Raw genomic sequence first — 115,343 nt, 5'->3', positions numbered from 1 at the left:
GCTACACCAGTGTCAAATATAAGAGCGGTAGCTAGTTCCGTTTTACCTAAAATCGGAAAATCTACATAACCATACGTTTGGGAAAGAAAGGGAACACCGAACAGAAATGAACCGACACCCGTAAGAATTGCAATCAGTACACCGATCGCTGCCACTGTTTTAAAATCCACAGGAATAATCTTATTGACCGCTTCCGTCCCAAGCGTCAAATACATGAGTACAAGTGCACTGGCAATTCCCAACCCTCCGATAAATCCTCCTCCAGGGTTGTGATGCCCCGAGAAGAACAAATCAATGGAAAAGGTGAGGATAATCAATACTGCAACTTTTGTTACGGCCGTCAATAAAATATCATTAGGCTTCATTTTTTATCCCTCCCTGTAACATTGACCTTGATTAATGTAAAGACAGCCAATCCCGCAATACACAGGACCGCCACTTCGACCATCGTATCAAGTCCCCTGAAGTCAACCAAGGTCGCGTTCACTATATTTTTAGCTCCGGCAAGCGTATAGGAATCTTCGAAATACCCAGAAATCGTTTCAAACAAACGGGTTCCATTGGCGGAAAGGGCCAATAGTGTTACCGTCAACCCCACTCCAACTGAAATCAACATATTGGTGAATTTGAAACGAACTTTACTTACTTCTTTTCGAAACTCTGGCAAATGATAGAAGCACAGCAGGAATAAAGCGACTGTCACTGTTTCCACAACCAATTGCGTCAGCGCCAGATCCGGTGCCTGAAAAATAACGAAAAGAATAGACACTAGATATCCAAGGGCACCAACAGCAATAATCGATGTCAGTCGATACTGGGAAAACAGTGCGATTAAAGCGGTCACCACCATACCAATGACCATCACAGCTTCATAAATGCTCACCGGTGAATCCTTAGACATATCGAAAGCAAAACCGTTGAACAGCCACAGAGAACCACCAACAATGAAAATAAAAAACGCAAAAATATAAACTAGATAATCACGTGTATATCCAGTCATGTACTTCTTCGTTGCATAAGCAGATATCGATTCCATAAGCAGCAAAGACTCATTGTATATATTGTTAAACGTCAGGCTTTGCGGATACCAGCTGAATACCCTGATCCACTTAGGCAGCAGCTTGTATAGCAATAGGCCAACTAATACGACACCGATTGTCATCAATAATTCTGTATTAAAACCATGCCAAGCACTAATCTCCTTACCCAACCCTCCTGCTGCCTCATAATCCGGCAAGATTGATATAAGGGCAGGATCTAAAATGTATTTTGCCAAAATGTTGGGGAAGAAGAATATCAGGACTACAAACATCGCCAATATAGCAGGCGGAATCAGCATACCGACGGGCGGTTCATGAGCAGCCTTTGACAGCATCTCAGGTTTATGTTCTCCAGTGAACGTCTTAAAGACCATAATCATACAGTAGACGAACGTTAGGATACTTGCTATCCAAGCAACAACAGGGAATATCATGCCGAACTTTTCCATCCCGAAAATATCCATCCCTGAAGCATTCACCACGCCGGTAAAAAACATTTCTTTACTCAAAAAGCCATTGAATGGCGGTAATCCTGCCATAGAGAAACTTCCAATCATAGTGATCGTGAAAGAAATCGGCATGAGGCTCATTAACCCACCCAGCCTTTGCAGATTCCGGGTTCCTGTCTCATGGTCAATGATTCCGACAACCATGAACAGACTTCCCTTAAAGGTTGAATGGTTAACCAAATGGAATACAGCCGCCATAATAGCGATTGCATATACTTTCGATTCATCGCCATAGCCAAAATAAATGGCAGCAGACCCCAATCCTAGTAGACTCATGATCAAACCGAGCTGACTAATTGTCGAATAAGCGAGCAAGGCCTTTAGATCTTTCTGACGAACTGCATTCCAGGATCCGTATAATAAAGTTACAATTCCGACCAAGGATACCGTCCAGAACCAAACTGCATCACCGCCAAACAAAGGGGTTAACCTAGCCACCAAATAGATGCCGGCTTTGACCATTGTAGCCGAATGGAGGTAAGCACTGATTGGTGTCGGTGCCTCCATCGCATCAGGTAGCCAAAGACTAAACGGAAACTGAGCTGATTTAGTGAAAGCTCCCAGTAAAATTAAAATCATCGCAGGTAAAAAGAGGACATTCTCCGGCAATGATTTAGCTTGGGAGATCATTTCACGGATGCTATATGTATCGGTAATGATGGAAAGGAGCAACAACCCGGCCAACATAGATAATCCACCGAAAATGGTGATTAGCATCGACTTCCGTGCTCCTTCTCTCGATTTTTTCCGTTGGTACCAATAAGCAATCAACAAGAAAGATGAAATACTGGTCAGTTCCCAGAACACGTAAAGGACGACAACATTATCCGAGAAAACGACTCCAAGCATGGCCCCCATAAACAACATCAGATATACATAAAAGTTATGCAGCTCCTCCCGAGCCCTGGACATATAGAAAATCGAGTACAAAATGACAAGCGATCCGACACCTGTGATTAACAAACCGAATAAGAGGGACAATCCGTCGACATAAGCTGTGAAATTAATCCCGAATGATGGCAGCCATTTAAATTCACTGGTCAATGTATTCCCAGTCGTTGTAATTGGGATATACTGTAATAAGGAGATAAAGATGATGACCGGCAAAAAAAGAACAAACCAGCCTATATGTAATTTTTTATTGAACATACTATAGAGGAAAGGTATCAGAACCGCAAAGAAAAACGGTAATAAAATCATTAAATTAATCATGTCCTCGCGCTCCCTTCATCATAGAATACTGTACGCACACACAAAAGTGACGATATATCCAACGGACCCTTTTTATATTAGAAATATTTACTCTATTTTGTGTAATAATAATTGACTGAAAATCTGGCATGGGCTATATTCGTAATAGTCCAATGAACTACCATCTATTTAGAGGTGAACTTTTAATGAAAAAATGCAAAAGCCGAATGGACGAAAGCATCCTTGTGTGTGTCTATTACGGCCCCAATGGTGATCGCTTGATCCAGCGTGGCAGTAAAATCGCCAACATGTTGGATTGTCCCCTATATATCTTGACAGTGGACCCAAGTCCTTTTGATGAACTAGACGCTGAGAAATCCGAAAGTATTGAGAGATGGCGTCAGCTCGCCGAGGAATTGGAAGCAGAGGAATTCATTTTGAAAGATAATGAGAAACGACCGTTTGCAAAAGTAATAGCGGATGTCGCACGTGAAAAACAAATTTCACAGATCATCCTTGGTCAAACAGCACAAAGCCGTTGGGAACAGATTGCTAAAGGTTCGATTATAAATACTTTGTTGCGAGATATTCCATTTGTTGACATTCATATAATATCCGTCGCCCGGGCATTGAGAGATGATCCAGACGGCCTTTACGAAAAAGGCGTACGTGCCTATCTCGAAAAAGAAGACAATCATTATCGGCTGAGCTTTGAACATACAAAGAAAAGTGAATTTGAGGGTATCTTCTTTAAAGAAATCGGTACTGATTTCAATACTGGTATCTTTAAATTTATGAAAAACCAAAAAACACTGCAAGTAACCGTGACTGATAACTATGTCAAAGAAACTTTATGATGTGACACCTCCACAAAAAAATGTGGGGGTTTTTTCTTTTCTAAGGAAACTGGAGTCTGTTATACCTATAGATTCACATCAACTTTGACAGGAAGTTTTTCATTTTTGTCGATTCCCAAATACCGTAATGTTTCACCAGGACTATGATGATGATAAATGTTCATCAGGATTGAAATAGCAATCCCTTTTCGATAGGCATGATAACCGAATGTCTTCCGTAACGTATGGGTTCCGATTTTTCCCGGTATCCCCACTTCCTTAGCCGCACAATTAATAATCCTGTATGCCTGTTGCCTTGAGATAGGCTGCTGATTTTTTTTGGATTTGAATAAATAATCATCCGTAGAGAAATCAAAGGTTTCTAAATAATGTTTCGCAGCTTCTCTCACATTTTGATTGAGGTAAAAAGCCCTCTCTTCCGAAGTCTTTGCATCTTTTATATAAAGGAACTCCTTGAACTTCCCGCCTTCCCAGATATCACCCACCCGTAAAGAGAGCAGTTCACTGACACGGAGACCAGTATTAATTCCAAAAACAAATAATAGTAGATCACGCAAGGATTGCTTTTTAAGAATCCTTTTTATTGCGGTAATCTTGCGGATATCCTTTATGGGATCAACGTATTCCAAGGAAATACCCCCTAACTATAATGTTACTTAATTATGATATTATCAAAAATTAAGTAACATTACAAATATAGTGACTTGTTTGATTTTTTAATCTAAAACGCTTTATAAAGAGGCTTTATTAAAGTAAGGCAGCTCCATTTACTCCCTTTTCGCGGTTCTGGCAGTGGCCTGCAGGAGCACTCCCTGGATTTCATTAGCAATGTTATGTAGTAATATCCATCTTTTAGAATACAGGCTAACGAGGAAGTATTTAATTGCTACTTAGGAATAAAAAGAGTAAAAAAAGCGCCCCAAAATTGGGACGCACTTAAATTGCTTAGTTTTGATATTCCTTTATTAATTCATCCAGCGATAGGTAAGATGTATTGCTGTATAGGAGATCCGCTTTAGCCAGTTGTTCTTTAGAGCCTATTCCGACCGCAAACATGCCAGCACTCTTAATGGCTTCAACTCCTGCTTCTGCGTCCTCAATCCCAATGCATTCATCAGCAGGGACACCAAGCTTTTCAGCGGCTTTTAAGAAAATTTCCGGATCCGGTTTACCCCTCTTAATTGTACGCGCATCAACCATATAATCAAACTGGTCACTGAGCTGTAAGGAGTTCATCACAGCCGGCGCGTTTTTGCTAACAGAAGCAAGACCCAGCTTATAGCCGGCAGCTTTTATATCAAGCAATAGCTGTTTAATGCCAGGTAAACTATCATTTGGTGTAATTTGCTTGATTAGCTCCATATAATGCTCATTTTTCTGCGCAGCCAGTTTTTCTTTTTCTTCAACCGTATAGGAAGATTGCTTATTCCCAATTTCCAGAATGATTTCAAGGGATTCCATTCGAGAAATTCCCTTTAATCTTTCATTATCCGCTCTGGTAAACTCAATTCCCAATTCACTGGCAAGCTGTTTCCAGGCAAGATAATGATATTCTGCTGTATCCGTAATAACACCATCCAAATCAAAGATAAACGCTTTTAATTCCTTACTCACGCGACCGTGTCCTCCTTCATTAGCGGTATTTTTACAACACCATCAGCAGGCAACTCAAATTCACTGTCGTAAACCTTGAGTTTCATTACCGGGCCAGTTTGTGAAATACTCACTTCGTTTTTATTCACTTCAATAGTTAAATGATGATCTCTATAATTGATATTAAAGCTATAACGGTCCCATGCTGCCGGAATAAATGGTGCAAACGACAGCTCCTCATTAAATGTTTTCATGCCAGCAAAACCTTGTACAATCCCTAACCAGGAGCCTGTCATACTTGTAATATGAAGGCCATCCTCCGTGTCATTGTTATAGTTATCCAGATCCAGCCTTGCTGTTCTGGTATACATCTCATATGCTTTATCTTCCAGTCCAAGTTCAGCAGCAAGTATCGCATGAATGCATGGAGACAGAGAGGATTCATGTACGGTCATTGGCTCATAGAATTCAAAGTTTCGGCGTTTTTCCTCACGTGTATATTCATTATTCAGGAAATAAATCCCTTGCAAGACATCCGCCTGCTTGATAAAGCAGCTGCGCAGAATTTTATCCCAGGACCATTTTTGATTTAGCGGGCGGTCTTCTGGCTTTAATTGCGAAGCAGGCATTAAATCCTTATCCATAAATGTATCATGCTGAATAAACACTTGATTCTCCTCATCAAATGGATAGTACATTTTATCAATGATATCCTGCCATTTATTTAATTCATCGTCTGTCATATATAAATCTGAAAATCTCGCTTCATGCCCGTTCTCTTTTAAATATCCAATAACTTCAAGGGTGTAACGTAAAGTCCAGGCTGCCATTGTATTCGTATACCAGTTATTATTGACGTTATTTTCGTATTCATTTGGACCGGTTACTCCATGAATCATATATTGATCTTTCATTTTATTATAATGGACGCGGTCTGCCCAAAAGCGCGAAATCCCGACCAGCACATCTATGCCATATTCGTTAAGGTAACTCTTATCTCCTGTATAATTCACATAATTATAAATAGCATAGGCAATAGCTGCATTACGGTGGATTTCTTCAAAGGTAATTTCCCACTCATTATGGCACTCCACTCCTGTGAAAGTGACCATTGGATATAATGCTCCTTTTAATCCTTGTCTCTCAGCATTGAGATAGGCCCCTTCGAGCTGGTTATGACGATAGATTAAGAGATTGCGAGCCACTTCAGGCTGAGCTGCTGCCAAATATAATGGAATCGCATATGCTTCAGTATCCCAATACGTTGCACCACCATATTTCTCGCCTGTGAATCCCTTAGGTCCGATGTTTAATCGGGCATCTTCTCCATAATAGGTTGAAAACAGCTGAAATAAATTAAAACGGATTCCCTGTTGTGCTTCAATATCTCCATCAATTTGGACGTCTGCTAACTCCCAGCGCTCTGCCCATCGATCGCAATGTGCCTTTAAGCAAGCTTCATAGCCTTGTTGCATAGCTGTATTAACAATTTCCAGACCCTTTTCACTTAAAAATTCTGAAGCATGATCACGGTCTGTTGTAATGCCCACATATTTAGTTAACGTAACAGTCTTACCTTCTTCAGTTGGAATTTCAATTTTATTATCTACATATTCTTCGTGTTGGAACGGTTTGATATCGGCCGTGTTGCCATTGATTTCAAGACCCATCGTCGCAGAGACTGTAAATCTGTCTGTTCCGAAAGGGTTTTCATTTGTTTGCATAACCAAATTACCCATGAGCTCAGATGAGCTGGAGGAAATATAATTCCAGAAGTCTTCTTCATAGTTGGAATCTTCATTGCGAACTTCACCATCTAAATAAGGAATAAAGGTAATCACACTATCATGGTTAATTGGTGTAACCGCATACTTGATCACCGCTAGTTGCTTCTCTGCAATTGATAAATAGCGTACTACCTCAACAGCTGTTTCTTTACCAGCTTGTGAGACCGTAAAGCTTCTCGTAAGAACACCATTTTTCATATCGAGTTCACGGCGGTAATTACTCATTTCCACTTTATTAAGGTCAATTTCCTCCTCACCAATAAAAACACGAATTCCGATAAAATTAATGGTATTGATCACTTTACCAAAGTAATCGGGATAACCGTTTTTCCACCATCCAACCCTGGTTTTATCCGGAAACCAAACGCCTGCCACATATGTCCCTCTATGACTATCACCTGTATAGGTTTCTTCAAAATTACCTCTTAACCCCATATGCCCGTTTCCAAGACTTGTCATACTTTCAGCAAGTCTAAAATCCTCTTTATGTAACTCTTCTTCAATAATTTTCCACGGATCTATTGAGAACAGTCTTTTCATATAATACCCCTTTCCATCTTCCCTCAATTATTTATTTAATAGAATATATATAGGCTTCTACTGTTTGTGCAATCGGTTGCATAAAAGTACATTCTCATTATAACCGATTCATTAACTTATGAAAGCATAAAATTAAAAATTCTAAAATTTATCTAAAATTTATTACATCTACGTGAATTTGAATAGTAGGATAAAAAGCCTTTTTTAATGCCCTACTATCCTTTCTTCTATAATTACTCAAAAATAAAAATACCTCTAAAGAATTCTATTCCTTAGAGGTTATTCATGCTTTATTATTCGTTAGATTCAGTCCCAGGACTGTTTTCATGCGGCGGCTTACCAGGGTGGGTACCTCCAAAAGGATGTGGAGGAATATATCCGTTTGCCTGTATTCTTTCAAATCTTTTATCCATATGATTCTTTAACATATCAGCATTCTGCTTAGACATCACACCGAATTCAACATACTTTTCAACAATAGCCTTTTCCTTTTCCATCACTTCTTTATGCATCGCAGCAAGCTCTGCTTTCTGTTGTTCCGTTAAAGTTGGCCTTGTTTGCTTTGTTTGATTATCGCCATTTTCTGCCGCATGTACGACGGTATTGGATATACCAATTGAGGTAAAGCTCAAAACACATGCCATTATCAACAAGAGAGACATTTTTTTCATTAGTATTTTCACTCCTTCTTTATTTTCTGCCCCTAGTTTTTACCAACTTTAATTATTTATGCATGCTGTTTTCCTAAAATAAAAAAGGCTGAACTCTAATTAGAGCCAGCCCATTTCATTCTTTATTTTTTATACCTTTTAGGATTCGGTTTCTTCTTTATAGACTTTGAATTTTGATTATATACAGGTCTCTGATCTACAATACTACCTTTAAACAGTTCCTTTTTCTGAACTTCAATATGCAGTTCCCGAGCGTATTTCTTTAATTCACGTTCTTCACGAGCCGTTACAATTGAAATAACCGTTCCACTTTCTCCCTGGCGTCCAGTCCTACCTGAACGATGCACATATTGAGCAATCGTTTCAGGGAAATCCACATGGATTACAAATGGCAGCCCTTTAATGTCCAAGCCCCTTGCTGCCACATCTGTAGCAAGTAATATAGTTGACTCCTGCCTACGAAACTCACGTATAGCCGCTTCTCTTTCTATTTTCTTGGAATCGCCATGAATAACTCCTAAATCTACTCCCTTGAAACGAAGCTTTGAAGCCATCACATCCAAATTTCCGATGTCCTTTCCAAAAACCAATGCACGCATTTCAGGCATTTTAACTAATTTTTCAAGAATATTTATTTTATCACGCGCCTCAGTGACAAAATAAATATGATCCACCTTTGATTGAACGGTATCTTCCTTTTTAACCCGTACTTTAACAGGGTCATTCATCCATTGCTCGGCTTCTTCCTCTAACCCAGCCGGCAAAGTAGCTGAAAACAAAACTATCTGACGGTCTCTCATAGTACTTTTAATAATTGTCCCAATAGTTGGCAAATGCTCAGGGATCATTAGTTGGTCCCCTTCATCCAGCACAATTGTTTTCACTTCATGCATCTTTAGCTTTTTCTGCTTAATCAGTTCTTCTAGTCTGCCTGGTGTTCCGATGACAACATGCGGATGCTTTTTCAGCTTTTCCAATTGACGCTTCGGATTAGCACCGCCGATAAACGAAGCAGCCGTAATACCTGTTTCTTTTGACCATGCTTGTACAACTTCAAAAATTTGCATAACAAGCTCTCTTGAAGGAGCAAGAATAACAGCCTGTACTTTTTGTTCGTCTGCTTTTATTTTATTTAAGATTGGCAGGACATAAGCAAGTGTCTTTCCTGTTCCTGTCGGCGATTCTGCCAAAACATCTTTTCCTTCATATATAGGACCAAAGGTCTCCTTCTGAACTGTAGTTGCTTCTTTGAATCCGGATAATTCCCATTGTTTTTTTAATCCATTTATTAACTCATTGACTATTGAATCATTTGTATTCATTAATTTCTCCTAACTAAACACATACTTGTATGATTCTTATTATACATATGCCAAACGATGATTATCAATAAAGGAGAGGTTCCTCCCATAATAAAGAGGTCTCTCCGTGTAAAGCCATTTTTTTATTTAGTTTTTAAACCTTAACCATTTGAAAAATTAAAATGGTTTTTTCCGGGCGATAAATCAACTGTTTTAAGTATTAATTTATCTTTTACCACTTTATAATTTTTAGCCGGCTGCAGAACTCCATTAATAAATAGATTCGTATATGATACATCTTCTGGTGAAGGTATTTTGCTATCTCGATACTCGTTCACCTGATCACAGTAAGAGAAAACACGCTGATTTTCTTTAGCATACATATAAAATTCATATAACTCGACCTTTTTAGGGATTTTATACCTATATGTCTCTGTCTCCACCATTGGATGCATAAGTAATGGTTTTGGTAAGGATGCGGTATAACTATAACAATCGATATCCGTTTTTCTCATTAGCTTCACTTCCCTCGTTACCTCCTCACCTCAAAATGGTTGCTCACTTATCCCATGAGGATAATTTCATTAAACCTTTTTATTCCTTTTTCATATATATATACACAAGGGTTAAAAGTTTAGTGAATAAAGATATTTTGCATGACCTGTTACAAAGGAGTGTTTATTTTGCCCTTAGTAATTATGAAATTGGCTATTGAGGCTACAACTACCACTACGGTATCTCCTATATCTACAAGGTATTTTACAGTCGTAACAGGCGATGTTGCCGGGGGTGCTACACTTACGCTTGATACTGCTGAATTTTTTGATGATGCCGGAAATACGCCAGCAGGCTTACCAGCATTAAATCCAGAAACACTACCACTCAATTATTTATAAATGGCGTACTCCAAATGGATGGGATTTATGTCTATACACTGGGTGCTACAGGTGCAGGAAGTGTAGTGATTACCGTTCCTGAAGCGGGGTCTATTCTGGCTGGAAGTCCAATTGTGCTCGAAATTGTCAACTATACACCTACTGCCATTACGGATGTCACCACATAAACAAAAATGGGGTTAATTCCTTATTAGCCTGGGATACCTGCTCCTGGCTATCTTTTTTAAGCAATATGATGTATTGGCAAAGGTAAATACAGTTATACTAAATACAAACAATAAAATTACTATATTAGAAGAACGCACAAATAGTGAAAATGTAATTATTTTTAGGCTTCTTGCGACATGGGATTATTTCCATTAGAATGAAACTACTAGTTTATGCGAAAGAGGTTGAAGATGGTGGAGCACAATACGTCAAATTTTATTCGTAACATCGTTATTGATGATATAAAATCAGGTAAAACAGATCAAATTATTACTCGTTTCCCTCCTGAACCAAATGGTTATTTGCATATTGGACATGCAAAATCTATCGTTTTAAATTTTGAACTTGCTGATGAATTTAAAGGAAAAACAAATCTACGTTTTGATGATACAAATCCGTTAAAAGAAGATACGGAGTATGTTGAATCTATTAAAGAAGATGTCAAATGGCTTGGATTTGATTGGGACAACCTCTTCTTTGCCTCTGATTACTTTGAAGAAATGTATAATCGCGCCATCTTGTTAATTGAAAAAGGATTGGCTTATGTTGACGATTTAAGCGCAGACGAAATCCGTGAATATCGCGGTTCATTAACTGAACCAGGTAAAGAGAGTCCCTACCGTAACCGCTCTGTAGAAGAGAATTTAGAGCTATTTAAACGTATGCGTAATGGTGAATTCGGCAATGGCGAAAAGGTACTTCGTGCCAAAATTGATATGAGTTCACCAAACATCAATTTGCGCGACCCGGTTATTTACCGAATCGCTCATGCAACTCACCATAACACTGGTGATAAATGGTGTATCTATCCTATGTATGCTTTCGCCCATCCAATTGAGGATGCAATTGAGGGTGTTACTCACTCCATTTGTACGTTGGAGTTTGAAGACCAGCGTCCGCTTTACGACTGGGTTATTAAAGAATGTGAGATGGAAAGCACACCAAGACAGTATGAGTTTGGCCGTTTAAATTTAACAAATACAGTTATGAGTAAACGTAAGCTAAAACAATTGGTTGAGGAAGGCTATGTAGATGGCTGGGACGATCCAAGAATGCCTACCATTTCCGGTCTGCGAAGAAGAGGCTATACTCCAGAAGCAATTCGTAATTTCTGCCGAGAAATTGGTGTCGCTAAAACAAGCGGAATTGTGGATGAGAAAATGCTCGAGCACTTCGTAAGAGAAGATTTGAAATTAAAAGCACCAAGAACAATGGGAATCTTAAAACCATTAAAGGTGGTTATCACCAACTATCCGGAAGGACAAGTTGAAATGCTTGATGCAGAAATCAATCCAGAAAATCCTGAGATGGGAACTCGTCAAATTCCATTCTCAAGAGAAATCTATATTGAGCAAGAGGACTTTATGGAGAATCCTCCAAAAAAATATTTCCGACTATTCCCTGGAAATGAAGTGCGTCTGAAGCATGCTTACTTCATCAAATGTGAAGAAGTTATTAAAGATGAGGAAGGCAATGTGATAGAGCTTCGTTGTACCTATGACCCTGAAACAAAGAGTGGAACTGGTTTCACTGGACGTAAAGTAAAGGGAACTATTCACTGGGTTGAAGCTACACAAGCTATTCCAGCTGAATTCCGCTTATATGAACCGCTTATTCTTGATGAAGAAGCAGAGGAAGACGGAAGCTTCCTTGATCATGTAAACCCTAACTCATTAATTATTGAAAACGGCTTTGTTGAGCCAAATATGAAAGATGTTCAACCTAATGAGAAATTCCAATTCTTCCGTCATGGGTACTTTAATGTTGACCCTAAGGATACAACAGCTGAACATTTAATCTTCAACTTAATTGTATCTCTGAAGAGTTCCTTTAAAATCTAAGGCTATAAACACTGAAGGACCGTGGTCATACACGGTCCTTTGTCATGTTGATTTGAAATGGAATCGGTTTTTATTCATAATTACTTGCTTTTAAATACTCCCTCGGTGACAGCCCAAACTCCTTTTTAAAGGCCCTTACAAAGGTTGAATAATCATTAAAACCTGCACTTTGGGAAATATGTGTCATGGATTCCCCCTTCGAGAGCATCGATTTTGCTAGATATAATCTCTTCTGCAGGATATACTGATGCAGCGTGTACCCTGTATAGGATTTAAACTTTCTCATTAAATGATACTTACTCAAAAAACATTTTGATGCTAATACCTGTATAGAAAGATCCTCATTTAAATGTTGATTAATATACGTTAAGACTTCTGTTATATTTTTATCAAAAAGGATATCCTGTGAATGCGCTGCTGCTTCATCATGAATAAAAATACGATTAATAATAATCAGCAATTGCATTAACAGAGCCGATTTTAAAATATCATCTCCAAAAGCAGCCTCCCGTTCAGTCTCTATTAATTCCTGAACAATGCTTTTGATTTTTTCAAGTGGCTTATCTGTAATCCGTATTAGATTAATTTCACGACGGGCAGCCAAATCAAAACACATCAATAAATTGCTATTTTCTCTGCTATGTTTGGAAACCATAGCTGGGTCGAACCAAATGATAAAACGCTCATATTCTTCCGTTGGATCAATAATAGGCTTATGGATTTGTCCATGCCCTATGATGAGCAAATCCCACGGCTTCAGTTTATAAGCCTTTCCTTCTATCATATAAGTGACGTTTCCTTTAATAAAGATGATGATTTTATTAAAATCATGATAATGATATTCGAATTCATTCACTATTTGGTCTTTAATGTGAAAGACTTTTATTTCCTGATTTAGGATTCCCCTTCTCTCTGATTGCCATCTATTGAATTCATGCATGATATTCCTCCTGTTTAAGAGCACTTTTTACCATGTTTTAAGCAATATTTTCATAGAATGTGGTAAAATAGTCAAGTATGCTTATAGTACTAATTATTGAGAGGCAGTGAAAATAGTGAAACAAATCTTTTTAAATTATAAAGGTTCCATCATCTTACTGCTGGCAATCGCGATTGGTGGGGTAGCCGGTTATCTGATCGGTCCCGATATAGCAGTTATTAAGCCATTCGGGGATTTATTTCTGAACTTATTATTCATGATTATCGTTCCGCTTGTATTTTTCAGTATCACTTCCGCTATTGCAAATATGAGTGAAATGAAGCGTCTCGGAAAAATCATGGGCAGTATTGTCATCGTGTTCTTCACAACCGCTCTTATTGCGGCGGTACTCGGCTTTATCGGTACAACTTTTATGAATCCAATTGGGGATTCCGATGTATCATCCATTAAAGAATTAATGTCAAACACTGAAGTGGTTGAAACAGAAGAAATTTCTTTCCTGGGCCAGTTAGTTAACACTTTTACAGTAAGTGATTTCTCAGAGCTCTTATCCAAAAATCATATATTACAATTAATCGTATTTTCCGTATTAGTTGGATTGGCTACAGCTATGGCTGGGGAAAAAGGTCGGCCTGTTGCACAATTGATGAGCTCAGCAACTGAAGTATTAATGAAGGTTGTCAAAATTATCATGTACTATGCCCCTATCGGATTAGGCTGTTATTTTGCCACAATTATTGGAGAGCTTGGGCCGCAAATTCTTGAAGGATATGCCCGTTCATTTGCTCTGTATATGATTTTAAGTATCATCTACTTCTTTGGTTTCTTTACTTTATATGCTTATATAGCAGCAGGCAAAAATGGTATCAATGTATTTTGGAAGAATGCCCTTCCTCCATCCGTAACTGCTATAGCAACATGCTCAAGTGCTGCTTGTATACCTATCAACCTGGAAGCTACTAAAAGAATCGGAGTTCCAGACGATATTGCTGAGACTGTCATCCCTCTTGGTGCCAATACACATAAAGATGGATCTGTCTTTGGAGGAGTTTTGAAGATTGTCTTTCTATTCAGCCTCTTCGGCAAAGACATGACAAGTGTATCAAGCATTTTAAGTATTCTTGCTGTTTCCTTCCTTGTCGGAGCTGTCATGGGAGCTATACCTGGCGGCGGTATGATAGGAGAAATGCTCATTCTTTCTGTATTTGGTTTCTCACCAGAGGTGCTGCCAATTATCGCTGTAATCAGCACAATTATTGATATTCCTGCAACCTTATTGAACTCAACTGGAAACACAGTATGTGCAATGCTCGTAGCTCGTCTGGTTGAGGGTAAAAACTGGCTGCAAAACTCACTTAGTAAAACAGCTAAAGCATAACTTCAATGAATTAAAAAAACAGCAGACAAACTTCCTATGTGAAAGAAGTTTATCTGCTGTTTTTTCTATCATCAAAAATCCCACTCTTTAAAATAGTGCACAAGATGCTGGGCGTGCAAATTCTCCGAGTCACGTTTCCACGGTCAACAAAATCCGGTAATCTTTAATGCTCCAATTATTTATCATTCATAAATTAATAGTTTTTCAAAGATATCCAGTGTTGTTCCAGGGTAAATACCTCTTCCTGGAATTTCGAGCTTACTATCACTTCGAGAAGCCATACCATCTTTTAATCGTGAAAGCTATGTCCGTATCTAGTTCTTTAAGGATCAGAATTAAACAGGAAAAGTTTAGCACTTCCATGTTCATAATTCCTTAACGTAATCTAACCTAATCCAGAGTACTTCTTGCTTTGAAGATCATATGACATAGAAGAAACCTGCTTATAAAATCAGGTGCTTCTATAACATTATTTTTGCGCACGAATTATCCGATAGCCCATTGCTTCACGATATTGAAGCACAAACGTTTCATGCTGTTCCATTAAATCAAATATTGCTTCAGGAACCTCCTCTGATGGATGAAACTCTGTCAAAGGCTCATGATCATCATAAAAGGATGGCAACGTTCTAAATTGCACGTCCGCAAACCCGGCCTTTTTCATAGCGTCTCTCCATCTATCTTCGTTCCACATCTGTTGAAATCCATAAAACTGTCCAATCTGTTTTTGTTCTATTTCAGAAAGCGGTCCTTGCATGGTCAGTTCAATGGCATACAAAACACCACCAGGCTTTAATACTCTTAGCATTTCTCTAAGAACAGGCTCTATTTCAACAAAGGATAGAACGGATTCAGCCAGAACATAATGAGTGGATTGATTCTTCATTGGAATAGCTTCCAACGAGGCTTCTACTGTCTGTATAGGTAATTGCAATTGCAAAAACCTGTTCTTTGCTTTCTGAATCATGAGTGGGTGGGCATCGAGCGCTATAATGTTTGCATGATAGGTATTATATAAATAAGCACTGGTTTGTCCCGTACCACAGCCCACATCAAGAATGACGGTGTCTTGATTAATAGGCTCATCCTTCAGCATAATTTCTGTTGCCCTTAGCCCTCCCGGATGAGCTCCTCCAATTCCAAGCTTAGATAATAAATCCATATACGTAAATGTGGTCATCATCCACCTCTGTCAGTGTTTTACACATTGTATGCCTCTTCTTTTTTTTGGTTCTTGGCTTAGCATTGGATTTTTTATTGGAATTTTAGGTAAACAAACAGTCAAGTTGTCCATCTATCAATACAATACAAAGAAGACATTATTTGAAAGGGGCATCAGGTAAATGAACTATTACAACCTATGCAATAAACATATTGGTCGAAATGTGCGCATAACTGACCGTCATAATCGTGTTCATGCCGGGACAATCACAAGAGTCACTAGAAGCCATGTATGGATTAAGCCACATGGCGGACAGAATGGCTATGGCTATTGGGGCTGGGGCGGAGGAGGCTGGGGCTATCCGGTTGGACTTGGCCTTATTACCGGCTTTGCTCTAGGAGCTTTATTTTTCTAAAAAAGAAGGCCTCGTATATTCATTACGAGGCCATTTTTATTATCTTGCTAATTGGATAAACACTACTTTTAAGTAATTACCTTCTGGGTATTCATTGATCGTTCTAAAATCATCCGGTAATGAAAATTCTTCAACAATTTTATATTTCTGATGCATTTCCTTACATGCACTGTCGATAAAAGATTTGAATTTATCCATTCCAAACAGGCTGCAATTTGTTGAAGCAACAATCAGACCACCTTTTTCAGTGATTGCGATTGATTCCTTCAGCAGATTTGTATAATCCTTTGCTGCACTGAAGGTGAATTTCTTGGACTTTGCAAAGCTTGGCGGGTCGAGAATAACCATATCAAACTTTAGCTCTTTTCTGCGTGCATATTTAAAATACTTAAATACATCCTCTACGATGATATCCTGTGCTTCATAATCAATTCCATTTACACTGAACTGTTCAATCGTTTTCGCCCGGCTTCTATTGGCAAGATCCACACTGGTCGTCTTTTTCGCTCCACCTAATGACGCAAACACAGAAAATGCTCCCGTATAAGAAAACATATTTACAACTGTCTTTCCTTTAGCATAGTGGTCCCGGATTGTTTTGCGTACATCACGCTGATCTAAGAAAACACCTACCATAGCACCATCATTCAGATTGACTGCAAAATGCACGCCATTTTCCTTTACGATGATTGGAAACTCACCTTCTTGCCCTTCAACAAAATCATCATCTTCAATGTATTTTCCTTTTGTATCGAAACGTTTTTTTTTCATAGATTCCTTTAAAATCTGTTAATCTGCGTAAAGACTCTAAAACATATCTTTTAAATGAGTAGATCCCTTGGCTATACCATTGAATGACAAAATATCCATCATAAAAATCAATAATGAGACCGCCAATTCCGTCACCCTCACTATTGAACACACGGAAAGCTGTTGTATCTTCTTGTTGGAAATAGTGCGCTCGCTTATCCAGAGCCTTTCGAATTTTTTCATCAAAGAACGCTTGGTTAATAGATTCATTTTCCTGTCTTGTTAATACCCAGCCATATCCTTTATTCTGCTTTCCAAAATATCCTTTGGCAATAAAGCGACCTGAATCATCAACAAGCTTAAGAATTTGACCTTCCTCCTGCAGTTTTTGAGGAGACACAATAGCCTCCTTTAAAATAAGCGGAAATCCATTTCTTAATTTTTTGCTATCTCTTGGTTTTACTTCACAAATTATTTCCTTATTACTTGAACTCATCTATATTTCACATACTCTCTTTTAATCTTTTCTACTTACAGTATATCGAAAACTGCCTTCCTCTCAAAACTAATACTAAGTAAAATGAAGGATTTTCCGCTATCTCCATCAAATACTTTATGTTACATTCACAGGAAGGAGGGAATTACATGAAGGTTAAATTACTTACTCTTCTCATTTTAGTAATGAGTATTATCTATATTTTTTTCATTCCAGCTGAGCCGTTTGGAATCAAATTGCTATTCAAGCTCATTCCAATGTGGTTAATTATCTACTTTGCCTATCTTCAAAAACCTGCTGAAGGACACAAAAATAAAGGACTCATCCTTACCGGACTGTTTTTTTGTATGCTCGGTGATGGGCTGCTTCACTGGTTTATAATTGGGCTAAGCTTCTTTCTGATCGGACATATCATTTATATCGCAGGCTTTCTAAGGAGATGGAATTTCTCTAAAATTCGCCTTTTATCCATTTTTCCGCTCCTTGCATTTGACCTGATCATAGGCAATAAACTTATAAATGCCCTTCAAGAGACGGGAAATGATGGATTAATTATTCCTGTTGTTATCTATATTGGCGCTATTTCTTTTATGGCATGGGCAGCCTTCATGACGGGGAATTTATATGCGATAATCGGCAGCTTGCTCTTCGTCATTTCTGACACTATATTATCATGGAATATGTTTATATCTGATGTTCCATACTCGCATTTTTTAATCATGTCAACTTATTATGCTGCTCAATACACAATAGCCTCCAGTATTAGCAAGACATCTGGTCTGACCACTCCTTTACGTATAAAGCCGTTAAGGGGATAATTTCTGCGCAATACTGTAACTTTCAAACCTATTAAAAAAAGCAGATTCGCACGAATCTGCTTTTTTCTAATTTATATTTATATAACTAGAGAACCAAGCCTACAATAATACCGGATAATACACTTACAAGCGTAGCTCCAAAGAGTAATTTTAAGCCAAAACGCGCTACCACATTTCCTTGCTTTTCATGTAGACCTTTCACTGCACCGGATATAATTCCGATTGAGGAGAAGTTTGCAAAGGAAACAAGGAATACAGAGATAATTCCCAGTGTACGTTCACTAAATGTATCTGCTATTTCTGTCAGGCTAATCATCGCAACAAACTCATTAGTTACTAGTTTAGTAGCCATAATTCCACCTGCGGATACTGCTTCCGACCATGGTACACCCATTATGAAGGCAAATGGTGCAAAGATATATCCAAGTATTTGTTGGAAGGATACACCAATAGTCATATCAAACAAGGCATCTATACACGCCATTAACGCCACGAAACCAATTAGCATGGCTCCTACGGTAACTGCGACTTTAAAGCCATCCATGATATATTCACCAATCATCTCGAAAAAGGTTTGTTTTTCTTCCTCTTCTGCTACAACGAGAATATCTTCTTTATCATCAACTTCATAAGGATTGATCAGTGAAGCAATAATAAATCCACCAAATAGATTGACCACTAAAGCGGTTACGACATATTTAGGATCGATCATTGTCATATATGCGCCGACAATCGACATTGAAACTGTAGACATAGCCGATGCACATAAAGTATATAAACGGTGAGGCGGTAATTGCCCCAATTGTTTTTTCACCGTTATGAATACCTCTGATTGTCCGACCATAGCTGAGGCAACTGCATTGTATGATTCAAGTTTACCCATTCCGTTCACTTTACTTAACAGAAGGCCAATTCCCTTCATAATAAAAGGAAGTATTTTAAAGTGCTGTAATATTCCGATTAATACCGATATAAAAACAATTGGCAATAGTACTGTAAGGAAAAATGGTGCTTCTCCTTCATTTGCCATTCCGCCAAACACAAATGATACCCCTGCTTCTGCAAATTTCAGTAAATATCCAAATACGGTGGCAATCCCTTGGATTAAAACAAAGCCGAATTTAGTATTTAATAATAAAGCTGCTAACGCAATTTGAATAACAACCATTATCCCAATATATTTATACTTGATTTGTTTCCTGTTTGAACTCACTAACAAAGCCAACCCTACCACTGCAAGTAACCCGATGATTGAAATTAAATATTTCATAATTCCTCCACTAAGATGTTTAGATTATTTTACGTGTACACCTTAACTAAAAAACCCATTCTACTTTACAGAATCCGGCTCCAATACTACTTGTTTAGAGATTGGAGCCGGAAACGCTCTTGGTTAATGATTTAAATTATCCCGTTCAACTATTGGCCGGCGGTACCCCACCGAAGCATTAGTTTCACTTTATTTCCCCATGTCCGTCGATTTAAAAAATCCTGGCAGTAATTCTGCAATTGAAGTCTCCAACAGATCACCCTTCAAGTTGGATAGATAGACTTTTGTATTGTTATCACTAAACTCAGCTATTACTTGTCGGCAAGCTCCACATGGTGAAACCGGACCTTCCGTATCGGCAACAATAGCAATTGCCTCTACTTTTGGTTCACCTTCTGAAACAGCTTTAAATATGGCTGTGCGTTCAGCGCAATTTGTCAGGCCGTATGATGCATTTTCGATATTACATCCACGGAAAACATGTCCACTTGTAGTTAAGACAGCTGCTCCCACCTTAAATTTAGAATAAGGTGTATATGCCTGTTTACGTGCTTCGATTGCTTCTTGAATTAAACTGTTTTTATCCATTAGGGGGCCTCCCACAAACTTCTTCAATTAATTAATAGTCTGAATTTGCTGTTTCGCCTTTTGCAATAGAGACTCCAGAGCTTGCACCAATACGTGTAGCACCAGCTTCTGTCATCGCTTTTGCATCCTCAAGACTTCTAACACCGCCGGAAGCTTTAACGCCGATTTCTGCTCCAACTGTTTTTCTCATTAGAGCGATGTCTTCCACTGTTGCTCCGCCTGTAGAGAATCCAGTTGATGTTTTAACAAAGTCTGTACCAGCAGAAACAGCCAGCTGACATGCTTTCTCAATTTCTTCTTTTGTTAATAGGCATGTTTCGATGATCACTTTTACTAATGCTTTACCTTTTGCTGCATCAACTACTGCTTTAATATCAGCTTCAACCTCATCATAACGGCCATCCTTCATAGCACCGATATTGATTACCATATCGACTTCGTCTGCACCATTTTCGATTGCATTAGTAGTTTCAAATGCTTTTACTTCAGGAGTATTCGCTCCAAGAGGGAAACCAATGACTGTACATACTTTTACTTCGGGTGTATCTTTTAGCATTTCTGCACATTTTTTTACCCATGTTGGATTCACACATACAGATGCAAATTTATATTCCTTTGCCTCTTCAACAATTGTCTTTACTTGTTCTTCTCTAGCATCCGCTTTTAATAACGTATGGTCGATTAAAGATGTTAATTTTGTAGTCATGTCTTAATTCCTGCCTTCCAAAAGCTTATATTAATGAATTTCTGTGTAAATTAATGTTGGAGCCTGTACTTTTTCAGTACTGATGTTGTATGCTCCGTAAATTTTTTCCAATACATTGGCAATTTCTTCTGAGTTGGAATGTACAGTTACAAGTGATTCGCCTTCCGCAACTTCATCGCCAACTTTTTTATTCAAAACAATTCCAACAGCCAAGTCAATTACAGATTCTTTCGTAGCACGGCCTGCTCCAAGCATCATGGCAGCAACACCAATTTCCTCCGCCTGAATACCAGCAACATATCCAGAAGACTTTGCAGGGACTTCAATAAGGTATTTAGCCGTTGGAAGTTTGGATGGATCATCTATCACAGATGCATCCCCGCCCTGTGAAGCAAGGAATGTTTTGAATACTTCAAGCGCTTTTCCATTATGCATAACTTCCTCAAGCATGCCACGTGCCTCTTCAGTTGTTTCAGCTTTACCAGCTAGTATGACCATATGGCTTCCCAAAGTTAAGCATAGTTCATGTAAATCAGCCGGACCTTTACCTACTAATGTGTCGATAGCTTCTTTAATTTCCAATGCATTACCAACTGCAAATCCAAGTGGCTGACTCATATCTGAAATGATAGCTTTTGTATTTCTGCCAACTCCATTCCCGATATCAACCATTGCTCTTGCTAATTCTTTTGCATCATCAAGGTTTTTCATGAATGCCCCATCGCCTGTTTTAACATCCAGGACAATAGCATCTGCTCCAGCTGCAATTTTCTTGCTCATGATGGAGCTTGCAATTAGAGGAATAGAATCAACTGTTGCTGTTACATCACGTAATGCGTATAGTTTTTTATCAGCTGGTGTTAAGTCACCGCTTTGTCCAATAACAGCAATTTTATTTTTATTTACAAGATTAATAAAATCCTCATTTGAAATTTCTACATGAAATCCTGGAACAGCTTCCAGCTTATCAATGGTTCCGCCTGTATGACCTAGACCACGTCCGGACATTTTTGCAACCGGTACTCCAAGTGCTGCTACTAAAGGTGCCAACACAAGTGTTGTTGTGTCACCAACACCACCAGTACTATGCTTGTCTACTTTTACGCCCTTTATTTGTGAAAGATCAATTTGATCTCCTGATTCAACCATTAGCTCAGTTAGGTTAACTCTTTCTTCCTGAGTCATACCTTGAAAATAAATCGCCATAGCAAATGCTGACATTTGATAATCGGGTATACTTCCATTCGTAAATCCTTCAATAACAAACTGGATTTCACTTTTATTCAACTCATGACCGTTACGTTTCTTTTCAATAACGTCAACCATTCTCATGATTTTACACCTCATTTTTGAATTATCGTAAAATAGCCACCATTACTTGGAATAACCATGTAAGTGAAAATATTGGTAGCACTTACAAAACTAACTATACCATATTAATTGAACAAAAGTAACATTAAAGTGTGAACAAATGTAAAACATTTTGTAGGTGTATCCTTATTGACCCCTTTATCCATTTTTTAACACTAAAAACCTCCTATTAGGATAAACAGGAGGTTAGAACCATATTCATATATAGGTGATATATTTATTTATCCAAAATAAACCTTGCCGTATATTGATCGGTGATTAATACATTGGCGAATTGTCCCTTTAGAGCCGCGTGAATGGAATCTACCTTTTGAGTACCGCCGGCAACCAATATCGAATATTCTTTTTCCTTCAGCTCTTCAAGGTCAATTCCCAAAGTACGTTCGTTCAATGAGTTGTTACATATATTTCCCTTTGAATCGAAAAAGCGTGAACAAATATCACCCACAGCCTTAGAATAAAGCATCTCCAAGTCTTCTTCCGTAAAATAACCAAGCTTAAAGAGCAGAGATTCTGGTTTAACCGGCCCACATGTGAATAATGCAATATTAGCTTCTTTTCCAGTTTCAATAATTCCTTTAATATGTCTGTCTGCCATCATTGCTTGTTTAACAACTACCTGGTCGACAATCGCCGGTAAAGGTAAATGCAATGGAGTAGTACGGAAAGCCTTCCCGAATAAATATAGAATTTCTGATACATAGGTATGCGTCTCGGAATGGCTGATTCCACCTTTAAGCTGCACAATCTTCACATTATTTACTGCCTTTTTCTTCAACTCCACTGCCACATGATAGAGAGTCGTTCCCCATGTCACTCCTATAATGTCATCATCCTTAACAATTGTATCAAGATATTCTGCAGCCTTTAATCCAATAGAAGTTTTGATAGTGTGATCCTCATATTGTGGTACAGGTGTTACTACTGCCTTTTTTAACTTATATTTTTCTTCAAGTTTAACCTCAAGATTCTCCAAATTTTCTTCCATATCATCTATTTTAATTTGGACAATCCCTTCTCTTTTAGCCTTTTGCAGCATACGTGACACCGTAGGCCTTGAAACACCGAGTTTTTTTGCAATTTCATTCTGTGTATAATCCAGTAAATAATAAAGTTTAGCAGCTTCTATCACTTTACTTTTTTTATCCGCTTCCATTTTGGTCCCCTAGTTTTCCACTAATTTTCACTCTTTTATTTTATTGACCTAAAAAACAATTGTCTTATTCCCCTGAACAATAATCCTGTCCTGTAAGTGCCATTTCACAGCTTTGCTCAGCACATTTCTTTCAATGGATTGTCCTATTTTCTTCAATTGCTGAATATTATCCTGATGATTAACCCGCATAATATCCTGTTCAATGATGGGCCCTTCATCTAAATCATCTGTTACATAATGACTGGTTGCTCCAATTAATTTAACCCCACGTGCAAACGCTCTTTCATACGGTCGTGCTCCCATAAACGCCGGCAAAAAGGAGTGATGAATATTAATGATTTTATTCTCATACATTTCAACAAAGCTTGGCGAAAGAATTTGCATGTAGCGCGCTAACACGATTAGATCGATTTGATGTTTATCGAGCAGCTCCTTCTGCCTTAACTCCGCATCTTCCTTTGTTTCCTTCGACACAGGTATATAGTAAAAAGGGATGTGCAGCGATTCTACCAGCTCTTTAGCAGCCAGATGATTACTGATTACGATCGGAATCTCTGTCATTAAATCTCCTGATTGCCACTCCCATAGCAGCTCTCTTAAACAATGGAGCTCCTTTGAAACAAATATAGCCGTTTTCTTTATGTGATAGTTAAAAATTATATCCCACTTCATCTTAAACTTATTCGCTATTGAAAGGAATTCTTCTTTTAGTTTCTTCTCGTTTTTAGCCAAATCAGGGCATTCGAATTCGATCCTCATAAAAAACGTACCGCCATTACTGTCTGTTGAATATTGATTTGATTCCAGGATGTTAGCGCCTTGTTTAAACAAGACATCAGATACTGCTGCCACAATTCCTTTTTTGTCCGGACAGCTAATTAGCAGGCGCCCTTTATCTCGCTGACTCTCTTTATACAGATTTACATGCTTTTCAGCGATCGTTTCCATTCCCTCACCATCCTGATCTGCACAGATATGTATTTATCCGCTTACATTCCTTACATTTTATCACAAATATTCCATCCTACCTGCTGAAATATTTTTATACTAATAATTTAATTGTTTCGGTAAAAGAGCAAAATGTAGCACTTCCTCATCAAGCCTTTATAATCGTTGATTTGCCAGCATTATAATTTTATTCACCAACGTTCTTATTCACCGTGTGAATGTTGATTCTTATTCATTTTGACTATTTGTTTTCCCATCTTAAGAGACGTACTTCTCGCAACAAATACGATTTATTAATTATATTTTCATTTCATGTTTCTAAAGGTATGCTTAGCGGGTAAATAGGTAAATATTGTTTTATAGTTGAAGCTGCTAATAGAGAGATGCGAGGTGGTACAAATGGGGCATAACCATACAATGATGCAATTTTTTGAGTGGCATATTTTACCTGATGGTACTCATTGGAAACGGTTGAAGGAATTAGCACCAGTATTAAAAAACTGCGGAATAGATTCTGTTTGGATCCCACCCCCAACGAAAGGACAAACACCTGAAGATACAGGTTATGGTATATATGATTTATATGATTTAGGGGAATTTGATCAAAATGGTTCTGTACGCACGAAATATGGTACGAAGGATGAGTTGATAGAAGCAGTTGAAGCATGCAAAGAAAATGATATTTGTGTGTATGCAGACATCGTTATGAACCATAAAGCAGGTGCGGATGAAACAGAGAGATTTAAGGTTGTAGAAGTTGATCAGAATGACCGTACACAAGAGATATCGGAACCATTTGATATCGATGGCTGGACGAAGTTCACGTTTCCCGGGCGCGGTAATACGTATTCTGATTTCAAATGGAATATGGAGCATTTCAATGGAACTGATTATGATGAAGGAACCATTCGAACAGGTGTATTTAAAATTCTCGGTGAAAATAAAGGCTGGAATGAACATGTTGATAAAGAGTTTGGAAACTATGACTATTTAATGTTTGCCAATATTGATTATCGCCTTCCAGATGTACGAAATGAAATGAAAAATTGGGGAAGATGGCTCGCTGAAACAATTAAATGTGAGGGATATCGCTTAGATGCCATTAAGCATATTGATTATACCTTTATTAAAGAATTTGCCATTGAAATGAGAGAAGCTCATGGTGATGACTTTTATATGGTGGGAGAATACTGGAATCCCGATTTACGGGCATGCCAGGAGTATTTAGAAAAAGTTGATCATACACTTGATTTATTTGATGTGCCTCTCCACTATAAATTACATCAAGCTTCTCAAATGGGACGAGATTTTGACCTTACAACCATTTTTCATAATACTCTAGTAGAATCTAATCCTTTAAATGCGGTAACCTTCGTAGACAACCATGACTCACAGCCGGAAGAATCTCTGGAATCATGGATCGAAGATTGGTTTAAACCATCTGCTTATGCACTCATCTTACTTCGCCATGACGGTTACCCGTGTGTTTTTTACGGGGATTATTATGGAGTTGGCGGCGAAAACCCAGTTGGGAGAAAAAACAAACTGATTGATCCGCTTCTTTATGCAAGGGTCCATAAAGCCTATGGAGGACAGGTCGATTACTTTGACCATCCAAATACCATTGGGTGGGTAAGATTAGGAACCGAAGAAAAGGAGAACTCTGGCTGCGCTGTTGTTATTTCAAACGGTGACGAGGGCGAAAAAAGAATGTGTGTAGGAGCTGAACGTGCCGGAGAAATATGGACTGATTGTACAAGCAACCGACCAGATAAGATTGAGATTGACGAGGAAGGCTGGGCAACATTCCCTGTAAATGGTGGCAGTGTTTCTGTGTGGACCAAGCCTGACCCAGAAGATTAAAAAGCTTAAGCTAGAGTAGCATCCAGAATTTATATAAACAGGGGGCTTTTGAGTGATGAAACACTGTTTACTGCAGTGTTTCATCACTCATAGCCCCCTCATATTTTTCATCATTTCACTAAATCATACGAAATGATTGCCGGTTTACCGGTTCTGGGATCCTCTACAATAGAAGCATCAATCTGGAATACTTCTTTTAATACTTCCGAACTCATAACTTCATTAGAACTCCCCTGTAAAATTAACTGACCCATTTTAATCGCAACCAATTCATCTGCAAACCGGCTAGCATGATTCAAATCATGGATCACCATCACAATGGTTCGGCCATCCTCGTGATTCAGTTTTTTTAAAAGCTCAAGAACCTCCAGCTGGTGAGCCATATCCAAATACGTGGTTGGTTCATCCAGTAACAATAACCCCGTCTCCTGGGCAATTGCCATTGCAATCCATGCACGCTGACGTTGCCCGCCGGATAAGGAGTCCACTGCATGATTTTTAAAATCACTTAATCCAGTAACACGAATCGACCAATCGACCATTTCTCTGTCATGTTCATTTAAGCGTGAGAAACCGCCCTGATATGGAGTTCTTCCATAAGAGACCAAGTCGGTTACAGAAAGACCGGCAGGAGCTTCCGGTGACTGGGGCAGGATAGCCATTTTTCTGGCAATCTCCTTTGTAGGTGTATTCTTAATATCTTTTCCATCTAAAATAACTGATCCATACATAGCTGGATGTAATCTTGCCATTGTCTTCAAAATAGTCGATTTTCCACAGCCATTTGGACCAATAATGGCTGTAATCGCTCCTTTTTTTATATCTAAATTCAGTGAAGGAACAATTACATTTCCGTCGTAGCCTATTTTTAAATTCCGAGCTGACAATTCCAAAAGGTTTACCCCTCCTCTACTTTGATTTCATTAAGAGATAAATAAAATATGGAGCACTGATAATAGAGACGATTACCCCTGAAGGAATATCGACACGGAACATATTTTTACCCAGCATATCTGCCAACAGCAAAATAAGGGCTCCAATCATAGCTGAAGCTGGTAAAAATGCCCCATGTTTAGGACCAACAAGCTTCCTTGCAATATGGGGTGCTATTAGTCCAAGAAAAGCAATCCCCCCGCCAACTGTCACACCTAACCCAGCCAATGCAACTGCGGCACCAATTAAAACTAAGCGCTCTTTTTCTGTACGAATTCCCAGTCCTGACGATACAAGACTCCCAAGATTTAATACATTTAGTGTGTGTGATTTATATAAAATAAATGGAATTAAGATTAAAAACCACGGCAGCAAGGCCCACACATATTTCCACTGTGTAGCCCAAAGATCTCCGGATAACCAAACTATCGCTTTCATGAAATCATGCGGATTCAATCTGAGCTGCATGGCAGTTAAGACAGCTGAAAATCCAGCATTAATACCGATTCCAACTAAAAGAAGGCGAATCGTGTGCAGCCCTTTCTTCCATGATAATGCCAATATCAATACGGCTGTAAGCATGGCTCCGGCAAATGCAAAGAAAGGCATAATAAATGTACCTATCTGGCTCTGACTGCCAAGCGTAGATTGAAATACAGTAATATAAATTAATACAGCAAGACCAGCACCTGCATTAATCCCTAATATCCCAGGCTCCGCTAATTCATTCTGAGCAACTGTTTGCAATACTGCTCCCGATATAGCCATTCCTGCTCCTACCAAAATAGCCAGTAAGATAGCCGGCAACCGGATCTCAAATAAAACAAGCTCCTGCTTAGCTGTTCCATTTCCCACAATCGTCTGCCACACCTCTGCTGGTGAAATACTGACCTTTCCTATATTCAGACTGATTAAACTGACCGTAATAATTAGTATGAACAAAGCAATCCATACTCTTGGCAAATTAGCAATCTTCTTCAAAACAATTGCCTCCCTTCACTGCGAACAAGGTACAGGAAGAAAGGAACTCCAATAAGTGCTGTCATAACACCAACCGGAGTTTCATATGGGGGATTAATCACTCTTGAGGCAACATCGGCCAACAATAACAAGGCACTTCCGAGAACAGCTGCGAGAGGCAGTAACTTTCTATAGTCCGTTCCAATCAACATCCTGGTTATATGAGGAATGACAAGACCGATAAAACCAATCGTCCCAGAGACCGCAACCGAGCTGCCAGTCAGTAATAAAATAATGATAATTCCTAAAGCTCGGACTAGCTTGATGTTAACCCCAAGCCCCTTCGTTACATCCGTACCAAGCGATAATAACGTAAGCGAATGTGCAATACTAAGTAAAATAGGCAATCCTATTAAGCCAACCGCTGTAATTATTTTTACCTCAACCCAATGACTATTCGCCAATTCACCTGCATACCAGAAGCTAATATTTTTCGTGACATCAAAATATAAAGCCATGCTGGTTGTCAAAGAACTTAAAAACATCCCAGTTGCCATACCCGCCAAAGCCAATTTAACTGGTGTTACCCCTCCTCTGGATAAGGCAGATAAAGAAAATACCAATAGGACAGCCAATCCTGCTCCAATCATGGATGCACTAATAGAACCCATTATGGATAATCCAGAGAAAACCGTTAATGATAAAACTAAAGCAAATGCAGCCCCATTGGATACTCCCAAAAGAGATGGTTCAGCAAGTGGATTTCTAGTCAATGCCTGCATAACAGCACCAGAAATGGCTAAGTATGCCCCAACAAGGCCTGCCATCAGTGCCCGCGGCAATCTGATTTCCCAAATAATCTGATGTGTCACATTATCAGGATTTCTATGGAGCAAAGCCTCCCATACTGTTGAAAGGTCTATCATTTTTGTTCCAATTATTAATGAAGTAATAAAAATAACTAGTAGTAGTAAAAAAGACAGCGGGAGAACAATGCCAATCCGTTCCCTGCGAGATGGAATATTTCTATCCTCGTTCTTCTGCACGTACGTTCAGTCCTTCAAAATTATAATATGTAGTCCAAAGGAATCCACCTTTCTAGTGTTACCTTAAAATGAATAGGTATGAATTTCCTTTGACCCTTCAAATGAGAATGATTATCATTAATAGTAACGAATTTATTTTACATACTAAAGGAGGATATAGCAATGGTAATAAATAATAAATACACACGTCTTCTGGTATTCATGCTGTGTGCAGTATTATTGCTTGCAGCCTGTGGCTCAAATGATGACAATGATACTTCTAACAAGGAGCAGTCTGACAAGAAGGTTACAGATGCAATCGGTGAAATGAGCTTCCCTAAAGACCCTAAAAGAATACTGGCACCAAATTTAGAGGATTATTTAGTCACTTTAGGCATTAAACCTGCTGCTCAATGGTCAATCGGTACAACTGTTCATAATTATTTACAGGATGAACTTAAGGATGTTCCTTTGATTTCATGGGATATGCCGATAGAAGATGTGATCGAAGCGGAACCAGACTTAATTATGTTCGAATCTGAAGCTGCTATTCAGGAAGGCCAGTATGAGGAATACAAAAAAGTAGCTCCAACCTATGTATTTAAGGAAGAAGATGCTGCTGACTGGAGAACTTTACTGACAAAAATGGGCGAGTTGTTCGGTAAAGAAGATCAGGCAAAAAAAGCAATTCAAGACTATGAGGATAAAGCTGCGGAAGCTAAAACAGCAGTTAAAGAGAAAATCGGAGATGAGTCTGCCGCTCTGATTTGGGTAACAGGCGGTCAGTACTTTGTTTTCGAGGGTGATCGTTACGCTTCAAATGTACTCTATAATGATTTAGGAATTAAGATGCCAACTTATATTAGTAAACTTGGTGAAGCACAGGCAACATGGCAGGGCACTTCACTTGAGGCATTAGCGGATTTGGATGCAGACCACCTCTTTATTGCTGCAGCGAGCGGCGAACCAGGAATGGAAACATTGGAAAACAGCTCTATTTATAGATCCATTCCGGCTGTCCAAAAAGGAAATGTTTATACATTTGAAGATTCCAGCAACTGGACAACCAATGCTAAAACGGCCAATGCTAAAACAATCGATTTGGTACTAGATTCCTTAACTAAATAATAAACAAAGGAGGCTCTTTTTTAAGAGTCTCCTTTTTATTGTATGTCTGAAGCTTACTTTTTTCTATTATATAAATCCTCTCTTCGGTCCTCAAAAACGGAGATGCGAGTTCGTACCTGATCGACTTCCTGTATGTTTAAGTCAGCATAAAGGATAGATTCTGCTGTAGAACCAATTGCAATTGTATCGCCCCATGGATTGATAACCATGGAAAACCCGCCGAATGTGTTATTAGGATCTTTTCCGACTCGGTTGACAGCTATAATAAATAGCTGGTTTTCTATGGCTCGTGCCTTCAAGAGCGTTACCCAATGATCCACTCTTGCTTCCGGCCATTCTGCCACTACGAATATAAGCTTTGCTCCCGCCAAAGCATGTTTTCTTACCCATTCGGGAAAGCGGATATCATAGCAAATCAGGCCTCCGCTCATGTTCCCATCTATCTTAAATAAATTCTCTTTTTGTCCCGCTATAAGATATTGATGTTCATCCATTACGTTAAAAAGATGAGCTTTATCATACTCAGATATGACCTCTCCAAAGCGATTGAATACATACATTCTATTAAAATACCCTTTTGAGGTTTTCACAGAAACAGAGCCGCCAACAATATTGACATTGTACTTTAAGGCCAGTGAGGAAAGTAGCTTAATCGTTTCCTTTCCTTCAAGATCAGCAAGATCCCCCAGCTGTTGCAGTGCATAGCCTGTATTCCACATTTCAGGTAGCACAATACAATCCGCACCATTCTGGGCCGCCTCAGATATAGACTCTGTTACATGCTTAAAATTTTCATTTGGCTTTCCATACTCGATATCCATTTGTACACAGGCGATTTTCAGGTGGCTTCCCCCTCTCTCTTCTATTAAATAGGTTATTTCAATACATGGCTGATAGCAACTTTGATGCTATCTGTTTACCCAATATGTAAATGAAAATGGAATCGGGCTTAATCATCAACTCCATCATCCAATTCTCCACTAAGAATTTATAATTGTCTGATCATAACCATTCGGATTTTGCCTTTGCCATTTCCATGAATCTGCGCACATATCCTTCAGACTCTTTTCTGCTTTCCAGACCAGTACCTTTGCGGCCTTTACGGAATCAGCGTAACTAACAGCCACATCACCGGGCCTCCGTTCCACTAATTCGTAAGGGATTTTCCTTCCGCTAACACTTGCGAAAGCATACACCAGGTCCAGGACACTATATCCGTTTCCTGTTCCAAGATTAAATGCTTCTACTCCAGATCTACCCTGCAGATATTCCAATGCCTTCAAATGGCCCTTCACTAAATCGACTACATGGATATAGTCGCGAACACCGGTACCATCATGAGTTTCATAATCGCTGCCAAAAACGGATAATTTATCTCTTTTTCCAATGGCAACCTGTGTGATATATGGCATTAAATTATTGGGAATACCACTTGGATTCTCACCGATTCTTCCTGATTCATGAGCTCCTATAGGATTGAAGTACCTCAGCAAGGCGATACTCCATTCTGGATCGGAAACATGCAAGTCACACAGGATTTCCTCTATCATTAATTTTGAACGGCCATATGGATTGGTTGCTGATAATGGAAAGGACTCATCAATCGGTACCCGATCCGGCATACCATATACAGTGGCAGAAGAGCTGAATACCAGCTTCTTCACCTGATGCTTCGCCATAACTTCACATAGTCTGATGGTACCCGTCACATTATTTTCATAATATTTCAGAGGCATCGAAATGGACTCACCAACTGCTTTTAAACCGGCAAAATGGACAACTGAATCAAAATCATATTTTGCAAACAATTGGTCAACAGCTTCCTTATCTACTAAATCTATATTATAGAAAGGAAAGTTCCTACCAGCTAACTCTTTCACTCTTTCAATTGCTTCCACATGACTGTTAGAGAAATTATCCAGCACCACAATATCATAATTCGCTTTTAAGAATTCAACTGCCGCATGGCTGCCTATATAACCAGCACCACCTGTAATGAGTATCGCCATCCATGATCCACTCCCCTGTTTCTCACGATTGGTAATTAGAAATACACATACACTAATTTCACCTTATTTAGAATTATGTGGTACTTAATTTCTTTATGAGTTAAAAATACTAAAAGAAGAACAGGGCAGTGGATACTCAATTTATATTGTCGCAAGTCGATATTTAGGCTTGTTTAAATATCACTTGTTTTAGCTTTAAGGAATTCATCCTTAATCCTCTGCAGTAACGACTGATTTGTCAGAAGGCGATAACCTGTATTGGCCAAGGCTTTTGCACCAGTAATGACGGCTTGGTCTCCAAGTTCTGATATAGCACACTCTCTAAATTCTTTTGTGTGGGCAATTAGATCATTCGGACCAATTTTGATATAAGGATGCGCTGTCGGAACAACATGGCTTACATTTCCTGCATCTGTTGAACCGGATGCATTCCGCGTACCCTGTACAACCTCCTCACCTAGAGCTGCCAGTTCTTCTCGAAGTACCTCATCAAGAGCCGTGTTCAGAACGAAATCATGAACTTCATTTTGAAATCTTTCTATTTTTACATCGGCTCCGGTTGCCAACGCCGCACCTTTGGCAATCTGAATAATCCTTTCCGATATTTCCTCACAACTTTTCCAAGTTGAAGCTCTAATATAGAATCTTGCAGAGGCATAATCAGGAATGATATTAGGTGCATCTCCTCCATTTGGAATAATGCCATGAACCCTTATATCTGTCGGCAGCTGCTGTCTCAATGCGCCAATCCCATTAAATAACTGGATGACCGCATCAAGTGCATTAATCCCTTCCTCTGGTGCTGCCGCAGCATGCGCCGGTTTCCCATAAAAATGAAAGTCAAGGGGATTAACAGCCAAGAAAGGCTGAGTTGTTCTCGTTTGACCAGAAGGATGAATGATAATAGCTGCATCCACACCGTCAAACAATTGATGCTTTACATAACTGCCCTTCGCACTTCCATTTTGACCCCCTTCTTCTGCCGGGGTACCGTAAACAAGTACCGTTCCCCCTATTTCCTCGAGTACTAAACCAAGCGAAATTCCAGCCGCTACGCTGGTGATGCCAATGATATTATGGCCGCATGCATGGCCAAGGCCAGGAAGCGCATCATACTCGGCAAGAAAAGCTATCGTAGGCCCCGGCTTTGAGGATGATTTCCTCGCTAAAAATCCAGTTTTATGGCCAGCAATATCATTTGTTACCTCAAAGCCAGCATCGATTAATACCTTGGTCAGTGTTTCAGATGCAAAGAATTCTTCATTCCCTATTTCTGGATTTTCATGAATTTGGTGGCTTATATTTATATATTTGTTTTTCTGCTGATCTATATATTCATTGATAATATCTTTATGAAAAATGCGACCTTCGTTTTTAATCATTGCTCTGCCTCCAATCTCTCTAATAATCTTATACCTATGTTAGTATCCGAAGTAATTCATTGATCGACTGCCGGGCTGGTCCAGGCATCCTGATAATTAACCAATTCTTCTATTGAAACAAAAGCCGGAATGGTATTTCCTTTAAATGTTTTAAGGATAAAATCCTCCACTTCCTCGGAATGATAGATGTCTGCCAGTTTTTTTAGCTCAGCGCGGTCTTTATCCCCTTTTTTTATAGCGATAATATTAATGTATGGTTTGGCCGTTGCACTTTCATGGAACAAGGCATCCTTTAATGTCAATCCTGCCTCAACCGCAAAGTTATTGTTTATAATAGATGCATCTACATCTTCAAGAAAACGCGGTGTATTCCCGGCAGCTACCAGTTCGAGTTTAATATTTTTTTGATTTGATTTAATTTTTTCCAAAGAGCCTATTCCATCAAAATTATCTGTTAGTGTAATGAAGCCAGCCTCCTGCAAAAGAAGTAGCGCCCGGCCAAGATTTGTACCTTCATTAGGGACAGCAATTTTAGCCCCATCAGGCAATTCCTTTAAATCCTTATGCTTATTTGAGTAGATTCCCATTGGTGCAATAACAGTAGAGCTTAGTGGCTCAAGATCTAATTTTCTTTCCGCCACTTGTTCTTCAAAATAAGAGATTGTTTGGAATGCATTAGCGTCCACTTCACCATCATTTAGAGCTGTATTCGGCAAAATATAATCACTGAACTTTACAAGCTCTATATTGAGCCCCTTCTCCTTAGCGAGTTCAGCAATATAATCCCATATTCTTGTGTCTCCGCTGCTTACTCCAACCTTAATGGTAGAGCTGCCCTCTTTTGCACTGCCTTTCGAATCGCTTCCACATGCTGCTGTTACGACAGTACATGCAATTATTAAAATAGTAAGAAAAAGTTTTTTCATTTTTTCCATCTCCTTCTTTATCGTCTTCTTATTTTTCTAGCCAGCGTATTACCTATGGATTGTAAAAGCTGTACAATGATTACCAGTGCCGCAACGGTTACAATCATGGTGTTAGTGTCAAACCTCTGATAACCATAGGTGAGGGCAAGATCTCCAACTCCTCCAGCTCCTACTGCCCCTGCCATTGCTGAGGCTCCAACCAGCCCAATAGTTGCTGTTGTAAAGGTTAAAACAAGAGAGCTAAGTCCCTCTGGTATTAAAAACCGAAAAATGATCTGCCATTCAGTAGCGCCCATTGACTGAGCTGCTTCAATAATTCCCTTATCAACTTCCAATAATGAATTTTCAACCAATCTGGCAATATAAGGACCTGCATAAAATACAAGCGGTACAATGGCGGCATTCGTTCCAATCGCCGATCCAACAACCAATCGTGTAAATGGAATCAAAGCCACCAATAAAATAATGAAGGGAACCGAGCGTAAAATATTAATGATTGGGTTCAATATATTAAACACCCACTTATTCTCCAGAATGTGACCCTTTCTCGTTATGACGAGTAAAATCCCTAAAGGCAATCCAATCACGGCCGCGAATAGTAAGGAGAAGAAAACCATATAGAGTGTGTCACTGAATCCAATCAGTAACTGTTCAAGTGTAATTTCCATTCCTAAAAACTGTTCATTCATGATAGCTTAACCTCCTGCAAGAGCACATCCTCACTCTCTATGTATTGGATCGCCTTCTTTATTTCTTCTGTTTCACCGATGACCTCAACGATTAAATTTCCAAAAGGGGTTTCCTGTATTTCAGAAATATTGGCAGAAAGAACACTTAAATGGACATCAAAACTTTTCGCCACTGTTGAAAGTAGATGCTTGCCAGACGAAGATCCCAAAAAATTAAGTTTCCAAACTGCTGGTTTATTCTCCTTTAAGGATTTCAAAAAGCTCTGCGGAATCTCGTCGTGAATGACTGTTCTAACAAACCGCTTGGCAACCTCAGTGGTTGGCTTGGAAAAAATATCAAGAACAGGACCCTGCTCAACAACCCTCCCATTTTCCATGACAGCGACCTTATTGCATATCTCTTTAATCACCGACATTTCATGTGTAATAAGCAAAATTGTTATATTGTATTCTCGGTTTATTTTTTTCAATAGCTCTAAAACATCCCTGGTCGTCTGCGGATCCAATGCCGATGTAGCTTCGTCACATAGCAGGATAGATGGATTCGTGGCCAGAGCTCTCGCAATTCCAACCCTCTGCTTCTGTCCCCCTGACAATTCATCCGGGTAACTTCGACCCTTAGCTGATAACCCCACGAACTCCAGTAATTCTCGAACTCTATTTTGAATCGTTAATTTACGAACGCCGGATAGTATCAATGGAATCGCTACATTATCAAATACCGTCTTAGATTGAAGTAAATTGAAATGTTGAAAGATCATCCCGATTTTCTTTTTCTCTGCCCTTAATTCCTTTGCTTTGAGACTGGCAAACGATTTACCATTCACAAGGACCTCCCCCTCAGTAGGCCGTTCAAGCATATTAACTAAACGCAAAAGTGTACTTTTCCCGGCCCCGCTGTATCCTACCACTCCAAAAATATCCCCTTTTTCAACCGTTAAATGAACGCCTCTCAGAGCATCTACGCTTTGACCATTTGCTTGATATGACTTTTTTATGTTTCGAAACTCAATCATGTTCTCTCCTCCAGGCCTAAAAAATTCGAAATGCAAAAAGCCCCTTCTGTCATTAGACAGAAGAGGCTTTGTATGAACATATACATAAAAAGACAAGTAGAAATATGTTCGCTTAAAGCTTCCTCTTATCTCTCAAACAGATGTTTGTTGGAATTAGCACAGTATTTTTACCATAGTAAAAATCCGCTGCCGAAGTATCATAGGGCCAAATCCCTCCACTTCTCTCGATAAGAATCGCTTGCTATTCAATTAAATTTGATGTTTCCAACTATATCCTATCTTGTTTAGCAATGTCAATAATAATTTATAATATTTAAAATATTTTTGATTTATAATAAAGAATATCCTAAATCAAGTTACAGCAACTAAAATTCATGAATATTTCCAATTCATGAATCATTTTGGTCAGTTATTCGTATAGGATATTAAGGTAAATTATAGAAAAAATAAGGAGGGGTACTTTGTGGGAAATATCTTCATCTATTCCATTATCATTGGGATTATATCGGCACTTATTCTTGTGCCATTCAAAAATAATGAAAAATTACGTATCCATATGAAGGGGAAAACAAAACTGCTTGTTTTTGTCAGCTTAGCTGCATTAATCACGATTGGAGCATTTTTATTTTATTACTTCACCCTATTGGATCAAACTATCTCTTCTCTTTGGATTTTTGTCATCATACTAACCTTGCTGGGTTCAATGCTTGCTACGGGTATGGAGAGAACCATTAAGGGTATTTTATTTGCAGGTAGTTTGCTTGTCGGTCTCTATTTTTTAACGGCATTTCTGTTCAATGCCGATGAAAAGTATACTATAGCTAAAATGGACATCAAAGAAGAAATTCAAACATTTGATGAAAATAAAAAGCCGGCCAGCGTGCCTCCTCAATACGCGCGCAATAAAATGAAAAAAGCATTTGGCCAGGTACCAAATACGAGCTACTACGAATTAGGGAATTTACAAATCCAAAAAGTAGATGGTGAGTATGTTTATATTGCTCCAGTCGAATTTTCAGGATTCTTCAAATGGCTGAAAGGGAAAGAAACTCCTGGTTACTTTATATTGAGTGCTACAGATTCATCAGCCAACCCAAAATTTGTTGATGCAGAAATGATCTACACTCCTTCTGCATTCTTCAATAAAGAAACAGAGCGCCGTATTCGTCTACAGTATCCATCCTACATATTCTATGGGGATTCACAGCTTGAAGTAGATGATAATGGCACGCCATTTTATATTCGCTCTTATGGTGATTTTGTCTCTGCCAGAAATGGCTTTAAGGTAAAAGGTGTTGTGGTGATGGATGCCAAAACTGGGAAGTCCAACTCTTATTCCCTTTCTGAAGCGCCCGAATTTATTGATGGTGCCGTTGCACCAGAAGTTGTCAGTACACAAAACAGCTACTTCGGAAATTATATTCATGGCTATTGGAACAGCCTATTTGGAAAATCAGATGTTAAACTGCCTTCTGATGAGGGTACCGAAGCGAATGTAAGTCCGATCTTTGATGAAAATGGAGATATGTATTATTTCACTGATTTCACGAGTCCTAAAGAAGGCGTCGATTCTATGCTCGGCTATGCGCTCACAAATTCCAGGACAGGTAAAGCTGTCTATTATACAGGTAATATGGAGGAATCCTACATGGATTCACAGGGTGCCCTGCAAATTATCGAGAAGAAGTTTATAGAAAAGAAATGGGAAGGAGAAATGCCCATCATCTATAATTTTTACGGTGAAGCCAGTTGGTTAACAGGAGTCCTGGATTCAAATGGATTCCTACAAAATTATTTCATTGTATCTGCTGCCAATCCTGAAATAACAGCATATGGGTCAACGCCAAATGAAGCCTTAAAGCTATACAAAACAGCACTTCAAAAAGGCGGCGGAACGGTTAACGGCACCTCCACAAGTGTTGAGAAGAAAATCGATGGGAAAGTTATCAGAGTCTATAAAGAAAAATCAGGTGAATATACCGTCGTTTCGTTCCTTCTGGATAATGGACAAAGCTACAATATGTCCTCTGAAAAGGATCCTTTGATCATATATCTGCAGGAAAACGATGAGGTATCTGTAACGTACCTGGATACCGGGGAAAACTTTTTACCTGTTAACGGTATTACAATTAAGAATTTACAATAATATATACTGAAGAAAATAGATCATCCTCACTCGAGGATTGATCTATTTTTTAACAACTGGACTAATTTTATTACCCATATTTAAATTATTGTTAAATATATAGTTAGAATCGTGTTGAATAGGGTAAATAAAATTAGTCATAAATACTCATAATAGGTAGTGTTTACATTATTAAGAGGAGGGCTTTGGAGTTAAATTCTATAGATCAATACCCATACTGGATGTAGTTCCAAAAGAATTAGAGCACAAATGGAAATATACTTTAGAATTCATTCTTCAGAACTAAAATTTGCTTAAGATACACTTACATGGTTAAAGCATTCTCAGCTGTTTTCCATACATAATCAGTATTAATATGTGAGTTAGATTATTTTCACATAACATTTAGGAAGTACTTTCCATTTACAAATCTCTATATATTTTATTAGATTAAATACGTATAATACTGCTCTTTTTTTATTTCTCCACCCTTTATTACATCTTTTTCTTCACAACAAATAAATGGAAATCTTATAGTAATCTAATATTATTTGGTAAGTATTGATTGCCAAAAAACCGTATCTTTATATATACTCATAGAGATACATACATTCTGTTATAAGATTAAAACATCCCTTTTAACCCGCCCCAATTGGATATAGAGGGTTTTTAAACGTTACTTATATGAAGGAGGTTCACAATGAAGAAATTTTCAAAATTCACATTCCTAATAGCAATGGCTATTGTCATGATTGCTTCATTTATATTCCCGGCTTTAAACACGAAAGCAGAAGGAAAAAAATATGAGATTGCAACAGATATTACATTTGCCCCATTTGAATTCCAGGAAACGAATGGCGAATTTGTAGGTATAGATATCGATTTACTCAATGCTATAGCTGAAAATCAAGGGTTTGAAGTAGAAATTAAGCCGCTTGGATTTAATGCAGCCGTACAAGCACTAGAGTCCAATCAAGTAGACGGCGTTATTGCCGGAATGAGTATAACAGATGAAAGACAACTGAAATTTGATTTCTCCGATCCCTATTTTGAATCTGGTGTCGTAATGGCGGTTGCCGAGGGAAATGAAGAGATTAAATCCTATGAAGATTTAAAAGGAAAAAAGGTAGCCATTAAAACAGGTACAGAAGGTGCCAGCTTTGCAGAAAGCATAAAAGATAAATATGGCTTTAAAACGGTAACCTTTGATGATTCCGCCAATATGTATGACGATGTTAAAACAGGTAACTCTGCAGCTGTTTTTGATGATTACCCAGTTCTGGCATATGGGATTACGCAAGGCAACGGATTAGAAATCGTTACTGAAAAAGAAAAAGGCGGCTCCTATGGATTTGCTGTCGCTAAAGGGCAAAATGCGGAATTGATTGAGCAGTTCAATACAGGTCTAGCCAATCTAAAAGAATCCGGTGAATATCAGGATATTATGGATAAGTACTTGAAGGCAGAAAAAAGCACCGATACTAATAACGGTTTCTTCGGCTTATTAGAATCAAGTATGCCAAGTCTGTTAAAAGGTCTTCAAATGACCCTGATATTGACTGTCGTATCTCTCGTTATAGCATGTATCCTAGGTATTATATTTGGTCTGATGCGTGTGTCCCATCTCAAAATCTTAAGGGCAATCGGCGTCATTTACGTAGATATCTTTAGAGGAACTCCACTGATTGTTCAAGCTTTCTTTATCTATTTCGGTATTCCAGCAGCACTTGACTTCCGTATATCTGCAGTTGCTGCCGGTATCATAACATTAAGCTTAAATGCTGGTGCATATATGGCTGAAATTGTACGCGGTGGTATCGAATCCGTTGATAAGGGACAAATGGAAGCTGCCCGAAGCCTTGGTCTTCCATATAAAAAGGCAATGGCAAAGGTTATCCTTCCACAGGCAATCCGTCTGATGATTCCATCTATCATTAACCAATTTATCATTACATTAAAAGATACCTCTATCCTATCCATCATTGGTATTAATGAATTGACTCAAAGCGGAAAAATCATTATTGCCAGAAACCTTGAGTCCTTCCAAATGTGGCTGATTGTAGGGTTTATATACTTTATCATTATTATGATTTTAACTAAGGTATCAAACCGTATGGAAAGGAAGATCCAAAATGGGAAAGCTTAAAGTAAAAGGATTAAAAAAATCATACGGGAAGCTGGAAGTACTAAAGGATATCAGTCTTGAGGTTAAAGAAGGCGAAGTTGTCTGCTTAATCGGCCCTTCTGGATCCGGTAAAAGTACACTTCTGCGCTGCCTCAATTTACTTGAAGAAGTAAATGAAGGTGACGTAACAGTTGATGATAAACATTTAACTGATAAAAACACAGACATTAATAAAGTTAGGGAAAATATCGGAATGGTATTCCAGCATTTCAATCTCTTCCCGCATATGACAGTACTAGATAATATTACTTTGGCTCCTGTTGAGCTGAATAAAGCTACAAAAGAAGAAGCAAAAAAAATCGGCTTAAAGCTATTGGCTCGTGTGGGTCTTGAAGATAAGGCCAATGCCATGCCAGCTCAACTGTCCGGCGGACAAAAACAACGTGTGGCGATTGCACGAGCTCTTGCCATGAACCCTGACATTATGTTGTTTGATGAGCCTACGAGTGCACTTGATCCCGAAATGGTCGGTGAGGTTCTGAATGTTATTAAACAGCTTGCACAAGAGGGTATGACCATGGTAATTGTGACTCATGAAATGGGCTTTGCCCGTGAAGTAGCTGATCAGGTCATCTTTATGGATGGCGGTTATGTTGTGGAAAGAGGAACACCTGAAGAAATCTTCTCCAATCCGCAAAATGAACGAACTAAGGATTTTCTTGATAAAGTTTTATAAGGATAAGTTAGGGCACAGTGCTTAAGCACTGTGCCCTTTAGTATTTCTATTTTGATAACCTCCTTCTTGCTGATGTAATGACTATCCATATATGCAGTTACTAAAAGGCCTGATATATATGAATCCTGCCTTTACTCTGATATAAACTTCTATTTCCTGGTTACATGCAACCCTTCATGCAAACACTCCAATATTTTCATAAAAACCTTTATTACGCGCAAAATAAGCTTTAGTATTAATCCAGTTCCCTTACTTTCTGAATTTTCCAGTTTCGAACCGTTCTCTCCAAATGATATTATTATTTTAGTATAATAAATAAAAGTAAAAGCTATAAAATAGGAGTGTTAAAATGGATTCAATTAGCTTTATTGAAATAATACAATTTGTTTTTTTAGGATTACTGCAAGGTCTTACTGAACCTATCCCTGTATCTTCAAGTGGCCACTTGGTCATCTTTCAGCATTTTTTCGGACTTAACATTCCGGGATTAAGCTTTGAGTTGTTTGTAAACTTTGCGTCCCTACTGGCCGTTATCTTTATTTATCGAGCAGATTTAATGAAGTTGATTAAAAATGGATTTTCCTATTTAACAGGTTCTGATAAATCTACCGCCACGAAAAAGGATTTTTATTTTATTCTTTACTTAATTGTTGCTACAATTCCAGCTGCATTTATCGGTCTTTTCTTTGAGGATCAAATCGCATCTATTTTTAAGGGTGTACGTGTCATTGGCTTTGCGCTGATTATCACAGGTATTGCTTTATGGCTTATCCGTAATTTAGAGGGCAGGAAAGCTGAGGGAGAACTAACATTTAAGGATGCCATTATTGTGGGATTATCACAGGCTGTTGCTTTAATACCTGGAATCAGCCGTTCCGGTGCAACGATCGTATCCTCTATGGCTATGGGAATGAACCGTGAAACTGCGTTGAAATTCTCGTTTTTTCTATATATCCCAATCAGTCTTGGCGGCATGGTATTTTCAGTATCCGATATGGTGAACGATCCTGATTTAGGAAGACTGCTGATTCCGTATGCATTGGCATTTATAGCTTCCCTCATCGCCTCCTATTTTTCACTGCGTTGGTTTATGGATATTATGAAAAAAGGGAAATTAGGTTATTTTTCTATTTACTGTTTTATCGTAGGAATCCTCGTTATTATCTTCGGTTAACTTATAAAAAGGAGAACAAGCATTGGTGCTTGTTCTCCTTTTTATATTTGCGAGTCGTTTTTATAGTACACTATATTTATATATACTATACATTTTGAGCTTTACATGACAAAACAACTAATACCCTAAAATAGTTCGAGCTACTTTACCACTATTCGTAATCCTAATAAATAAAGAACGGGTGATGGTTATGTTTAAAATTTTATTAATTGAAGATGACACCAGCCTTTTTAAAGAAATTAAAGAGAGGTTAACCCAATGGTCTTATGAAGTATATGGCGTTCAAGATTTCGGAGAGGTACTTAATGAATTTACGGATATTCAGCCTGACTTAGTCCTTATTGATATTCAGTTGCCTAAATTTGACGGTTTCCATTGGTGCCGGCTGATACGGACGCACTCCAATGTACCCATTTTATTTTTATCATCGAGAGACCACCCTACTGACATGGTGATGTCTATGCAACTTGGTGCTGATGATTTTATACAGAAGCCCTTTAACTTTGATGTTTTAGTTGCAAAGATTCAAGCCATTTTACGAAGAGTTTATAATTATAATGCTGATCAAACACAGCTGAAAATCTGGTGCGGAGCGACCATTAATTACGAAAAAAATACGGTTGAAAATGAACTTGGATCAATAGAGCTTTCAAGGAATGAAATTTACATTTTAAAGCAGTTAATCGATCATAAGAATAAGATTATCAGCAGAGATACTTTAATTCGCAGTTTATGGGATGATGAGCGGTTTGTCAGCGATAATACATTAACGGTCAATGTGAATCGGTTGCGAAAAAGGCTGGATGAACTTGGACTCGGACATTTTATAGAAACAAAAGTAGGTCAAGGTTACATGGCAAAAGAGACGGCTGATTCTTTATGATAAAGAGCTATTTAATTGAAAGACGAAGCTGGATTATCTTATTCCTATCAATTCATCTATTTATACTCTTTGTGGCTTATATTGACCAGTCTATCCCTTTTCAATCAATTGCTTATATCGTCTTTTTATCTGTAATTTTATTTACCATCTTCATTATCATACGCTATAAAACTGAAACGCAATTTTATAGAAGTTTAGATAAGCGGGAAACTGATTTAGACATCTCCACTTTGCCGGATGCAAGGAGCCCTATTGAACGAATTGTTCTAAATAGTATCCTGAATCAAACAGAGCAGCTGAAACATGCAACTGCACATAGCCAAACCTTAATTGAACAAGAAAAAGATGACTTACTCTCCTGGATTCACGAGGTTAAAACTCCGCTAACAGCCATGAATTTAATCATTGATCGCCTTGAGGATGAACGAACAAAATCTGAGCTAACCTATGAATGGATGAGAATTCAACATCTTCTTGATTCTCAACTTTTCCAAAAGCGACTTCAATTTATTGAAAACGACCTTTTAATAGAGAATTTAGATTTACGTAAAATTGTCTATAAAGAAATAAGAGAATTGCAGAGTTGGTGTATCCAGAAAAGAATCGGCTTTGACCTCCAGCTGGATATTACCGAGGTTGTAAGTGATGCCAAGTGGTTGAGCTTTATTATTAGACAGTTATTAACGAATGCAGTCAAATATAGTCATGACTCAGATATTATTATTTCAAGCCGCCCCCTGCCAAATGAACATATCATTTTAACCATACAGGATTTTGGCCGCGGCATTGATCAGAGGGATTTGCCGCGTATCTTTGATAAAGGCTACACTTCTGCTGTGGAACATACCGATAATGCTGCGACAGGTATGGGCTTATATCTAGCTAAAAAAGCAGCAAATCCTCTTATGATTGATATTGGAGTAGATTCAAAACTAGACGAAGGCACCCGATTTACGCTTACCTTTCCAAAGAAGAATGATTTTGTTGAGGTCATTAGCATGTGACAGGAATGTCACATGCTTTTCTATTTTGTTCGGAGAATAGAAGGATTTGAATAGAACGTCCTCTATATAATGAAGGTATCAATTAAAGGGAGACGATTCCATATGAATATATTAGAGGCACATAAAATCCATAAATCATTTGGTAGCAAATTTAATCAGCAAGAGGTTCTAAAAGGCATTGATATTACTATTAAAACAGGAGAATTTGTTGGAATAATGGGCGCCTCCGGTTCAGGAAAAACGACTTTACTTAATGTATTATCTTCGATTGATAAAGTCAGCACAGGGACCATCATGATTAATAATACAGAGATGACAGCAATGAAGGAAAAGAAATTAGCTGAATTCCGCAAGCATCATCTTGGCTTCATCTTTCAGGAGTACAATCTATTAGATACCTTAACCGTTAAGGAAAATATTCTTTTACCATTATCTATTAGCGGCTTATCCAAAAAAGAAGCTATAAAGAAGTTTGATGAGGTAGCTAAGGATCTTAGCATCCTGGACCTGAAGGATAAATACCCAAATGAACTCTCAGGCGGTCAAAAGCAGCGAACATCTGCAGCAAGAGCGTTTATCCATGAACCAAGTATTATTTTTGCCGATGAACCTACAGGTGCCCTTGATTCTAAATCAGCATCCGATCTGTTAAATAAACTAAGTGAATTAAACCAAAAGAGGAATGCAACGATTGTATTGGTTACACATGACCCTATAGCAGCCAGTTATTGCAATCGCGTTATTTTTATTAAGGATGGACAAATCTATACACAGCTAACTAAGGGCCAAGAAGATCGTGAATCCTTTTTCAGAGGAATTATTAAAACACAAGGAATCTTGGGTGGTGTTATGGATGAGCGTTAAAACACTCATATGGAGAAACCTCAAAAAAAATATAAACAACTATTATCTCTATGTATTTGCTTTAGTTTTCAGCGTTGCCCTTTACTTTTCATTTGTTACTCTGCAGTATGACCCCGCAATGGATGCTGCTAAAGGTTCGATAAAAGGAGGGGCTGCACTTCAAGTAGGATCTATTTTGCTCATTAGCATCGTACTTGTATTCCTGCTCTTTGCCAATAGTATTTTTATTAAAAGGCGGGGCAAAGAAATTGGTCTATTCCAGTTAATCGGTATGACGAAATCGAAAATATTCCGTATTTTAAATATGGAGAATGCGATTCTCTACTTTGGTTCATTGGTGGTAGGTATTTTTATTGGATTCTCCATTTCAAAGCTTATTATGCTTATACTAATTAAATTAACTGGTGTCGAGGATATAGCTGCTCTACGTTTTTCAGGAGAAGCGCTAATCCAAACTATTATTGTGTTCAGTGTGATCTATCTACTAATCATGTTATCAAATTATCTCTTCATTAAAAGACAAACTATATTATCATTATTTAGAGTAACTTCTTCCACTGAAGTAAAAGTCAAAAAAATATCTAAATTTGAAATCACAATTGGTATACTTGGTCTTTTTTTAATAGGATCTGGATACTATATTTCAACTAAACTTTTCGGTGAGGATTTATCTACTGGCGATGAGTTAATAGCAGCAATGTTATATATTCTTGGGGCTGTGATAGTTGGGACCTATTTGTTTTATAAAGGCTCTGTGACCTTTATTTTAAATAGTATTCGTAAAAAGAAAGATGGTTATTTAAATGTGTATGAGGTTCTCTCTCTCTCATCTATCATGTTTCGCTTGAAATCGAATGCTATGTTATTAACAATCATCACAACTGTTTCAGCACTTGCAATCGGTTTACTCTCCTTAAGCTATATTTCCTTCTATTCAGTAGAGAAAACAGCGAAGAATGATGTTCCAGCTAACTTCTCCTTTATGAATGAAAAAGATGCTGATCATTTTACAAGTGTCCTTCGTGAAAATGGCATTGCTTTTAAGGAGAAGAAAGTTGACGTTATTCAATCGAGAGTTAATATTGAGCAAATTATAGAAACCAGCCTTAATGTACTTGATCTTCGACTGAATTCTATGCCAATGCCTGTTATCAGTGAAAAGGCAATTGACGATGTTGAGTTATCTGCCCATGAGGCTTATTTCACCGGGTATAGCGACATGCTGAAAAATACGTTGGATTTTAAAGACACAGGTAACATCCAAATAACAGGTAACAACATAACGATTGACCAAAAATATACAGGCCTAAATAGGGATTATGTGATTTCCTGGAACTTTACCATCAGCGGTATACCTGCTGTAGTTGTGGATGAATCTACTTTTCAAAGATTAAAGGATGATATAGATCCAGCTATCCAGGATGCTGACTCACTCTATATTGGGATTGATATCACAGATAATGAACAGCTTCCAGAAGCAAATAGTCTATTCAACCAATTAGCTACTCAGGATGATACACATGAATCTCGTATTAACATGATCCAAGATAACAAAAAAAGAATGGGATTAACGATGTTTATTGTCGGATTTCTCGGTTTAACATTCCTTATTACATCGGGCTGCATTCTTTACTTTAAACAAATGGGTGAAAGTGAGGACGAAAAGTTAAACTTCTCTATCTTAAGAAAACTTGGATTTACCCAACAGGATCTTTTGAAGGGTGTTAAGCTAAAACAATTATTTAATTTTGGAATACCACTCATATTAGGTCTTTGTCATAGCTATTTTGCAGTTAAGTCAGGTTGGTTCCTATTTGGAATAGAGATTTGGACACCGATGTTACTAGTAATGGTGTTGTATACAGTATTCTATTCTATATTTGGAGTATTATCTGTTTCATATTATAAGAAAATCATAAAAGAATCGTTATAAAATTATTTATGGAGCTCTTGCTTTAAATAGCGGGAGCCTTCTTTTCATTTTGAAGAAAATAATTCGAGGAAAATTCTATAAATAGCGTGTTTTAATGATGGGAATTTAAATTTATGGTGCATACTCTAATTGCCTTTGTCTATTCATTTTAGATAAAGGCATTTAATGAAGTATACACCATTCCTAAAGTAGCAACTTTAGAGACAAATGTTATCACAATTGCTTTCATATTAGATCCTCCCTTGTTTCAATATTAGCCCAATATCGCATATGATTAATTACATTAAACAAATAATACAAGAGCCATTGTTACAAATTTAAGTCCAAATACAATTCCTAATCCTTTCATTCTGCCTTTCCTCCTATCTTTTTTTCTTTACGTTTGCATTCCTACAAAGAGCAAATATTACTACATACAATGTTCATTACATAAATAACATTAACGCCATTGTTACAGCTTTAAATCCAAATACAATCGCTAATGGTTTCATTCCTTCTCCTCCTATCTTTTTAATTACATATTGTCCTATTACATAAAAATTTGCATTGCTGTATAAACTAACAATAATGATCCCGCTTTAAGCGCAAAAGTTGATACTACACTTTTCAATTTCACAATCTCCTTTTCAAAAATAAGTGATCTTTCAAGTTGATTTCTCAACCTTACAGATACAGTATAGTCCAAAATGACTATAACAGTCCAGTGAAATTTTCAAAAAAAGTTTGTGAAATTATTCACTTATATTTTGTTAAGCACACCGTTTAATCTATTGGTATACATAGTTGTATACAAGTATTCATAGAAAAATATGATTGTGAAAGCAATGAAAACACTTCCAAAATCATGTGATTTATTTCACAAACTGTATTACTCTATAAAAATATAGACTATAACAGTTTTGTTATCTTGATAATTTTTTTCTAGATTTTATTCACAAACTTTTGTCTGTCTGCACCCAATTAATTCGACCTTCAATCTTCAATAAAAAAACCTAACCGAATGTTAGGTTTAAATGAATGAGGAATTTAATCCTTTAACATAATAAAGATCAACTCGAACAACTCGAATATTTGTTTAGGATCTTTACTTGTTATCTCCTTAATTTTATCCAGACGATATTGCAGCGTATTTCTATGAATATGTAACTCTTTTGATGTTAATGTCATATTGCCATTCTTATTAATATAGATCTGCAAGGTCTCCAGCAATTCCGGCGAAGAGATAAGAGAACCTTTAATATAGGAGTGATTAATAAACGAATCTATACCTATCTCGCTGATTCTGGATAAAAAGGATACATCCATATAATGAATAACTCTCTTTTGAAGATTTAATTTTTCACTAATTTGCATAGCACTGATTGCTTGATGATAGCTCTCAGAAATAGTGTCTACATGACTTCCAACACTGATCTTTATAGTCGAATTTTCATTAGTTAACAGGTCAGCCAAGGGTTTGACTCCGCTATTATCCTGTAGCAGGATGATGGAATGCTCATCTTCCTCAAAAACAGGATAATTGATTCTTTTAGGACTTGGCTTTGGCTTTGCAATCAGGACAGATGTTTTTCTTGTCAGATCAAGCTGATAATTCAGGGCTTCCCTTTTTATTTCATCTGAGTATTGGTACTTCGTTTCTACTAATAACTTAAGAAACGCGGACTTCTTTTTACTAATCTCCTCCATACTCTTCAACGCGATTTCTTGTTCAATTAACAGAGAGACTGTGGTTTTGACTAGTTTGCAAAAAGGGATTACCTCACCCGGCTCGCCACTAATCCCAATAACACCTACCATCTTTTGATTAATGACAATCGGTTCATTTGTACCCTTTTTTTCGTACCTATTATCCTCTGTTATTGTAATCATCCTGCCTAAACGTAGGGCTTGGACTGCTCCAGTATGAAAGGTTCCGATTCTGTCCTTACTCCCGCTGCCGATAATGATGCCCTTTTCGTTCATAATATTGATATTATATGGAATATCCGCCATCATTTTATCGACAATATGTTGCGCCTGTTTATTAGTTAACTGATACATGGTGAACAAAACCTTTCTTTATTTCTGTACCGCCTTATCTTATGATCCGTAAATCTTCTCCTATATTTCCATTATAAACTAACAAACCTCTCATCACTTTCTTTGTGCGTTTGCACAAAGAAAATCATCTATCCATCAATAGAATTGTAACCGCTACCAAACTATAATAAGACGTATTCCACACTACTTAGGAGGTTACAAGATGGACGGGATTATGATTAGTTGGATTGGGGCTTTAGCTGGTCTGGCAATAGCCATTATCTTAATCTTAAAAAAGCTGAACCCGCTGTATGCTCTATTTTTAGGAGCCATACTCGGATGTTTAATAGGTGGAGCTAACCTTGAGGAAACAATCAATATACTTGTTGGCGGCACTCAAAGTGTTATGGGGACTGTTATTCGTGTTCTTGCCGCTGGAGTTTTGGCTGGTGTCATGATGGAATCCGGGGCTGCAGAAACAATCGCCCAATCTATTGTTTCTAAATTAGGGGAAAAGAAGGCTCTCATTGCATTAGCTCTTGCCACCATGATTATTACAGCGGTTGGGGTATTTATCCCTGTAGCTGTCCTGATTGTAGCGCCTATCGCTTTATCAATTGGTAATAAAATGGGCATTTCAAAAATTGCTCTATTATTAGCACTATCCGGAGGAGGAAAAGCGGGTAACATCATCTCGCCAAACCCGAATACAATTGCAGCAGCCCGAGGGTTTGATTTAGAACTTAGCGATGTAATGATTGCAGGTCTTATCCCAGCAATTTTCGGCTTAATCGCAACTGTTCTCATCGCCACTTTAATCAAAAATAAAGGCGAAAAAGTTTCAGATAATGAGGTTGTGGATCTTGATCATGGTTCAGCTAACTATCCTCCACTGAATAAAGCAATCGTAGCTCCATTAGTAGCCATTATCTTATTAATGATTAATCCAATCGGTTCAATTTTAAATATAGAGGCCTTATCCAGCTTTAAAGTAGATGCTATGTACATTCTCCCCCTTGCAGGTATCATTGGAACAATAGCTATGGGGAAATCAAAAAATTTATTGAAATATACAGCATCAGGCTTGGATAGAATGACAGTAACTGTGTTAATTCTAATTGGTGCAGGTGCCATCGGAGGATTAATTTCTCAATCCAATCTATCCGCACAGGTTGTTTCATTAATTGAAGCTACCGGTATCTCTGGTACATTCCTGGCACCTATAGCAGGTATTTTAATGGCAGCAGCCACTGCCTCTACATCTACTGGCGTTATTATTGCCACAGGATCATTCAGCGAAGCTATTTTAGACATGGGAGTTGCACCACTTGCCGCTTCAGTTATGGTTCACTCAGGTGCAACAGTAATTGATTCATTACCGCACGGAAATTATTTTCATGTTACAGCGCAAAGCATGAACATGTCCATTAAACAAAGGATGTCCGTAGTCGGCTACGAAGCAATTGTCGGTGCAACCATGACGATTGTAGCCACCATTTTATTCGGATTTATTTTATAACAGGAGGGGTTACAATGAGCAAAACGTTTGTACTTGCACCAGATTCTTTTAAGGAAAGCATGACAGCAAAAGAGGTATGCATTGCAATGGAAGCAGGTATTAAAAAGGTCTATCCAGATGCAGATTTTATCCATGTTCCGATGGCAGATGGCGGAGAAGGTACTGTCCAGTCACTCATTGATGCAACAGGCGGCACTCTCTATTCATTAGACGTTACAGGTCCATTCGGCAACCCCGTAACTGCTCGATATGGAATTATGGGGGATCATGAAACCGCAGTTATTGAAATGGCAGAAGCCAGCGGTATTCACTATGTCACCCAAGAAACAAAAAATCCACTCATTACTACTACATATGGTACAGGTGAATTGATTCGCGCCTGTTTAGATAAAGGGATTAAAAAAATCATCATTGGAATTGGCGGCAGTGCTACTAATGACGGAGGAACAGGTATGGCTGAGGCGCTGGGTGTTCAGTTTCTTGATAAAGAAGGAAACCATATCCCTAGAGGAGGTGGCTACTTAAATCAATTGCATACAATTGATACGTCTAAAATAGATACACGTCTAGCTGATGTAACCATGATAGTTGCCTGTGATGTAACGAACCCTTTATGCGGCGAAACTGGAGCATCTCATGTTTTCGGGCCTCAAAAAGGCGCCACACCTGAAATGGTTAAACAGCTAGATCAGAATCTAGCGCATTATGCTGACATGGTAGAGCAGCAATTAGGACAAGCTGTTCGGAACACCCCAGGCTCTGGAGCTGCTGGTGGCCTGGGTGCTGGCTTACTCCTGTTTACAAATGCCACTCTTCAAAAAGGGATTGACATTGTAATCGAATTCAGTGGGTTACGAGAAAAACTTAAGAACGCTGACTACGTGTTCACAGGCGAGGGCGGCATTGACTATCAAACGCAATTTGGCAAAACACCTTATGGGGTCGCGCAAGCTGCAAAAGAACTTGACAAAAAAGTAATAGCAGTTGCCGGATACATTGGGGAAGGTATTGAAGAGCTTTACGACAAAGGAATCGATGCCATCTTCGGAATCATCCCAGAACTCGCACCCCTAGACCAAACCCTAAAAAACGGCCCTAAAAACATAGAAAGAACCTGTGAGAATATTGCAAGAGTGCTGAAGGGCCTCTAATAAAGGAACGAAGACTAAAAACGCCACGTCCTGTGGCAACGTCTTCATGACCTACATCCTGTAGGCCCGCGAAAAGCATAAGTCGAATACTCGAAGGGAGGGTTCTTCTCCCGTAGATTTTTGCTTATGACTCGAGCTCCTAGGCCCTGAAGCCGGACTACTCAGAGTGCTGAAGGACCTTGATCAAAGGTACGAAGACTAAAAACGCCACGGTTTATAGACCTTCAAAAGACCTTTAGAACCCTCATCTCGGAGGCTTCTGACACTCATTTGTGTGCCGTTAGGAACCTATGCCAGATCTGATAGGCTTAAGTGTAGTTCCTAACGTTACAAATAATAAAAGAGGCCGGGACATAAGTATTTCAGTTAATGATAAATCCGAACTATTTAGGTGATATTTTAATTGGATATTCGCCGGCTAGTGTGAGTTTTATTTGTTTTCATAGATAGGTTCATGCTGCATACCCTTATTCATATCTAGTGGAATGGAGCGGAAGCCACTCGACTCCTGCGGGAAGTAGAGGAAAGGCTGAGACCTGAGCAAGGCGCAGCCGAGGAGGCTAAAGCCTTCCTCCCCGCGGAAAGCGAGTGGCTGTAGCGCAATGGAACGGACTTTTTTCTCCAACTTAACTCCTTATCATGCAACAAAGTCTACTAGAATTAATTTAGATATCTTCGTCTTTCAGCATTGTTTATAAGTTAGTGTCCCAGCCTCTTTTTTAGTCATTATAATCCTCTTATCCCTTTTGATAGTCTCTGCCTATTCTATTTTATGAAATACCAAACCAATTTCTCATGTCTTCTCCAAAATAACCGATTACTTTGACATCCATAATACCTATATTTAATTATGAACTGAGTAATAATAACTAGTTTTTTAACCTGAACCAATATAATTAATAGTAGTATTTAACTGTTATCCTAGATACCTATCCATATACCACTTTAAATTTGATATATTTGTAAGCGGAGCCTAAAACTCTCAAAAAAATACAAAGGATAGGTGCCTCGTATGAAACTATGGAGTAGTATTAAAGGTCGGATCTTTTTAACAAGTACAATGGCAATCAGCTTGGTAGCAACCTCTTTTATGACAAGTGAAGCAGAAGCCACCAAGCACAAGCATCACAAGCCTAAGGGACAATCACAAGTAGAACTCCGTATTATGGAAACGACAGATATTCATACTAATCTTTTAAGCTATGATTATTATAAAGATAGCTCCGCCCCTAACATAGGTTTAGCTAAAACAGCTACTCTCGTAAAAAAGGCACGTTCAGAAGTAAAAAATTCTGTATTAGTTGATAATGGCGATTTAATTCAAGGGACACCTCTTGGCACATATAAAGCTAAAATCGATCCGTTAGAAAGAAGAGAAACACATCCAGCCATAAAGGCTATGAATATCATGGATTATGATATAGCGACTCTTGGAAACCACGAGTTTAACTATGGGTTGAAATATCTGAACGAAGTATATAATGACGCTGATTTTCCTGTCATTAATGCAAACGTATACATTGATGATCAGGATAACAATCCACGCAATGATGTTCATAAATTCCAGCCCTATAAAATCGTCAATAAAAAAGTTAAAGACCAATCCGGAAAAACCAAAATCATTAAGATTGGCTATATCGGTTTTGTTCCACCACAAATCAACGAATGGGACAAGGCCCATCTTGATGGAAAGGTCATTACAAAGGATGTTGTAGCAACTGCTAAAAAATACATTCCTGTCCTAGAGAAAAAAGGTGCGGATGTGATTGTTGCTATGGCTCACTCCGGTTTTAATGGGAATCTCGATAATACGGAGGATACCGTATATGCTTTAAGCAAAGTACCTGGTATTGATGCTCTCACTTTTTCACACACACATAAAGTATTCCCAGCTAAAACCGATGCTGAATTAGATGCTTTATTCAAAGATTCTGCAGGAAATCCTCTTCCTGGTGTTGATAATACTAAAGGAACCATTAATGGCGTGCCTGCTGTTCAGGCAGGGTATGGTGGCGCTGCACTTGGAATTATTGATTTGACATTAAAGCAAGTAAAAGGTGAGTGGGAAGTATCCAAATCTCAATCCTCCACAAGGAGTGTTGATGAGTCTGTACAACCTGATAAATCGATTGTTCGTGCTGTTCAAAAGGATCACGAAGGTACATTGAAATATATTGATACTCCTATCGGTACTACAACTGATGATATTTACAGCTACTTCGCACTGGTTCAGGACGATCCATCTGTTCAGGTCGTTACGAATGCACAAAAATGGTATGCAGAAAAGTACATTGAATTAAATAAACCGGAATTAAAGGATTTGCCTATATTGTCTGTTGGCGCTCCGTTTAAAGCCGGACGAAACGGTGTTGATGAGTTTACCGATATTAAAAAAGGCGATTTAACCATTCGAAGCGCCGGTGATTTATATCTTTACGACAATACATTGAAAGCCGTTAAAATCAAAGGCTCCGTAGTAAAAGAATGGATCGAAATGTCGGCAGGGAAGTTCAATACGATAGACCCTGCCAAAGAAAATGAACAAGAACTATTGAACCCTTCCTTTGCAGTATATAATTTTGATGTCATCGATGGTGTCAATTATCAAATTGATGTGACGAAGGCTCCAAAATATGCACCAAACGGTACTCTTATAAACCCAGAATCAAGCCGAGTAATTAATCTGGAGTACAATGGAAGTCCAATTGATCCAGATCAGGAATTTATCGTTGTGACAAACAACTATCGTGCCGGTGGCGGAGGTAACTTCCCTGGATTAAAAGGCAGTGAACTGGTCATTGATTCAGCAGATGAAAACCGCCAAGTTCTAATGGATTACATTTCTGAAGTAAAAGAAATCACACCAACTGCTGACCGCAACTGGTCTATTGCTCCAATATCAGGAAATGCGAATGTCACATTTACAACTTCACCAAAGGCAGAAGAGTATATTACAGATGAAACACCATTCACGTACACTGGAAAAACAGACTCTAAAGGCTTCGGAATCTTCAATATCGATCTAAATCGTGGAGTCAATGTTCAGTTACTGGGATTAAATGATTTACACGGACAGTTAGATACTGTCACTACTGTTGGAGATTTACCAACAGGACCTATTTCATATACAGCGGCAGCATTAAAGAAGGAAGAAGCTACAAATCCCAATACATTTCTAGTGCATGCCGGGGATATGATTGGAGGAAGTCCGTTAGTCTCCGCTTTATTCCAGGACGAGCCTACGGTTGAAATATTAGAAGCAATCGGATTTGATGTCGGAACATTTGGCAACCATGAGTTTGATGAGGGCATTGATGAACTCAAGCGTATGATGAATGGCGGCGACCATCCTAAAGGCAACGCTGACTATGACGGAATGAACTTTCCATTAGTTGCTGCCAATGCTTTTGACACTAGAGATGGGAATTTAATCACCCAGCCCTATACAGTTTTAGAAGCTGAGGGCGAAAAAATTGGTGTTATTGGCGTTGTAACTCAGGAAACGCCTACTATGATCGTAACAAAAGGAAATGAATCATTAAAAATCACAGATGAAGTAGCTGCCATCAACAAATATACAGATGAACTTAAGAAACAAGGAATTGAGGCTATTATCGTGCTTGCCCATAATCCCGCAACGCAAACTGGCTATACCGATTCCTTCGATGCAAGCCGGATTGCAGAGCAGATTAATGATGAAGTCGATGTGATTTTTGCGGCACATAACCACGTAAACGTGAACCGCGTCGTTGATCAAAAATTAATTGTTCAAGCTTACTCCTATGGAAATGCTTTCTCTGATGTAGACATCACCATTGATCCACTAACAGGCGATATCGTCAGCAAAACAGGAAAAATAAACACTGTTTACCAAAAGGACTATGCTCCAGATTCTGAAGTCTCATCTATTCTAAAAAAATACTCTGATCGAGTAGAGCCCATTAAGGCGCAAATAATAGGCAATAATACGGCTTCGCTTGAAAAAAGCTATCCAACTACAGCAAGGGAACTCAGTGACATTGCTCTCGGTAATTTAATTGCAGATGGTATGAAGGCAGCCATGGATTCAGATTTCGCCTTAATGAATGGCGGCGGTGTACGCTCTCCATTAGATGCAGGCGAGGTAACATTTGGTGATTTATTCGCCATTCAGCCTTTTGGTAATGTATTAAACAAAGTAAAGCTTAGCGGATCTGATTTGGAAGTCGTTTTAAATGAACAAATCACAGCAAGAGGTTTAGATTATCACGTATCCGGTTTTAAATATACCTACACTTATGATGACCAAGCAAAAACCGGTAAGGTAGTCGATATCCTTTTACCGGATGGCAGTAAAGTCGATCCGAATAAAGAATACACAGCCGTGATCAACAACTATATGTATGGAAATATCAGTACGAGCTTTGGTAAGCTATCAACAGATATGGAAGTCGGACCAGTTGATATAGATGCAACTGTTGAGTTTGTAAAAACCTTGCCTTCCCCGTTTGAGTATAAGGCAGAGGGTAGAATTCAAAAAATAGATTAACAAGTGATTAAAGGACTGCCAATTTCATAATAGGCAGTCCTTTCTTAGTTTTACTTATTAAATAAACTTAAATATTGACCGTATCCCTTTTCCTCTAACTGATCTAGAGGGATAAATCGGAGGGCGGCGGAGTTAATACAATAACGTGCTCGATCCGGTCCTGGCCCATCATCAAAAACATGCCCCAGATGAGAGTCTGATGTTTTGGACCTTACTTCAATTCTTCGCATCCCATATGAAGTATCAAGCTTTTCTTCCATTTCATGTCGCTGTATTGGTTTCGTAAAACTCGGCCAGCCACAGCCGGCATCATATTGGTCAAGTGAACTAAATAAAGGTTCACCCGAAATGATATCTACATAGATTCCCTCTTCCCTATTGTCCCAATACTCATTTTGAAACGGCGGCTCTGTTGCGTTATTCCTTGTTACCTCATATTGGAGCGGTGTTAATTCTGCTCGAAGCTGTTCATCACTTTTTGTATTATTCCAATTATCTCTTATAAAACGAGCACGGCCAGATCCCTCTTTATAAAGATTATAGTGAAAAGAATTCTTCTTATAATAATGCTGGTGCTTCTCTTCCGCTCTGTAAAACGGACCAGCCGGGAGTATCTTCGTTACAATTTCCTTCTGAAATCGTCCACTGTTGGCTAGTTCCTTCTTAGAATCCTCGGCTAAACGATGCTGCTCTTCATTATGATAAAAAATGGCTGTTCGATAAGAATCGCCCCGATCATTAAATTGCCCTCCGGCATCTGTCGGGTCAATTTGCTGCCAATATTGTTTAAGCAATGTTTCATATGACATTTTTTCAGGGTCATAAGTAATTTGAACAGCTTCATAATGGCCTGTTGTATCACTGCAAACCTCTTCATATGTTGGATTCTCCGTATGTCCACCCGTATAACCGGATACGACTTTTATAATTCCCGGCTGCTCGTCAAATGGTGATACCATACACCAAAAACAGCCGCCCGCAAATGTTGCCAGTTCCAACTGATGATCCATTCAGTATACACCCCACTATCATTATTTTGGGTAATCAACCCTACTATCTTTTCCAACCCTACTTCTATCGTATTCAAACTCATATGCGTATTTATATAAACAATAAAAATGATTCCTACTATGTATCTTATCCCTCAAGTAAAAGACTGCTCTAAATGGTTTATATTAAGGCAATAATAAAGGCAGTGCAAACAAAAGGTCTCATTACCCTTTGTTTAACACTGCCCCTTTAATTCATTTATTTTTTAAATGTACCAGGCATAACGACTGCTTCGACAACTCCCCTGGCACAAAGTATTTCATCAGCATAAACCTCTGTTTCCACTTTCCACTTTTTCGGGTGGATTTCAGTTAAAGAACCGATTGCAATTAATGGGACTCCCTCAGGTGTCGGTTTCATAAAATCAACATGTAATGAAGCAGTTACGAATCGAGGTGGAATTGCATCATCTCCCACATCAAATCCGTTTTTTCGATGGAGAGCCAGAGAGGCAGAGCCAGTCCCATGGCAATCAATTAAGGATGCAATGACTCCTCCATAGACAAACCCTGGTATTGCCATGTGATCAGATTTTGGCTCATATACGGTTTTAGTCTTATCACCATCCCAGCCAGTTCGAAAATGATGTCCATCTTTATTCAGTCGCCCACAGCCATAGCACCAAGCAAAATCATCCGGATAAATATCCTGGATTGCTTTTTCAATCATCTTTATCACCAAATCACTCCTTACTAAAATGAGTAGCTAAAGATTTTTTCAATTCAATATGCATATAAATCTGAGCACATTATCCTTTGGTTGGGTTAATGGCTGCAGGTGCAACTTCTTTTTGTCATAATTATGAACCAGTCTTTTCGGATTCAATCCACATCTTCTGTTCTTCTTCCTCTACGATTCTACTTTTTTGTTGCTTTTTTAAATTAATATAGCCAATTGCTGTGACAGTGAACGCACCGAGAGCATCTACAATGATATCTCCCATCGTATCCATTACAGCGTCTCGCCCAATCAAGACAACTCCCTCTCCTGTAATGAATTTTTGCATATTTGTTCCTAAGACACCATCAGCAAGAAACTCATAAATTTCCCAAACGGTTCCACAGGTTATTGCAAAACAAAAGGCGAATAGAGCCACAAAAAAGGGACTTAAATCAATGGTTTTCTTGGTATTGTTAAGGAAGTTCACAATAATGAATCCTAACGCTCCCAGCATAGCTGCACTAAAGCAATGTAGAATTAAATCCCAGTAAGGAACTTTATAATAAAAATTTCGAACCTCACCAAGGTAGATCGCACAAAATAAAAAGATAAAATACATAATTTCCATGATATCCGGTATATCTATGCGGAAGCGATGTTCAAGTTGGGATGGCAGGAAAATAACTATACATCCTGTTAAACATTGCAAAATCATTAATACATAATCACTTTTCACACGTTCATATTCATTTTGGGCAACGCCTGATGGGGCATTGATTAACATGTATATAGCATAAATGACTGATATCGCGAGTAATAGCAGAACTACTCTAAAAGTCCAGTTTTTCCTTTTTTCATATTTTATGTATTCCACTTTAACCCCTCCTCTCTCTTATTTTACCTTTATTGCCCTACATATTGGTATGGCAAATGGGTACATTGCTATAAAAAGAGATTTATAATAGGATTCCATGCAATATTAGTCGCTAAAAGGCTATCGGCTTAACTAATTGTATGTTACACTCTCCTTTATTGGGTAATAATACCAAAACATAAGATGATGGTGGTGATAATATGAGGCTTCGTAATGGGATAACTGGATTCTTCGATTCAGCAGATAATCAACTGACACCAATGGACGAAAGGTAGTTCAAGCAGCTCTTTTATTCTATTGTTAATTACAATGGCGGAACGCTTAATAAATGGAGAGATCCTGCATATCCAACGAGTTTTTATCATGCACACATATCATTTAATAATGAGGAATTACATATTTTACTGAATAAGCATTATCCCTTGCTTGCTTTTGCCTCAAGTGTTGAGTATGAATACATTGAATTCATTGATCTCCCCCATCTTGTCGAGACATTCCTCTTTTTATAAAGTATTGCATACAAGTGAGCTGAACGAGACTGTCATTATTAAAAATCATTTAAAGCATGATTTTTTACAAAACGATCATGATTTAACTCTCGCTGAATTAGAGAAAATTAAGTATTGGAAACCTAATATAGTTGGAGAGATTATTTTTAACTATTGGGATTAGGAAACCAAGGGAACCTATTATAGGGCCTTCCTTGGATGATAGTAAAGGTAAAACAAGCAATCTATCAATCACCTATACCAACAGGCAAGTAATAGGATAGATTATTGGTAATCATTCCGCCAACCCTGTAGCCGAAGGCAGATGATTTTCCGTTAAGCAGGAAGCTTCCCAAGAGCAACCGGCCTTCCTGAAGCCCCTTTTCACTTAGATATTGTACAGTCGGCTGTTCCATATAAAGTTGATAAACTGAGGTGTACTCAGAATATGACTTTTGGCTATCTGCGTACATTAATCGGCCATTTTCACTAAAGATTTCAACTGTGTCGCCCTCACGCCCAAAGGCTGGTTTTTTCACATAAGGCAGTTGATTTTTCAAAAAGGGCTCAGCTTCAAGGTATGTCGGCAGAAAATAATCCTCTACCCACTTATGTTCCTCCTCCGTAAAAAAGGGATGCCCCTCTTCATGCAATCCCCAAATGACAGCCTGAACTGCTTTATTTTGCAGTAAAAATGCCGATGGTGGATTCAGGATGGATAGCTTCCCCTCTTCCACTAACTCTAGCAACCATAAGCCAATTGTATTCCCATCTTTGTCCTGATCCATAATAATATTTTCAATCGGAAAAGTCTGCCGATAAAGGATATCAATCCTGACTCCATTCTCATCGAATAAGCCTACGCCTCTTTGAATTTGCAGCTTATGCAAGGGAGTAGATTTGGATGAGGGTACAGCCTGTTTAAGATACTGAACGGTTTCTCTGTCCTCAATATGATCCTCATGAGCCGTAAACACGATATGCGGAGCTTTTCCCTTACTGACTTGCTGGATACTTTCCTGAACTGCCTTATACAACTGCACCTCCAAGCCATCATTTGGATTCCCTGCCCCAAACTCTTTGCAAATACGTCCATTTATATGAAATAATTCTTTAATAAATGTAGGAGTATCTGAATTAATCTCGATACACTTATAACCATCTCCGTATGGAATTAGATCCAGGCGCGCGATCACACTTTCAGCCGGGTGAACTTTAAGTCTTAAAAAAGAGATTGTCTCTTCTGGATAACCCATCTCGAGAAAAGTTTCATATGGAACTTTACGTAATAGTGACGCCATTTTCGAGTATACCTTGCCGATTCGTTCAGTAACTAGGCGTATATGTGCTGCCTCTTGCCTGCCTATCAGCTTCATATCATATAAGGCATATTCCTCACCATAAAGATTAGCCCAAAAGCCCTCTATATGATCATAAAATTTGCTTCTTCTTTCATGGTACTTATCCATCAACATCATCTAACTCCTTAACATAAATCACATAAACACCCCGGTCTTCATCAATCTCAGTGGACGTCACTAACATCTGTCCGGCGCCCGGTACATCAACTACATCCTTCAAGAGATAGCGGAGTACTTCATAATGATTCTCGTAAGGAGTGCAAGAAAGCAGCCGATAGTTTTCCCGTAATTCATGGTTTCGAAATTCAATATGAATCCCTTGACCACGGTAGTTTTTTTCTTTCTCCCCCTGCAAATTCCTCCCTGTTTCCTTAACCACAAGGATTTCCTCTTCAGCAGACATTTCATTCGATATTAGCTCATATTGTGTTCCTCTTACAATAAAATACGTACAAAGCTGTCTGGCATAGCACTCATCCACCCCAACAGTTGGGAGATTGTATTGATAAAAGGGCTCAAACCGCTCATTTCCTTTATCTAAATAATACGTTAATTGCTTCACTCCACTTACCTGCCTTATTTAATAGGATAGACATTTCGCTAAAATTAACCCCACAGCCAGTGACAACGAGACTAACATGATTCCAACAGCATGATTATCTTCCTCGATTGCTTGATGAATGCTAAACCTTATCGTAAGAACCTCGGCAAGCAAGAACACAACAATCTGTGAGACAATCCCGATAACTCCCCATATCACCATATCTCTAAGTGATACGGAATATTCAATTGCTGCCCCAAGTACGATTGAGAGCCCAACGATCTTACCGCCGAGTGACATGGCTGCTGTAGAGTTCTTCTCAGAAATCAGCTTGAATTCCCTCAGCTTTGGCGTACTTATAGTAAATAAAGCAATCCCTGCAGCAAGCAATAACAAGGCTACTCCTAAATATGAAAGAAAATTAAGATATAAATTCATATAAATCCTCCTTTTTCAAAGGCTTAACCTCCAAAAGATTTTATTCCGCTGCCAAATCCCGAACTAGCCTTAATCCCCCCCTTAAAAGAAGAACTATTTTTATAGGATTGGTAGCCCTTATTGTTCAGAAGCATGCTTCGATTTCCATAAAAATAACCGCCATAATAATAATGGCCGTGATACCTCGAGTTGTCATCATCACACTCCCAAACACCATCATCATCATCCCATTTCCAATCTCCGCAGTCTGAATCTGTGGGTTTTGGAGGAAGATCTGCATTTGATGTCCCACACCCGACCAAACCAATGGTCAACGCAGTTACAGTCACACCAATCATGATTTTTTTGGTTTTATTCAATCATCTCACCTCAATCCCTCTTTCGTTATATTTTACTAAATACTTCCAATAAAAAGTATAATAATTGGAAGAAGAATTTATGTCTTTCTCTTTAGTTATAGGGATTATTTATGTATAACACCTGCTTACGAAAGTATTTAGTATTCTAAAGTAACCGGCACCCTACTAACCAACACATATAATCCCTGCTGAAAAACTATTAAAGACGATTGATTTATTCTCCGAAAAAAATCACCTTCCTTACTCAGGAAAGTGATTTTAGATTAATATATTGTAAATTTACTACAATACATTTTTATTAAGAGTCGTTTTTTCTAATGGTTCAGCTGTATTTGTTCTATTTCCGATTTTCTTGGTGACGAATAGACCGATCAGACAAATCAGAGCAGCTCCGGCAAGCCAAGCCCAAGTATGTACACCAAAGCCTATTTCACTTGCGAGACCGAGTTTTGAGAATACGATATAAAAAGCAGTGACACAGAAGATCATTCCCCAGGCAGCTTCCTGACGATATTTCCATGGATCCAGGTTTACAAGATTGCGGCTTGGAAGAACGTATGCCTCTTCTCTTGGTTTGATTTTACCGATTATCAACATAAGCAGACAGCTGATGACAAACAGAATAGCCAATTGATATAAGAAGCTCATCTCAGGTTTAACAACCAGCTGAAGGATTGCATACGTTGCAATAAAGAAGGTTATGGCTATTTTCGCTGCGATAGCTGGAACTCTCTTTGTCACATAACCAATAAAGATAATCGTGAAAATCGGTACATTGAAAAAGCCGTTTATAACTTGTAAGTATTGGAACAACCCGCTTGGTGCATACATAATCAGTGGTGCGATAAACATGGAGATCAGAGCAATGAAGACACCGAACCATTTCCCTTTCCTGACAATTTCCTCATCAGATTTATTTTTTCCAAAGGTTGGCGCATACACATTGATTGCAAATAAAGTTGACGCGCTATTTAAGATTCCATTAAAGACACTTAATACAGATCCAAACATAGCAGCTGCAAACAAGCCAATTAACGGTTTCGGCATTACTTCTGTTACAAGAGCTGAATACATTGTGTCTGGGTTAGCTCCCGTATTACCGATAATCTGAAATGCCATAATCCCAGGGATAATAACAATAATCGGTGTAAAGATTTTCATTAAACCGACAAACATGATCCCCTTTTGTCCTTCTTTTAAATCCTTGGCTGCCAAAGCACGTTGAATAATAGATTGATCAGTTCCCCAATAATAAAAGTTCACTAGTAAAAGGCCCGTTAAAGCCGCTCCAAATGGAACAACATCATGATTGGTACCAATTGCATTAAACTTTTCAGGAGTCGCTGCAACAAATTGTGAAAACCCTTGAGATATGCTGCCGTCTCCTAAAGTAAGCAACGCAAAAATTGGGACTAATAAACCGCCAATGGCCAAAGCAACTCCATTAAATGTATCTGAAATCGCAACCGCTTTCAATCCACCCAATACTGCATAGAAGAAGCCGATTATTCCGATTAACCACACCATAATCCAAATGCCAGCCTCATAGCTGATATGAAAAGTGCTTTCAATATCAAACATTTGGCTTAATGCAATGGCGCCCGAATAAAGGGTCGTTGGTAGCATATTTAACACATATCCCAACAAGAATAATATCGACACAAACGATTTAACTTGACTGTCATACCGATCTTCTAGAAATTCAGGAATAGTTGTGATTCCTTGTTTTAAATAACGTGGAAGCAGATAAATAGCTACTAACGCTAAAACGAATCCGGATGTAACTTCATAAGCCATGTTACTCATATTCCCCGCAAAGGATTGCCCGCTCATTCCAACGAATTGTGTGGCATTTAGGTTCGTTAATAGCAGGGACATCCCAATAACGCCCCATGTTAGACTTCTTCCGCCTAAGAAATAATTATCCTTAGATACTTTTCCTTTAACCCTTTCTTTCCTCAATTTTGAAAATGTATAGTAGGCAACTACACCCGTAAAGAGAATAAAAGAAAGAATGATATACCACTGCACAATGGTTCCCCCCTGTTGACTTATTATAAAAACGTTTTCATGGGTATCATAATAAATTTTAGTAAATTAATCAATTTATTTACTAAATACACAGAAAATAATTTTGTATCTTCTAAAATATATCAAGGAATTATTAACACGAGTGATTGGTAGTGGTTATCGTAATGGTTATCTATATTTTATGTATTTCATACTTCTATCCCTTACACCCTTCCTTAATAAAACGAAAATAATCTAAAGAAATTTACTAAAAAGTATAGTATACTGAAAGCGCTAAAATAACCGGATTTTACTTTTAGAAAAGAAAGGGGGCAGCTGTCCAATGGCCACCATTAAAGATATCGCAAATATGGTTGGAGTTTCGATTGCGACCGTTTCAAGAGTGCTTAATTACGACAACTCTTTATCAGTCAGTGATGAGACGAAAAAAAGGATTTTTGAAGCGGCTGAAGAATTAGACTATCAAAAAAAACCTAAACGCAAACCTATCATGTATAAAGTAGGAATCGTGAATTGGTATACTGAAAAAGAGGAATTAGACGATCTTTATTATATGGCAATCAGACTTGGCGTGGAAAAGCGCCTGGAATACCACAATATGAAGTTCACTAATTTTTCTATAGAGCATTTGCGTTCCCTCCAAAATGAAGGATTTCAAGGAATTATCGCAATTGGTAAATTCAGCGAAAACCAGGCTGAGGAACTAAAGAGTGTGTCAAGTAACCTTGTTTTTGTAGATAGTTCACCTAATGACGATCAATTCGATTCTGTTATAGTTGATTTCGAAAAAGCCACACGAAATATTCTTCAATATTTTCTGGATCAAGGACACACTAAAATTGGCTACTTAGGTGGGCGGGAAATTTATAAGGATCACACTTCCAAAATTGACGATCCTCGAAGAACTAGTTTTGAACGATTTCTATCGGACATGGGCCTCTATCAGGAAGCTTATGTGTATGAAGGCAAGTTTTCTGTTGAAGATGGATACCACCTGATGAAACAAGCAGTCAAGGACCACGAAGATGAAATTCCTACAGCCTTTTTTGCCGGAAATGACTCTATTGCTGTTGGAGCATTAAGGGCCCTTCAAGATGCAGGTGTCCGCGTACCGGATCAAGTTAGTATTGTTGGAGTAAATGATATTAGCATTTCAAAATATATGTCTCCCCCTTTAAGCACGGTTAAGGTCTATACCGAATTAATGGGTGAAACGGCAGTAGATTTATTGCTTGAGCAGTTTTCTGGAAGACAAGTCTCAAAGAAAGTAAGTATAGCTACACAACTTAAAATAAGAGGAAGCTCCAAGTAAAGCGCACAAATAAATGTGCGCTTTTTTGTATGGTAAACTAATTAGTAAAAATTTTAGTAAAATTAATTGACGTACTTTACTAATTTTTATTACAATAAAGTTGGATACGCTTTCAAAAAAAGGAAATATACTCTCGTTAAAAAGCAAACTGTTCGATTCACTAATTATAAAAAGCTTTACCTAAAATTTAGAGGGAAGTGACCAATATGGACCATCAAAAACTATTATCTGCATTTCACAGTATATTCTCAGGCAGTATGAATGATAAGGTTCGTACCTTTTTTTCACCTGGCCGAATCAACCTAATCGGTGAGCATACTGATTACAATGGTGGGTATGTTTTCCCATCTGCCATCACCTATGGCACATATGGGTTAGTACGACTGCGTGGAGACCGCACTATTCGGCTATATTCACTGAATTTCAAAGAGGTCGGGATAATTGAATTTTCTTTAGATGATCTGGATTATGACCCATCCCATCAATGGGCGAACTATCCTAAGGGAGTACTTCGATATATAGCCGAGAATGGAAATAATCTGCCGAACGGCCTTGATATTCTCATATACGGCAATATTCCAAATGGAGCTGGCCTTTCTTCCTCTGCTTCACTTGAAGTTTTAATCGGTGTAATGGTAAATGAAGTCTTTCAATTAAAGATAGACCGTATCAAGTTAATAAAAATTGGTCAAAAGGTGGAAAACCAGTTTATTGGAGTAAACTCCGGTATTATGGACCAGTTTGCAATTGGAATGGGAAAAGCAAAATCAGCTATATTGCTTGATTGCCAGACTTTAAGCTATGAATATGCCCCATTTGATATAGCAGATCACCAGATTGTCATCATGAATACGAATAAACGAAGAGAACTGGCAGATTCAAAATATAATGAACGGCGAAGCGAATGTGAATCAGCGCTTGCAAGACTGCAAACAGCAACTGATATAACCTCCCTTGGAGAACTATCTATCGATCTTTTTGATCAACATAAAGCTGTCATTGCCGATTCCACACTTGAAAAACGGGCACGCCATGCAGTTTATGAAAATGAACGCACAAAAAAAGCCTTTCAAGCCTTACAGGATGGTAATTTAGTCCAATTCGGTATCTATATGAACGAGTCCCATATTTCACTTCGGGATGATTACGAGGTAACCGGACCGGAACTCGACGCATTAGTGGAGGCAGCCTGGCAGCAAAAAGGTACCGTTGGCTCTAGAATGACGGGGGCCGGTTTTGGCGGCTGTGCGATTGCATTGGTTCAATCAGCTCATATCGAACGTTTTATTCAGGAAGTCGGTGATGCGTACAAACAAACAATCGGTTATGAGGCAGACTTTTATGTTGCCAGCATTGGTGATGGAACAAAGGAAATTATAACGGAGGCGATTGTATGAGTACACTAGTTCTTGGTGGGGCTGGTTATATTGGTTCCCATGCCGTATACCAACTACTCGACGAAGGTTACGACACAGTGGTGGTTGATAATTTACAAACAGGCCATAAAGGAGCCATACATCCAAAGGCAAGATTTTATCAAGGAGATATTCGAGACAAGGACTTTTTACGCGAAGTTTTTACGAAGGAAAAGGTAGACGCTGTACTTCATTTTGCTGCCTATTCACTTGTTGGAGAATCTATGGAAAAGCCGCTCGAGTATTTCCGTAATAATGTATATGGAACACAAGTACTGCTTGAAGTGATGAACGAGTTCAATGTTAAGCATATTGTCTTCTCCTCTACCGCAGCTACATATGGAGAGCAGGAACAAACACCGATTACGGAAGAAATGCAGACAAATCCAACGAATGCCTACGGTGAAACAAAACTGACGATGGAGAAATTGATGAAGTGGTGTGATACAGCCTACGGCATGAATTATGTGTCGCTCCGTTATTTTAACGTTGCCGGTGCCCGTTCAACCGGGGAAATTGGTGAAGACCATCATCCGGAAACACATTTAATTCCAGTAGTACTTCAAGTAGCATTAGGACAGCGAGAATCGATTTCCATTTTCGGAGATGATTATCCAACGGAGGATGGCACATGTATCCGTGATTATATCCATGTTGAGGACTTAATTGATGCTCATATTTTAGCATTGAAGTATCTTCAAAACGGTGGAGAAAGTAATATCTTTAACCTTGGCAGCAGCAATGGATTTTCAGTCAAGGAGATTGTCGAAGCAGCCAGAGCTGTAACAGGCCACGAGCTTCCCGCTAAAATCGCCCCTAAAAGATCCGGTGATCCAAGTACGCTAATTGCCTCTTCTGAAAAAGCCGGGCGCATTTTGGGCTGGAGACCAAAACGGACGTCCATCCAAAATATTATTACGGATGCCTGGAAATGGCATCAGGCCCATCCAAACGGCTATGGAGATAAGTAACCTAGTTAAATCGATTAAAAGGGGAAGATATCATGGAGATCTATGCAGCAGTTCAACACCTTTTGAATCAGGCTAAAAGATTACAAATGCTTGATTCAGCAGATGAAATATACGCCAGAAATCAGATATTGTCACTGCTTCATTTAGATGGCTTTTCGAAACATCCAGTAAAGAACGAGCTGTCGATCCCAGATTTATTGGATGTTATCGCTGATTATGCTGTTAAAACTAGCATTATTGAGGATTTAATAGTCAATAAAGATATTTTAAAGGCCAAGATAATGAATGTATTTATGCCAAGACCTTCAGAGCTAAATTACACTTTTTATCAAAAGTATAAAGAATGCCCTGAGGAAGCAACCAAGTATTTTTATGAGTTAAGCCAGAATAGCAATTATATCCAAACTAAACAGATTGCGAAAAATATCAGCTACACGGTTGATACGGATTATGGGGAACTGGACATAACAATTAATTTATCAAAGCCTGAAAAGGATCCTAAACAAATCGCATTGGAGCGCGAGATGAAGCCTGCTACATCTAATTATCCAACTTGTCTCCTTTGTATTGAGAATGAAGGATACGCAGGACGGTTAAATCATCCTGCCAGGTCCAACCATCGTATGGTCCAGATTCCACTCGGGGAAGAATCATGGTATTTACAGTACTCACCATACGTATATTATAACGAGCATTGCATTCTGTTATCGGAACAACATCGTGATATGAAAATTAATTTCCATACGTTCACCAATTTGCTGATGTTTGTTAAAAAGTTTCCGCATTATTTCTTGGGATCTAATGCCGATATCCCTATTGTAGGGGGATCTATTTTAACCCATGACCATTATCAAGGCGGACGATATGAGTTCGCAATGGCCCGAGCGAAGGAAGAAGGGACTTTTTCAATTAAAGGGTTCCCTTCTATTTCTGCAAATATCGTGAAATGGCCTATGTCCGTAATTCGTATAAAAGGAGTTCGTCTGGAGGAAGTTGCAGGCGCAGCTGATCGGATACTCAAAAAATGGATTCACTATAGTGATCCATCAGTTAATCTTGTAGCCTATTCCGGAGATACCCGTCACAACACCATAACACCGATTGCAAGAATGCGAGATGGCCAATTTGAGCTTGATCTTGTTCTTCGCAATAATCGAACAAGTGAAGAGCATCCATTAGGAATCTTTCACCCTCACCAGGATGTTCACCATATCAAAAAAGAGAATATTGGTTTAATAGAAGTTATGGGTCTTGCTGTATTACCTGCCCGCTTACAAAAGGAGCTTATTGAGGTTGAAAAATATCTGCTCAATCAACGCAATGAAGTGGCAGATTATCACCAAGCCTGGGCTGAAGATCTAAAAGTAGTTAACGGGAAAGAAATCACTCCTGAATCCGTAAAAATGATTATCTCTCAGGCAGTCGGTTCCAAATTCCTGAGATGTTTAGAGGATGCCGGTGTATTTAAACGGACCCATGAAGGAAAGCAAGCATTCAAACGATTTATCGATATACTCTAACCGTAAAAGAACTTAGTTAGAAGAGAAAAAAGAAGGCAGATTTACGCCTTCTTTCTTCATTCCATTCATCTATACCAGTTTACGATTCATTAAAATGGATTTGTTGCAATAAAACTTGCCGTTTTCACGTAAACACGAGGGTTCAATTTTAATTGGTCGACTATAAATTCTGCAAGATCCTCAGGCTGAATGAATTTTGAATCGTTATTCTCTTTAATTAAATCGAGGTCGAGAGCCAAATCTGTAGCAACTGTACTTGGTGTCAAAGCTGATACCCGAATATTATTCCGGCGAACTTCCTGCGCAAGTGATTCGGTAAAGCCAATCACCGCGAATTTTGAAGCACTGTAAGCACTGGATGTAGCTGCCCCATTTAATCCATTAGTGGAAGAGACATTGATAATATCTCCCCCATTTTTTTCTATTAGTTGAGGAAGTACAGCTCGTGTCACGTAATAAGTACCCATTAGGTTTATATCTATAATCCTTTTCCATTCCTCCGGATCCATCTCCGAAACTGTTCCGAATGTTGCAATTCCTGCATTATTTATCAAAATATCAGCAGTGCCTAAATTCTTGGTTAACACTTCAATTGCTGCTTCTACCTGTTCCTTTGATGAAATATCAGCTGTTGCATAAGATACTTTTACGCCTAAACCTTCTATTTCAGCAGCTGCCTTTTTAAGATTTTCCTCTGACCTTGCAAGCAAACCAACGTTTACACCCTCTTTAGCCAGTGCAATTGCTGTCGCTCTACCAATCCCTCTGGCTCCGCCAGTAATAAACGCAATCTTTCCCTTTAATGTCTGTGCCATGATTAGAAGCTCCTTTCCAAATCAACCTTGAAGTTCTTTTCCTCAGTATAATACGCAGCAGTTAATAAGACTAAAGGTATGCACTGAGCTACCTTCCTATAACGCCAATTATTTCATTAAGACAAATCTCATAGTCCAAAGTTTGAATTGCTTGCATTCACCTTTCTGGGCAATGACACATAAATTGAATAGGTAGCGTCAGGATTATTTATGATGATTTTATCAATTATGATTAACCGTAAAGACTATAAAACTTAGTTTTTCAGGAAAGGAATAATGCCGTGAATTTTATGTCATTTCGAGGTATTGTAACCGACATGAATGATTTTATGATAGGACAAAACGGGGAATCAGAGGGCTGTTTTAAACAACTTACAGTTGAAGATGGGAATAACGGAATAGTTAATTTCATCATCTCACCGACTACTTACTTCGTAGAACAGGCAATTGTGGGCCTCGGTGATAAAATTACTGGTTATTATGATGGGGATGTACCAGTACCATTGATCTATCCGCCACAATATCGGGCTCTTATCATTGTGAAGGAATATAACGATCAAAATGTTAAAGCAGATTATTTTAACAACCAACTGGTGAGCCGTGATGGTCAATTACAATTAAACCTCTCCCCTTACACTCCTATCATTTTAAGAAATGGGCAGCCATTTTCAAAAAATATCGGAAATAGGAATCTCATTGTCATCTATGGACCAACTACAAAAAGCATCCCTGCTCAAACGACACCATATCGGATTATTGTTTGGTGCTAAAGTGGTTCCTAACTATCTATTTCTTCATATTATTTTAACTACACGCACGGAACTTCGTAATCAGCTACGTGCATGTTTGGTTAATTTTTTATGATAACGCCCAATATTTGGATATACTTTTTTAGACAGACGTTTCTCAAAAACATTCAAATTTGCTTCACATTGATTTTCTCTTTCTTTGTGAGAAAAGGTATTCCTAATAATAGTTAATGCAAAAAACCTACATTCCAATGGATCTAGGTTTTTTCTATATTTTCATATTTGTATTATTTCAGAATTATTAATAGTATATTACAAAATACTACAATTTTATCAGTAACTTCTACTCGGACATCTTTCTTTCGCTAATCTATCTAATAAGATGCCAATCTCTATTTAAAATCTATTTTTCATGCATACTAAATGACCCTCTAGATTTATTTTTCTTAATTTATCTTTATATTGTTTGGGTTTATTTTTATTATAAATTTGAAGAATCAGATAATTTAGTATATCATTTCTTTATTAGACTAAAGTACACACACTAAATTACTGTTCATCTAAGGGAGGGCTTATAACAGCATGACTGTATTGACAAAGTTTAAAGACACAGAAACAATCACTGCAAAAAATTATGTTAATGAAGTATTTGAAACAGTCAAAAAGCGAAATCCTAATGAAAGAGAATTTCATCAGGTTGTTAAAGAAATCTTTGATTCACTCGTCCCTTTATTTGCTAGGCATCCAGAATACATGGAGCAAAGTATCCTTGAAAGAGTTGTAGAGCCAGAAAGACTGATTACCTTTCGAGTTCCTTGGGTAGACGATCAAGGCAAGGTACAGATAAACCGTGGATTCCGTGTACAGTATAATAGCGCCATCGGTCCCTATAAAGGCGGCTTGAGATTCCACCCTACTGTTAATGCAAGTATTATTAAATTTCTCGGCTTTGAGCAGATTTTTAAAAACGCTCTTACCGGTCAACCGATTGGAGGAGGCAAAGGTGGGTCTGACTTTGATCCTAAAGGGAAATCTGATGGAGAAATCATGCGATTCACTCAAAGTTTATGACGGAACTAAGTAGACATATAGGAATGGATATAGATGTACCAGCTGGTGATATTGGCGTTGGAGCACGAGAAATTGGATTTCTATTTGGACAGTACAAGAGAATACGCGGAGGCTATGAGGCAGGTATTCTGACAGGAAAAGGACTTGGTTACGGCGGAAGCTTAACTCGAACCGAAGCTACTGGATATGGCACTGTTTACTTTGTGCAAGAAATGCTTAAAGAACAAGGCCTTAGCTTTAAGGAAAGTACAGTGGTAGTATCCGGTTCAGGTAATGTCTCCATCTATGCAATCGAAAAAGCTACACAACTAGGAGCAAAAGTTGTCGCCTGCAGTGATTCTGACGGCTATATTTTCGACCCAAACGGTATTAACCTAGAAACCGTGAAACGTCTAAAGGAAGTTGAGCGGAAAAGAATCTCGGCATATGTAGAAGAACACCCACATGCACAATATACGAAAGGTTGCTACGGAATTTGGTCCATACCATGCGATATTGCCTTGCCATGTGCCACCCAAAATGAAATTAGCGAAAAATCAGCGAAACTTCTGGTTGCAAATGGACTAAAAGCCGTCGGCGAAGGCGCTAATATGCCATCTAGCTCCGAAGCTATTGATGTGTTTTTGGATAACCATATCCTCTTTGGTCCAGCAAAAGCTGCCAATGCAGGTGGTGTAGCCGTTTCTGCCTTAGAAATGGCACAAAACAGCGCTCGATTATCTTGGACATTTGAAGAAGTCGATGCAAAATTGCAGGATATTATGACTAACATTTACAAGGAGAGCGTCAAGGCTGCTGAGGACTATGGCCACCCAGGCAATCTGGTGGTTGGCGCTAATATCGCGGGCTTTAAAAAAGTAGCCGATGCCATGATTGCACAGGGAGTCATTTAACATTTTATTTTATGAGATATCATAATGGCCTCGCCCCTTATTGTTATCCTTATCTGATATGACTTCGGTTGGTATAGGCAAAGACACGCCAAAAGTCTATATCCAAGGTTACTTCAATAACTATATAAGATAAGATAAGATGAATACAAAAAGGATGTCTCTTAAGGCCAGACATCCTTTTTGCTTGAGTTATAATTCCGTAAGACAATGTGTTTTTCGTATTTTTCAAGAATATCACTGATTTTTACAACCAGGATTGCGAAATTCTGCTTATGAAAGAATCTTCTATTTATATACTCAAGTCGTTATTAATTGGTCCTTTTGCTTAAGAAGATAGGCCATCAGCTTCTTACATTGAGGAATGGAAAAGCCTAAAATGGGACCCAATCCAAACGCAATGAACAAGGTTCCAATCCCAACAGGACCTCCTAACATCCAACCAATGAGAAAAACGATAACTTCAATTCCATTTCTGACCAACGGGATACTCCATCCCATTTTTTCAACAATTAATAACATAAAGCTGTCTCTAGGGCCTGCTCCAAAATCGGCAGAAACGTATAATCCAATACCATATCCCATTAAAATAACACCTATGATAAAGGCAATTGTTGCTCCTGCTAAATTATCAATACTAGGTAACATCCAATTAAAAAGATCAATAAATAAACCAAGCAACATCATATTCAGAAAGGACCCTATTTGGGGCCATGCTTTATTGAAAATTGAACTGATGAACAAAAGCAATAGACCACTAATGATCGACCAAGTTCCTATAGTGAATCCGAATTTAGTAAATAGTCCATAATGAAAAACATCCCATGGTCCAATCCCTAAAAACTTTCCTTTAATTGTTAGTGCTATACCAAATGCTAATACCAATAATCCGAGAATAAAAACAGACCAGCGTAACACCCATTTCCTCTTCATAACTCTGTCCCTCTAACTTATATTTTATTTTTTTACTATAACATTAAAGCAGGACAGAATACATAATTTATATTTTCTGAAATATAACCTAAAACAATTAAAAGTAAATCATCTTTTTGTAACCCTTCTTAATTCCTTAATTCCCATATGCCAACCAATCTTTTCATACTAAAGGAAGTTATTGATCTTTAACTATGACTGCTTCTTTTCATATACATTCCACAAGAAAAACATATTAAGATAAAACAAACACCTTACTTATGATATGGTTCACCGTGATGTATATAAATGAGGTTTTTATAAAGCATATTCTCCTCATTTATATACTTTCAATACAAATCCACTGAAGTGTGATTGACTATTCAACTCTTCAATTAAGTGCTTAGAGCTCTATAAATTTTTTCTTTGTCTCTTTCGCACACTTTTGGATATTTAATTTTAAGGTGTGCAATACTCATTAATATAAAATTTCGCAAACAACTGAAAGAATGCTTTAATATAATAAGTGGATTAAAATTTAATATTCATATCAGGGGGAAGCAAGAATGGAAACTGCCAAATATGATGACTATTTACATATAGTTGTTGAAAAACTTAAATCTATTAAAAAGGATGCAGTTAATGCAACCAATAACTTTTGTAAAGAGAAAATTTTAACAAGGGGAGGACGAGTTGGCAGTGGTATGGGAACACTGCTGGAAGCATTATGGGGTTTCAATATGAATCAGTTATTGTTAAAAGACCCAGAGTGTGATTGCGAGATAGCATGGTTTCCAGACAATGATTATAATGATTTTGCATGTATTAAGAGAGATGCTATTTGGGATCCTAAAACCCAGAGGGGAGAATTATTTAGAATTGAAATAAAGTCAATGAACAAAAATGCTGATGAATCTAAGGGACACTTTGATGAAATAAAAGAAAATCTAGGTGAATTTGATTTATTAGTTGTATTGATTTGGAGTTGGGGGACTGATGATGGTATACGTTCTTTTCCATATATAGAAGATTACTTTATCGGTAACGCATTAGATGTAGCATACTTAAGAGACAAACTTCATATCTCAAGAGGAGGATCATTTGTAGACGCTTCAAACTGTCCAGACAATTGTGCCGACTTAGGTATTAAATGTAGACATCACGGTGAGCCTCTAAATGCGAGTGGAAATAGAGAAAGGATATCAGGCCCTAAATCTTGCAAACCATCAGGAAGTTCTCACGCATCCAACTTTGGTGGATTGGTAAGAATGCTTAAAACTAGTAATGATGACATGAGAACTGTTTTTAGAGAGATTCGTGCTAAAAATCAAACCGCTCATGAATATATTTCATTTATACATAGAAACTACCCTAATGAAGAATATCATCAATATACGGCAAACGAATGGCAAACATTAGGAGGTTCTCTTGGTATATCTGTAAGCAAAAAGAAAGAAGAAGCTGTCCAAACAATTAGAGAAACTGTCACGGATTATAAGGAAGGGCTTCGTAATCTATTTGAATAAAACCTAAAAGAGGAAAACTAGATAGTAATCATCAGCTTTCCTCTTTTCAGCTTAATATTAAACAGCTATTTCTGAATTATATCCCACTCTATAATACCTGATTCTAATGAATTTTCAACTTTTGATATCATCATTTCTGGCAGTGAGTTTAATTCTTTCTTTAATGTTTTTATTCTTTTAATTTTATTTATAATAAATGTTTCAAAATGAGACTGTACCTCAAGTGGAGGCAGCGGGACTTCAAGTTCCATTAAATCTTTTATACTAAGTCTTGGGAGAGCTGAACCCGTTTGCATGAATTTTACATATTCTTGAATATAATTTGAAGATAAGACAGTTCTTAAATAATTTGGTAATACTTTACTGATATCTGGTTGTAAAACGTGAAATTCACCTGAGCAAATCCCTTCTTCTATTTCATATTCGACTGTAGCTAAGTAAACTTTATTTAAATTTGGTCTTAATCTAGCATACAAAACATCACCTTTATGAAAAACCTTAGAAGTGGATTTAATTTCATTTCCTTTTTTTGGATTAAAATTTTTCAATTCTCCTGTTTGAGGAGTTACATTTTCTAAACCAATATAGTTAAACGATTTATCTGGAAACTCAAAAGGTTTAATATTTTCCTTCCTTTCTTTAACAATTTCTTTTATTTTCATCATTTTATAAGGAGATTCCACTTGTGTATTAGTGGTAGTAAATAGTTCTACTTTCCATCTCCCATCTTGCTTTAGATCGTTAGAACTAACAACCTTTATCCACATTTTTACCATCCCTCCTCATTTAAGAATCTCACTAACGCTTCTTGGACTACTTCTAATTCGCTTCCTATTTTATCGCGTCCAGCAGCATCATATCCTATATTCTCTATTTGAGCTAAACAGATATTATAATTCTCTTCAATAATTTCATTAACATCCCACTTGCGCAGAAATAAAATACTTGTTTTAATATTTGCACCAAAAGGAGAAAAAGTTTCCACAGGCAGACTAATTATTGCTCTTATCTTTGCATGTTTTTGCAGCCAATCACGAACATATTGTGTTCTTTGATTCGCTAGAATACCATCTGGAAGAACTATAGCCATTTTCCCACCCGGTCTTAAAAATTGTAAACATCTCTCCAATCCAATTACTTCAAGAGGAACCGATTTAAACCCTTCAGTTAACTCAAAGTTACCAATTTGCATAAAAGCTTCTTTACCTAATAAAGAGCCAAATGGAGGATTAGTAAGTATAATATCGAAATGTTCAGATTTTAAATCAGTGTAATTTCTAAAATCTAGTAAAGAATCATAACATCTTATGTTAGTACTCCCATCACCATGGAGCATCAAGTCCGTCATAGCTATCCTCACCATTCGGTCGCTCTTTTCAATTCCATGGAGATTATTTGAAGAAAACTCTTTTAATAAAATATCTAAATCACCTTTTTTATCATTAACAATAGAATTTTTAATATATTCAAGAGTAGTTAATAAAAAGTGGCCTGAACCACAAAATGGGTCAAGCATTATTTCATTTTTTGTGGGTTGAACTATATTAACCATTAATTGGATGATTTGTAGTGGTGTAAAATATTGGCCCATACCTGCTCTAATTGTGGGACTCAAAACTTTTTGAAATGCTCTTCCCTTTATATCAACATTTGATTTAGTTAAGTTGAAATTTTGAAAAATTTCAACTACTTTTGCTAAAGCCGCAGAAGATAGTTTTATTTCTGTTTTAAATACACCTGCATATCCTAAATATTTTTTAGTTGATTCATTAGCTTTTTTATATAGACCTCTAATATTTGCTGCTAGTTCTTCATTACTCCCATATATTGCACGTTGCATTTTTATTGGTGTATCTATTAAAGTTTCATTTTCGTCGAAAATCTTGCAATAAATTACTTTACAGAGTTCATCTAATGCTTCATCCATATGAAGTCCATCTATGTCTCTGATATGACTATGAGCTTCAAAGAAGACACTTTCTACTTTTTCTGATAATAAACTTTGTGTTTTTAATTTTATATTACCTACATTCTCAATATTATTTATAATAACTTTTTTTTCATTATGCAACTTATAACTTTCAATATCTATAATGTAATCTTGTTGTTTAAAACTACTTTTTTTACTTACAACTTTTGTGCCTTCTTCTGAGCCATCTGTAACTATACCTATTCCAACAAATTTTTTTTCTTCAAAAAAAGAAGATAGATTCTTTTCAGCAGTTTCAATATCACCAGGTACCGCAATAGAAACTATGATAAATGGATGTCCATCTTCTGTGTTAATGGTAAAACCATAAAAATCTTTTTCATTTATTAGCAATGTACGTTCTTTAAGCCAGTCAATTGGATAATTATATCTTTCTATAAGTTCATTAAATATCCAACTTGTTATATCAGCTTTTTGAATAGGTTGCTCTATATTTTTAACTCTATCAGAAAACATAGCCCTAATCTTCATAATGTCCCTCCAATTTCTTCACTAAATAGAAGATATAACAAAAAAGACAAGCTGTCAATCTAAAAAACGACAGCTTGTCATAAAAACCTCATTTACTTATGGTACGGTTCCCCTCGATTAATCCGAAACGCGCGATACACCTGCTCCACTAAAATCAGCCTCATCAGCTGGTGAGGGAAGGTCATTTTCGAAAAAGACAGGGTGTCATTTGCTCTTTTCATTACATCTTTACTTAGTCCAAGCGATCCGCCAATGACAAAGGCTATCTTGCTTTTTCCGTAGGTGGCGAGTTTATCTATTGTTTCTGCAAGTTCTTCAGATGATTTCATTTTCCCCTCAATCGCCAAAGCAATAACATGAGTATCGTCAGAAATTTTTGCGAGGATTCGCTCTCCTTCTTTCGCCTTGACTTGCAGCATCTCCATCTCACTTAATGTTTCAGGTGCTTTCTCATCGGGTATTTCAATTATGTCTATTTTGGCATAGACCGATAATCTTTTTACATATTCTCCGATACCCTGTTTTAAATATTTCTCCTTCAATTTACCTACAGTTATTATCGAGATATTCACATGTTACCCTCACTTTACAAACATTTTATCCACAGGAGTTATCCACATATACACAACCATCGTCCACATATTGTGCCCGAATATTAGTTCGCCACAATATATACAGCAGGTTGTCCACAGTATTCACAGGTGAATTCATTAGAATTGTTAGTAACTTCTTTATTTTCTTCCTCTGAAATCATATTTATAAAAGGAGGGACTTCCGTCTCATCCACGATTGTATCAAGTCCAACTTCTACATGATCTTTACAGCAATAAATTTTCATATTCATTCTCCTTTTCTTGTTGTCTTTTGTAATATCTGCTTCATTTTAAGCCCGCATATTTAAAGCAGGGAATTTGGAATCCCCTGCTTTCGTACCTAACTATATCACATTTGGGCTTCAATCAATGTCATTTCGGTTGACGCTTTTTGTCCATTCCTATAGTATGTCACTTTCATTTTATCGCCAATCTGCTTATTTACATATAAATGTTTACGGAGCTCCGGAACATTAGCGATTTTCTTCCCATCCAGCTCCACAATGACATCGAACTCCTTTAACCCGGCTTTAGCAGCCGGAGAACCTGGTTCAATACTTGTAATGACGACACCTTCTGTCACACCAGTAGGTAATTTCAATGTTTCCTGCCTCTGATAATTGGTCACTTCATTCAAGGAACGAAGACTAGTTCCCATATAAGCCCGTTTCACTTTTCCATGTGCCTCTAAATCCTCAATAATCGGTATAGCATAATTGCTTGGAATCGATAATCCAATTCCCTCAACGGATGACTCGGCTATTTTCATGGAGTTTATCCCAATCACTTGGCCGCCTATATTAATTAAAGCACCTCCGCTATTCCCTGGGTTAATCGCTGCATCTGTCTGAATAACCTCTGCATTCCAGTCCTCCACACCATCTGAATTCACATCAATCGGTATAGTTCTGTTCAAACCCGAGATAATCCCTTGGGTCACGGATCCGGAGAAATTCAAACCTAGTGGATTACCAATTGCAATAACTGGTTCTCCGGCTTTTAATTTATCAGAATTACCAAATTCAGCAACTACATCAATACCCTTATCATCTATTTGGATAACAGCTAAATCTGTCCATATGTCGCTTCCTAAAAGTTCTGCCTTTGTTTTAGTACCATCAGCTAAAGTAACCTCTAAGGAAGATGCACCCTCCACCACATGATTATTGGTAACGATAAACGCTTTTCCATTCTCCTTTTTATAGATGACTCCTGAGCCTGTGCCTGCCTCCTGAGTTTCATTAAAAAAATCAGAGCCTTGGATATTTGTAATCCCGATTACCGCGTCTCCCGTTTTTTCAACAGCTTTAGTAACGTCAGTCGTCACATCCATAGAAACATTTTGAGTCAATTTGGATGCATCATTACCGTTATTTGTACTAGTATTCTGATTTAATCCATTATTATTCAAGTTGCCTGTCAATAGAAGGACTAATAATGCACCAATAATAGCACCAATTAAACCAGAGAGAAAATAGCCTGCTTTACTTCCTTTTCGTTTAGTTTGCTGTTGTTCTGACTGATTATAATTTTGATCATAATAGCCCATTTGCCAACATTCCCTTCACTATTTACTTATGTAGGTCTAGTATTTGTTGTTTTCCATTTTATAAACAAAAACAGCATCGAAAGGAAATTCTTGTTGCAGAGTTTAATGATATGTTTAATAACTAGTGAGTATTCTCCAACCTTTACCAACATTATATATATTACCTAAAAAAATAACAGAGGAAACCTCCTCTGTTAAACAAGTATTAATTCAGTTGGTTCGTTAGGATCCGTATCATACAGGCTAAATTGCTCTCCCGCTCTGATCCCTTTTGTTTCAAGTGTTTGACTGACAGACATACGTGCCAGATCCTTCATATTATTGTCCTTACTTAAATGAGCCAGATAAAACCGTTTTGTACGGTCACCCGCAACTTCACTCATGGCTATAGCAGCATCCTCATTACAAACATGGCCTACATCGCTTAGTATCCGACGCTTTACACTCCATGGATATCGACCCATGCGGAGCATACTTACATCATGATTGCTCTCAAAGATGTACACATCTGCATTTTTAATAATGCCCTTCATTCGATCACTTACATACCCCGTATCTGTAATTGTCACCAGTTTCTTACCATCCTGGTGAAATACATAAAACATCGGCTCTGCCGCATCGTGCGAAACACCAAAGGACTCTACATCAAGGTTGCCAAATGACTTAACGGTCTCCATTCCAAATTCAAATTTTAAATCTGTAGGAATTTCGCCAATTAACCCATCCATTGCTCTCCATGTGTTGGCATTTGCATAAATAGGCAGCTGATATTTACGAGCCATAATACCAAGCCCTTTTATATGGTCACTGTGCTCATGTGTCACAAAAATTCCTGATAAATCCTCAGGCCTTTTATCAATTTTATTTAATAGCTCGGTCATTTTTTTGCCGCTTAAACCAGCGTCCACTAAAAATGAATGCTCTCCTGATTCCACATAGAGTGAATTCCCCGTGCTTCCACTGGCTAGAACGCTAAATTTCATCGACATTCTTCCTCACTCCGTTACATTTCCTTCTTCTGTATTCAGCACTTGTCCTTCAATACCATTTACGAAATAATCCTCTTGCTTATTTACTGTAAAATGCCATGTTGGTACAAGGACAAGCACTTTTGATTCTGATACTTCTATTAAGGTATAAAAACCAAGCTCTCCCTTTGAAACTTCACTTCCAGATGACAAGTATCCTCCATTCAACAGACTTTCTACTGCTTGAATTGGCGGATTAATCTCTTGGTTTTCATTAAATTCCTCAATATCATCGAGGTGTGTTTGTATATACGAAATTACTTCATCATTTTCATTAAGCGTAAATATTAAGGCGCCGTTTTTATTATTAAAAAGTAAACGGCTTTTGTAGGTTTGATAATATGTTATTGTTCCATCTTCTTTACGCCAAAATTTATACTCATCTCCCGAATATACATTTTTGTTAATGAAGCTTTCCAGCTCAAAATATTTCCCTTCACCAGTACCAATTTTAATTGGTTTATCCAGCGTCGATCGAATGGTTCTTTTATTATCAATAATTAAGGTTTGATTTTTGAGGGTATTTAATTCCTCTTTACTGAATTCCTTAGGCTTAGCACTTATCGTCTTTTCACTTACTCTTTCCTGAGTTCCTACATGATACTTGATTCCCTCAGCCTTTAGCCTTTCTTCAATGGTTGAATCCGAATCCTTATTGATTTCAAGCTTTGCTGCCCTAAAATCCAGGAACTGATATAGGAGGAATACATCCAGAATTAGAAACACAACAATAAATAAACCTTTTGTTTTATTCCAATCCATCCATAAGTCCTCCTAAATCCTTTTCGGGAATCTCCATCCAGCTGCCACCATACTGATAGTACCAGACAGGTTTCAATTCCAAAAGAGTCGTGCCTGAATTATCATCATAAATTAGCTTATAGCCGACAGTCATATCCGTAAGTTTATTTGCATCATATTGTTTACCCATACCGTTTTTGAAGGACTTTAAAGCTTCATTTGCAGAAGGAAGAGTAACTGCGCTTTGATCCAAGGGCTCATCCACAAGATTAAAATAGGAACGTTCATATCTCTTCACATTTTGAGTTCCATATTCCAGGTGAATTTCAGTCATACCTTCCTCATTAAATACAGGAAGTCCATCAATATATAAACGGAAAGCGACTTCTCTGCTAAACTCATCTAATGACGCATACCGGTGGCGTGTATCCCAACCGGCATGAATATTGATAAATTCTATGCTGCTTTGCAATATATGAGTTTCCAGCTTTTTCTCATCTTTGGCACCGACAACAAGATTTTTGTATTCAATCATTGATGTCTTTGGGTTCTTTTTCATTATACTCAATCCATCGGTATAGATATCCCCTTCCTGCTTAACAGTGCTTGGTCTGATAAACAGAGCTTCCTTAAAGCTTTTCACATCAGTAGCTTTTGTTAGAAAATCATATTTACTTACTTTTATTTCGCCGGATGGAACCAGGATTGAGTTAGTTTCTGATAATTTCAGCTTTGTGTAGGGTTTTAGATTTTCAACCCTCGCGTACTCTTTTGTGAAGTCTTCAATCAAACTTTTATCAACGGATGCTTCAATGACTGTTTTCTTTTCACTAGAAACAAAGTAGATAGAATCATTATCGGTATGAATAATAACCCTGTCAAATTTAACATTTGGCAACTCATTATCTTCTATTTTTAAATAATTTTTATAAAAAGACAGCGGAACGATATCATTAAATATTAATTCAATGAATCCATCCTTCTCACTAAACTTATTGATAGCAGCAGTATTTTTATACTTTGATGATTGATCCTGAAAGTTAAACATATTCCATTTTTTTATGGAGTTGATTGCTTGTGTAATCATTTCCTCAGAGTAAGTTCCATAGGATAAATTACCTTTATGATAAATCATTTTTGTTGGCTTTACGACTTCATCGGGTTCAAGATTACTGAAGATTTTCTCCTGAACATAGTTTGTATTCTCCGTCTCGTTATAGGTTGGCTGATAAAACCAATATGACCAAGTCAAAAGGCCACTTATCAAAATGAGGGACACCAATAAGATATTTTTAAATCCTTCCCAGCTCATTCCCAATCATCCTCTTGTAATGTTTCATAAGGGAGAGTAAAGAAAATGGTTGTCCCCTTCCCTTCCTCACTAGAAGCCCAAATATGCCCCTTATGTGCTTCAATCATTTCCTTCGCTATCGCGAGACCTAAACCTGTACCGCCCATCTTTCTTGATCTGGCTTTATCTACACGGTAGAATCTTTCAAATATCTTAGCTACATTTTCTTTTGGAATACCCATTCCTTCATCTCTAATGCTAATTTCCACAAATTGTCCGATTACTTGCAGCTTAAAGGTAACTTGTCCACCCTCAGGTGAATACTTCAATGCATTCGAAATAATATTATCGAGTACTTGAGTAATTTTATCCTCATCTATTTCAACACCAATTGGCTCAGATGGGATTAAACGCTTAAAAGTTACATTTCGCGATTTAGACATTTCAAAACGATCGATAATTCGGTGGAAATAACGGCCAAAATCGACCCAGGTTGTAGAAAGCTTATAGTCTGTATTATCTAGCTTTGAAAGCTGCAAGAGATCATTGACCAATCTGATCATCCGCTCTGTTTCTGTTTGAGCTATATTCAGAAAACGCGGAGCAAGCTCTTTATCTTCCATAGCGCCATCTGCCAAAGCTTCAAGATAGCTTCTCATCGTTGTCAGCGGCGTTCTAAGCTCATGGGAAACATTCGCAACAAATTCTCTTCTCTCTTCATCGATCTTTTCTTGCTCGGTAATATCATGAAGAACGACAATTAACCCATTAATAAAACCTGTTTCTCTTTGAATAACAGAGAAATTCGCTCTTAAATAAAGCAGTTTCTTTTCATTGCTGTAATTAAGGATAATGGAATCTTTCTCACTCAATAATTGATCAAAAGTGAACGTGTCCTCTAATCCTAATACCTCTGTAATCGGCTTAGATAATGACGTTTCACGTGAAACTTTCAGCATTGATAGTGCTGTGTCGTTAATCAAAATGACTCGGCCTCTGCGATCTGTTGTTAGCACGCCATCTGTCATATTAGTCAATACAGAAGAGAGCTTCCTTTTCTCTGCATCAGTTGTCGCCTGTGCATCTTGTAGCTTTTTAGTTAAACTATTGAATGTAATAGCAAGCTGGCCAATTTCATCGTATCCATACACCTTAACTTTTCTCGAAAAGTTACCACGTGACATCGCTAAAGCTTGCTTACGCATGTCAGATATTGGCCTTGTAATGGTTTGTGCCAGCAATATTCCTAAAAAGGCTGTCACTGCAAGAGAAATAATCGTTCCCTTCGCCATTATCGTATTAATTTGTTTTAATTGGGAATAGACATTCTCTATTTTCGTATTCAGATATAAATTCCCTATAATTTGTCCATCACTCAAAATCGGTTCTGACCAAAGGAGAATTCTTTTTCCCGTCTGAGAATCGATTCTGATTTCTGTTTGGGGCGTTCCTTGGTTATTTGCCCTATCAACAAGCTTTTCAGTTGAACGGCTCCCTATTATATCTTGTTTCTCCGGATCAGATGTGCCAATAATTTTTGAATCCTGATCCATTACCCGTATTTCCGTTATATCCCCAGAGGAATATCCCTCCAATGTCGTCTTAATGTCTTCTATTAAGGTGGGATCTTCAACTTTGCGGGTTTCCGTTATTTCTTTTTCTAAACTATAGGAAAGAATCGTTACCCGCTCTTGAATAGAGCTCTTAAAATTCTCCAATAGCTGCTGTTCAAGTCCCTGTGCAAAATAAACTCCGATAATTTGCATGGCAACTAAAATAAGCAGCACATAAATTAGTACAAACTTAAAATAAATCGATTTAAAGAAACCAACTTTTCTCATAATTTTTACTCCTGTTCAGGATGACGGAGGTAGTACCCAACTCCTCTTCTTGTAACAATCCATGCAGGATGGCTTGGATTATCTTCTATTTTTTCACGTAAGCGTCGAACGGTTACATCAACTGTTCTGACATCTCCATAGTAATCATAGCCCCATACTGTCTGCAGAAGATGCTCCCTTGTCATTACCTGGCCTATATGTTTAGCGAGATAAAAGAGAAGCTCAAATTCCCTATGGGTTAATTCAATGGTGTCACCTCTTTTGGATACCATATAAGAATCAGGATGTATCACTAGATTGCCAATCGTAATTTCATTTGTTTCCTCGTTATCTTCCTGCTGATTTGCAGCATGTTTTTGCCTGCGTAAATTCGCTTTTACGCGCGCAATTAATTCACGAGTACTGAACGGCTTTGTCACATAATCGTCTGCGCCCAGTTCCAGGCCAAGCACTTTATCTATTTCGGAATCCTTTGCCGTCAGCATAATAATTGGCATATCATATTTCTTCCGCACTTCCCTGCATACTTCCATTCCGTCCTGTTGCGGTAGCATGATATCTAATAAAATCAAATCTGGCTGAAGTTCTTCTACCAGTTTAATGGCATCATTACCGTCATAGGCACAATACACATCAAATCCTTCTTTTTTCAAGTTAAACTGTAATATATCTGCAATAGGCTTTTCATCATCAACAACCAGTATCTTTTTATCCATCGTCTATTTCTCCCTTTTATATAATAAAATGTCTATATTAATGACATCTGCGAGTCACAATTTTGTTAAACTATCCTAATCTTACTTTACCATTTCTATTGAAACAGGTCATCTTTTTAAAATTTAATTCCAAATATATACAAGGGTGAATACCAAAAAGGATTAGACTGGTGTCTAACCCTCAAATTCTCTATGAAATATACTAGTACTAATGATTAATTTATTCAAAAAGCTGACAAACGTTTTCGTCTGTCAGCCAGTTATTTTTTATATACCGTATGGATTGCGGAGTATATTCGTTTGATTACGGTCCGGTCCTACAGAAAAGATTGATAATGGAATACCTGTTAACTGAGATACTCTTTCTAGATAAGTACGTGCATTTGCAGGCAGTTCAGACAATGTTTTCACACCCGTGATATCTTCTGTCCAGCCTGGCAGTTCTTCATAGATTGGTTCACATTCAGCCAATATTTTCAGACTCGCCGGGAACTCCTCCAATACTTTTCCATCGTGTCGATAAGCAACACAGATTTTTAATGTTTCAATACCTGTTAAAACATCGATAGAGTTAAGAGAAAGATCAGTGATTCCACTAACGCGGCGCGCATGGCGGACAACGACGCTATCGAACCAACCTACCCTTCGCGGACGTCCCGTAGTAGTACCATATTCTCTTCCTACCTCACGAATTTGATTACCAATTTCGTTATCAAGTTCGGTAGGGAATGGTCCATCTCCAACACGTGTCGTGTAGGCTTTACATACACCCACTACATGATTGATTTTTGATGGTCCAACTCCGGAACCGATTGTCACGCCGCCCGCAACTGGGTTGGAGGATGTAACGAATGGGTATGTTCCCTGATCGATATCAAGCATTACCCCTTGTGCTCCTTCAAATAAAACACGGCGTCCTTCATCCAAGGCGTCATTTAAAACAACAGAGGTATCACACACATATTGTTTAATTTGCTGTCCATATTCATAATATTCTTCAAAGAAATCATCCATCGTAAAGCCTTCAGTTTCATAAAAACGTTCCAGCATACGGTTTTTCTCTTCCAAGTTTCTTGTTAACTTCTCTTCAAATACTTCTTTATCTAATAAATCGGCAATCCTGATACCTATACGGGCTGCTTTATCCATATAAGCCGGGCCAATTCCCTTTTTAGTAGTACCTATTTTATTACTCCCTTTTCTCTCTTCCTCTACTTCATCAAGTTTCAGATGATAAGGAAGAATCACATGGGCTCTATTGCTGATACGTAAATTATCTGTGGTAATCCCACGATCGTGCAGATAAGTAAGCTCCTCAATAAGTGCTTTAGGGTCAACGACCATACCATTTCCAATTACCGATATCTTATCCTTATAGAATATGCCTGAGGGAATCAAATGAAGCTTATATGTTTCACCATTAAATTTTATTGTATGTCCCGCATTATTTCCACCTTGATATCTGGCAATTACTTCTGCGTTTTCTGAAAGGAAATCTGTAATCTTTCCTTTACCTTCGTCTCCCCATTGTGTACCTACTACTACGACTGAAGACATTCTTTACACCTCCACTAATTTACCAACATCTTGCACTTTGGCTTAACAAACAAATTAAGTGTATCAATTACATGAAGTAATTTCAAGGAATTCACGAACGTTTATATGAAAATAGTAAAATATGTTCGTGTATTGATGTAATAAAAATAAACCCACCTTTGTTTGGTGGGTCGGTCTATAAACTATTATGCTCCAGAAGGTATGGCATCATCCTGGAATCTTCTCTCTAAATTAACAAACTTATTGTATTCCTTCACAAATGCCAGTTGAACTGTTCCAACCGGGCCATTACGCTGTTTCGCAATGATAATTTCAATAACATTTTGGTTTTCTGTTTCTTTATCATAATAATCTTCCCTGTATAAGAAGGCTACAATATCAGCATCTTGCTCAATACTTCCTGACTCACGGATATCAGACATCATCGGACGCTTGTCCTGACGTTGCTCAACACCACGAGAGAGCTGGGAAAGAGCGATAACCGGAACTTCTAGCTCCCTTGCCAAGGCCTTAAGGGAACGGGAAATTTCTGATACTTCCTGTTGTCTGTTTTCGCCTGATCTGCCATTTCCCTGAATAAGCTGGAGATAGTCAATCAGGATCATGCCAAGTCCATGTTCTTGCTTTAAACGACGGCATTTTGAACGGATTTCACTAATTCGGACACCCGGAGTATCATCTATAAATATACCTGCATTTGATAAGCTTCCCATTGCCAGTGTTAATTTGCGCCAATCTTCGTCTGTCAGAGATCCTGTTCTAAGGTTTTGAGCATTTATATTACCTTCTGCGCAAAGCATACGCATGACCAATTGTTCTGCACCCATCTCCAAACTGAAAATCGCAACATTTTCATCCGTTTTTGTTGCAACGTTTTGGGCAATATTAAGTGCAAAGGCTGTTTTACCAACAGATGGACGGGCAGCAACGATAATTAAATCATTACGCTGAAAGCCTGCTGTCATGTGATCCAAGTCATTAAAGCCTGTAGGTATTCCAGTTACATCTCCTACGCGGTTATGAAGTAACTCAATATTGTCATAGGTCCGAACTAAAACATCTTTAATGTTGTGAAAGGCTCCGGCATTTTTTCGAGAGGCAACTTCCATAATGCTCTTTTCGGCTTCACCCAAGAGACTTTCTACTTCATCTTCACGTGAATACCCATCTTGTACAATGCCAGTTGCTGTATTAATTAATCTTCTAAGAACGGACTTTTCTTCAACAATTCGGGCATAATATTCTATATTGGCCGCGGTAGGTACTGATGACGCCAGTTCTGTTAAATAGGGAACTCCCCCTACCTCTTCAAGCTGCTTTGTTGCACTTAGTTCTTCTGTTACTGTGACTAAATCGACAGCCTTTCCTTTGTCGTTTAGCTTCAGCATAACCAGGAAGATTTTTTGGTGTGCACTTCTATAAAAATCCTCAGGTATCAAAATCTCAGAGGCAAGTATTAAAGAGGAAGGCACAAGAAAAATTGCTCCTAAAACCGCTTGTTCCGCCTCAACATTTTGTGGTGGAACCAAATCAGTAAAGAGCTCATTCATTCGGCAAACCCCCTTTATATATTTAAACGTAATTATATATTTTTATTAGCAATTAAAATGGATTGCTATTCTATTGTATATGGAAATGAAGAGAATAGGTACAGGAAATTATTTATTTTAACTTTCATTTGCATTAGTAACTTCTATCATACTAAAAAAAAGTGATGAAATCAGCTAACAAGCTTTTCATCACTTTTTTTAAGAAAATTATTTCCTGGGAAAATATTTTATTGTTCTTTCACATGAACATTTAAAGTAGCGGTTACCTCATGATGAAGCTTAACCGGAACTTTTGTGTAGCCGAGAGAGCGAATTGCGTCTTCTAATTCAATTTTACGTTTATCAATTTTATGCTTATGCTGTTTTTGTAATTCGTCAGCAATCTGTTTGCTGGTAATGGATCCAAAGATTCTGCCGCCCTCACCAGTCTTCGCTTTTAATTCAATTGTAAGCTTTTCTAATTGCTCTTTTAATTTTTTTGCATTTTCTAGTTCCTCAGCTGCAAGCTGTACTTCTTTATTTTTCTGATTTTCTAGTGTTTTCATATTGCTGCCGGTTGCTTCTACAGCTAATCCCTGTTTCAAAAGGAAATTATGTGCATACCCATCTGCAACATTTTTAATTTCACCTTTTTTTCCTTTTCCTTTAACATCTTTTAAAAATATTACTCTCATGTGTTTGTGCCTCCTTCATATAGCTCATCAATTGCATCTTTCAACATTTGCTCTGCTTTTTCCATTGAAATGTCATCCAGTTGAGTTGCCGCATTTGTAAGATGCCCTCCGCCACCCAAACGTTCCATAATAACCTGAACATTTATATCGCCAAGAGATCTTGCACTTATGCCAATGCTAGTTTCTGATTTTCGTGATAACACAAAGGATGCGATCACTTCATCCATTGCTAACAATGTGTCTGCAGCCTGGGCAATCAAAACCTGATCAGCAAATTCATTTAAATCACCATGAGCAATAGCAATCCCTTTATGATAAAAATAAACGTCCTCAATCAGCTTTGCGCGCTTTAGGTAAGTATCTACATCTTCCTTAAGAAGCTTTTGTACAAGGACTGTGTCTGCACCATGCCCTCTTAAAAAAGAAGCAGCATCGAAAGTTCTGGATCCTGTTCTAAATGTAAAGGATTTTGTATCCACTATAATACCAGCCAGCAAAGCAGTTGCTTCCAGCATACCTACCTTAACACGCTTTGGCTGGTATTCAATAAGCTCCGTTACTAACTCGGCTGTAGATGATGCATATGGCTCCATATAAACCAGGATAGAATTATCTATAAATTCCTCGCCACGCCTGTGATGATCAATCACCACGATTTTTTCAGCCCGGGAAACCAGTTTTTCCTCAATGACCATGCTTGGCTTATGAGTATCTACGATAACAAGTAATGTTTTATCGGTGATTAGCTCAACACCAATTTCAGGTGATATAAATCTGGAGTCCAACTCAGGCTTTTGCTTCACTTGAGATAGAAGTCGTTTAACACTTGAATCTAATTCACTTCTGTCTAGAATAATATATCCTTCACGGTTATTCATTTCGGCAATTTTTAATATCCCTAAGGACGAACCAATAGCATCCATATCGGGAAACTTATGTCCCATTACAATAACTTTATCACTATCGACTATCAAATCACGCAGTGCATGTGAAATTACCCGTGCGCGAACTCTAGTTCTTTTCTCCATAGGATTCGTTTTGCCACCATAAAATTTCACTTTTCCATTTGGGAGTTTAATGGCAACCTGATCTCCACCTCTACCCAGAGCCAGATCAAGACTTGATTGAGCAATGCTGCCCAATTCAGGTAATGCAGAAACTCCGCTCCCCACACCTATACTCAGTGTTAACGGAACATTTTGCTTGGCCGTTGTTTCCCGTACATCATCCAGTATGGAAAATTTCGTTTTTTCTAGGTGGTTAAGAATACTTTCGCTAAAAATAGCGATAAACCGATCCGAGGAAATTCTCTTTAAAAAGACTCCATATTCTTTAGCCCAATTATTTAATAGGGAGGTTACAAAGCTATTTAAGCTGCTTTTTCGCTGGTCGTCCATTCCTTGTGTCACATCGTCATAGTTATCTAGATAGATAATTCCAATGACAGTTCGCTCTTCTTCGTACATTTTTTCAATTTCTGTTTGCTCTGTAACATCGAAGAAATAAAGCAATCTTTCCTCCGGTTTATGGACTACTCGAAACTTACGATTATAAATTGCTACAATATCTTCGCTTTCCTCTCTTTTCACCAAAGGTATTAAGGGTTCTGCAACCTCAGAAATGTATTTTCCAACCAAAGTATCTTCCTGGAGACACTTAGCCATATATGGGTTGGTCCATTCAATTACATAATCCTCGTTGAAAAGCAGTATACCTATTGGCATTTCTAATAGAGCTTCTTCCCCCACTTTTTTTAATCGATAGGATAGAGTGGAAATATAGATTTCCGTTTCTTTTTGTATTCCATATTCAATTTTTAATATTAGAAAGAAGAGAATGCCAAAAAGCAAAGAAGCTACTATTGCAAATATCCAATTATAATAAGCAAGAACTCCGATGATTACTAAAGATACACCCAATAATGCGTAGATGGGATAACGGATCGCTTGCCTGTTTAAATAAGATGGCATAGATTCAGCTCCTAAATAATGTGGATCAATTTATGTATTACTTATCATTATACTTGATAAAACTCCATTATGACCAACAGAGCAATTAATTACCTGTTCAGAGGCGTATAATTAATACCCTTCATTAGTACCTATTTAAAACAATAAATACATACAAAGAATATTATAAAGCATAAATAAAATGATATCCAAAAAACAAGACATTACATTAAACCATAATGTTATATTTAAATAATATTTAAAAATAATGTAATTCGATGTCTGTAATTTTATTAATAATTCCTCATGTCAATACTGTTTCCTTAAATACAATTAAAAAACGGAAAGGATTCCCTTTCCGTTTTTATGTGTAAAATCTTATTTTTCCTCTGCTACGAATGGTAGAAGAGCCATAGTACGAGCACGTTTGATTGCAATAGTCAATCTACGTTGGTACTTAGCGCTTGTTCCAGTTACACGACGTGGAAGAATTTTTCCACGCTCAGAGATAAACTTTTTAAGAAGATCTACATCTTTATAGTCGATGTGCGTAATGCCGTTTGCTGTGAAATAACAAACCTTACGGCGTTTTGCACGTCCGCCTCTGCGTCCGCCTGCCATATTATTCACTCCCTTTCATTATAATTATATACGTCCGTTCGAATTATCAATGTTAGAATGGAAGGTCATCATCCGAAATATCGATAGTTTGTCCATTACTACTGAATGGATCATCATCAATCTTCGTATAATTACTGTCCTTCCGTTGATTCTGGTTTTGGTTGCTATTTCCCTGGCCAAATGGATTGGTATCATGACCACCATATTGGCTTCCGCCGCTTTTTTCACCGGCAGATGAACCTTTAGGCTCTAGGAATTGTACGCTCTCTGCCAACACTTCTGTTACATAGACACGTTTTCCATCCTGACCTTCATAATTACGAGTTTGAATACGTCCATCAACTCCAGCAAGATTACCCTTTTTCAGATAATTAGCTGCATTTTCTGCCTGGCGTCGCCAAACAACACAGTTAATAAAATCTGTTTCCCGTTCACCTTGTTGGTTAGAAAATGGGCGATTCACTGCTAATGTGAAGGTTGAAACAGGAACACCATTCGGAGTATAGCGGAGATCAGGATCCTTCGTTAAACGACCTACCAAAATGACACGGTTTATCAACAGAATCAACTCCTAATATTAGAAAATTGTTCCACATGAAACAATTTATGTTCAATCAAAATTACTCTTCTTCTTTAACTACAATATGACGGATGATATCTTCGCTGATTTTAGCAAGACGGTCAAATTCTTGAACAGCCTCTGCAGTTTCAGCTTGGATTTTGTTGATCATGTAATATCCATCACGGAAATCATTGATTTCATAAGCAAGACGGCGTTTGCCCCATTCTTTTGTTTCAAGAACTTCAGCACCCTTGTCAGCTAAAATTGTGTTAAAACGCTCAACTAAAGCTTTTTTTCCATCTTCCTCAATGTTTGGACGGATGATATACATAACTTCGTATTTTGTCATCACTGTCACCTCCTTTTGGTCTAAACGGCCCTTATGGGCAAGGAGCAATTAATTACAATTACTCACAAGTTAAAAGTATAGCATACATATAAGAAGTTTGCAAATTGATAAAAAAGACCGATCATACTGACCGGTCCTCTTGTTTATACATTGAAACGGAAGTGAATAATGTCTCCGTCTTTTACTTCGTATTCTTTACCTTCTAATCTAACTTTACCCGCTTCTTTCGCAGCATTCATGGAACCAGCTGCCATCAGATCTTCATAAGAAACGATTTCTGCGCGAATAAATCCACGTTCAAAATCAGAGTGAATAATTCCAGCACACTGTGGCGCCTTCATCCCTTTACGGAAAGTCCAGGCACGTACTTCTTGAACACCTGCCGTGAAATATGTTGCCAAGCCCAACAATTGATAAGACGCTCGAATTAATTGATCCAACCCAGATTCTTCTATGCCTAGTTCTTCAAGGAACATCGCTTTTTCTTCGCCTTCAAGCTCTGCAATTTCCGATTCAATTTTGGCACAAATCACGATTACCTCAGCATTTTCCTTCGCTGCAAATTCACGAACCTGAGTCACGTAATCATTATCGGACGCATCTGCTACTTCATCTTCATCAACATTAGCAACATATAAAACTGGTTTAATCGTGAGAAGATGTAATCCTTTCACGATTTTGAGCTGTTCTTCCGTGAATTCAACTGCTCTGGCTGGTTTTTCAGCTTCAAATGCTTCTTTTAATAAGGAAAGAACTTCATACTCAACAACTGCTTCCTTATCTTTTTGTTTAGCTAATTTACCTACACGGTCAATTCTTTTCTCTACCGTTTCCATATCAGCGAGAATTAATTCGAGATTAATCGTTTCAATATCATCGATTGGATTAACCTTACCTGAAACGTGGGTAATATTTTCATCAGCAAAGCATCTTACTACATGGCAAATTGCATCTACCTGGCGAATATGGGAAAGGAATTTATTGCCTAAGCCTTCTCCTTTACTTGCCCCTTTTACAATTCCTGCGATATCGGTAAATTCAAAAGCAGTCGGTACTGTTTTCTTCGGTACTACAAGCTCTGTCAGCTTTTGCAATCTATGATCTGGTACCTCTACAATCCCTACATTAGGATCAATCGTACAAAATGGATAGTTAGCAGATTCTGCTCCAGCCTGTGTTATTGCATTAAAGAGAGTAGACTTCCCTACGTTAGGCAGACCTACTATTCCAGCTGTTAATGCCACATCATTCACTCCTTATGTGAAAACATATTAAATGTTATATAATCTATATGTGATAAACCTTTACCAATTATAGTGACAAGTCATCTAAAAGACAAGCCGCTATTATTTTTCAATTAGTATTTGAATTACACTTTATTATGATAGCATACAAGCTGTACATTAAGCTTTGAGATTATGCCTCGTGTTTCTGAAGTATCTTTTTCATCTTCCTAACAAAATCTTTACGGGGCAACATGACACTATGGTCACATCCTTCACATTTAATTCGGACGTCCATACCAAGTCTAATAATCTTCCAGCGGTTGATACCACATGGATGAGGCTTTTTCATTTCAACAACATCATTCAATCCAAAATCCTTATCATCCATAGTTTTTTAATCCTCCATTATTTAAACTTTTCACTTTATATCCATGAATTATATCAGCATATGGCCAGACCTCCAATTAAAACCAACATCCAGAATAAACAGAAATCTACCTAGACTCCCGTTTCTCTAATTTCTTTCCTTTCATTTCATCATATAAGAATAACGTTTCACACTAAATTCGCTATAAAGAACCATTCACTATTATTACCTGGGTATATGAATTGAAACTAAATGTTTTTTTAATATAACTTATTCAAATCTACTAGGATCTAAATACCTATATAAATGAATAATGACAATGTTTCTTTATTCCTTATGCTTGGGTATACATATGATAAATCAATCTGTTTAAAAGAAACGTTAACCATTTTACTACATCTCAGCTTTGGAAGGAAAAAGTGTATATAAAAAGACAAGTATTTTCATCCTGATAACCGGATGGGAAGAATATAGGATTCGAAAGTCTGCAAAATATTCCAAAGTTCAGTGTATAAAATTCCTATATTTTCCGTATACTGATAGTACTTTTGCAGAGGAGTGGTAATTATGAACATGAGGCCTTCTTTTTTTGAACAACGCAATACAACAAATCGAATATCATATGAGGAAGAGAATGCCCACCATGTTATCTCTAGAGAATTACTCACAATCCTCCCTTCTCATAAAGTACGTCCTGTTGTCATTGTTTGTATCGGTACAGACCGTTCAACTGGTGATTCACTTGGTCCTTTAATTGGAACATTGTTAAGTGAGAAAACACTGCCCAATTTTTATATATATGGTACATTAGAGGATCCAATCCATGCTGTGAATTTACAAGAAAAACTTAATTATATTCATAGCATACATGAAAATCCATTTATTATTGGAATAGACGCTTGTCTTGGCAGAGTTAAAAGTGTTGGAATTATCCAGGTTGGTAAAGGCCCTGTAAAGCCTGGTGCCGGTGTAAATAAAGAATTGCCCAATGTGGGAGAAGCCCATATTACAGGAATCGTTAATGTTAGTGGATTTATGGAATACTTTGTGCTTCAAAATACTCGTTTAAATTTAGTCTTAAAAATGGCTAAAGCTATTACAAAAGGTATTTATTTAGCCGGTTTATCCTATAATCATGCCGCTTCCATAACTACAACATTTAATTGGAACTTCGAAGAAGAAAAGGTACATGACAATAATTTATAGAGAAAAATAAAAAACCATATAAATGGTTTTTTATTTTTCTAAAATTTCAAGGAGTCTCTCTAAATCCTCATTGGAGAAAAATTCTATTTCTATCTTCCCACGCTTATTATTCTGTTTAATATTAACTGTTGTACCGAAACGTTCTCTTAATTGATTTTCTCTTTCCTGAATAAATATATCCTTAGCAGGGACTTTTTTTGTTTCACGTGGAACACTTTCATTCAAACCTTGAATGATCCCCTCTAATTGCCTAACATTAAGATTTTCCTTGATTACTTTATCAGCCAGAGGTTTAATATCTTTTTTTGATTTCAGGCTTAACAATGCTCTTCCATGTCCCATTGATAATTTTCCTTGAGAAATATAATCCTGAATCAATGCAGGCAATGATAACAATCGAATATGATTGGCTATATGAGGTCGGCTTTTCCCCATTCTTTTCGCCAATTCTTCTTGAGTGATATCAAGGTTTCTCAATAATGACTGATAAGCAGCACCCTCCTCTACTGGATTTAAATCTTCTCTTTGAAGATTTTCCAATAAAGCAAGTTCCATCATTTGTCGATCATCAAATTCACGAACTACAGCAGGCACAGTTTTCATTTTTGCTTCTTTAGCAGCACGAAAGCGCCTTTCTCCAGCCACTATTTCATAGCCTTTAATACTGCTTTTCCGTACAATCAGAGGCTGTAAAATTCCATGTTGAAGAATTGAGTTCTTTAATTCTTCAATAGCTTCAGGCTGAAAAGATTTCCTTGGTTGATATGGATTTGGCCGCAAATTTTTAAGCGCAATCTCTTGTACCACTTCTTCTTTGCTGACTTCCATGTTAGCAATAAGGGCATCAAGACCTTTCCCCAATCCCTTACCCATTTGCAACCACTTCCTTTGCCAAATCTAAATATACTTCCGCTCCACGTGACTTTGGATCATAAATAATAATCGGCTCACCATGGCTTGGTGCTTCACTTAAACGTACGGTACGTGGAATGATCGTTTTATATACTTTATCCTGAAAGTACTTCTTAACCTCATCTATGACTTGTATACCCAGGTTTGTCCGAGCATCAAGCATGGTTAATAATACTCCCTCTATTTTTAAATCATGGTTTAAATGTTTCTGGACTAATCTAACCGTATTAAGTAATTGACTGAGGCCTTCAAGGGCGTAGTATTCACATTGCACAGGTATAAGCACAGCATCAGATGCTGTAAGGGAATTTAGAGTTAATAAACCTAAAGATGGAGGGCAATCAATAATAATATAATCATACTCATTAACGACTGCTTCTAACGCTCTTTTCAAGCGTACTTCTCTGGATATGGTAGGAACCAATTCTATTTCAGCACCTGCAAGTTGAATAGTAGCCGGTATGACATCTAGGTTTTCAACTTTCGTTGCCTTAATAACATCAGCAACATCCACATCATCAATAAGTACATCATAAATGCATTGTTCAACATCAGCCTTCTCTATCCCTACTCCACTGGTCGCATTTCCTTGTGGATCAACATCGACTAGCAAAACTTTCTTTCCTATGTACGCCAAGCAGGCCCCCAAATTAACTGAGGTTGTTGTTTTACCAACTCCTCCTTTTTGGTTTGCAATAGATATTACTTTTCCCATGTTGTCACCTGCCTCACTTTACATTCAGACTTATAACGTTTCTATTTTAACATGTTTCTATTTTTCAAAGTTCATATATTTAAAATTATCACACAGAAAGTATCGATTTTTGTAAAAAGTTTTGATTATATAAAAAAAACTGGCAACCTATCGGATTGCCAAGTTATCAATTAATGAAACTATTATTTCCTCTTTTTCGGAATACGGATTGTAATTTGATAAAAATCATCAAACTCTGTTTCCTCTGAGTCTAAGTTAATTCCATTATCCTTAACCATGCTCATTGATTGACGGATAGTATTTACCGCTATGCGCATATCCTTACTGAATGCTTTTCGGATGGCACGAGGCTTTTTGTCTTCATCAGCTGAAAGCAGTTTGTTGACTCGTTCCTCTGTCTGCTTCACATTCAGTCCTTTATCAATAATTTCTTCGACAAGCTTCGCCTGTTTTTCAGGATCTTTTAATGGGATTAAGGAGCGTGCATGTCTTTCTGTGATTGCCTTTTGCATGACCGCATTCTGAACCACCTGCGGCAATTTAAGTAAACGGATTTTATTGGCAACCGTAGATTGTCCTATTCCAAGCCTGTTTGCAAGACCTTCCTGGGTCAATTGATGCAGTTCAATTAATTTACTGTATGCCACAGCTTCTTCAATAGGAGATAATTCCTCACGTTGAAGGTTCTCTATTAAAGCAACAGATGCTGTTTCAGTGTCTGAGAGATTATTAATAATGGCAGGAATTTTATCCCAACCCAATTTACTTATGGCTCGGTATCGACGTTCACCGGCAATTATTTCAAATTGTCCATCATGGATTTCTCTGACAACAATGGGTTGAATAATTCCATGCGTTTCTATAGTCAGAGCAAGTTCTTCAATTTTCTCATCATCAAAAATACTTCTTGGTTGAAAACGATTTGGTACAATTGAAGAAATAGGTAATTTATGGATTTCGTCATGGTTTATTTCTTCTTTTTCCGTCTCAATTTCCGATTCCCTGTCAACATTTTGTTCTTTATCTCCAAGTCCAAAAAAACGTGAAAAAGGATGTTTTGTCATCCCTACACCACCTTTAAAAAACTTCCAACTAGCTTAATCATTGGCAAAAATCATATTTAAATAAGTTCAGATTGTCTCATTTTTTGGTAATAACTATCTTTATTATACCGTTTTTTAGAATATCCGTCTCAATAAAGTTTACTCTAATGGCTGCTTATTTGGTGTTCCCGGTTTTCGTGGATATTTTTTTGGCGTTTCTTTTACTTTATCTATTAAGATAATATGACGTTTGCTGTCTTCCTTTGGCAGTTGGAAATAAAAGTCCTGATCCATTTTACCACCTAAAATTGTCAACGCCTTTTTCCCTGCCAATACTTCATCATCAGCACCGGCACCTTTTAAAGCGATAAATTTGCCTCCTTTTTTTACTAATGGAAGGCATAACTCGCTTAAAACCGATAATCTGGCAACTGCTCTAGCCGTAACATAATCATATTGTTCCCGGTGTGCTGCTAATTTACCAAATGTTTCTGCACGATCATGATATAAATTGACATCCTGTAAACCCAGCTCATCTGTTAAGGTTTTTAAAAAGGTAATCCGCTTATTTAAAGAATCTACAATAGACAATTTTATTGATGGAAAGCAAATCTTTAGTGGTATACTGGGAAACCCTGCTCCCGCTCCAACATCACATAAAGAAAGATCCTGATTAAAATCAATAAAGAAAGATGGTGAGATGGAATCATAGAAATGTTTCAAATAAACCTCTTCTTTATCCGTAATAGCTGTCAGATTTACTTTTTCATTCCATTCTACCAAAAGCTTAAAATACGTTTCGAATTGGTCAAGCTGAGATGGAGAAAGAACAATTCCCTTCTCCTCTAATGCATGTTTAAATTCTGATATGTTCATTTATTTACCTCTTAATTTTGGGGTATTTTTGCAATTTTCCCTTGTTCAATATAAACGAGCAAGATAGAAATATCAGCTGGGTTAACACCTGATATACGTGAAGCTTGGGCCATAGATAATGGACGAACCTGTTTTAATTTCTGACGTGCTTCAGAAGCAAGCCCTGTAATAGCGTCATAATCAATTAAATCAGGGATTCTTTTGTTTTCCATTTTCTTCAGCTTTTCTACTTGCTGAATCGACTTTTCAATATAACCCTCATATTTAACCTGTATTTCCACCTGCTCTGCTACATCCTCAGGAACTTCACTCTCTGCAGGAATTAATTGACTGATATGTTTGTACGATAATTCTGTCCTTCTAAGCAGGTCATTGCCGCGAATGCCATCCTTTAGTTCACTGCTTCCCCATTCTCTTAAATAAGATTGGGTAGTTTCATTTGGTTTAATGATGGTAGCAGCCAGCCTTTCGATTTCATTCTGAATAGCTTGCTTTTTAGTCAAGAAGCGTTCATAACGGTCCTCACTGATCAATCCAATGCGATGGCCTATTTCTGTTAATCTCAGGTCTGCATTATCATGTCTCAGCAATAAACGATATTCAGCACGGGATGTAAGCAATCTATAAGGCTCATTCGTTCCCTTCGTAACCAGGTCATCAATCAGAACCCCAATATAGGCATCCGAACGGCTCAGAATAATCTCCTCTTCATTCAGAGCTCTGCGGCCTGCATTGATCCCAGCCATTAGCCCCTGTCCAGCAGCTTCTTCATAACCTGATGTACCATTAATTTGGCCAGCAGTATATAAATTTTTAATATTTTTTGTTTCTAATGTCGGCCAGAGCTGTGTTGGTACGATAGCATCATACTCAATTGCATAGCCAGCCCGCATCATCTGTACATTTTCGAGCCCCGGTATGGTTGCCAGGATTTCCTTTTGAACATCTTCCGGCAAACTTGTTGAAAGCCCTTGTACATATACTTCATTCGTGTCTCTGCCTTCCGGTTCAAGGAAGATTTGATGGCGTGGCTTATCATTAAAACGAACTACTTTATCTTCTATTGATGGACAGTAACGCGGTCCAGTACCCTTAATCATTCCAGAATACATAGGAGAGCGATGTAAATTATTATCGATAATCGTATGTGTTCCTTCATTTGTGTATGTCAGCCAACATGGCAACTGATCCGTAATATAGGTCGTTGTCTCATAGGAAAATGCCCTTGGTACATCGTCCCCAGGTTGTATTTCAGTTTTATTGTAATCAATTGTATCACCGTTCACTCTTGGCGGTGTACCTGTTTTAAAACGGACTAAATCTAATCCAAGCTCTTCAAGGTGTTCAGATAGCTTGATGGATGGTTGTTGATTATTTGGACCGCTGGAGTATTTTAATTCTCCTAAAATAATTTCTCCGCGTAAAAAAGTCCCTGTTGTAATAACAACTGCTTTTGAATGATAGATAGCCCCTGTCTGTGTAATAACGCCCTTACATTCCCCATCCTCAATAAGTAAGCGATCAACCATCCCTTGCATGAGGGTTAGATTCTTTTCATTTTCGAGCGTTTTTTTCATTTCGTTCTGATAGGCGAATTTATCTGCCTGTGCTCTTAACGCACGCACAGCCGGACCCTTACCTGTATTGAGCATTCTCATTTGAATATGGGTCTTATCAATATTTTTACCCATTTCTCCACCAAGAGCATCAATCTCTCTGACTACGATCCCTTTTGCAGGACCACCAACTGATGGATTACAGGGCATAAATGCAACCATATCCAAATTAATTGTTAATACAAGTGTTTTAGCCCCTTGTCTGGCAGCAGCAAGACCTGCTTCACTCCCCGCATGACCTGCTCCTATTACTATTACATCATATTCACCAGCATGATATGCCATTGTTTTACCTCCTTATTTCCCAAGACAAAACTGCGAAAACAACTGATTGATTAAACTCTCATGGACACTTTCTCCAATAACTTCCCCTAATAGTTCCCATGACTTTGTTAAATCGATTTGAACCAGATCAATTGGTACACCGGCATTAATGCCATCCAGTGCATCATCAATTGCCTGTTTTGCTTTATTCAAAAGGGCTATATGACGTGAATTAGATACATATGTCGCATCGCCGGAATTTAAATTTCCCTCAAAGAAAAGTCCAGAAATAGCTTCCTCTAAGTCATCTACACCTTTATCCTCTTTTAGCGATGTTAAAATAATCGAATAGTTCTTTGCAACAGCTTTAACTTTATCAATTTCAAGCTTTCCAGGAAGATCTGTTTTGTTAATAAGCACAATGACATCCATCCCATTGACAGCTTCAAACAAACGTTGGTCTTCTTCTGTAAATTCTTCTGCATGATTTAGCACAAGAAGTATTAAATCTGCTTTCTTTAATACCTCTCTGGAACGTTCCACTCCGATACGCTCTACTATATCTTCTGTTTCACGTATTCCGGCAGTATCCACCAAACGAAGCGGTACTCCCCTTACATTAACATATTCTTCAATGACATCCCTTGTGGTTCCTGGAATATCTGTAACAATTGCTTTATTTTCCTGTACCAAACTATTTAATAAGGAAGACTTTCCTACGTTAGGTCTGCCGACAATTACGGTTGAAATACCTTCTCTTAAAATTTTCCCCTGATGACTGGTTTGTAGTAATTTTTCAATTTCCCCACTGACATATTCACAGCGTTCCTTAAATAAGTGGTGAGTCATTTCCTCCACATCATCATATTCAGGGTAATCTATATTAACCTCCACCTGAGCTAGTGTTTCAAGGATATCCTGGCGCAATTTCTTTATCAATCTTGACAGTTTACCTTCAACTTGCCCTAAAGCTACATTCATCGCTTTATCTGTCTTCGCTCTGATTAAATCCATTACAGCTTCCGCTTGAGACAAATCAATTCTTCCATTTAAAAACGCCCGTTTTGTAAACTCTCCAGGCTCGGCTAAAGTAGCTCCCTGTCTTAAGATAAGCTGAAGTACTCTATTCACGGAAACTAAACCGCCATGGCAATTAATTTCGACGATATCTTCACGAGTAAATGTATTTGGAGCTTTTAAAACGGTCACCATTACTTCTTCTATAATGGTATTCGTTTTAGGATCTATGATATTTCCATAGTGTATCGTATGACTTGGCACATCAGTCAATCTCTTCCCTTTAGGGCTCCGATAAACAGAGTCTGCGATACTTATTGCCTCATCTCCGCTTATACGAACAATTCCGATTGCTCCCTCTCCCATCGGAGTTGATATCGCAGCAATTGTATCAAAATCCATGACCTATACTCCTTTCATAACAAAATTAAAAATCTATAATAATCGACACATACCATTTGTACCCGCCGCTCTTATCCACAACCACTAAAATGCAGTACGTATAATTTTAACTTATCCACATGTGAATAACAAGAATCTAAGCACAATCTTCCTTTTAGATATAAATTATTCAGCTAAATTGTGAACTCTGTTCTTATATTTTTTTCACCTTATATCTACTTTGCCCTAATACACTCGTTTAGATATCAGAAAGTCCAGTTCTTTTAATTATTAAAAGCCGATAAATTCAATCAATTATAACTGGAAGCATTCAAAAAAAAATCTCCGAAATCATTCGGAGATTTTGTTCACGCTATTTATTTGGCGAAATCACGATATGACGATGTGGTTCAGTACCAGCAGAGTACGTTTTGACTTTTTTATTATTCATCAGCGCCGTATGAATCACTTTTCTTTCAAATGATGGCATGGGCTCCAATGAAACTTCTTTTTTTGTATAGATAGCTTTATTAGCCATTTTTTCCGAAAGATTAACTAAAGCTTCATTTCTTCGGCTCCGGTAATCCTCTGCATCGAGCATGATCGTTAGATATTGGGTAGAGTTCTTATTTACTACAAGCTGAGTCAGGTATTGAAGGGAATTTAATGTTTGTCCCCTTTTTCCAATCAGCATGGCTATTTTCTCACCAGATAACTCAAATGTAACAACTTTGCCTTCTTGCTTATGATGAACATGTACCTCTGCACCCATTTTTTCTGCTACATTCTCGATGAATTGTTTTGCTTCTGCTAACGGATCATGCTTTACAGTCACCTTCACGATAGCCGGTCTTGAGCCAAACAGGCCTAAAAAACCTTTTTTCCCTTCATCTACAACTTGGATTTCAGTCTTTTCCTTCGTTGTATTTAATTCCTTAAGAGCAGATTCAACAGCTTCATTAACTGTTTGGGCTGTAGCGGTTACTTGTTTCACTTTTTCTTACCTCCGGCTTTTACATTTGATTTATCGGCTTTTGCTTGCTTTAAATCAGGCCCTTTAATGAAGTAAGTTTGGGCAATCGAGAAAATATTACCAACAACCCAGTATAAAGATAGTGCTGCCGGGAAGTTAATTGCGAACACAATAATCATAATCGGCATAATATATAGCATCATTTGCATAGTTGGATTATCATCCTGTCCAACCATGGATATTTTTTGTTGAATAAAGGTTGTTGCACCTGCAATTAGCGGAAGGATAAAGTATGGATCCTTGTCGCCTAAATCAAACCATAGGAAACTATGATTAGCAATTTCAGTTGTTCTCATAATTGCGTGATAGAACGCAATCAAAATCGGCATTTGAACAAAAATCGGCAAACATCCTGCCAATGGGTTTACCCCATGTTTTTGGAACAAAGCCATTGTTTCCTGCTGCAGTTTTTGTTGAGTTTCAGCATCCTTAGAGCTGTATTTCTCTTTCAATCTATTCATTTCCGGTTGAATAGCCTGCATCGCTTTTGTACTTTTAATTTGTTTAATCATCAATGGTAAAATCAATAATCTAACCAAAATTGTGACCAGAATAATCGATATTCCATATTTATTACCTAATAACTCAGCCATTTTGATTATCAGCCAGGAAAGCGGATAAACAAAGTATTGATTCCAGATACCAGTACTTTCTGAATCTATTGGTTGATTGACTTCACTACATCCTGATAGAACAGCAATGAGAAAAACAACCGAACCAAAGAGAAGCATATGTTTCTTCTTCAAGCCTTATTTCCTCCTAACTACTTAAGAGGCATTAATACCTCTTATATGCCAATGAATGTATTTTAACATCTTTTAGATGTCTACGCCTAAATGTTTTAGGCTTTTTTATAACAGAAAACCTACACTACATTTTTCTCAAGACGCCAGCACGCTTTAATACATGGATTAGACTCGCTTTCGATTCATGGAAGTCCATTTCTGAGGTCGGTTTTCTTGCAACAATGATGTAATCATTCCCCTTCATGATTCGATCATCAAGCTCTAAAAAGGATTGCCTTACATAACGTTTAACACGGTTCCGTGTCACTGCATTGCCAATTTTCTTACTCACTGAAAGACCCAGACGAAAGTTTGTCTGTTCCTTCTTTAATACGTAAATAACAAATTGCCTGTTCGCAAAAGATTTACCTTTTTTAAATACTTCCTGGAAATCCTGATTCTTTTTAATCCTGCGCTCTTTGTTCATATATCCACCTGCACCTAACACATACGTTCAACTTTTAAATGGGTTTCGATTTATTTCTAATCCCATTATATTTCCATTGTACATCATTAACAAATTTACGCATTATTAAAACGCCAATCTGTATATAACTTTGATCTATTTCTCATCTTAATCATTAAAAAACGCTATAAGCTTAAAAAAAGACCACTGAAATGGTCAGTGGTCTAGGCAGATAATACTTTTCTTCCTTTACGACGACGAGCTGCAAGAACACGACGTCCGTTTTTTGTGCTCATGCGGGCACGGAACCCATGAACTTTGCTGTGTTTACGTTTATTTGGTTGGTACGTTCTTTTCATATTAGTACACCTCCCTGAGGATTACAGTTAAAGACAGTCTTTACAATTATATAGATGGTGATACGTAATTGTCAACTTATACTTTCAAACATTAAAAACTACCTTCTGATTTACAAATAAATAAATTTATATGGATCGCTTAAATTTCATTTTTAAAATTTACCTTGTTCTCTATGGATAGGTTGTGGATAATTAAATTATCACTATTTAACAATCCACACCCCTTTTCGACAGGTTTTGCACAAACCCACTTCTTGTGGAAAACTTTCATCCCCATTCACTGAGTCTTGTGGATAAATAACAAAAAACGTTGCAACTCAAGCAAATTTTTGATATCATATTTTTTGTTTTCATTCTTAATAACTTATCCACATAAATAATTATCCACAGATTGTTAATAAGCTGTGGATAGGATTTTACACAGGAGCGTATAACTTTGTCCACAGGAAGTGGATATTGTCGAAAACCTATATTCCCCATAATGTTCCTTATACATTGTTTTTTATATTTATACATTTCCTATTTATATTGTTTTAATTCAAGTTTATTGTGGTTTGGCTGTCTTTGAAGGAGGATTGACGAGTGAAAAATATAGATGAGCTATGGAAGCACTCATTATCAATATTAGAAAAGAAAATAAGCAAGCCAAGCTTTGAAACCTGGCTGAAGTCTACAAAAGCTTATTCTTTAAAAAAGGATACACTCACAGTAATTGCGCCAAACGAGTTTGCCCGAGATTGGCTAGAGGAACGTTACTCAGATGTAATAGGTGAGGTTTTATACGAAACTACAGGCGAACAATTGGAAGTTAAATTCATTATTCCTCACAACCAAAGGGAAGAAGAATATGATTTACCCGCACCGGCCAAAAGGGTTAGAAAATCAGATGACGATCAGCATGAGATACCTCAAACCTTATTAATACCAAAGTATACTTTTGATACTTTCGTTATTGGTTCCGGCAACCGTTTTGCCCATGCAGCATCCTTGGCTGTAGCGGAAGCTCCGGCTAAAGCCTATAATCCTCTATTTATTTATGGGGGAGTTGGACTTGGTAAAACACATTTAATGCATGCTATCGGCCATTATGTATTGGAGCACAACCCATCAGCTAAAGTGGTTTATTTGTCATCCGAGAAATTTACAAATGAATTTATTAATTCAATCCGAGATAACCGTGCTGAAGATTTCCGTAATAAATACCGGAATGTCGATGTACTGCTAATTGATGATATTCAATTTTTAGCTGGAAAAGAATCGACTCAGGAGGAATTTTTCCATACGTTTAATGCACTCCACGAGGAAAGTAAGCAAATCGTTATCTCAAGTGATCGTCCTCCGAAAGAGATTCCGACTCTTGAAGATCGGTTGCGGTCTCGTTTTGAATGGGGTCTGATTACTGATATTACACCACCAGATCTCGAAACAAGGATTGCGATCCTGCGGAAGAAAGCAAAAGCTGAACGACTGGATATTTCGAATGAAGTTATGATTTATATAGCCAACCAAATCGATTCCAACATTCGTGAGCTCGAAGGAGCCCTAATAAGAGTGGTAGCCTATTCTTCCTTAATAAATAAGGATATTAACGCAGACTTAGCTGCCGAAGCTCTAAAGGATATCATTCCGAATTCGAAACCAAAAATTATCGCTATATCGGATATTCAGAGGACAGTTGGAGAATACTTTAATGTAAAATTAGATGATTTTAAAGCTAAAAAACGGACAAAATCAGTTGCCTTCCCTAGGCAGATTGCTATGTATTTGTCCAGAGAGCTTACGGACTCTTCATTGCCCAAAATAGGTGAAGAATTTGGAGGACGTGACCATACAACTGTTATACATGCACATGAAAAAATATCTAAGCTTTTACAAATCGATTCTCAGCTACAGGATCATATTAAGGAAATTACTTTAAAACTTAACAATCACTGATCAACGAAGCAGTTACTAACTGTTGATAATCAATTAAGTTGCTATCAAGATTACTCACAGTCTGTCCACATGTGGATAGACTGTTTTTCGGTCAAATAGTTGAGTTATCCACATTTCCACAGGCCCTACTATTACTTCTTCTTTTATTTTTATAAATAAATTAATAAATATGTATCTAAAATCAATCATCATACTGGGAGGATTACTTATGAAAATTACGATTCAGCGCGACCGTCTGGTCCAAAGTGTTACTGATGTTCTTAAAGCGGTATCAACCCGTACAACGATACCAATTCTTACTGGAATAAAAATTAAAGCAAATGAAGAAGGGGTCACTTTAACAGGAAGTGATTCTGATATCTCTATTGAATCATTCATTCCAGCAGAAGAAGAAGGCAATGAACTAGTTGAAATTAAAGAGTCTGGATCAATCGTTTTACCGGCTCGTTTCTTTGCTGAAATCGTAAAAAAACTTCCAGAGAGCACAGTTGATTTGGAAGTATATGCACACCTGCAAACAATTATTCGTTCAGGAAAAGCTGAATATAAACTAAACGGACTAAATGCTGAAGATTATCCACAGCTTCCTCAAATGGAAGAACAGCATATGTATTCTATGCCAATCGATTTATTAAAAAATATTATCCGTCAAACTATTTTCGCAGTGTCCACCTCAGAAACACGCCCTGTGTTGACAGGTGTAAACTGGCGCATAGAAGATGGGCAATTAATCTGTATTGCAACAGATAGCCATCGTTTGGCTATGAGAAAAACGGTGATTAATGGGAATGGTGATAGCTACAGTGTAGTCGTCCCTGGAAAGAGCTTAAGTGAATTAAGTAAAATCCTCGATGACACGGATGAAGAAATAAAAATTATATTTACAGAAAATCAGGTACTGTTTAAATCAAAAAATTTATTATTCTTCTCCAGATTATTAGAGGGTAATTATCCAGACACTTCTCGATTAATACCGAATGAAAGCAAAACAGATGTTAGAATAAATACAAAGGAACTTCTTCATGCCATTGATCGTGCTTCTTTATTAGCGAGAGAAAGCAGAAATAATGTTGTTAAGCTTTCTACAATGGGAAATTCCTATATTGAAATTTCCTCTCATACACCAGAGGTTGGTACAGTAACTGAGGAAATTGTTACTCAAACGATTGAGGGAGAGGAATTAAAAATATCCTTTAGTGCGAAATATATGATGGATGCCCTAAAAGCCTTGAATGTAACAGAAGTGACTATTAATTTTACTGGAGCGATGAGACCATTTGTTCTTAAAGGTGTAGATGACGATAGTATGCTGCAGTTAATACTGCCTGTTAGAACATATTGATTTAAAAATTTTTGAGAACCTGTTTTTGGATATGCATCGAAACAGGTTCTTTTTGTGCAAAACCAAATTTTTTAGTAAAATAAACTTTTAGAGACTTTTACAGGTGGGATTATTATGATGGAATCAATACGTATTCAAACCGAGTATATTACCCTCGGGCAATTTTTAAAATTAGCGAGTATTATCGACTCTGGCGGGAACGCAAAATGGTTTCTTTCAGAATATGAGGTATACGTGAATGGTGAACTGGATGTTCGCAGAGGCAGAAAGCTCCGGGTTGGAGACCGTATTGAAATCCCGGATGTCGGTTCCTATATTATTACGGATTAAAGTAAAGGATCTAAAGATATGTATCTTGAAAAGATTAGTCTTCAACATTATAGAAACTATGAAAGTCTGACCGCCGAATTTGAAAATAAGGTGAATGTTATACTGGGCGAAAATGCTCAAGGAAAAACAAATGTGATGGAAGCTATGTATGTACTGGCCATGGCTAAATCTCACCGCACCTCCAATGATAAAGATCTTATTCGATGGGACCAGGAATATGCTAAAATAGAGGGAAGAGTATTGAAAAACAGAGGACCTCTTCCTATGGAATTGATTATTTCCAAAAAAGGCAAAAAAGCTAAAAGTAATCATTTGGAGCAAAAGCGTTTGAGCCAGTATATCGGCAATATGAATGTGATTATGTTTGCTCCGGAGGACTTAAACCTGGTGAAGGGCAGCCCTTTAATCAGAAGACGCTTTATAGATATGGAAATAGGACAAGTATCGCCTGTTTATTTACATGATATAAACCAATACCAAAAGATTCTCAATCAACGTAATGCGTTTTTGAGGCAAGCACAGCTGAGCAAAAGAGCTGACGATGCTATGCTTGCGGTTCTAAATGACCAATTCATTCATTATGCTGCAAGAATTCTTTTAAAGAGGTTTGAGTTCCTTGAATTGCTTAAGAATTGGGCAAAACCTATCCATAAAGGCATTTCTAGAGGTCTAGAAACGCTGGATATTCAATATAAACCATCCATAGAGGTATCAGAATCTATGGACTTGTCGAAAATAGTAGAAAGATTTCAGGAAAAATTTGATAAAATAAGTACTAGAGAAAAAGAACGAGGCACAACATTAATTGGTCCACATAGAGATGACCTGCAATTCTTCGTCAATGGTCATGATGTGCAAACGTTTGGGTCGCAAGGCCAGCAAAGAACAACAGCCTTATCTTTAAAATTAGCTGAAATTGAGCTGATTCATTCAGAAATCAATGAATATCCAATTCTTTTGCTTGATGATGTTCTATCTGAATTGGATGATTACAGACAATCGCATTTGTTGAATACCATTCAAGGTAAGGTACAAACCTTTGTAACGACTACAAGTGTAGACGGAATCGATCATCAAACATTGAGAGAAGCTGCAACCTTTCAAGTGAAAAGCGGAACAATGTCCAGATTGAAATGAGGTGGTTAAGATGTATCTTCATGTCGGAAATGATACTGTAATTAAGACTAGTGAACTAGTTACGGCACTTGATGCCAAAATGCTAACAGATTCACCTGTATTACAGAGATTTTTAGATGAAAATAAAGTTATTGATCTGGCTGAAGGTAATACAAAATCAATTGTGGTTACAGTTCATCACATCTATCTCTCACCAATTGGACTAACTGCTTTGAAAAGAAAATCAGCAAAGATGTCTACGTTGTAACACAATCGATAAGATACGAAATAAATGCATGAAAAGTGTAGGTGAAATGGTTTGACAATGGAGCAAAAAGAAATACAAAAAGAATCCTATGATGAAAACCAGATACAAATACTTGAAGGGCTAGAGGCAGTACGTAAAAGGCCTGGTATGTATATTGGTTCCACAAGTTCCAGAGGGCTTCACCATTTAGTCTGGGAAATTGTTGATAACAGTATTGATGAAGCACTGGCAGGATATTGTGATGAAATCAATGTATTCATCAATAAAGACAATAGTATTACGGTTAAGGATAATGGTCGTGGTATTCCTGTTGGTATACACGAAAAAGTAGGCCGTCCTGCAGTAGAAGTCATTATGACAACTTTACATGCCGGTGGTAAATTTGGCGGTGGAGGCTACAAAGTCTCCGGCGGTCTTCATGGTGTGGGTGCTTCAGTTGTTAATGCCCTGTCTACTGAATTGTCTGTCCAAGTAGAACGTGAAGGGAAAATTCATCTTCAACGTTTTGAAAGAGGTACACCAAAAGGCGAGCTTGAGATTTTAGGCGAATCCGATCGTACTGGTACAACTATTACATTTAAACCTGATGGTGAAATTTTTACGGAAACTCTTATATATGAATATGAGATTTTGGCGGTAAGATTAAGGGAATTAGCCTTCTTAAACCGTGGTATTAAAATCACGATTAAGGATGAACGTGAAGATGGTAAAGAAAATGAATATTACTATGAAGGCGGCATTAAATCCTATGTAGAACATCTAAATCGTACGAGAGAGGTACTTCACGAAGAACCAATCTATGTCGAGGGTGCTAAAGATGGGATTTCTGTTGAGGTTGCTTTGCAATACAATGATAGTTTTACAAGTAATATTTATTCATTTGCCAATAATATCCACACCTATGAAGGTGGAGCACACGAATCTGGATTTAAAACAGCCTTAACTCGTGTAATAAATGATTATGCAAGGAAATACGGCATTTTCAAGGAAAATGACCAAAATTTAACCGGTGAAGATGTTCGCGAAGGCCTAACTGCGATTGTATCGATCAAACACCCTGATCCGCAGTTCGAAGGACAAACGAAAACTAAACTTGGTAACTCTGAGGCAAGAACGATTACTGACTCCATTTTCTCTGAAAAAATGGAGAAATTCATGCTTGAAAATCCTAGTGTCGCAAGAAAAATTATCGATAAAGGATTAATGGCTGCCAGAGCGAGAGCAGCAGCCAAAAAGGCTAGAGAGCTAACAAGAAGAAAGAGTGCATTGGAGATTTCCAACTTACCAGGGAAATTGGCTGACTGTTCTTCAAAAGATCCATCCATTAGCGAAATTTACATCGTTGAGGGTGATTCTGCTGGCGGATCGGCAAAATCTGGCCGTGATCGACACTTCCAGGCCATTTTGCCTTTACGCGGTAAAATACTAAACGTGGAAAAAGCGCGTCTGGATAGAATTCTTGGCAATCAAGAGATCAGAATGATTGTAACAGCTCTGGGAACTGGTATTGGTGAGGATTTTGATATTACGAAGGCACGATATCATAAAGTTGTCATCATGACTGATGCCGATGTCGACGGTGCCCATATCAGAACCTTATTGTTGACGTTCTTCTATCGTTATATGCGACCGATTATTGAAAATGGTTATATCTATATTGCTCAGCCACCGTTATACAAAATACAGCAAGGCAAGCGTATAATGTATGCTTATAATGATCGAGAGCTGGAAAGTATTATGAGTGAGCTCCCTAGCCAGCCAAAACCTGGTCTACAGCGTTATAAAGGTTTGGGTGAAATGAATGCAACACAGTTATGGGATACAACGATGGATCCGGAGCACAGAACATTGTTGCAGGTTAGTCTAGAAGATGCAATCGATGCAGATGAAACCTTTGAAATGCTTATGGGCGACAAAGTCGAACCGCGTCGGAATTTCATTGAAGAAAATGCATTACAAGTTAAGAATCTAGATATATAAATTCGATTGATTTTTAAGTATGACTTCAATGGGATTGTTATTGAATTGGGGAATAGCGATCCATACATCTTTTCTGCAGGATAGACAACATCTATCCTGTCTTTTTACATGTATAACTGGATTTTGCGGATAAGAGGAGGTAATTCCATGGCGGAAATGGAAAACTCGAGGGTTAAAGAAATAAATATAAGTCAGGAAATGCGAACATCATTCTTGGATTATGCTATGAGTGTTATCGTAGCCAGAGCACTTCCGGATGTTCGTGATGGGTTGAAGCCTGTGCATAGGCGTGTATTGTACGCTATGAATGATTTAGGTATGACGTCGGATAAAGCATTTAAGAAATCGGCACGTATCGTTGGTGAAGTTATCGGTAAATACCATCCTCATGGTGATACGGCAGTCTACGACACGATGGTCCGTATGGCTCAGGATTTCAACCTTAGATATATGCTGGTTGAGGGGCATGGTAACTTTGGATCTGTTGATGGTGATTCAGCTGCGGCAATGCGTTATACAGAAGCCCGTATGTCAAAAATATCAATGGAGTTAGTTAGAGACTTAAACAAGGATACAATCGATTACCGAGACAACTACGATGGTTCAGAAAAGGAACCAGTGGTACTTCCATCACGTTTTCCTAACCTGCTTGTAAATGGCTCTTCTGGAATTGCGGTTGGTATGGCTACGAATATTCCTCCACATCAGTTAGGAGAGGTCATTGATGGTGTGCTTGCTTTAAGTAAAGACCCTGAGATCTCCATACAGGAATTGATGGAAATTATTCCGGGTCCGGACTTTCCAACTGCAGGTCAAATTTTAGGAAGAAGCGGTATTCGTAAAGCTTATGAAACTGGTCGTGGTTCCATCACGTTAAGGGCAAGATCGTTTATTGAAGAGAAACAAAACGGTAAACAGGTCATTATTGTAACGGAACTTCCATACCAAGTGAACAAAGCCAAACTGGTTGAACGTATTGCAGACTTGGTACGTGACAAGAAAATTGAAGGTATTACAGATTTACGGGATGAGTCAGACCGTAATGGTATGCGTATCGTAATTGAATTAAGAAGAGACACGAATGCAAACGTACTTTTAAATAATTTATATAAGCATACAGCAATGCAAACAACCTTTGGCATCAACATGCTCTCTCTTGTTGATGACCAGCCGAAGGTTCTTAATCTGAAACAAATGCTTTATTACTATTTGGAACATCAGAAGGTAATTATTCGCAGAAGAACGCAATTTGAACTTCGTAAAGCAGAAGCAAGAGCGCATATTTTAGAAGGACTACGAATTGCACTTGATCATATTGATGAAATTATAGCCTTAATCCGTGGCTCTCAAACTACTGATATTGCCAGAGAAGGATTAATGACTAAATTCGAATTGACTGAAAAGCAAGCTCAGGCGATCTTGGATATGCGTCTGCAAAGGTTAACAGGCTTAGAACGAGATAAAATCGAAAACGAATATAAAGAGCTTATGACATTGATTGGCGAGTTAAGAGCCATTCTTGCTGATGAAGAAAAGTTGCTTGACTTAATTCGTGAAGAGTTAACTGAAATTAAAGAACGGTTTAATGACGAAAGAAGAACAGAAATTGTCTTGGCCGGTCTGGAACATATTGAGGATGAAGACTTAATCCCTCAAGAGAATATCGTTATCTCTTTAACGAATAAAGGGTATATCAAGCGACTGCCAGCATCCACATACAGAAGTCAGCGTCGTGGAGGACGAGGTATTCAGGGAATGGGTACCAATGAAGATGACTTTGTTGAGCATCTGCTAACAACTTCAACGCATGATACAATTCTCTTCTTTACTAATAAAGGGAAAGTATATCGTTCGAAGGGGTATGAAATACCTGAATATGGACGGACAGCTAAAGGTCTGCCAATTATAAACTTACTTGAAATTGAAAAAGATGAGTGGATTAATGCAATTATCCCAGTTGAAGAATTTGTGGACGATTGGTTCTTATTCTTTACTACTAAACAAGGGATTTCTAAACGTTCCCCATTATCTTCTTTTGCCAATATTAGAAATAACGGATTGATTGCAGTTGGTTTGCGTGATAACGATGAATTGATTTCCGTTAAACTAACAGATGGCACCCGGAACATCATCATTGGAACAAAAGATGGTCAATTGATCCGATTCCCAGAAACTGATGTGCGTTCAATGGGACGTACAGCAACGGGTGTGAAAGGAATCACTTTAAGCGAGAATGATGAAGTAGTAGGTATGGATATACTCGAAGAAAATGATGATATATTAATCGTTACTCGCAATGGGTATGGAAAACGTACCGGAGAAGAAGAATATAGAATTCAAAGTCGTGGCGGTAAAGGAATTAAAACCTGCAATATAACCGATAAAACTGGTTCATTAGTATCTGTAAAAACTGTTACAGGTGAAGAAGATTTAATGGTTATTACTGCTGCGGGTGTTATTATTCGTATGGATGTTGGACAGATCTCCCGTTTAGGAAGAAATACAATGGGTGTTAAATTGATCAGACTTGAATCAGGTGATGATCAATATGTGTCTACAGTAGCTAAGGTACAAAAAGAAGAAGACTCTCCTGAGGATGACGAGCAGGAAGAAACAGTAGAACAAACAGAAATACAATCAGAAGAACAAACAGAACAAGGCACGGATGTTGAACCACTGGATTCACCTGAAGAAGAATAATAGGAGATAATACATTTGGTATATACAAAATAGCTTTTACTAACAACACCTCTTTTTAAAAGAGGTGTTGTTTTTATAAATGATTGTTTAAAGAAATTGGTTTGAGGTCGTATCATATTATGCTGTTTATATGGAGTTGATACATGCTAATAACAGCATTCATCTGTAGATTGGAGATGATAAGAGAGGCAGAGTTAAAACCTTTAAGCTAATACGATTAGTTGATTATATTTGTTTTATAGCTTTTTATAAAAAAGTGTTGCATTCCTGCCTGGAAATTGATATACTGATTTAGCTGACCGGGAAACACCGGGATGCACAAACATTAAATAAAAAAAGTTGTTGACAAAAGGTTGCTAACTTGATATGATAGTTAAGTCGCTAAAACGACAACAAAACAGATTGTTCTTTGAAAACTAAACAAAACGAAACGCCAAGCAAGTCTAAAAACAAGAGATTTTTAAAATCTCGTCAATTTGCTTTAAAATTTAGCTAGATCAAACATCTTTCGGAGAGTTTGATCCTGGCTCAGGACGAACGCTGGCGGCGTGCCTAATACATGCAAGTCGAGCGAATCT

At 37.8% G+C, this 115,343-nt stretch carries 100 protein-coding genes, 1 rRNA gene, 2 pseudogenes and 1 riboswitch (1 of these 104 running past the window's edge); of the genes and pseudogenes, 37 read left to right on the top strand and 66 right to left on the bottom strand.

Annotated elements, in window-relative coordinates; all coding sequences use genetic code 11:
• Positions 1-365, bottom strand: the 5' portion of a protein-coding gene (locus tag FHY45_RS12605; RefSeq protein WP_066109486.1) for a Na(+)/H(+) antiporter subunit B. 58 nt of this gene lie to the left of the window's left edge; only the first 365 of its 423 coding nucleotides appear in the window; the start codon lies at positions 363-365; its stop codon lies off the left edge, out of view.
• Positions 362-2,761, bottom strand: coding sequence for a Na+/H+ antiporter subunit A (locus FHY45_RS12600; RefSeq protein ID WP_139892060.1), 2,400 nt, complete (start codon positions 2,759-2,761; stop codon positions 362-364). Before FHY45_RS12600 ends, FHY45_RS12605 begins: the two co-directional genes overlap by 4 nt.
• A gap of 185 nt (positions 2,762-2,946) precedes the next feature.
• Here FHY45_RS12600 and FHY45_RS12595 point away from each other — a divergent pair, with 185 nt between their 5' ends.
• On the top strand, positions 2,947-3,597 hold the full coding sequence (locus tag FHY45_RS12595; RefSeq protein WP_066109492.1) for a universal stress protein: 651 nt from the start codon (positions 2,947-2,949) through the stop codon (positions 3,595-3,597).
• A gap of 65 nt (positions 3,598-3,662) precedes the next feature.
• Here the strand turns inward: FHY45_RS12595 and FHY45_RS12590 are convergent, their stop codons facing one another.
• The 6 genes from FHY45_RS12590 to FHY45_RS12565 all read right to left on the bottom strand — a co-directional run bounded on the left by FHY45_RS12590 (position 3,663) and on the right by FHY45_RS12565 (position 10,004).
• The gene (locus tag FHY45_RS12590; RefSeq protein ID WP_066109497.1) at positions 3,663-4,226 is read right to left on the bottom strand and encodes a site-specific integrase; all 564 of its coding nucleotides are present in this window, start codon (positions 4,224-4,226) and stop codon (positions 3,663-3,665) included.
• Between the two features lie 316 nt (positions 4,227-4,542).
• Positions 4,543-5,211, bottom strand: coding sequence for a beta-phosphoglucomutase (gene pgmB / locus FHY45_RS12585; protein WP_066109500.1), 669 nt, complete (start codon positions 5,209-5,211; stop codon positions 4,543-4,545).
• Complete coding sequence (locus FHY45_RS12580; protein ID WP_066109503.1) at positions 5,208-7,517, bottom strand: glycoside hydrolase family 65 protein; 2,310 nt, start codon at positions 7,515-7,517, stop codon at positions 5,208-5,210. The genes pgmB and FHY45_RS12580 overlap by 4 nt, the downstream gene beginning before the upstream one ends.
• Before the next feature lie 293 nt (positions 7,518-7,810).
• The gene (locus FHY45_RS12575) at positions 7,811-8,188 is read right to left on the bottom strand and encodes a YckD family protein (protein WP_066109504.1); all 378 of its coding nucleotides are present in this window, start codon (positions 8,186-8,188) and stop codon (positions 7,811-7,813) included.
• Between the two features lie 122 nt (positions 8,189-8,310).
• Positions 8,311-9,510, bottom strand: coding sequence for a DEAD/DEAH box helicase (locus FHY45_RS12570; protein ID WP_139892059.1), 1,200 nt, complete (start codon positions 9,508-9,510; stop codon positions 8,311-8,313).
• Between the two features lie 140 nt (positions 9,511-9,650).
• Positions 9,651-10,004, bottom strand: a complete 354-nt coding sequence (locus tag FHY45_RS12565; RefSeq protein ID WP_257469119.1) for a DUF4183 domain-containing protein — start codon at positions 10,002-10,004, stop codon at positions 9,651-9,653.
• A 168-nt stretch (positions 10,005-10,172) separates the two neighbouring features.
• Here FHY45_RS12565 and FHY45_RS20970 point away from each other — a divergent pair, with 168 nt between their 5' ends.
• From FHY45_RS20970 to FHY45_RS12555, 3 genes are all read left to right on the top strand, one after another.
• Positions 10,173-10,385, top strand: a complete 213-nt coding sequence (locus tag FHY45_RS20970; RefSeq protein WP_257469075.1) for a hypothetical protein — start codon at positions 10,173-10,175, stop codon at positions 10,383-10,385.
• 14 nt (positions 10,386-10,399) lie between these two features.
• Complete coding sequence (locus FHY45_RS20965) at positions 10,400-10,552, top strand: hypothetical protein (RefSeq protein ID WP_483861447.1); 153 nt, start codon at positions 10,400-10,402, stop codon at positions 10,550-10,552.
• 231 nt (positions 10,553-10,783) lie between these two features.
• Positions 10,784-12,433: a glutamine--tRNA ligase/YqeY domain fusion protein gene (locus FHY45_RS12555; RefSeq protein WP_139892057.1), complete on the top strand. Its 1,650-nt coding sequence runs from the start codon at positions 10,784-10,786 to the stop codon at positions 12,431-12,433.
• 70 nt (positions 12,434-12,503) lie between these two features.
• On the opposite strand, the gene FHY45_RS12550 is transcribed toward FHY45_RS12555, so the two are convergent.
• Positions 12,504-13,373 carry an AraC family transcriptional regulator gene (locus FHY45_RS12550; protein ID WP_139892056.1) on the bottom strand — a complete coding sequence of 290 codons (870 nt, stop codon included), beginning with the start codon at positions 13,371-13,373 and terminating at the stop codon, positions 12,504-12,506.
• A 112-nt stretch (positions 13,374-13,485) separates the two neighbouring features.
• Here FHY45_RS12550 and FHY45_RS12545 point away from each other — a divergent pair, with 112 nt between their 5' ends.
• Positions 13,486-14,751 (top strand): dicarboxylate/amino acid:cation symporter, encoded by a 1,266-nt coding sequence (locus FHY45_RS12545; protein WP_373925486.1) that lies wholly within the window; start codon positions 13,486-13,488, stop codon positions 14,749-14,751.
• 469 nt (positions 14,752-15,220) lie between these two features.
• Here the strand turns inward: FHY45_RS12545 and FHY45_RS12540 are convergent, their stop codons facing one another.
• Positions 15,221-15,934 (bottom strand): class I SAM-dependent methyltransferase, encoded by a 714-nt coding sequence (locus FHY45_RS12540; RefSeq protein ID WP_139892055.1) that lies wholly within the window; start codon positions 15,932-15,934, stop codon positions 15,221-15,223.
• A gap of 160 nt (positions 15,935-16,094) precedes the next feature.
• Here FHY45_RS12540 and FHY45_RS12535 point away from each other — a divergent pair, with 160 nt between their 5' ends.
• Positions 16,095-16,328, top strand: a complete 234-nt coding sequence (locus FHY45_RS12535) for a hypothetical protein (RefSeq protein ID WP_066109526.1) — start codon at positions 16,095-16,097, stop codon at positions 16,326-16,328.
• 39 nt (positions 16,329-16,367) lie between these two features.
• Here the strand turns inward: FHY45_RS12535 and FHY45_RS12530 are convergent.
• Positions 16,368-17,574 (bottom strand): annotated as a pseudogene (locus tag FHY45_RS12530) (class I SAM-dependent rRNA methyltransferase).
• 149 nt (positions 17,575-17,723) lie between these two features.
• On the opposite strand from FHY45_RS12530, the gene FHY45_RS12525 reads away from it, so the two are divergent.
• Positions 17,724-18,392, top strand: coding sequence for a lysoplasmalogenase (locus FHY45_RS12525; RefSeq protein ID WP_139892054.1), 669 nt, complete (start codon positions 17,724-17,726; stop codon positions 18,390-18,392).
• Positions 18,393-18,477: 85 nt separating this feature from the next.
• Here FHY45_RS12525 and FHY45_RS12520 read toward each other — a convergent pair whose 3' ends face one another.
• The 6 genes from FHY45_RS12520 to purU form a co-directional block, all read right to left on the bottom strand.
• A complete protein-coding gene (locus FHY45_RS12520; RefSeq protein WP_139892053.1) occupies positions 18,478-19,662 on the bottom strand; it encodes a NupC/NupG family nucleoside CNT transporter in 1,185 nt (394 codons plus the stop codon).
• A 189-nt stretch (positions 19,663-19,851) separates the two neighbouring features.
• Entirely contained in the window at positions 19,852-20,250 is a 399-nt protein-coding gene (locus FHY45_RS12515) for a cytidine deaminase (protein ID WP_066109535.1), read from the bottom strand.
• Between the two features lie 31 nt (positions 20,251-20,281).
• Positions 20,282-20,956, bottom strand: coding sequence for a deoxyribose-phosphate aldolase (gene deoC, locus FHY45_RS12510; RefSeq protein ID WP_139892052.1), 675 nt, complete (start codon positions 20,954-20,956; stop codon positions 20,282-20,284).
• Positions 20,957-20,986: 30 nt separating this feature from the next.
• A complete protein-coding gene (locus FHY45_RS12505) occupies positions 20,987-22,288 on the bottom strand; it encodes a pyrimidine-nucleoside phosphorylase (protein WP_139892051.1) in 1,302 nt (433 codons plus the stop codon).
• A gap of 256 nt (positions 22,289-22,544) precedes the next feature.
• Positions 22,545-23,483: a DNA-binding transcriptional repressor DeoR gene (locus FHY45_RS12500; protein WP_139892050.1), complete on the bottom strand. Its 939-nt coding sequence runs from the start codon at positions 23,481-23,483 to the stop codon at positions 22,545-22,547.
• A 48-nt stretch (positions 23,484-23,531) separates the two neighbouring features.
• On the bottom strand, positions 23,532-24,431 hold the full coding sequence (purU, locus tag FHY45_RS12495) for a formyltetrahydrofolate deformylase (RefSeq protein WP_139892049.1): 900 nt from the start codon (positions 24,429-24,431) through the stop codon (positions 23,532-23,534).
• A 399-nt stretch (positions 24,432-24,830) separates the two neighbouring features.
• Here purU and FHY45_RS12490 point away from each other — a divergent pair, with 399 nt between their 5' ends.
• The gene (locus FHY45_RS12490; RefSeq protein WP_139892048.1) at positions 24,831-26,294 is read left to right on the top strand and encodes an alpha-amylase; all 1,464 of its coding nucleotides are present in this window, start codon (positions 24,831-24,833) and stop codon (positions 26,292-26,294) included.
• A 110-nt stretch (positions 26,295-26,404) separates the two neighbouring features.
• On the opposite strand, the gene FHY45_RS12485 is transcribed toward FHY45_RS12490, so the two are convergent.
• The 3 genes from FHY45_RS12485 to FHY45_RS12475 are packed head-to-tail and all read right to left on the bottom strand — an operon-like array spanning position 26,405 to position 29,233.
• Positions 26,405-27,187 (bottom strand): ABC transporter ATP-binding protein, encoded by a 783-nt coding sequence (locus FHY45_RS12485; RefSeq protein ID WP_139892047.1) that lies wholly within the window; start codon positions 27,185-27,187, stop codon positions 26,405-26,407.
• 16 nt (positions 27,188-27,203) lie between these two features.
• Complete coding sequence (locus tag FHY45_RS12480) at positions 27,204-28,208, bottom strand: FecCD family ABC transporter permease (protein WP_066109556.1); 1,005 nt, start codon at positions 28,206-28,208, stop codon at positions 27,204-27,206.
• Complete coding sequence (locus FHY45_RS12475) at positions 28,205-29,233, bottom strand: FecCD family ABC transporter permease (protein WP_139892046.1); 1,029 nt, start codon at positions 29,231-29,233, stop codon at positions 28,205-28,207. Before FHY45_RS12475 ends, FHY45_RS12480 begins: the two co-directional genes overlap by 4 nt.
• Before the next feature lie 162 nt (positions 29,234-29,395).
• On the opposite strand from FHY45_RS12475, the gene FHY45_RS12470 reads away from it, so the two are divergent.
• The gene (locus FHY45_RS12470; protein WP_066109564.1) at positions 29,396-30,340 is read left to right on the top strand and encodes an ABC transporter substrate-binding protein; all 945 of its coding nucleotides are present in this window, start codon (positions 29,396-29,398) and stop codon (positions 30,338-30,340) included.
• A 53-nt stretch (positions 30,341-30,393) separates the two neighbouring features.
• Here the strand turns inward: FHY45_RS12470 and FHY45_RS12465 are convergent, their stop codons facing one another.
• The 6 genes from FHY45_RS12465 to FHY45_RS12440 all read right to left on the bottom strand — a co-directional run bounded on the left by FHY45_RS12465 (position 30,394) and on the right by FHY45_RS12440 (position 36,362).
• Positions 30,394-31,182 carry a carbon-nitrogen family hydrolase gene (locus FHY45_RS12465; protein WP_139892045.1) on the bottom strand — a complete coding sequence of 263 codons (789 nt, stop codon included), beginning with the start codon at positions 31,180-31,182 and terminating at the stop codon, positions 30,394-30,396.
• A gap of 138 nt (positions 31,183-31,320) precedes the next feature.
• Positions 31,321-32,349 carry a UDP-glucose 4-epimerase GalE gene (galE, locus tag FHY45_RS12460; RefSeq protein WP_139892044.1) on the bottom strand — a complete coding sequence of 343 codons (1,029 nt, stop codon included), beginning with the start codon at positions 32,347-32,349 and terminating at the stop codon, positions 31,321-31,323.
• A gap of 173 nt (positions 32,350-32,522) precedes the next feature.
• Complete coding sequence (locus FHY45_RS12455; protein WP_066109570.1) at positions 32,523-33,731, bottom strand: M20 family metallopeptidase; 1,209 nt, start codon at positions 33,729-33,731, stop codon at positions 32,523-32,525.
• A 56-nt stretch (positions 33,732-33,787) separates the two neighbouring features.
• Positions 33,788-34,657: a MetQ/NlpA family ABC transporter substrate-binding protein gene (locus FHY45_RS12450; protein ID WP_139892043.1), complete on the bottom strand. Its 870-nt coding sequence runs from the start codon at positions 34,655-34,657 to the stop codon at positions 33,788-33,790.
• 17 nt (positions 34,658-34,674) lie between these two features.
• Positions 34,675-35,325 (bottom strand): methionine ABC transporter permease, encoded by a 651-nt coding sequence (locus FHY45_RS12445; protein WP_066109774.1) that lies wholly within the window; start codon positions 35,323-35,325, stop codon positions 34,675-34,677.
• Positions 35,326-35,342: 17 nt separating this feature from the next.
• On the bottom strand, positions 35,343-36,362 hold the full coding sequence (locus tag FHY45_RS12440) for a methionine ABC transporter ATP-binding protein (protein ID WP_139892042.1): 1,020 nt from the start codon (positions 36,360-36,362) through the stop codon (positions 35,343-35,345).
• 122 nt (positions 36,363-36,484) lie between these two features.
• Positions 36,485-36,596, bottom strand: a riboswitch (SAM riboswitch).
• A gap of 229 nt (positions 36,597-36,825) precedes the next feature.
• Here FHY45_RS12440 and FHY45_RS12435 point away from each other — a divergent pair.
• From FHY45_RS12435 to FHY45_RS12400, 8 genes are all read left to right on the top strand, one after another.
• The gene (locus FHY45_RS12435; protein WP_066109578.1) at positions 36,826-38,508 is read left to right on the top strand and encodes a YrzE family protein; all 1,683 of its coding nucleotides are present in this window, start codon (positions 36,826-36,828) and stop codon (positions 38,506-38,508) included.
• Between the two features lie 679 nt (positions 38,509-39,187).
• Positions 39,188-40,633 (top strand): amino acid ABC transporter substrate-binding protein/permease, encoded by a 1,446-nt coding sequence (locus tag FHY45_RS12430; RefSeq protein WP_066109582.1) that lies wholly within the window; start codon positions 39,188-39,190, stop codon positions 40,631-40,633.
• Positions 40,620-41,348 carry an amino acid ABC transporter ATP-binding protein gene (locus FHY45_RS12425; RefSeq protein ID WP_066109585.1) on the top strand — a complete coding sequence of 243 codons (729 nt, stop codon included), beginning with the start codon at positions 40,620-40,622 and terminating at the stop codon, positions 41,346-41,348. The genes FHY45_RS12430 and FHY45_RS12425 overlap by 14 nt, the downstream gene beginning before the upstream one ends.
• Positions 41,349-41,697: 349 nt before the next feature.
• On the top strand, positions 41,698-42,522 hold the full coding sequence (locus FHY45_RS12420; RefSeq protein ID WP_066109587.1) for an undecaprenyl-diphosphate phosphatase: 825 nt from the start codon (positions 41,698-41,700) through the stop codon (positions 42,520-42,522).
• 190 nt (positions 42,523-42,712) lie between these two features.
• Positions 42,713-43,405, top strand: a complete 693-nt coding sequence (locus FHY45_RS12415; RefSeq protein WP_066109590.1) for a response regulator transcription factor — start codon at positions 42,713-42,715, stop codon at positions 43,403-43,405.
• Entirely contained in the window at positions 43,402-44,409 is a 1,008-nt protein-coding gene (locus FHY45_RS12410) for a sensor histidine kinase (RefSeq protein WP_066109593.1), read from the top strand. Before FHY45_RS12415 ends, FHY45_RS12410 begins: the two co-directional genes overlap by 4 nt.
• A gap of 102 nt (positions 44,410-44,511) precedes the next feature.
• The gene (locus tag FHY45_RS12405) at positions 44,512-45,273 is read left to right on the top strand and encodes an ABC transporter ATP-binding protein (protein WP_066109596.1); all 762 of its coding nucleotides are present in this window, start codon (positions 44,512-44,514) and stop codon (positions 45,271-45,273) included.
• Positions 45,263-47,206, top strand: coding sequence for an ABC transporter permease (locus FHY45_RS12400; RefSeq protein ID WP_066109599.1), 1,944 nt, complete (start codon positions 45,263-45,265; stop codon positions 47,204-47,206). Before FHY45_RS12405 ends, FHY45_RS12400 begins: the two co-directional genes overlap by 11 nt.
• Before the next feature lie 1,026 nt (positions 47,207-48,232).
• Here the strand turns inward: FHY45_RS12400 and FHY45_RS12395 are convergent.
• A complete protein-coding gene (locus FHY45_RS12395; RefSeq protein ID WP_066109602.1) occupies positions 48,233-49,246 on the bottom strand; it encodes a CdaR family transcriptional regulator in 1,014 nt (337 codons plus the stop codon).
• 202 nt (positions 49,247-49,448) lie between these two features.
• Here FHY45_RS12395 and FHY45_RS12390 point away from each other — a divergent pair, with 202 nt between their 5' ends.
• From FHY45_RS12390 to FHY45_RS12380, 3 genes are all read left to right on the top strand, one after another.
• Positions 49,449-50,744: a GntP family permease gene (locus FHY45_RS12390; protein WP_066109605.1), complete on the top strand. Its 1,296-nt coding sequence runs from the start codon at positions 49,449-49,451 to the stop codon at positions 50,742-50,744.
• Between the two features lie 14 nt (positions 50,745-50,758).
• Positions 50,759-51,895: a glycerate kinase gene (locus tag FHY45_RS12385; RefSeq protein WP_139892041.1), complete on the top strand. Its 1,137-nt coding sequence runs from the start codon at positions 50,759-50,761 to the stop codon at positions 51,893-51,895.
• A gap of 1,012 nt (positions 51,896-52,907) precedes the next feature.
• Entirely contained in the window at positions 52,908-56,423 is a 3,516-nt protein-coding gene (locus tag FHY45_RS12380) for a bifunctional 2',3'-cyclic-nucleotide 2'-phosphodiesterase/3'-nucleotidase (RefSeq protein WP_139892040.1), read from the top strand.
• 50 nt (positions 56,424-56,473) lie between these two features.
• Here the strand turns inward: FHY45_RS12380 and msrA are convergent, their stop codons facing one another.
• From msrA to FHY45_RS12365, 3 genes are all read right to left on the bottom strand, one after another.
• Entirely contained in the window at positions 56,474-57,433 is a 960-nt protein-coding gene (msrA, locus tag FHY45_RS12375; RefSeq protein ID WP_139892039.1) for a peptide-methionine (S)-S-oxide reductase MsrA, read from the bottom strand.
• Positions 57,434-57,671: 238 nt separating this feature from the next.
• Complete coding sequence (locus FHY45_RS12370; RefSeq protein WP_139892341.1) at positions 57,672-58,142, bottom strand: PaaI family thioesterase; 471 nt, start codon at positions 58,140-58,142, stop codon at positions 57,672-57,674.
• Between the two features lie 130 nt (positions 58,143-58,272).
• A complete protein-coding gene (locus FHY45_RS12365) occupies positions 58,273-59,007 on the bottom strand; it encodes a DUF2238 domain-containing protein (RefSeq protein ID WP_066109620.1) in 735 nt (244 codons plus the stop codon).
• Positions 59,008-59,457: 450 nt separating this feature from the next.
• On the opposite strand from FHY45_RS12365, the gene FHY45_RS12360 reads away from it, so the two are divergent.
• The gene (locus FHY45_RS12360; RefSeq protein WP_139892038.1) at positions 59,458-59,679 is read left to right on the top strand and encodes a hypothetical protein; all 222 of its coding nucleotides are present in this window, start codon (positions 59,458-59,460) and stop codon (positions 59,677-59,679) included.
• Positions 59,680-59,743: 64 nt separating this feature from the next.
• Here the strand turns inward: FHY45_RS12360 and FHY45_RS12355 are convergent, their stop codons facing one another.
• The 5 genes from FHY45_RS12355 to FHY45_RS12335 all read right to left on the bottom strand — a co-directional run bounded on the left by FHY45_RS12355 (position 59,744) and on the right by FHY45_RS12335 (position 64,225).
• Complete coding sequence (locus FHY45_RS12355) at positions 59,744-60,964, bottom strand: glutathionylspermidine synthase family protein (protein ID WP_139892037.1); 1,221 nt, start codon at positions 60,962-60,964, stop codon at positions 59,744-59,746.
• Entirely contained in the window at positions 60,957-61,418 is a 462-nt protein-coding gene (locus FHY45_RS12350; RefSeq protein WP_066109622.1) for an RNA helicase, read from the bottom strand. Before FHY45_RS12350 ends, FHY45_RS12355 begins: the two co-directional genes overlap by 8 nt.
• 18 nt (positions 61,419-61,436) lie before the next feature.
• Positions 61,437-61,835, bottom strand: coding sequence for a DUF350 domain-containing protein (locus tag FHY45_RS12345; protein ID WP_066109625.1), 399 nt, complete (start codon positions 61,833-61,835; stop codon positions 61,437-61,439).
• A 23-nt stretch (positions 61,836-61,858) separates the two neighbouring features.
• Entirely contained in the window at positions 61,859-62,194 is a 336-nt protein-coding gene (locus FHY45_RS12340; protein ID WP_139892036.1) for an aminotransferase yhxA, read from the bottom strand.
• Positions 62,195-62,476: 282 nt separating this feature from the next.
• Positions 62,477-64,225: a solute:sodium symporter family transporter gene (locus FHY45_RS12335; protein ID WP_139892035.1), complete on the bottom strand. Its 1,749-nt coding sequence runs from the start codon at positions 64,223-64,225 to the stop codon at positions 62,477-62,479.
• 322 nt (positions 64,226-64,547) lie between these two features.
• On the opposite strand from FHY45_RS12335, the gene FHY45_RS12330 reads away from it, so the two are divergent.
• From FHY45_RS12330 to galT, 4 genes are all read left to right on the top strand, one after another.
• On the top strand, positions 64,548-65,537 hold the full coding sequence (locus tag FHY45_RS12330) for a LacI family DNA-binding transcriptional regulator (protein ID WP_066109631.1): 990 nt from the start codon (positions 64,548-64,550) through the stop codon (positions 65,535-65,537).
• Positions 65,538-65,743: 206 nt separating this feature from the next.
• The gene (locus FHY45_RS12325; RefSeq protein ID WP_139892034.1) at positions 65,744-66,934 is read left to right on the top strand and encodes a galactokinase; all 1,191 of its coding nucleotides are present in this window, start codon (positions 65,744-65,746) and stop codon (positions 66,932-66,934) included.
• Complete coding sequence (gene galE, locus FHY45_RS12320) at positions 66,931-67,923, top strand: UDP-glucose 4-epimerase GalE (protein ID WP_139892033.1); 993 nt, start codon at positions 66,931-66,933, stop codon at positions 67,921-67,923. The genes FHY45_RS12325 and galE (FHY45_RS12320) overlap by 4 nt, the downstream gene beginning before the upstream one ends.
• Positions 67,924-67,955: 32 nt before the next feature.
• Positions 67,956-69,443: a UDP-glucose--hexose-1-phosphate uridylyltransferase gene (gene galT, locus FHY45_RS12315; RefSeq protein ID WP_139892032.1), complete on the top strand. Its 1,488-nt coding sequence runs from the start codon at positions 67,956-67,958 to the stop codon at positions 69,441-69,443.
• A gap of 89 nt (positions 69,444-69,532) precedes the next feature.
• On the opposite strand, the gene FHY45_RS12310 is transcribed toward galT, so the two are convergent.
• On the bottom strand, positions 69,533-70,258 hold the full coding sequence (locus FHY45_RS12310; RefSeq protein WP_066109638.1) for a 3-ketoacyl-ACP reductase: 726 nt from the start codon (positions 70,256-70,258) through the stop codon (positions 69,533-69,535).
• Positions 70,259-70,548: 290 nt separating this feature from the next.
• On the opposite strand from FHY45_RS12310, the gene FHY45_RS12305 reads away from it, so the two are divergent.
• Entirely contained in the window at positions 70,549-71,028 is a 480-nt protein-coding gene (locus FHY45_RS12305; protein WP_139892340.1) for a hypothetical protein, read from the top strand.
• 561 nt (positions 71,029-71,589) lie between these two features.
• Positions 71,590-72,971 (top strand): annotated as a pseudogene (gene gdhA / locus FHY45_RS12300) (NADP-specific glutamate dehydrogenase).
• A 297-nt stretch (positions 72,972-73,268) separates the two neighbouring features.
• Here the strand turns inward: gdhA and FHY45_RS12295 are convergent.
• Positions 73,269-73,901 carry a YczE/YyaS/YitT family protein gene (locus tag FHY45_RS12295; RefSeq protein ID WP_139892031.1) on the bottom strand — a complete coding sequence of 211 codons (633 nt, stop codon included), beginning with the start codon at positions 73,899-73,901 and terminating at the stop codon, positions 73,269-73,271.
• Positions 73,902-74,446: 545 nt separating this feature from the next.
• On the opposite strand from FHY45_RS12295, the gene FHY45_RS12290 reads away from it, so the two are divergent.
• Positions 74,447-75,406: a hypothetical protein gene (locus FHY45_RS12290; RefSeq protein WP_139892030.1), complete on the top strand. Its 960-nt coding sequence runs from the start codon at positions 74,447-74,449 to the stop codon at positions 75,404-75,406.
• Positions 75,407-75,471: 65 nt separating this feature from the next.
• Here the strand turns inward: FHY45_RS12290 and FHY45_RS12285 are convergent, their stop codons facing one another.
• From FHY45_RS12285 to FHY45_RS12195, 19 genes are all read right to left on the bottom strand, one after another.
• Positions 75,472-76,173: a restriction endonuclease subunit S gene (locus FHY45_RS12285; RefSeq protein ID WP_180349968.1), complete on the bottom strand. Its 702-nt coding sequence runs from the start codon at positions 76,171-76,173 to the stop codon at positions 75,472-75,474.
• Between the two features lie 2 nt (positions 76,174-76,175).
• The gene (locus FHY45_RS12280; protein WP_139892028.1) at positions 76,176-77,867 is read right to left on the bottom strand and encodes an N-6 DNA methylase; all 1,692 of its coding nucleotides are present in this window, start codon (positions 77,865-77,867) and stop codon (positions 76,176-76,178) included.
• A gap of 92 nt (positions 77,868-77,959) precedes the next feature.
• Entirely contained in the window at positions 77,960-78,439 is a 480-nt protein-coding gene (gene rlmH, locus FHY45_RS12275; RefSeq protein WP_139892027.1) for a 23S rRNA (pseudouridine(1915)-N(3))-methyltransferase RlmH, read from the bottom strand.
• A gap of 83 nt (positions 78,440-78,522) precedes the next feature.
• Complete coding sequence (locus FHY45_RS12270) at positions 78,523-78,705, bottom strand: CxxH/CxxC protein (RefSeq protein WP_066109653.1); 183 nt, start codon at positions 78,703-78,705, stop codon at positions 78,523-78,525.
• A gap of 104 nt (positions 78,706-78,809) precedes the next feature.
• Complete coding sequence (locus FHY45_RS12265; protein WP_139892026.1) at positions 78,810-80,009, bottom strand: S1C family serine protease; 1,200 nt, start codon at positions 80,007-80,009, stop codon at positions 78,810-78,812.
• 194 nt (positions 80,010-80,203) lie between these two features.
• Positions 80,204-80,998, bottom strand: coding sequence for an MBL fold metallo-hydrolase (locus FHY45_RS12260; protein WP_066109662.1), 795 nt, complete (start codon positions 80,996-80,998; stop codon positions 80,204-80,206).
• A gap of 6 nt (positions 80,999-81,004) precedes the next feature.
• The gene (locus FHY45_RS12255) at positions 81,005-81,799 is read right to left on the bottom strand and encodes a two-component system regulatory protein YycI (RefSeq protein WP_066109666.1); all 795 of its coding nucleotides are present in this window, start codon (positions 81,797-81,799) and stop codon (positions 81,005-81,007) included.
• On the bottom strand, positions 81,786-83,090 hold the full coding sequence (locus tag FHY45_RS12250) for a YycH family regulatory protein (RefSeq protein WP_066109672.1): 1,305 nt from the start codon (positions 83,088-83,090) through the stop codon (positions 81,786-81,788). The genes FHY45_RS12255 and FHY45_RS12250 overlap by 14 nt, the downstream gene beginning before the upstream one ends.
• The gene (walK, locus tag FHY45_RS12245; protein WP_066109673.1) at positions 83,087-84,910 is read right to left on the bottom strand and encodes a cell wall metabolism sensor histidine kinase WalK; all 1,824 of its coding nucleotides are present in this window, start codon (positions 84,908-84,910) and stop codon (positions 83,087-83,089) included. Before walK ends, FHY45_RS12250 begins: the two co-directional genes overlap by 4 nt.
• Positions 84,911-84,915: 5 nt before the next feature.
• A complete protein-coding gene (gene yycF, locus FHY45_RS12240) occupies positions 84,916-85,626 on the bottom strand; it encodes a response regulator YycF (RefSeq protein WP_066109676.1) in 711 nt (236 codons plus the stop codon).
• A 267-nt stretch (positions 85,627-85,893) separates the two neighbouring features.
• Positions 85,894-87,183, bottom strand: coding sequence for an adenylosuccinate synthase (locus tag FHY45_RS12235; RefSeq protein WP_066109679.1), 1,290 nt, complete (start codon positions 87,181-87,183; stop codon positions 85,894-85,896).
• A 185-nt stretch (positions 87,184-87,368) separates the two neighbouring features.
• Positions 87,369-88,733 carry a replicative DNA helicase gene (dnaB, locus tag FHY45_RS12230; protein WP_066109682.1) on the bottom strand — a complete coding sequence of 455 codons (1,365 nt, stop codon included), beginning with the start codon at positions 88,731-88,733 and terminating at the stop codon, positions 87,369-87,371.
• A 227-nt stretch (positions 88,734-88,960) separates the two neighbouring features.
• Positions 88,961-89,407 carry a 50S ribosomal protein L9 gene (rplI, locus tag FHY45_RS12225; protein ID WP_066109684.1) on the bottom strand — a complete coding sequence of 149 codons (447 nt, stop codon included), beginning with the start codon at positions 89,405-89,407 and terminating at the stop codon, positions 88,961-88,963.
• Complete coding sequence (locus FHY45_RS12220) at positions 89,404-91,377, bottom strand: DHH family phosphoesterase (RefSeq protein WP_139892025.1); 1,974 nt, start codon at positions 91,375-91,377, stop codon at positions 89,404-89,406. The genes rplI and FHY45_RS12220 overlap by 4 nt, the downstream gene beginning before the upstream one ends.
• Positions 91,378-91,734: 357 nt before the next feature.
• Positions 91,735-91,977: a 30S ribosomal protein S18 gene (rpsR, locus tag FHY45_RS12215; protein ID WP_066109691.1), complete on the bottom strand. Its 243-nt coding sequence runs from the start codon at positions 91,975-91,977 to the stop codon at positions 91,735-91,737.
• Between the two features lie 52 nt (positions 91,978-92,029).
• Complete coding sequence (gene ssb, locus FHY45_RS12210) at positions 92,030-92,536, bottom strand: single-stranded DNA-binding protein (RefSeq protein ID WP_066109692.1); 507 nt, start codon at positions 92,534-92,536, stop codon at positions 92,030-92,032.
• Positions 92,537-92,597: 61 nt separating this feature from the next.
• Positions 92,598-92,891, bottom strand: coding sequence for a 30S ribosomal protein S6 (rpsF, locus tag FHY45_RS12205; protein ID WP_302621348.1), 294 nt, complete (start codon positions 92,889-92,891; stop codon positions 92,598-92,600).
• 140 nt (positions 92,892-93,031) lie between these two features.
• The gene (gene ychF, locus FHY45_RS12200; RefSeq protein WP_066109696.1) at positions 93,032-94,132 is read right to left on the bottom strand and encodes a redox-regulated ATPase YchF; all 1,101 of its coding nucleotides are present in this window, start codon (positions 94,130-94,132) and stop codon (positions 93,032-93,034) included.
• A gap of 172 nt (positions 94,133-94,304) precedes the next feature.
• A complete protein-coding gene (locus tag FHY45_RS12195; protein WP_066109702.1) occupies positions 94,305-94,502 on the bottom strand; it encodes a DUF951 domain-containing protein in 198 nt (65 codons plus the stop codon).
• A 546-nt stretch (positions 94,503-95,048) separates the two neighbouring features.
• Between FHY45_RS12195 and yyaC the strand changes: the two genes are divergently transcribed.
• The gene (gene yyaC, locus FHY45_RS12190) at positions 95,049-95,687 is read left to right on the top strand and encodes a spore protease YyaC (protein ID WP_066109705.1); all 639 of its coding nucleotides are present in this window, start codon (positions 95,049-95,051) and stop codon (positions 95,685-95,687) included.
• 30 nt (positions 95,688-95,717) lie between these two features.
• On the opposite strand, the gene FHY45_RS12185 is transcribed toward yyaC, so the two are convergent.
• The 10 genes from FHY45_RS12185 to rpmH all read right to left on the bottom strand — a co-directional run bounded on the left by FHY45_RS12185 (position 95,718) and on the right by rpmH (position 105,094).
• Positions 95,718-96,560, bottom strand: coding sequence for a ParB/RepB/Spo0J family partition protein (locus FHY45_RS12185; protein ID WP_139892024.1), 843 nt, complete (start codon positions 96,558-96,560; stop codon positions 95,718-95,720).
• On the bottom strand, positions 96,553-97,314 hold the full coding sequence (locus FHY45_RS12180) for a ParA family protein (protein ID WP_066109709.1): 762 nt from the start codon (positions 97,312-97,314) through the stop codon (positions 96,553-96,555). Before FHY45_RS12180 ends, FHY45_RS12185 begins: the two co-directional genes overlap by 8 nt.
• Before the next feature lie 182 nt (positions 97,315-97,496).
• Positions 97,497-98,378: a nucleoid occlusion protein gene (gene noc, locus FHY45_RS12175; RefSeq protein ID WP_066109711.1), complete on the bottom strand. Its 882-nt coding sequence runs from the start codon at positions 98,376-98,378 to the stop codon at positions 97,497-97,499.
• 138 nt (positions 98,379-98,516) lie between these two features.
• A complete protein-coding gene (gene rsmG, locus FHY45_RS12170) occupies positions 98,517-99,233 on the bottom strand; it encodes a 16S rRNA (guanine(527)-N(7))-methyltransferase RsmG (RefSeq protein WP_066109714.1) in 717 nt (238 codons plus the stop codon).
• Positions 99,234-99,244: 11 nt separating this feature from the next.
• The gene (gene mnmG / locus FHY45_RS12165) at positions 99,245-101,134 is read right to left on the bottom strand and encodes a tRNA uridine-5-carboxymethylaminomethyl(34) synthesis enzyme MnmG (RefSeq protein WP_066109717.1); all 1,890 of its coding nucleotides are present in this window, start codon (positions 101,132-101,134) and stop codon (positions 99,245-99,247) included.
• Positions 101,135-101,146: 12 nt separating this feature from the next.
• Positions 101,147-102,532, bottom strand: a complete 1,386-nt coding sequence (gene mnmE / locus FHY45_RS12160; RefSeq protein ID WP_066109720.1) for a tRNA uridine-5-carboxymethylaminomethyl(34) synthesis GTPase MnmE — start codon at positions 102,530-102,532, stop codon at positions 101,147-101,149.
• 352 nt (positions 102,533-102,884) lie between these two features.
• Complete coding sequence (gene jag, locus FHY45_RS12155) at positions 102,885-103,505, bottom strand: RNA-binding cell elongation regulator Jag/EloR (protein WP_066109723.1); 621 nt, start codon at positions 103,503-103,505, stop codon at positions 102,885-102,887.
• Positions 103,502-104,275 carry a YidC family membrane integrase SpoIIIJ gene (spoIIIJ, locus tag FHY45_RS12150; protein ID WP_066109790.1) on the bottom strand — a complete coding sequence of 258 codons (774 nt, stop codon included), beginning with the start codon at positions 104,273-104,275 and terminating at the stop codon, positions 103,502-103,504. The genes jag and spoIIIJ overlap by 4 nt, the downstream gene beginning before the upstream one ends.
• Before the next feature lie 139 nt (positions 104,276-104,414).
• Positions 104,415-104,756 carry a ribonuclease P protein component gene (rnpA, locus tag FHY45_RS12145; RefSeq protein WP_066109724.1) on the bottom strand — a complete coding sequence of 114 codons (342 nt, stop codon included), beginning with the start codon at positions 104,754-104,756 and terminating at the stop codon, positions 104,415-104,417.
• A 203-nt stretch (positions 104,757-104,959) separates the two neighbouring features.
• Positions 104,960-105,094, bottom strand: coding sequence for a 50S ribosomal protein L34 (gene rpmH / locus FHY45_RS12140; RefSeq protein ID WP_066109727.1), 135 nt, complete (start codon positions 105,092-105,094; stop codon positions 104,960-104,962).
• 582 nt (positions 105,095-105,676) lie between these two features.
• On the opposite strand from rpmH, the gene dnaA reads away from it, so the two are divergent.
• The 8 genes from dnaA to FHY45_RS12100 all read left to right on the top strand — a co-directional run.
• On the top strand, positions 105,677-107,029 hold the full coding sequence (gene dnaA, locus FHY45_RS12135) for a chromosomal replication initiator protein DnaA (protein ID WP_066109730.1): 1,353 nt from the start codon (positions 105,677-105,679) through the stop codon (positions 107,027-107,029).
• Between the two features lie 208 nt (positions 107,030-107,237).
• Positions 107,238-108,371 (top strand): DNA polymerase III subunit beta, encoded by a 1,134-nt coding sequence (gene dnaN / locus FHY45_RS12130; protein ID WP_066109733.1) that lies wholly within the window; start codon positions 107,238-107,240, stop codon positions 108,369-108,371.
• 114 nt (positions 108,372-108,485) lie between these two features.
• A complete protein-coding gene (gene yaaA / locus FHY45_RS12125; protein ID WP_066109738.1) occupies positions 108,486-108,701 on the top strand; it encodes a S4 domain-containing protein YaaA in 216 nt (71 codons plus the stop codon).
• An 18-nt stretch (positions 108,702-108,719) separates the two neighbouring features.
• Complete coding sequence (gene recF, locus FHY45_RS12120) at positions 108,720-109,838, top strand: DNA replication/repair protein RecF (protein WP_066109741.1); 1,119 nt, start codon at positions 108,720-108,722, stop codon at positions 109,836-109,838.
• 10 nt (positions 109,839-109,848) lie between these two features.
• Complete coding sequence (remB, locus tag FHY45_RS12115; RefSeq protein WP_066109744.1) at positions 109,849-110,085, top strand: extracellular matrix regulator RemB; 237 nt, start codon at positions 109,849-109,851, stop codon at positions 110,083-110,085.
• 57 nt (positions 110,086-110,142) lie between these two features.
• The gene (gene gyrB / locus FHY45_RS12110) at positions 110,143-112,065 is read left to right on the top strand and encodes a DNA topoisomerase (ATP-hydrolyzing) subunit B (RefSeq protein ID WP_066109747.1); all 1,923 of its coding nucleotides are present in this window, start codon (positions 110,143-110,145) and stop codon (positions 112,063-112,065) included.
• Between the two features lie 147 nt (positions 112,066-112,212).
• Entirely contained in the window at positions 112,213-114,765 is a 2,553-nt protein-coding gene (gene gyrA / locus FHY45_RS12105) for a DNA gyrase subunit A (RefSeq protein WP_066109750.1), read from the top strand.
• A gap of 505 nt (positions 114,766-115,270) precedes the next feature.
• A 16S ribosomal RNA gene (locus FHY45_RS12100) occupies positions 115,271-115,343 on the top strand; the annotation flags it as partial.

The sequence above is a fragment of the Bacillus sp. D386 genome (assembly GCF_006346415.1).
This window is presented reverse-complemented; position numbering and strand designations above follow the sequence as displayed.

Bases quoted from the DNA above. Each gene is read 5' to 3' on its own strand.
- purU (WP_139892049.1), bottom strand. From the start codon at position 24,431: ATGGAAACGATCGCTGAAAAGCATGTAAATCTGTATAAAGAGAGTCAG.
- FHY45_RS12380 (WP_139892040.1), top strand. From the start codon at position 52,908: ATGAAACTATGGAGTAGTATTAAAGGTCGGATCTTTTTAACAAGTACA.
- galE (WP_139892044.1), bottom strand. From the start codon at position 32,349: ATGGCGATACTCATTACAGGTGGTGCTGGTTATATAGGCAGCCATGCG.
- FHY45_RS12450 (WP_139892043.1), bottom strand. From the start codon at position 34,657: ATGAAAAAACTTTTTCTTACTATTTTAATAATTGCATGTACTGTCGTA.
- FHY45_RS12565 (WP_257469119.1), bottom strand. From the start codon at position 10,004: ATGAGAAAAACGGATATCGATTGTTATAGTTATACCGCATCCTTACCA.
- gyrA (WP_066109750.1), top strand. From the start codon at position 112,213: ATGGCGGAAATGGAAAACTCGAGGGTTAAAGAAATAAATATAAGTCAG.
- rnpA (WP_066109724.1), bottom strand. From the start codon at position 104,756: ATGAACAAAGAGCGCAGGATTAAAAAGAATCAGGATTTCCAGGAAGTA.
- yaaA (WP_066109738.1), top strand. From the start codon at position 108,486: ATGATGGAATCAATACGTATTCAAACCGAGTATATTACCCTCGGGCAA.
- FHY45_RS12595 (WP_066109492.1), top strand. From the start codon at position 2,947: ATGAAAAAATGCAAAAGCCGAATGGACGAAAGCATCCTTGTGTGTGTC.
- FHY45_RS12570 (WP_139892059.1), bottom strand. From the start codon at position 9,510: ATGAATACAAATGATTCAATAGTCAATGAGTTAATAAATGGATTAAAA.
- FHY45_RS12455 (WP_066109570.1), bottom strand. From the start codon at position 33,731: ATGATTAAAAACGAAGGTCGCATTTTTCATAAAGATATTATCAATGAA.
- FHY45_RS12535 (WP_066109526.1), top strand. From the start codon at position 16,095: ATGAACTATTACAACCTATGCAATAAACATATTGGTCGAAATGTGCGC.
- FHY45_RS12325 (WP_139892034.1), top strand. From the start codon at position 65,744: ATGGACCATCAAAAACTATTATCTGCATTTCACAGTATATTCTCAGGC.
- gyrB (WP_066109747.1), top strand. From the start codon at position 110,143: ATGGAGCAAAAAGAAATACAAAAAGAATCCTATGATGAAAACCAGATA.
- FHY45_RS12555 (WP_139892057.1), top strand. From the start codon at position 10,784: ATGGTGGAGCACAATACGTCAAATTTTATTCGTAACATCGTTATTGAT.
- FHY45_RS12390 (WP_066109605.1), top strand. From the start codon at position 49,449: ATGGACGGGATTATGATTAGTTGGATTGGGGCTTTAGCTGGTCTGGCA.
- walK (WP_066109673.1), bottom strand. From the start codon at position 84,910: ATGAGAAAAGTTGGTTTCTTTAAATCGATTTATTTTAAGTTTGTACTA.
- FHY45_RS12290 (WP_139892030.1), top strand. From the start codon at position 74,447: ATGGAAACTGCCAAATATGATGACTATTTACATATAGTTGTTGAAAAA.
- FHY45_RS12515 (WP_066109535.1), bottom strand. From the start codon at position 20,250: ATGGATAAAAACAGTTTAATTCAAGAAGCAATCGAAGCACGTAAACAG.
- FHY45_RS12195 (WP_066109702.1), bottom strand. From the start codon at position 94,502: ATGGATGATAAGGATTTTGGATTGAATGATGTTGTTGAAATGAAAAAG.
- FHY45_RS12295 (WP_139892031.1), bottom strand. From the start codon at position 73,901: ATGAAGAGGAAATGGGTGTTACGCTGGTCTGTTTTTATTCTCGGATTA.
- FHY45_RS12370 (WP_139892341.1), bottom strand. From the start codon at position 58,142: ATGATTGAAAAAGCAATCCAGGATATTTATCCGGATGATTTTGCTTGG.
- FHY45_RS12310 (WP_066109638.1), bottom strand. From the start codon at position 70,258: ATGGCACAGACATTAAAGGGAAAGATTGCGTTTATTACTGGCGGAGCC.
- FHY45_RS12180 (WP_066109709.1), bottom strand. From the start codon at position 97,314: ATGGGAAAAGTAATATCTATTGCAAACCAAAAAGGAGGAGTTGGTAAA.
- FHY45_RS12385 (WP_139892041.1), top strand. From the start codon at position 50,759: ATGAGCAAAACGTTTGTACTTGCACCAGATTCTTTTAAGGAAAGCATG.
- noc (WP_066109711.1), bottom strand. From the start codon at position 98,378: ATGACAAAACATCCTTTTTCACGTTTTTTTGGACTTGGAGATAAAGAA.
- FHY45_RS12540 (WP_139892055.1), bottom strand. From the start codon at position 15,934: ATGATGACCACATTTACGTATATGGATTTATTATCTAAGCTTGGAATT.
- deoC (WP_139892052.1), bottom strand. From the start codon at position 20,956: ATGACTACAAAATTAACATCTTTAATCGACCATACGTTATTAAAAGCG.
- FHY45_RS12580 (WP_066109503.1), bottom strand. From the start codon at position 7,517: ATGAAAAGACTGTTCTCAATAGATCCGTGGAAAATTATTGAAGAAGAG.
- FHY45_RS12440 (WP_139892042.1), bottom strand. From the start codon at position 36,362: ATGATTGAGTTTCGAAACATAAAAAAGTCATATCAAGCAAATGGTCAA.
- FHY45_RS12285 (WP_180349968.1), bottom strand. From the start codon at position 76,173: ATGTGGATAAAGGTTGTTAGTTCTAACGATCTAAAGCAAGATGGGAGA.
- FHY45_RS12330 (WP_066109631.1), top strand. From the start codon at position 64,548: ATGGCCACCATTAAAGATATCGCAAATATGGTTGGAGTTTCGATTGCG.
- FHY45_RS12550 (WP_139892056.1), bottom strand. From the start codon at position 13,373: ATGCATGAATTCAATAGATGGCAATCAGAGAGAAGGGGAATCCTAAAT.
- FHY45_RS12500 (WP_139892050.1), bottom strand. From the start codon at position 23,483: ATGGAAGCGGATAAAAAAAGTAAAGTGATAGAAGCTGCTAAACTTTAT.
- recF (WP_066109741.1), top strand. From the start codon at position 108,720: ATGTATCTTGAAAAGATTAGTCTTCAACATTATAGAAACTATGAAAGT.
- rpsR (WP_066109691.1), bottom strand. From the start codon at position 91,977: ATGGCAGGCGGACGCAGAGGCGGACGTGCAAAACGCCGTAAGGTTTGT.
- remB (WP_066109744.1), top strand. From the start codon at position 109,849: ATGTATCTTCATGTCGGAAATGATACTGTAATTAAGACTAGTGAACTA.
- FHY45_RS12470 (WP_066109564.1), top strand. From the start codon at position 29,396: ATGGTAATAAATAATAAATACACACGTCTTCTGGTATTCATGCTGTGT.
- FHY45_RS12265 (WP_139892026.1), bottom strand. From the start codon at position 80,009: ATGGGCTATTATGATCAAAATTATAATCAGTCAGAACAACAGCAAACT.
- mnmE (WP_066109720.1), bottom strand. From the start codon at position 102,532: ATGGATTTTGATACAATTGCTGCGATATCAACTCCGATGGGAGAGGGA.
- FHY45_RS12400 (WP_066109599.1), top strand. From the start codon at position 45,263: ATGAGCGTTAAAACACTCATATGGAGAAACCTCAAAAAAAATATAAAC.
- mnmG (WP_066109717.1), bottom strand. From the start codon at position 101,134: ATGGCATATCATGCTGGTGAATATGATGTAATAGTAATAGGAGCAGGT.
- FHY45_RS12415 (WP_066109590.1), top strand. From the start codon at position 42,713: ATGTTTAAAATTTTATTAATTGAAGATGACACCAGCCTTTTTAAAGAA.
- rpmH (WP_066109727.1), bottom strand. From the start codon at position 105,094: ATGAAAAGAACGTACCAACCAAATAAACGTAAACACAGCAAAGTTCAT.
- FHY45_RS12255 (WP_066109666.1), bottom strand. From the start codon at position 81,799: ATGGATTGGAATAAAACAAAAGGTTTATTTATTGTTGTGTTTCTAATT.
- FHY45_RS12445 (WP_066109774.1), bottom strand. From the start codon at position 35,325: ATGGAAATTACACTTGAACAGTTACTGATTGGATTCAGTGACACACTC.
- FHY45_RS12280 (WP_139892028.1), bottom strand. From the start codon at position 77,867: ATGAAGATTAGGGCTATGTTTTCTGATAGAGTTAAAAATATAGAGCAA.
- spoIIIJ (WP_066109790.1), bottom strand. From the start codon at position 104,275: ATGCTTCTCTTTGGTTCGGTTGTTTTTCTCATTGCTGTTCTATCAGGA.
- msrA (WP_139892039.1), bottom strand. From the start codon at position 57,433: ATGGATCATCAGTTGGAACTGGCAACATTTGCGGGCGGCTGTTTTTGG.
- FHY45_RS12220 (WP_139892025.1), bottom strand. From the start codon at position 91,377: ATGCCATCTTATTTAAACAGGCAAGCGATCCGTTATCCCATCTACGCA.
- FHY45_RS20965 (WP_483861447.1), top strand. From the start codon at position 10,400: ATGGATGGGATTTATGTCTATACACTGGGTGCTACAGGTGCAGGAAGT.
- FHY45_RS12410 (WP_066109593.1), top strand. From the start codon at position 43,402: ATGATAAAGAGCTATTTAATTGAAAGACGAAGCTGGATTATCTTATTC.
- FHY45_RS12420 (WP_066109587.1), top strand. From the start codon at position 41,698: ATGGATTCAATTAGCTTTATTGAAATAATACAATTTGTTTTTTTAGGA.
- FHY45_RS12575 (WP_066109504.1), bottom strand. From the start codon at position 8,188: ATGAAAAAAATGTCTCTCTTGTTGATAATGGCATGTGTTTTGAGCTTT.
- FHY45_RS12505 (WP_139892051.1), bottom strand. From the start codon at position 22,288: ATGAGAATGGTTGACGTTATTGAAAAGAAACGTAACGGTCATGAGTTG.
- FHY45_RS12305 (WP_139892340.1), top strand. From the start codon at position 70,549: ATGTCATTTCGAGGTATTGTAACCGACATGAATGATTTTATGATAGGA.
- dnaB (WP_066109682.1), bottom strand. From the start codon at position 88,733: ATGAATGAGCTCTTTACTGATTTGGTTCCACCACAAAATGTTGAGGCG.
- FHY45_RS12430 (WP_066109582.1), top strand. From the start codon at position 39,188: ATGAAGAAATTTTCAAAATTCACATTCCTAATAGCAATGGCTATTGTC.
- FHY45_RS12600 (WP_139892060.1), bottom strand. From the start codon at position 2,761: ATGATTAATTTAATGATTTTATTACCGTTTTTCTTTGCGGTTCTGATA.
- galE (WP_139892033.1), top strand. From the start codon at position 66,931: ATGAGTACACTAGTTCTTGGTGGGGCTGGTTATATTGGTTCCCATGCC.
- yyaC (WP_066109705.1), top strand. From the start codon at position 95,049: ATGAACATGAGGCCTTCTTTTTTTGAACAACGCAATACAACAAATCGA.
- FHY45_RS12405 (WP_066109596.1), top strand. From the start codon at position 44,512: ATGAATATATTAGAGGCACATAAAATCCATAAATCATTTGGTAGCAAA.
- FHY45_RS12250 (WP_066109672.1), bottom strand. From the start codon at position 83,090: ATGAGCTGGGAAGGATTTAAAAATATCTTATTGGTGTCCCTCATTTTG.
- FHY45_RS12235 (WP_066109679.1), bottom strand. From the start codon at position 87,183: ATGTCTTCAGTCGTAGTAGTAGGTACACAATGGGGAGACGAAGGTAAA.
- galT (WP_139892032.1), top strand. From the start codon at position 67,956: ATGGAGATCTATGCAGCAGTTCAACACCTTTTGAATCAGGCTAAAAGA.
- FHY45_RS12425 (WP_066109585.1), top strand. From the start codon at position 40,620: ATGGGAAAGCTTAAAGTAAAAGGATTAAAAAAATCATACGGGAAGCTG.
- FHY45_RS12520 (WP_139892053.1), bottom strand. From the start codon at position 19,662: ATGAAATATTTAATTTCAATCATCGGGTTACTTGCAGTGGTAGGGTTG.
- FHY45_RS12490 (WP_139892048.1), top strand. From the start codon at position 24,831: ATGGGGCATAACCATACAATGATGCAATTTTTTGAGTGGCATATTTTA.
- FHY45_RS12395 (WP_066109602.1), bottom strand. From the start codon at position 49,246: ATGTATCAGTTAACTAATAAACAGGCGCAACATATTGTCGATAAAATG.
- rplI (WP_066109684.1), bottom strand. From the start codon at position 89,407: ATGAGAGTAATATTTTTAAAAGATGTTAAAGGAAAAGGAAAAAAAGGT.
- FHY45_RS12260 (WP_066109662.1), bottom strand. From the start codon at position 80,998: ATGTCGATGAAATTTAGCGTTCTAGCCAGTGGAAGCACGGGGAATTCA.
- FHY45_RS12525 (WP_139892054.1), top strand. From the start codon at position 17,724: ATGAAGGTTAAATTACTTACTCTTCTCATTTTAGTAATGAGTATTATC.
- FHY45_RS12360 (WP_139892038.1), top strand. From the start codon at position 59,458: ATGAATACATTGAATTCATTGATCTCCCCCATCTTGTCGAGACATTCC.
- rsmG (WP_066109714.1), bottom strand. From the start codon at position 99,233: ATGAACATATCAGAATTTAAACATGCATTAGAGGAGAAGGGAATTGTT.
- FHY45_RS12355 (WP_139892037.1), bottom strand. From the start codon at position 60,964: ATGGATAAGTACCATGAAAGAAGAAGCAAATTTTATGATCATATAGAG.
- dnaN (WP_066109733.1), top strand. From the start codon at position 107,238: ATGAAAATTACGATTCAGCGCGACCGTCTGGTCCAAAGTGTTACTGAT.
- FHY45_RS12270 (WP_066109653.1), bottom strand. From the start codon at position 78,705: ATGAAAATTTATTGCTGTAAAGATCATGTAGAAGTTGGACTTGATACA.
- FHY45_RS12185 (WP_139892024.1), bottom strand. From the start codon at position 96,560: ATGGGTAAGGGATTGGGGAAAGGTCTTGATGCCCTTATTGCTAACATG.
- FHY45_RS12345 (WP_066109625.1), bottom strand. From the start codon at position 61,835: ATGAATTTATATCTTAATTTTCTTTCATATTTAGGAGTAGCCTTGTTA.
- yycF (WP_066109676.1), bottom strand. From the start codon at position 85,626: ATGGATAAAAAGATACTGGTTGTTGATGATGAAAAGCCTATTGCAGAT.